Genomic DNA, 101,671 nt, shown 5'->3' with positions numbered 1-101,671 from the left:
CGTCGGGACCGGCGCTTTCTTGCGCCTTGCATCCGGCACTTTTCGAACGGCCTGCGGCGGGTTGACTCAGGCCTGCTTGGGCTGATCCGTCTCGCCTTGTCCCTTGTTCGCCACGGCGTAGTAGGTCACGGGCACGAGCAGGAGCGAGAACAGGGTCGAGGCCGCGATGCCGAAGATCAGCGCCCAGGCCAGGCCCGAGAAGATCGGGTCCAGGGTGATGGGCCATGCGCCAAGCGCCGTGGTCGCGGCCGTGAGCACGATGGGCCGCATGCGCACCGAGCCGCTGCGCAGCACCGCCTCGCGCAGCGGCGTGCCCCGCGCGACCTCCTCCTGCACGAATTCCACCAGCACCAGCGAATTGCGGATCACGATGCCGCCCAGCGCAATCATGCCGATCATGCTCGTGGCCGTGAAGAAGACCGGATCAGGATAGCCCGCCATCGCGCCGCCCGCCACGAGATTCAGGAGCCAAAAGCCCGGCATGATGCCGAGCAGGGTCAGCGGAATGGCCGCCATGAGCAGCAGCGGCAGGCCAAGTGAGTTGGTCTGGGCCACGAGCAGCACCCAGATCAACACCAGCGCCACGCCGAAGGCGATGCCCAGGTCGCGGAAGACATCCACGGTGATTTTCCATTCGCCCTCGCCCGCCCATTCCGCCCACGTTCCCTCGGGCAGCGGTTCGCGCGCAAGGCGCGAGCGCAGCGAGAGCACGGCCTCGCCCGGCGGCCTGCCCGCCGTGTCCGCGTAAACGTAGGCCACGCGGCGCAGGTTCTTGTGCAGGATGGGCTGGTCCTCGGGCACGAGCGTGAAGCGGCCGAGTTCGCCAAGCGGGATGAGCCTTCCATCATGACCGCGCACGGGCAGCCGCACCAGTTCCGCGACGTCGGCCATGGCCTCGCGTGGCAGCGTCAGGCGAAGATACAGGGGCTGGCGTTCGCGCGGCTCGTGCACCGTGGCCGGGGCCGCGCCCGAGAGCGCCAGGGCCAGGGTCGCGGCCGCGTCCTCGGCCGTGACGCCGTGCAGCGCGGCCTTGGTCTTGTCGAGCACGAAATCCAGGCGCTGCCGGTTCGCCTCGGCGCTGGTCGAGACGTCCACCACCAGATGCTCGTCTTCGAGCATGTCCGCAAGGCTGCGCGCGGCTTCGATCTGGCGCGCGTGGGAGACGTGCGGCGCGGCATAGACCTCGGCCGTGAGGGTCGCGGTCACGGGTGGTCCGGGCGGCCGCTCCACGATGGCGATGCGCGCCCCGTGCCGCCGTGCGATCGCGGTCAGGTCGTCGCGAAGCGCCAGGGCCACGGCGTGGCTTTGCGCCCGCCCGCCGTCCGTGCGCAAATTGATGCGGATGTCGGCCACGTGGCCGCCCGCGCGGTGGGCATGGCCGCGCACCAGGCCGTTGAAGTCGATGGGCGAGGAGGTGCCCGTGAACGAGGTCACGGCCGCCACGTCGGGGACGCGCGCGAGGTACGCCTCGAAGTCGCGCACCGCGCGGTCCGTGGCCTCAAGCGGTGTGCCCTCGTCCATGTCGATGACGATCTGCAACTCGTCGGTGTTGTCGAAGGGCAGCATCTTGAGCGGCACAAGGCCCAAAAGCGGCAGCGAAAGCGAGGCCAGGAGAAGCCCCCCGGTGGAAAGCCACATGACCCTGCGCCGGGCCGGGCTGTCGAGGAAAGGGGCCACGACGCGCTCATAGAGCCTGCGCACGGCCTGGGGCGCGCCCGCGGCGTCCAGGCCCCCGGCCTTGGCCGGTCGGTTTTTGAGCAGCGAGAAGGCCAGCCAGGGCACCACGGTCAGGGCGGCCACGGTGGAGAAGGTCACGGCCAGGGGCACGCCTGCGGCCATGGGCGCCATGTAAGGGCCCATCATGCCGGTGATGAAGAACAGCGGCAGGAAGGTGACGATGATCGCCAGGGTGGACATGAGCACCGGCGGCAGCACCTCGGCCACGGCGTCGAGCGTGGCCCGGCGCGGGTCATGCGGCTTCATGCGCATATGGCGCTGGATGTTGTCCACGTTGGTGATGGGGTCGTCCACCACAAGGCCGAGCGACAGGATGAGCGCGAACAGGGTCACGCGGTTGATGGTGTAGCCCAAAAGCGCGGTGCAGGCCAGGGCCAGGGCGAAGCTGACCGGCACGGCCACGGCCACCACCAGGGCCTCGCGCCGCCCAAGCGCGAAAGCGAGCAGAGCCACGACCGTGGCGATGGCGAAGCCAAGCGACACGAGCAGGTTGTCCACCTTGGCCTGGGCCGAGCGGCCGTAGTCGCGGATCACGCGCATGCGCACGTTTTCGGGCAGCAGGTCGCGGCGCAAGCTCTCGGCCTCGTCGCGCACGGCCTGGGCCACGGTCACGGCGTTTTCGCCGCGCTTCTTGCTCAGGGCCAGGGTCACGCTCTGCCGCATGCCCGGCGTCTCGCCCAGGCGCGCGGCCTCGGACTCGGAAAGCCCGTGGCGCGAAAGGGCCACGGGCTCCACCGGGCCATCGATCACCCGGCCCACGTCAAACAGGCGCACTGGCCTGCCCTCGTGCACCGCGACCACGATCTCGCCCACCTCGTCGGCGGACATGATGAAGGCGTTCAGGGCGATGTTCAGCTCACGGTTGCCGCTGACGAGCGTTCCGGCGCTCACGGCGGCGTCGGCCCCGGCCAGGGCGTCGCGCACCTCCAAGGCCGTGACCCCGAAGCCCGAGAGGCGCTCGGGCGAAAGCTCCACGCGCACCTCGCGCGGCCGCGCGGCCGCGATGTCCACGCGCGAGACGCCGGGCACGGCCGCGAGCCGGGGCAAAAGCTCCTGGGCCACGCGCGTCAGGTCGTGGCCCGAAAGGGCCGGTGCGTCGTCATCCGGCGCGGAGGAAAGCGCCAGGAGCACGATGGGCACGTCGTCCACCTCGACGTTCTTGACCGTCCAGCCATGGACAATGGGCGGCACGAGGTCGAGATTGCGGGAGATGGCGTTGTGCAGCCGCACCAGCGCGTTTTCCCGGCTTTCGCCCACGAAAAAGCGCACCAGGACGTGCGAGCCGTCGCGCCGCGAAGTGGAATAGACGTACTCAACGCCCTCGATCTGCCACAGGATGCGCTCCAGCGGCCCGGTGACGAGTTCCTCCACCTCGCGCGCCGACGCGCCGGGCACCGAAACCGCGACCTCGGCCAGGGGTACGTCGATCTGCGGCTCCTCCTCCTTGGGCGTGACCCACACGGCCGCAGCGCCCATGAGCAGCGCCACGCAGAGCAAAAGCGGCGTCAGGCGCGACTGCAGGAACGCGCCCACGATGCCGGAGATGAGCCGCGAGACGGCGGAAGGGGGCGTTTCAGCCACCATGGGCCGTGTCCGTCAGGGCCAGGGTCTCGCCACCCGAAAGCCCGGCCTGGATTTCGATCAGACCGTCGATTTCGCGGCCCGGCCGGACCGTGATGTCGCGCCAGTCGCCGTCGTCGGCTACGCGCACGGTCACGAGCTGGCCCACGCGGCGAAGCGCGCGCGCTGGCGCGAGCACGGCCTCGCGCTCTCCGGCGGGGATCAGCAGGCGGCCGAACATGCCCTGGTAGATGCCCGGCGCGGGCGGCAGGCTGACGCGCACGATGACCGTGCGCGTGGCCGGGTCGGCCGAGGGCACGATCTCCTCGACCACGCCGGGAAGCTCCATGCCCAGCGCGTCGATGGCCACGGTCAGGCGCGCGCCAAGCGGCACGCGGGCCATGAGCCCTTCGCGCACCGCAGCCTCCAGCCAGAACGCGCCGCCCGTCTGGAGCAGGAGCAGCGGTCTGCCCGGCACGGCCATGTCGCCGGGCTCGATCATGCGCCGCACCACCTCGCCCGCTTCTGGAGCGTCGATGCGCGTGTAGCCCTGGTTGATGCGCGCCTCACGGGTCAGGTTCTCGGACTGGCGCACGGCCGAGGCGGCCTGGGAATATCCTTCGCGGGCCTGGGCCAGCGAAGCCTCGGCTTGGAGCATGTCGCGCCGGGCGCGCTCCATCTCCTCGGCGGCCACCGCGCCTTGCTGGTGCAGGGCGCGAAGCCTTTCGAAGGTCGAACGGGCCTTGTCGGCCTGGGCGCGGGCGGCGGCCACGGCCTGCTCGGCCTGACCGAGCCCGGCGCGCGCTCCGGCCAAGGCTTGCGCGGAAGCCTCGGCCCTGGCCACGAACTCGTCCGCGTCGAGCTCCACGAGCGGCTGGCCCTTTTCCACGCGCTGGCCCGGCCGCACGGCCACCAGGGCCACGCGGCCCATGACCTGACTGGCCACGCTGATCTCGGTCTTGGGCCGCACCGCGCCCACGGCCGTTTCGATCACGGGCACCAGGCGGCGTTCGGCAAAGGCGGTCTCAAGGGGTTGTTCGAGCACGGATGGCGCGTGGGGCTCAGGCCGCTCGGGCGTCTCGCCGCAGGCGGCAAGACCGAGCGCCAACAGGAGCAGACACACGGCCCATGAACGAGACCACGAGACGGCGGAAAAACGGGACGCATTTCTCATGCCCCTCCCATACCCCATCCCCGGAAAGGTTTCAAAAGGTAGCAGGCCGTTCCAAAAGCACCGTCTGCGGCGTTGCTTCGAAAGCCCCGACCCCTCGTGTATATCATTATACGCGTCGGGCCCGGCGCTTTCTTGCGCCTTGCATCCGGCACTTTTGGAACGGCCTGCGAAACCGGACTTGTCGCCAGTCTGTCTGGAGGAGGCGCTGCCTCCTCCAGACCTCCACCGCCAGGGAACGATGTTCCCTGGACCCTGGATTCGCGGCGAAACCATCGCTGGCAGGGCCGACATCGGTGCGGCGGTGAGCGTCCCTGGGCAATGCTTTCCCGGAGCCGTCGCAGACGGCTTCGGGAATCGCAGGGGGTCCGGGGGAGATCATCTCCCCCGGCGGGGTGCGGGGCGGAGCCCCGATTCAACAGTCTGCCTAGCTCTTGGCGAGCAAAGACTCCAGTATGGCAAAGGCCTTGTCGATGCCCGAGGCGTCGGTGCCTCCGGCCTGGGCCATGTCCGGCCTGCCGCCGCCGGAGCCGCCGATGGCCGCGGCCACGTCCTTGATCAGCGACTGGGCCGTGAAGCGGCCGTGCAGATCCTTGGACACGGCCAGGATCAGGCTGACCTTGCCGTCCTCCTGGGGTGCGGCCAGGGCCGCCACGCCAGAGGGCATCTTGGAGCGGATGTCGTCCATCTGCTCGCGCAGCGCCTTCACGGAGACGCCCTCGACGCGCGCCGCGAGCAGCTTGACCCCGGCCACCTCGCGCACGTCGTCCATGAGGCTCTTGCCCGCGCCGGAGAGCAGCCGCGCCTGCAACTGCTCGCGCTCCTTGCGCAGGCCCTTGATTTCGGCCTGAAGCTCGGTGATGCGGGCCGTGATCTCGCCCGGCCGCGACTTGAGCAGCGCGGCGGCCTGGGCGGCCTCGGCCCGAAGCCGCGCGATCTCGGCCAGGGCGTTTTCGCCCGTGGCGGCCTCGATGCGGCGCACTCCGGCGGCCACGCCGGATTCGGAGACGATCATGAACGGCCCGGCCTGGCCGGTGTTGGAGAGGTGCGTGCCGCCGCAAAGCTCCATGGACACGCCCGGCACCTCGATCACGCACACGGACTCGCCGTACTTCTCGCCGAAGAGCGCGGTTGCGCCGCGCTCCATGGCGGCCTTCACGGACATGACCTCGCGCGCCACGGGGATGGCCGCGAGGACGGCCTCGTTGACGCGCTTTTCGATCGCGGCGATCTCCTGCGGCGTCAGCGCGCTGATGTGGGTGAAGTCGAAGCGAAGCCGATCCGGGCCCACGAGCGAGCCCGCCTGCTTGACGTGCTCGCCAAGAACCTCGCGCAGCGCGGCGTGCAGCAGGTGCGTGGTGGTGTGGTTGCGGGCCGTGGACAGGCGCGCCTCCTCGTCCACGATGAGTCTGGCCTCCTGGCCGCGTCCCAGGTCGCCTTCGGTCACGAAGACCTTGTGCACGTGCAGTTCGGGCGCGGGCTTGAGGGTGTCGAGCACGTCGGCCGCGCCGGACATGGTCTCGATGGCGCCCACGTCGCCCGCCTGCCCGCCTGACTCGCCGTAGAAGGGTGTTTTGGCGGCGACCACGTAGCCGCCCTGGCCCTGCGGCAGCTTCTCCACGGGCTGCCCGGCCTCGTCGAGCACGGCCACGAGCTTGGATTCGGCCGTGAGCGCGTCGTAGCCGACGAACTCGCACGACAGGCCCGTCTCCAGGAGCGCGGCGAAGCGGCCAGCGAGATCCTGCTCGCCCGAGCCCTTCCAGGCCTCGCGGGCGCGGGCCTTCTGTTCGGCCATGCAGGCCGTGAAGCCCTTCTCGTCCACGGTAAAGCCCTGCTTTTCGGCCACGTCCTTGACGATGTCGATGGGGAAGCCGAAGGTGTCGTAGAGCTTGAAGCAGAGTTGCCCCGGCACCACCGTGGCCTTGGCCTTGGCGAGCGCGGCCAGCTCCTCGGAGAGGATGTCGAGCCCCTTGCCCAGGGTGCGGGCGAAGCGTTCCTCCTCCTCGCGCACCACGCGCGCCATGAAGCCCTTGTTCTCGGTCAGGTCGGGGTAGGCCTCGCCCATGACCTCGGCCACCTTCTCGCAGACCTTGTACATGAAGGGCTCGGTGAAGCCGATGAGCGTGCCGAAGCGCAGCGCCCGGCGGATGATGCGGCGAAGCTCGTAGGCCCGGCCCTCGTTGGAGGGCATCACGCCGTCGGTGATGAGGAAGGCGGCGGCGCGGGAGTGGTCCGCGATGACGCGCAGGGCCACGTCCTGCTCCTCGTCGCCCGAGCCGTACTTCACCTTGGCCAGGGCGGCGATGAAGCCGATCAGCTCCTGGAAGAGGTCGCACTCGAAGTTGGAGGTCTTGCCCTGGCACACGGCGGCCACGCGTTCGAGGCCCATGCCGGTGTCGATGGAGGGGCGCGGCAGGGGCACGCGGTTGCCCGGCGCGATCTGGTCGTACTGCATGAAGACGAGGTTCCAGATTTCCAGGAACCGGTCGCAGTCGCAACGGCCGATGCCGCAGTCCGGGCCGCAGCTCATCTGCTCGCCCTGGTCCACGTAGATCTCGGAGCAGGGACCGCAGGGGCCGGTGTCGCCCATGGACCAGAAGTTGTCCTTCTCGCCGAGGCGGAAGATGCGCTCGGGCGCGACGCCCGCCACGGTGCGCCACAACTCATCGGCTTCGTCGTCGTCGGTGTAGACCGTGACGTAGAGGCGGTCCTTGGACAAGCCGAGTTCTTTGGTCACGAACTCCCAGGCGTAGCGGATGGCCTCGGCCTTGAAGTAGTCGCCAAAGGAGAAGTTGCCGAGCATCTCGAAGAAGGTGTGGTGGCGCGCGGTGCGGCCCACGTTCTCCAGGTCGTTGTGCTTGCCCGAGATGCGCAGACACTTCTGCGAGGTGGCGGCGCGGGAGTAGGCGCGCTTCTCCTGGCCCAGGAAGAGTTTCTTGAACTGCACCATGCCCGCGTTGGTGAAGTACAAGGTGGGGTCGTCGCGCGGGACCAGGGGCGAGGAGGGAACCACCTCGTGGCCCTGGCGGGCGAAGTAGTCGAGAAAGCGCCTGCGGATTTCGCTCGCGGTCATCATCGGGAAAAAGCTCCTTTACGGAAAATGGCGGGACCGGACGCTGCCGATCCCGCCCTTGCGTCGCGGGGGTTAGTCGTCGGTTGCGGGGGTTTCGTCGTCCTTGGCCGAAAGATCGAGCATGCCCAGATGCTGCATCAGGTCCTGCTCGATGCGCGCCATGAGATCGGGATTGTCCAGAAGGAGCGTGCGCACGTTCTCCTTGCCCTGGCCCAGGCGCTCGGAGCCATAGGAGAACCACGAGCCGGACTTGTCGATGACCTTGGCGTCCACGCCCAGGTCGATGAGCTCGCCCGGCCGGGAGATGCCCGTGCCGTAGAGCACGTCGAAGGAGGCCTCGCGGAAGGGCGGCGCGACCTTGTTCTTGACGATCTTCACGCGGGCGCGCACGCCGTAGGCCTCGTCCTGGTTCTTCAGGGTCTGGATGCGGCGGATGTCCAGGCGCAGCGAGGAGTAGAATTTGAGCGCGTTGCCGCCGGTGGTGGTCTCGGGGTTGCCGTAGCCCATGGTGCCGATCTTCATGCGGATCTGGTTGATGAAGATGACGGCCGTGTTGGACTTGTGGATGGAGCCGGTGAGCTTGCGCAGGGCGTGCGACATGAGGCGTGCCTGTCCGCCCACCTGGGTCTCGCCCATGCTGCCTTCGAGTTCGGCCTGGGGGATGAGCGCGGCCACGGAGTCCACGACGATGACGTCCACGGCGCCGGAGCGCACGAGCATGTCCGCGATGTCCAGGGCCTGCTCGCCGTAGTCGGGCTGGGAGATGAGCAGGTCGTTGGTCATCACGCCCAGGCGGCGGGCGTACTTGATGTCCAGGGCGTGCTCGGCGTCGATGAAGGCGGCCGTGCCCCCGGCCTTCTGGGCCTCGGCGATGATGTGCAGCGCCAGCGTGGTCTTGCCGCTGGATTCGGGGCCGAAGATTTCGGTCACGCGGCCGCGCGGGATGCCGCCCACGCCAAGCGCCAGGTCCAGGCCGATGGAGCCCGTGGGGATGACCGGGATGGCCTGGTGGGCGTCCTCGGAGAGGGTCATGATGGAGCCCTGGCCCCACTTGCGTTCGATGGTCGTCAGGGCGGTCTTCAGCGCGTCGCGGCGGCTGTCTTCGGGGGATGCGGTCGCTGCCTTGCGGGCCATGTGAGCCTCCGGGTGAAAGATGGCGAAACCAGTCGTCAGTAGCAGATGAGTCGCCGCCGGGCAAGGCGGCTCGTCAGGCCGTCCCCGGCGCAGCATCCGCGGCGTTGCCGCAAAAGCGACAGGGCCGGGGCCTTGCGGGGGGCTACTCCCGGAAGAGGACCACGAGGCCGTCGTCTATCTTGCTGGTCTCGGAGCGGTACGCAGTCTGCGGATCGAGGTCGAAGACCACCCGCAGTTTGTCCGGGTGGCGGCCCAGGCGCACGGACTTGAGCCCATGCGAGGCCACGACCATCTCGCGCGCGCCCTTGGGCGCCCAGTCGCCGGGCACGTCCAGGATCATGCGCTTGGGGTTCTCCAGGAAAAAGGTGGAGAAATCCACGGGCCCGCCGAACACCAGGCGCACCATGAGTTCGCCGTCCTTGATTCCCCTGTTGACCGAAACGCTGCCGCGCCTGAGGGCGGGCTTTTGCGCCGGGGCCGTGGCCAGGGGCGAGGGAGGGTCGGGTTGCGGCCTGACGGCTTGCGAAGTGGACTTCGGAGCAGTCTTTGCGGCCTCGGCTTTGCCTTCCAGCGTCGTAGCCGGGGCAGTCGGGGCAGCCGGAGAAGGCGGCCTGGCCGTCTCGGCCGCGGGTTTGGGCAGGGTCATGGATTCGCGCGGCAGCGGCGGCTCGGGCAGGATCAGGGGCGGCGGCTCGGTGGCGTTTTGCGCCTGCTCGGTTTTCCTGATCTGCTCTTCGGGCGGCAGGTCCGCCTTGGCCCGTGAGGGCGGCGTTACGGCGCGCCGCACGGTGTAGTCATCGGGGCTCACGTTCGCGGCCGGCTCCTGGGCCTGGGCCTGACCGGGGACGAGGGGTGCGAGAAAGGCGACCACCAGAAGTGCGGCGCATGAGATGGCCCACAGAGACCGCAGACACGCGCGAGCGCGACGGCATGGAGCCGCTCGCGTGGCCCCGGCGGGCCGTGGGGGGTGGTGGTGTCCGCTCTGCATGCCGTTTGGGCTTGTGTCCTGCCGGTTCCGAAAATCTCCCAACGGTCAATACGGCGGATGAACCGGCTTGGCAAGTCCGGGGCCGCTTTCGGGTCGGTCTGTCAGAGCGCGAACTCCTCCAGGTGGATGCGCGAGGGGGCAAATCCCTCGCGCAGGAGCGCATCGCGGCAGAAGGCCATGAACGGCGGCGGGCCGCAGACGAAGCAGCGCGCCTGGCGGGGAACCTCGGTGATCAGGGAGGCAAGCCCCGGGCCGTCGAGACGGGCCGTGCTCGGCCCTCTGGTGAAGACGTGGTGCAGCCGAAATCCCGGCAGGGTGGCGGCCAGGGTTCCGATCTCCTCGGCGTGCACCACGTCCTCGGGCGTGCGGTTGCACCAGATCAGGGTCACGTGGCGCTTGGCGGCCTCTGGCCCGGCGTGGGCCGAGGCGGCCATGTGGCGCAGCATGGAGAGCATGGGCGTGATGCCCACGCCCCCGGCCAAAAAGAGCAGTTCATCGGCAGGGGGCGCGCCGCGCACGAGGTGGCTGAAACGGCCGTAGGGGCCGCGCACGAAGGTAGTGTCGCCGGGCGAGAGCGCGCCGAGTCGGGCCGTGTAATCGCCCGAGCAGCGGATGGTGAAGCGAAGCGCGTCTTCGCCCGGAGCCGAGGCGATGGTGAAGGGGTGCTCCTCGCGCGGCAGGGCCGGGCTTTGCAGGGTCAGAAAGGCGAATTGGCCGGGCGCGTGGTCGAAGACGGGGCCGGATTCGGGCGCGAGCACGATCTCGTGCGCCTCGCCGCCAAGCGGCGTGACGCTCTTCACACGGCAGTGCAGCGGCCTGGGCGCGAAGCGAAGCAGCAGATACACGGCCGCGATCAGCGGCAGGGCCAAGTCCGCGGCCTTGAACGGGCCGCCCACGAAGGAGGCGTGCAGCCCCACGACCAGGGCCAGACCCAGCGCGGCCAGCCGGTGCGCGGGCAGCCAGAGATGGAAGGGCAACTCCAGCCAAGCGCGCCAGCGCGCCACGGCGGCCAGCCCCCAGAGCATGGTCAGCGCTGTCGCCCCGGCCACCAGCGGCCACTGTGAGATGGCAGGAGCGCCCAAGCCCACTTCCTCGGGATAGAAAATGATGAAGGGATGGGACAGGGCCAGCAGGGCGGCGGCGATGCCGAAAGCCCGGTGCCCGAGGAACAGGCGGTCGAGCCCGGCGAACCTGTCGAGCAGACGGCAGCGGCTGGCGATGGCGAACTGCACGGCCAGGCACAGGGCGGCGGCCATGCCCACGGAGCGTCCCGCCGCGCGCCACCATTCAGGCGAGTACGGCGGAGCTTGCTCGCCCGCGAGCACGATCAGCGGCGCGCCGATCACGGTCAGGACGGCTGCCAGGAGCAGAAGCCGCGCGCCCAGGCCCGAGGCGGCGGCAAGGGTCACGGGTTTCGCGCTCATGCGCCACCTCCCTTGGCCATGGCCGGGTGCCGGGCCGCAGCGCCGCCCGCGTTCCTGACGCAGCCGCGAAGGGCCGCGCGCGGGCCTTCGGGCCGCACAAGGCCCAAAATGACGTGGGCCAGGGGGATTTTGGCCCAGAGGATGGCGATGTCCGCGAAGGTGGATTGCAGGAGCACGGTGGCAAGCGTCACCGGGCCCCACCAGGTGGTCAGCGAGTACCAGGCCATGGCCACGGTGCCGATGATGACCGTGAACCAGGCGGCCAGCACGGCGTAGGGCGCGAGGTCGCGGCGCAGGAAGAGGAACGGCAGGACGAAGGCATTGGCCCCGCCGACGACGGCCGGAATCCAGTTGTATAGCGAGTCCTGCACCGGGTGGATGCGCAGGTGCAGAAGCAGCCCGCCGAGCGATATCCAGAACCAGGCGAAGGCCAGCAGGCGGGCGAGGCGGCGCGGGTCGCTCAACGCGCCCGGGGGAGTTGTCTTGCGCGGAACGGGGGCTGTCTGTGCGGATGTCACGGCGCGTCTTCCTCCATGGGTTCTCGCGCCTTAATATTACCGGGAGCGCAAAGTTTTTTACTTTGCGCTCCCGCGGCTTCGCCGCTTCAGCCCGCCTTTGGTGGGCCGTATTGATAACCCGGCGCACGAAAATATTGCATATTTTCTGCCCCGGGTAATACCACAAATCAGGCCCGAGGAAACCCCTTTGTCGTCTCGCGGACCAGGGTTTCAAGCCGCTTCACGTCCTCGGCGCGGGGAATGAGTCCCCGGCCGAAGGGCGCGGCCCACGGCTCGCCGCGCAACAGCGCGTCGGCCCAGCGGCCCGTCTCGGGCGAAAAGAAGCGCCTGGTGTTGCGCACCAGATGCGCCTTGGCCCGGCCGTCGTTGGCCTGGGCCAGGTGCGAGAAGTTGCCGCCGTGCCAGTGATGGCGGAAGAGCACCGCGCCCACGCGGCGAAAGACGCACCCGGCCTGGGCCATCTGGACCCACAGGTCCCAGTCCTCGTAGTCCGTGTTGGCGCGAAACCCGCGTGTGCGCGCCAGGGCCGCGCGCCTGAACATGGCCGTGGGCGCGAGGATGTTCTGGATGCGCAACAGCCCGGGATCGAATTCGGGCAGGCGCACGGCGCGCGCCGTTCCATCCGCCTCCACCTCCTCGTAGTCGGGATAGGCCACGTCCGCGCCCGCGTCGAGCGCCCCGGCCAGGGCCGCAAGAAAACCCGGCAGCGGCTCGTCGTCGGGGTCCAGGCAGACCGCGTAGTCGCCCGAGGCCGCGGCGAGCCCCTCGTTTCGCGTCCGGCCCGGCCTGCCGCCGTGGCTCAGGCGAAGGAGCGCGGACCTGGCCGCGCCCAATCCGGGCAGCAGGCGCTCGGCCACGGCCACGGAGTCGTCCGTGCTGCCGTCGTCGGCCAGCACGATCTCGGTGCGCTCGCGCGGGAAGTCCTGCGCGGCCAGCGCGCCGAACAGGCGCGGCAAAAAGCGCGCGTAGTTGTGGCAGGGAACGACGACGGAAACGCTGGCGACCATGTCCCGACTTTACAGCACGCGGGGGCTGATGCACAATCCAAACATCATGGCCGCGCGGCGCACCATCACCATGACCCTGTTCAACAGGCCCGAGTACCTGCGGAAGGTGCTCGGCGCGCTTTCGCGCTGCATCGGCATCGAGCGCTACCACCTCATCGCCTGCGTGGAACCCGGCAACGCCGAGGTTCTGGATCTGGCGCGCGGCGTCGGCTTCACCCGCTCCACGCGCGTGGTGGAGAACGAAAAGCTCCTCTCCTGTCCGGTGAACGTCTATCAGGCGCTGTCCCTGGCTTTTCTGGAGACCGACTACAACATCCACCTCGAAGACGACATCCTGCTCGCGCGCGACGCGCTGCTCTACTTCGAGCACTGCGGCCGGGCCTTTCGCGACGACGCCTCCGTCTTCACCGTGACCGCCTACAACAACCAGAAGCCGCCCGAGCCGGAGTGGGGCCGCACGGCGCGTCGCGCCTGGTTCACGCCCTGGTCCTGGGCCACCTGGCGCGACCGCTTCGAGGAGATGCGGCCGCTGTGGGACTTTGACTACTCGCACGGCAACTGGGATAATAACCTGAACACGCGGGTGCGCGGCGAGCGGGTGGAGATATTCCCCATCCTGGCCAGGGCGCAGAACATCGGCGTGGAGGGCGTGCACATCCCCTCGGCCGAGTGGGGCCGCACCTTCCACTACAACGAGTTCTGGGCGGGCCGGGTGGCCGCGCCCAGGAACCCGGACTGGGCCGAGAATCCCGACTGGGAGTGGAGCCCGCACCAGGCCGATCCCGAGCAACTCCGGAAGCTGCCGCGCGAGTGGCTGCGCGCGGCGGGCATTCCTCTGCCGCCTGAGCTGGACGAAGACTAGCGGGCTGCTGAAAACGCGCCATCTGCGGCGTTGCAGCGAAAGCGCCGATCCCTCGCGTATTGAGCAGCCCGGCAAAAGGTGTTTGGCAACGCCACCGTTGAATGCGGTACCTTTTGGAGACTGCTTATTGCCTGGAGCAGAGAGCATGCAATGTTTTCTGCTCCGGGTAATATTCTTTGATACGCGTCGGGCCTGGATTGTTCTTGCGCCCTGCATCCGACGCGTTTTGAGCAGCCCGACAAAAGGTGTTTGGCAACGAGTTTTGGCAGTTGTCAAATGGCGTTTGACAACTGCTCTTCAACCTAGTCGCTTTCCTTGAAAATCGCTTAAAGGGGGTGGCGGATGTTCTGTTTGGCCGCCCGGTTGAACCCGGTCAATCCGAAGAGATATCCGAGGGAAAATCCGGGGGAGTCGAGGCGGTTCGGTTGAAGCGGGCGGCGTGGTCGCCGCCCGCTTCTCCGTTTCAATCAGTATGTAGCCGAAGCGAAGGCGGGTTTCGAGTTCCTAGTCGTTCAAGGCCTCGTAGACCTTGCCCACCAGCTTCTCCGAGGGCGTCAGCGTCTTCTTGCCCGGCTCCCACTTGGCCGGGCAGGCCTCGGCCGGATGGTCCTTCAGGTAGACGTTGGCCTTCATCTTGCGCACCAGTTCGTCGGCGTTGCGGCCCACGTTGTAGAAGTTGATCTCCGAGCCCACGAGCACGCCTTCGGGATTGATGACGAAGGTGCCGCGCAGGGCCAGGCCGGTCTCGCCGTCATAGACGCCGAAGTAGCGCGATATCTTACCCGTGGGGTCGGCGGCCATCTTGTACCCGACGTTGGCCAGGAGCCGCTCGTCCGTGCGCCAGGCCATGTGCGTGAACTTGGTGTCCGTGGAAACGGAAATGACTTCGCAGCCGAGCTCTTTCAGTTCGGGATGCTTGTCGGCCAGATCGGCCAGCTCCGTGGGGCAGACGAAGGTGAAGTCGGCCGGGTAGAAGACCAGCACGACCCACTTTCCGCCCTTGCGCAGCTTTTTCAGCTCGATCTCGCCGAAGCCGCCTTCCTTGGGGTCGTAGACTTCCATCTTGAAGTTCTCGACCTCCTTGCCGATCCGCGCGTGCTGGTCGCAGCAGCAATGGTGGTGATGGTGCCCCTCACGGCAGCATTTGTTTTCTTCGCTCATTGTATGTCCTCCTGTTCGGGTGATGTCGGGCCGGCCCGCTGAACGATGTTTTGCAACGCTCAGCGAAGGCCACTTAGTCCATCGTAGTATTCGGACGTGTGATTCTCGTCAAGAGGCAGGATGAAGTCGTGTCCGCGAGGCAAGAGGTCGCTCGCAGGCGGGCTTGCGGTCCGAAAAGCCAGGGTGTAACAGGGATGACACGCACGAGGCCTATACATTGGGCCATGGCTTCCCATGAAGTCGAATGCGATGTGCGCAAGGAAAGGCGGCATCAACGCGAATCCTGGCACGCCTCGCCGCGCCGCGAGCGGTCCGGCGAACGGCCGAACGAACCCAGGCCGTCAGGGCCGAATTTCCCGCACGACGGGACCGGGCCTTGCTTGTCCCGGCCGATCCCCCTCCCAAACGTCCCCAACGCCGGATTTCGCGGCGCAGACCTTGTCCTGGTCGTGCGCCGCGCGGCGTCCCATACCCCCAACGTCACCACCGGAGCCACAATGCAGCCCATGAAGAAGCAGTTCATCGTGGACACCAACGTTCTCCTGGAAGATCCCAAAGCGCTCCTGCAACTGCGCAACGGCGCGGAGAACGACGTCTTCATTCCCTACCACGTCCTGCTCGAACTCAACAAATTCAAGAAGGATCCGCGTCTGGGCCACATCGTCAGCCGCGTGGTCGCGCTGCTCGCCGAGCACCCCGACGCCTTCAGGATTCTCAAGGCCGAGCGCATCGCCGAGGCCTTCAGCAGCCACGTGGACAACTTCATCCTCGACGAGATCACCGCCTCGGGCATCGAGAAGCCCATCCTGGTGACCAACGACAAGCTGTTGCAGTTGCAGGCCGCGAGCAAGGGCATCGACTCCGAGGCCTACAAGGAGTCCATGCCCTTCAAGTCCGAGGCCGAGTACTACACCGGCTTCACGGACAACGGGACCGCGCCCATCGCCAATTCCTTCCGCTGGATCGAGGGCCGTCCGGTCTTCCACGGGCCCGAGGGCGAGAAGGTCGTCAGCTACCAGCACAAGGCCTGGGGCGTGACCCCGCGCAGCGTGTACCAGAACCTGGCCCTGGAGTTGCTCACTCACCCGGCGATCGACATCGTCTCCATCCAGAGCGAGGCGGGCTACGGCAAGAGCTTTCTGGCCCTGGCCGCCGCGCTGCATCTGGTGCTGGAGAAGAAGAGCCATCAGAAGGTCTACGTGGTCAAGCCCATGTACGAGATCGGCCAGAAACTCGGCTACCTGCCGGGCAAGGTCGAGGAAAAGATGGAGCCCTACACGCGCTACATCTCCGACCTGATCATGAAGCTGCACGCGCTTCGGCCCGCGAACCGTCTGTTCACCAACCCCGACGTGTACCCGCCGCAGTTCGACATCAAGCGCTTCGAGCTTCTGCCTCTGGCCTACATCCGGGGCATGACCATCGAGAACGCCGTGGTCATCGTGGACGAGATGCAAAACCTCTCGCGCAACGAGACGCGCGCCCTGCTCTCGCGCATGGGCGAGGGCGTGAAGTGCTTCTGCCTGGGCGACACGCGCCAGATCGACAACCCCTACCTCTCGCAGGAGAACAACGGCCTGAACTGGGTGGTCAAGAAATTCAAGGGCTCGGACATCTACGCGCACCTGGTGCTCAAGGGCGAGAAGTCGCGCGGCCCCATCACCGACTTGGTCATCAAGAGCGGCCTGTAGGGGCCAAGCCGCCGAAAAGCCCCATTTGCGGGATTGCTGCGGAGAGTCCAGTCCCTCGCGTATGTCTTTAGGGCGGCCTATGACTCTGTTGCGCCAATTGTTGAGCAACTACGTTCCGCAGACCGTTCAAAAAGCGCCAGATGCAAGGCGCAAGAAAGCGCCGGGCCCGACGCGTATTCCAGATACGCGAGGGGTCGGCGCTTTTGCAGCAACGCCGCAGATGGTGTTTTGGGGACGGTCTGCGCGGATGACAGGCGATGCAGCCTGTGCTAGGCATGGAATGCGAGGTTCCATGCGGTCGGTTCGCGAGTTGCGTTCACGGGCCGTGGCCGCGCGGCAGCCGAAGGAAAAGGCCGCGAACGAGATTGTTGACGAACTTCTTTTCCTAGGCTGCTCAAAAAGGCCCAGATGCAAGGCGCAAGAAAAGTTCAAGGCCGACGCGTATTAGCAATACGCGAGGATTTGAACTTTTCGCAGCAACGCAGCAGATGGGACTTTTTCAGCAGCCGGGAACTTTTTTCGCACCTGGGCGGGCACGGCGATGGCGAAACAGGCGAGGAACGGCGGGACGAAGCGACGGGCCGTGTCCAACGGGCAGGCGCCCGCACGGGCCGTGTTGGCTGCGCTTTGCCTCGTTCTTGCGTTCGTCCTCGGCGGAGCGCTGGAGGCCACGGCCCAGGACAAGACCGAGGCCTCGGGCTACGGCGTGCGCACGCCCGGCCGCGCGCTCCCCAAGCCCACCGGCGCGCTGCCCCAGGGGGCCACGAGCGTCCGCGCCAAGTCCCTGCCCACGGGCCGCGTGGACGTGACCTGCGGTCCGCGCGACACGAGTCTCGCCCAGTGCATCGAGAACGCCAGGGCCTCGGGCCAGGGCGTCTTCGATCTGCCGCCAGCGATCACGTACGAACATCTGCCCGGCCTGTTCCAGCGGGGGCTTCGCTACTATGACCTCTCGGGCGACTTCAGTCGCTATCGCGGCTACCGCTTCGTCATGACCTTTCGTCGCCTGAGCAACGACGAGATCGACGACCGGACAAACCGCAGGGCGAGCGCCATCGGCGCTGGGCTTGCCGGAGGCATGGCGCTTTCGGCGGTCACGCCCTTTGTGCCGCTCACGCCGGTCATCTTTCTCTTCGACAGCGCCACGGCTGAAATGGACCGCGCGCGCGTGGAGGAGGACGCGCGAGCGCGCGGCGTGCCCCTGCCCGACCTGGGCTCCTTCGAGACCACGTGGGACGACTACGGCCGCACCTACCGGGGCTACCTCGGCGGGAGCATCGCCCCCGAGGGCGAGGACGGCGTGTACGCGACCTACGTGGTCACCTCCTGCTCCATAGAGCGGCTGGGTTCAAAGGAAGTGGCGCGGCAGGCGTCCGCCAGACCCGGCGCGCACGCTACCCCGTCGGGGGCTGGGGTGGGCGTTTCGCCCGTGGCCTCGGCATCCTCCCCGCCAGCGGCCGTATATGACGCCGCACACGACGCCAATCTCGGCACATCGCACGACGTATCGTCCGGCACAGCGCAGGGCGATGCGCCCGTGTCTCCGCTTCGGATTTTCGACCTGGGCAAGTGAGTCCTTGTCCGCTGGGGACTTCCCGAACCACGCATGGCGGCGGATCGGCGGTTTTTCGACGCCCCGGAACGGTTGGACAAGCGCAATATTTTGCGGGTATATGCTTAGATCGTCCGTTTCGGCATGCCGGAATTGATGTTGTTGACAAACGCTGTTTTTCAGGTCGTTCAAAAAGTCTCAGATGCAGGGCCGCACAAAAAGTTCAAGACCGACGAGCATATCTTGTGCGCGAGGGTTGAATTTTTTGCGGCAACGCAGCAGAGGGGGCTTTTAAGACGGCCTGAGCCGTACTCTTTGAACGTCATCGGGGGAAACGATGAAAATATTGCGCGCCACGCGCATGGATCGTTGCATCGGCTGTCATTCGTGCTCCCTGGCCTGCGCTCGTCAGGTGCACAAGAAGGTCTCCTGGCGCACGGCTGGAATACGCATCAAGTCCAGCGGCGGCATCACCACCGGCTTCGAGGCCAACGTGTGCCTGGGCTGCGAGCCCGCGCCTTGCGCCGCAGCCTGTCCCACCGGCGCCTACTCGCAACGCAAGGGCGGAGGCGTGCTCGTCAAGATGAAGCTATGCATCCGTTGCGGCCAATGCGCGGCCGCCTGTCCGGTGGACGCCATCTATCTTGACGACACGGGAGTGCCCTACGTCTGCATCCACTGCGGCCAGTGCGTGCCGTATTGCCCGCACGACTGTATCGAGATGCGCGAGAAACCCGAACATGTCTGCGTGGGAGGGACCTGCGATGTCTGATGCCGCGTTTCGCGTCTGCATAGTCCACCTCGACGAGGGCAAGGGCGAGATTGTCTCGTTTGGAGACAAGAATCTGCACATCGGCGGCAGCGGCCTGGCCGCGGCCCTGTTCGAGAAGTACGGCCTGCCGAATGAATCCTGGTCGCACCCCGACCAGCCGTTGATCTTCGCCATCGGCTGCCTGACCGGCTATTTTCCGCTCATGTCCAAAGTCGTGGCGGGCTTCAAGTCGCCCTATCACGACCAGTACGCCGAGTCGCACGCCGGAGGCCGTCTGGCCCTGGCCATGCGTTTCGCGGGCTACGACGCCATTGTGCTGCGCGGCCGGGCGCGGCTGCCCGTGGCCGTGCACGTGGGAGCGCGGGTCATCGAGACCAAGGACGCCAACTACCTGTGGGGGGCAAACGTTTTCACCACCGGCCGGGTCATCCGCCGTGCCTTCCCGGGCGCCTCGGGGCATCGCAGCATCATGCGCATCGGCCCGGCGGGCGAGACGCTCTCGGCCTACGGCTGCATCAACGTGGATACCTTTCGCCACTTCGGCCGCCTGGGTTCGGGCTCGGTCATGGGCGTGAAGAACGTCAAGGCCATCGTGGTTTCGGGCGACTCGGACCTGCCGCTGCCCGGGCCCGACCCCAAGGCCTACGGCAAGCTCTTCAAGAAGGTCTACGAGGACATGACCGCCACGGAGATGATGAGCAAGTACCACAACCTCGGCACGCCAGGAAACGTCATCCCCATCAACGAGTTGAAGTCGCTGCCCATCAGGAACCTGCAGCAGACCACGGACCCCGACGCCGTGGGCATCTCGGGCGAGAAGTTCGCGGCCGATCTGCTCATCCGCAACGCCGCCTGCGCGGGCTGTCCCGTGGGCTGCATCCACGTGGGCATGCTGCGCGAGCAGTTCCAGGACGAGCACCGTTTCCAGATCCGGCAGGTTTCCTACGACCACGAACTGATCTTCGCCCTCGGGTCCATGGTCGGCGTCATGGACGCCTCGGGCGCGCTCGCTCTCATGGACGAGGTGGAGAAGCAGGGCCTGGACGCCATGAGCGCGGGCGTGGCCCTGGCCTGGGCCACGGAGGCCTACCAGAAGGGGCTTTTGACCAAGGAGCAGGTCGAGTACGACCTCGCCTTCGGCAACGTGGATGCCTACAAGGAGGCCATCTGGTGCCTGGGCCACGGCAAGAACGAATTCTACCGCGCGCTGGCTCAGGGAGCCATGGTCGCGGCGAAAAAGTTCGGGGGCGAGGACTTCGCCTGCGTGCTCGGCCAGGAGATGGCGGGCTACGCCACGGGCGAGACCTTCTTCGCCTCGCAGTCGCTGTCGTTTCGCCATTCGCACCTGGACACCGGGGCCTACGGCTACGACCAGAAGGAGCACGACAAGAATGCGGACAAGGCAGTCAAGTACTTCGTGGACGACGAACGCGAGCGTGTGATCCTGACCTCGCTCGTCTCCTGCCTGTTCGCGCGAGGGGTATACAAAAAGGGACTTCTGGCCGAGTGCCTGACCTCGGTGGGGCTGCCCGACCTGGCCGCGAACCTGGACAAGGCCGCGGACGAAATGCAGCGCCTGCGCTGGCGCATGCGGCTGTCCACGGGCTATGAACCCGAGAAGACCAGCGTGCCCAAGCGCTTCCTGGAGGTCGAGACCTGGGCCGGGAAGATGGACCCTGGGTATCTCGACGCCGTGCGCGCGGGCTACATCAAGGCTATCCGCGAACTGGGCGCGCCGCGCGGGGAAAGCTGAGCAGGCTGTTGAAAAAGTCCCATTTGCTGCGTTGCCGCGAAAAGTTCGAGGCCGCGTGTGGGTGAACTGCACGAAGGCTCTTCGCGGCGACGCGGCAGATGAAGCTTACGGGCGGCCTGGGGAATGAAGGCCGCACCACAAAAAGCCGGGCGGAGGTTCTTCCGCCCGGCTTTTTCATGCCCTTCGTCGAGTGGCGGCCAGGGGCCGACGTTTCAGGCGAGCCCGCGAACCGGGGCGTCTCGATCATTTCCCCAAAAAAACAGGCCCTGGTCATGGACCAGGGCCTGTGGGGTTTCTGTGGTGCCGCGGCACAGAATTGAACTGCGGACACGGGGATTTTCAGTCCCCTGCTCTACCAACTGAGCTACCGCGGCACGCGTCAGGGAAAAGACGGATACACAAAAGCCAGGGGCATGGCAAGGGCTTTTTCGCCCGGCGATGCGGCCCGACCGCCATTCGTTCCTTCGGCCTGCGGCTGTCTACTGCTTGCACCCGCATGGGGCCAGGGCCAGCGCGATGCGGTCGATGACCTCCTCGGGCAGCCCCTGCGCGGGGTAGGGTGTGAGGCTTAGGGTGCGCACCGCGCCGACCAGCGAGCAACTCACGAACTGCGTGGCCAGGCGGGCGTCCCCCGGCTCCAGCGTGCCGTCGCGCATGCCCTCGCTCACGCAGGCTTCGAGCATGGTCCAGACCTCGCTGAACTTGGTGGTCATGGTCTCGCGGTCCTCGCGCGTCTTCATGTCGGAATAGGGCGAACAGCGAATCAGCACCAGGAAGTGGTCGTCCGGGTCGAGACAGGCATCGAGATAGGCCCGGCAGAAGCGGCGCACGGATTCGGCGCCGCTGGGCGAATCCTCGATGGCCGAGCGCAGCCGCGCCAGAAGACTTTCCAGCACGTCCATGCCCGCGGCCAGGAAGAGTTTTTCCTTGTTGCCGTAATGGTGGGCCAAAAGTCCCATGGCCACACCCGCGCGCTGCGAGATCATGGCGAAGGTCGTTTCGGCGTAGCCGTGCTCGCCGAAGAGTTCCTTGGCCGCCTTGAGGAGTGCTTCTTTCTTGGTCATGTCGGTTGGCCGGTTTCTCCGCGTGGGTTTGCCGTTTGGCCCGGTCTGGATACGAACGCTGGCGCGGACTGTCAATCTCGGGAGAGATTTTCTGCTCCACCCCTGCAAGGGGGCGCCGGGAGGCGGCCCGGCGCCCCTGGAGGTGGGCTGTGCAGAGGCAAAAGAAGCGGAGCCCTGTCGGACGAGGGCTCCGCGAAGGCGGGGTGTTGGGGCCATGTGAACCGTATCTGATCGCCCTTTTCGCCATTTGGCGCGAATTGGGCGTGGGCGGCGGCTCGATGCCGGGGTTGCCGTGTCTTGTCGGGCCCCCGGGCTGGCTGTTGCAAAGATCGGTTTCGCTGTTCGGGTGGAGTGCGCCTGGGATCGGCTGACCTCGATGGTGTGTCGGCCTGGTCCAGGGGCCGCCTGGGGCGGCCGGGCGAAGTCCGGCGTGTTGCAAGCGTGGCGGGCTCGCGCGGTCTCCGCCCGGCTGCCAGGCGTCGTTTTCCAACCCTTACCAAAAGACAGGAGCGGGGGGCGCCGTCCTGTCGTTGCTGATTGCTTACTCAATCAGCAACGACTTCCTTCTATCCGCCTCTTTTGGTCGGGTCAAGCGATTTTGCGAGGAAATGGAAAAAATTTTACGCCCATCCTCATGCCCGCTTCTCCTGGCTCTTCAGGGCCATTTCCTCGCGCAGGCAGTAGAGCACCGGCACCACGAACCACGTCAGGCAGGCCACGGTCATGCCGCCGAAGGACGGGATGGCCATGGGCAGCATGATGTCCGCGCCCCGGCCCGTGGAGGTCAGCACCGGCAGAAGCGCCAGGATCGTCGTGGCAGAGGTCATGGCCGCGGGCCGGATGCGCCGCGTGGCCCCGGCCACCACGGCGGCCCTGAGCCGCTTCACGGTGTCCGTGCGGCGGCTTTCCTTGGAGTCGTCCAGGAAGGTGGCCATGAGCACACCATCGTCCGTGGCGATGCCGAAGAGCGCCAGAAAGCCCACCCAGACCGCCACGGACAGGTTGATGGGGTGCACGCCGAAGAGCGCGTTCATGGGCACGCCGAAGATCGAGAAGTTCAGGAACCACGGCTGGCCGTAGAGCCAGATCATGAGGAAGCCCCCGGACCAGGCCACGAAGATGCCGGTGAAGACCATCATGGTAGTGGGCACGGACGCGAACTTGAGATAGAGGATCAAAAAGATCAGGACCAGCGCCAGGGGCAGCACCACGGCCAGCTTCTTCTGCGCCCGGACCTGGTTCTCGTAGCTGCCCGCGAAGGTGTAGGAGACGCCCTCGGGCAGCACGAGTTCGCCGCGCTCGCGCAGTGTGAGCAGATGGTCGCGGGCGTGCTCCACCACGTCCACCTCGGCGAAGCCCGGCCGCATGTCGAAGAGCACGTAGCCGAGCAGGAAGGTGTCCTCGCTCTTGATGACCTGGGGGCCGCGCACGTAACGGATGTCGGCCAGTTGCGCCAGGGGGATCTGGCGGCCGCCCGGCGCGGCCACGAGGATCGTCTCCAGGCTCTCGATGCTGTCGCGCAGTTCGCGCTGGTAGCGTACGCGCACGGGATAGCGCTCGCGGCCCTCCACCGTGGTCGTGGCCATGCGGCCGCCGATGGCCGTCTCGATGACCTCCTGGACCTGGGTGAGCATGACGCCGTAGCGGGCGATGGCCTCGCGGTCGATGACGATCTCCAGGTACGGCTTGCCCACCACGCGATCCGCGATCACGGCCCTGGGCTCCACCGAGGGCACCTGTTTGAGCGCCTCCTCGATGCGCATGGCCGCCTGCTCGATGGCGGCAAGGCTCGGCCCCATGACCTTCACGCCCATGGGCGCGCGCATGCCCGATTGGAGCATGACGATGCGCGCCGCGATGGGCTGCAGCATCGGCGCTCCAGTCACGCCCGGCACGTCGGCCGCGCGGCCGATTTCGTCCCAGATGTCGCGCGGCGAGCGCACGCCGGGCCAGGGATCGCGTTCGGGGTTGAGATCGGGGTCCAGACGCGGCCGCCAGATGCGGAACGGCGCGCCGTCGGGGTCGGGGATCAGCGCTCCGTCCGCGTCGCGGATGAAACGGCCCTGGACCGTGTAGGGCAGGCCGTCGGGCGCGGCCACGGGCTCGCCCTCGATGCTCCGGAAGAGGTCGCGGCCTTGCGGGTCGAAACGGAAGGAGAGGCGGTCGCCGCGTTCGTTCGCGAGGTATTCCGGATGGTAGTTGATGACCGTCTCGATCATGGACACGGGCGCGGGATCGAGCGGCGTCTCGGCCCGGCCGATCTTGCCCACGGCGCTGTGCACTTCGGGGATGGCCGTGATGGCCATGTCCTGCAGGGCCAGGATGTCGCGCGCCTCCCCGATGCCCGCGTGGGGCATGGTCGTGGGCATGTAGAGGAACGAGCCCTCGTCCAGCGGCGGCATGAACTCCTTGCCCAGGCCCGGAAAGAGGTGGACCAGGGCCACGGCCGGTCGCGAGGAGCGCACCGCCTCGGGCAGGGGGGCGAGCAGACGCGGCGCGCCGAGCCAGATCATGAGGCCCGTCAGGCACAGGACGAGCGGCAGGGACAAAAAGAGCGCCTTGTGTTCCAGGCAAAAGGTGAGCATGCGCGGATAGAAGACCTGGAACAGGGCCAGAAAGCCGTACAGGCCGACGATGAGGCCGAGCACGAAGACGAGGTTTCTGGCCGCGCCCAGTTCCGGCCCCAGGGGCAGCCAGTACGAGGAGAGCGTCGAGGCGACCATGAGCACCACCACGGCCGTCTCGGACAGCGCCACGATTCGCCCGATCCGTTGCGGCAGGCGCGGCATGACAAGGCCGCGCGCGGCCATCCACAGGAAGACCGGGAAGAGCCACCAGCGCAGCCAATAGCCTAAGCCCGCGCCCAGAAGCACGAGCAGCACGGGCTTGTAGTACCGGCGCAGGCCGCGCGCCAGGCCGCGTTCGCCCAGCAGGACGCCGGTCAGGGTGGGCAGGATGGTCAGGGCCACGACGATGCTCGCGGCCAGGGCGAAGGTCTTGGTGTAGGCCAGGGGCTTGAAGAGCTTGCCCTCGGCCCCTTCCATGGCGAAGACCGGCAGGAAGCTGATGATCGTGGTGGCCACGGCCGCGAGCACCGCTCCGCCGACCTCGGTGGTGGCGCGGTGGATGATGTCCAGGCGGCGCTCGTCCGGCCCTGCCTCCTCCAGTCGCCTGAGCACGTTCTCCACAATGACGATGCCCATGTCCACCATGGTGCCGATGGCGATGGCGATGCCCGAAAGGGCCACGATGTTGGCGTCCACGCCGAAGAGCTTCATGGCCACGAAGCACATGAGCACGGCCAGCGGCAGGATGGAGGAGACCACCAGCGCCCCGCGCAGGTGCACCACGGCCAGGAGGATGACCACCACCGTGACCATGATCTGCTGGATCAGCGCCGTGCTGAGCGTGCCCAGGGTCTCGGCGATGAGGCCCGAGCGATCGTAGAAGGGCACGATGGTCACGGTGCTCGTCGTGCCGTCGGGCAGCACGCGCGTGGGCAGGCTCGGCGCGATGCGCTCTATGGCCGCCTTGACGTTGTTGATGGCCTGGAGCGGATTCTCGCCGAAACGGGCCACGACCACGCCGCCCACGGCCTCGGCCCCTTCCTTGTCCAGAAGGCCGCGCCGAAGCGCCGGACCCGCGGCCACGCGGGCCACGTCGCGCACCCGCACGGGCAGGTCGTCGCGCAGGGCCACCACGGCGTTCTCGATGTCCGAAAGCGAAGTCACGAAGCCCACGCCGCGCACCAGGTACTCGACGTTGTTGACCTCCACGGTGCGCGCGCCCACGTCCAGGTTGGACTGGCGCACGGCCGAAAGCACCTGTTCGATGGTCACGCCGAAGGAGCGCAGCGCGGCCGGGTCCACGTCCACCTGGTATTCGCGTACGAAGCCGCCCACCGAGGCCACCTCGGCCACGCCTCCGGCCGCGAGCAGGGCGTAGCGCACCTGCCAGTCCTGGATGGAGCGCAGTTCGTCCAGGTCCCAGCCGCCTGTCGGGTTCCCGTCCTTGTCCAGGCCCTCCAGGGTGTACCAGAAGACCTGGCCCAGCGCCGTGGCGTCCGGCCCGAGCACGGGCGCCACGCCCGGCGGCAGCGCGCCCGGCGGAAGGCTCGAGAGCTTCTCCAGCACGCGCGTGCGCGACCAGTAGAACTCCACGTCGTCCTCGAAGATGACGTAGACGGTCGAGAAGCCGAACATGGAGAAGCTGCGCACGGTCTTCACGCCCGGCACGCCCAAGAGCGAGACCGTGAGCGGGTAGGTGATCTGGTCTTCCACGTCCTGGGGCGAGCGGCCCGGCCATTCGGTGAAAACGATCTGCTGGTTCTCGCCGATGTCCGGGATGGCGTCCACGGCCACGGGGGTACGCGGCAGGCCGATGTCCCAGTCGAAGGGCGCGGTCATGACGCCCCAGCCGATGGCCAGGAGCGTGACGAGCACCACCACCAGCCGCTGTTCGAGGCAGAAGCGGACCAGGCCGCTCACGAAGCCGCGCGGCCTGGGCGGCGGCGTGGGAGCCGTGGACGGTGCGGGGGCGCTGTTCGCGTCGTGGTTGTCGCTCATGGTCGCGCCCTACTCGCCGAAGGTGCGTCTGATTTCGCCGCAGGCGAGCATCATGGGGCCGAAGTAGGGATTTCGGATGTCCCTGCCGCGTTGCAGCCAGAATCCGCCCTGCCCGCCCGCGACCATGGGACAGAAAGCCTCGTGGACCGGGCCTGTCCCGGAAATCCCGAGTCCGGCCACGGCCGCGATGAGTTCGTCGGAGAGCGGCCCGAGCGCGGCGCGCGCCCCGGCCAGGTCCGTGGCCGCGCGCAGGGTCCGCAGGGCCTCGTTCATGGGCATGAGCCTGCGCATCCAGAACATGTGCGGGTCGTGCGGCAAGAGGCCCATGTCCGTGGCTTCGAGTTTGGCCTGGATCTCGGCCGCGGCGTTTTGCGCGGCCGCAAGGTCGTCCGTGGCCAGGGCCTCGGTCAGGGGCAGGTAGGCCGAAACCACGGCCCCGAGTTGGGCCGCGAAGGCGGGCGGCGTGTCGGCGCGGAAATCCTCGGCCGCGTCCTCCTCGGCCACGGCCGTGGGCGCATCCCCCCTGGGGCGGCCGAAGGACGCGGTCAGGCGGCGCATGGTGCGCGTGAGTTCGGCGAAGTGGAAGCGCGCCTCGCCAGGGCTTTTGACCTCGGAGAGGATCAGGGAGTCGTTGCGCAAAAGCATGGACAATTCGCGCCACATGAGCGCGGCATCGCCGGTCAGTTCCTGGGGGTCGATGGCGCAGGCGCGGTCGTAGAAGTTCTTGGCCGCGGCGCGAAGCCCCGGCAGATCGCCGCTTTCCACGGCCCGCGCCAGGTCCGGCATGGAGTCGTCGAGTCCGGTCACGGCCCGGGCCAGGTCGCGCGGCACGGTGAAGCCCGATTCGTCGGGCATGGTTTCTTCCATGGCCGCGTGATCGTGTTCGGCCGGGCCGTGGTCGTGGCCCACGGGGCCGCCGCCGGGCTCGGGGCTCATCATGCTCGGCCTGGCCTGGATCTGCACGGCGCTGTCGATCCGAAAAGCCCCGCGCGCGACCACCTCCTCGCCCTCGGAAAGCCCCGCGCGTACGATGTACCAGTCGCCCGCGCGCGGCCCGAGCATGATCTCGCGGCCCTCGTACATGCCTTCGTGTCCGGGCACGGCCACGTAGACGATGGCCCGCTTGCCCGTGATCAGCGGCGCGCTGGCCGGGATGACCAGCGGCGGCTCCTCTCCCGCCCGGCGCGTGTCCGGGGCGTCGCGCTTCACGGCGCGCACGTACATGCCGGGCTTCAGCGCATGGTCGGCGTTGGCCGCTTCCAGCCGCACCCGCGCGGTGCGCGAGGCCTCGTTCAGGAAGGGGTCGATGTAGGTCACGGCGCCGTTGAATATCCGGCCGGGGAAGGCGTCGGTGGTGAAGGAGACGGTCTGTCCCACGCGCACGAAGGGCAGGTCGGACTCGTAGGCTTCGAGCATCACCCAAACGCGCGAGATGTCGGCGATGGAGAAGAGCGGTGAGCCGGTCTGCACGTACATGCCCTCGTTCACCTCGCGCCGGATGACCACGCCCGAGAGCGGCGCGTGCAGGGTCACGCGGTCGCTCGGCCGTCCCCTGGCCACGATCTCCTCGATCTGGGCCGGGGTCAGGCCCAAAAGGCGCAACTTTTCGCGCGCGGCCTCCTCGGTGCGGCGCGCGGATTCGCGCACCACGGCCAGGGTACTGCCCGAAAGCTCGGGCAGGCTCTTCACGGCCTGGATCAGTTCGGCCTGCGCGGCGAACAGGTCCGGGCTGTAGATGTCGGCCATGGGCTGGCCGCGCCGCACGAAGGCCCCGGTGAAGTCCACGCGCAGCCGCTCGATGCGGCCGGGCATCCAGGCGGTGATGGTTCCAAGGCGCGTCTCGTCGTAGGCCACCTGGCCGACCATGAGCCGCTCGAAGGACGGGTCGCGGCGCTCCACCTTGGCGGTGCGCACCTGGGCGAGCTTTTGCGCGCGCGGCGAGAGCGTGATCTGGCGAAGACTCACGGTCTCCTGGCCGTCGTCGCGCGCCACCGGGATCAGGTCCATGAAGCAGATGGGGCACTGGCCCGGCTCGGGCAGGAGCACCTGCGGGTGCATGGAACAGGTCCACAGGGTCGCATCGCCGCCGTGGTCGTGGTCTTCGTGGCCGTCGGCGGCGATGCGTTCGCCCGGGGCCGGGTGGTCATGGTCCTTCCCGCCCAGGAGGAATCCCAGGACGAACACGCCGATGATGGCGGCAATCCACCAGCCCAGGCGCCGCTTCCTGCCGTCCGGGGTCGTCTTCTCGCTCATATGCACCCTGTCATGCCCGCGGGCCCGGACGTACCGGGCTTCGCGGTCTGTCGTTGAACGGTGAGCGCGCCTGCGCCGTCACGGGGCGACAACGCCCCAGGCAGCGCTCTAGTTGGGCGCGTCTTCGAGTTCGACGCCTTCGTCCTTCAGCTTCTGCAAGTACCTCTCGGGGTCCTTGGCGAACTCGGCGGGGCAGTAGTCGCAGCAGAAGTAGATGCGCTTGCCCTGGTAGTCGGTGTAGATGTCGGGCGAGGGAGTGAGGCCCATGACCGGGCACTTGGTCTGCTTGAGCTCACGCGCCTCGTCCGGCTTGGCAGCTTCGTGATGTTGGTGCCCGTTGCCGTGCCCGGCGTGGCCCTGGGCGGCTGCGTGCGAGGGCGAGAGCGCGGGCGCGGCCAGGGCGAGGCCAAGGACGAGAACGGACGGGAGAAGGGCTTTGGACGTGGTGCGCATGGGTACGCTCCTTTCTATTGTGTGGGGGTTTGGGCCGCGCCGTTCATCTCCAGGCGCACGCCGTGGACCCGGCAGGGGATCTCCCGGCCGAGCAGGGTCTCCATTTCGGCCATGCGCTGCCCCTGGTCGGCCAGGGCGCGCAGGGCGGAAAGCTGAAATTCGAGCAGGGTGCGCTGGGCGTCCACGAGGTCCAGGGCCGAGCCCTGGCCCGCAGTGTAGGCCGTGAGCGTGGCTCCGAGCCCCTGTTCGGCCTTGGGCAGCAGGCTTTCCTGGTAAAGGTCGATCTTGCGGCCCGCGTCGCGGTATCTGTACAAAGCGAGTTCCATGGCCGCCTGTAGGCGGTTGTGGGTCGCGAACCACTGCTCGCGCGAGGACTGGCGTTTGTGGTCGGCCTCTTCCACGGCCGCGTTGCGTGCGCCGAACCAGATGGGCAGGTTGATGCCTACCGTGGCCACGGTGGGATACTTGCCGTTGTTCACGGGATCGCCCGCCCTGGCCCGGTCCTGCTGGATCATCTCAAGACCCAGGGTGATGTCCGGGAAGTAGCCGAGCTTGGCCTGATCCATGCCTGTCTGCGCGGCCTCGGTCAGGGAGCTTAGTGCGCGCAGTTCGGGGTTGCACTCGGCCAGCCCGGCGAGCAGTTCGGCCTCGTCGTGTTCGAGGACCATCACGGGGATGGTCTCGGGCTCGGGCAGGGGACTGTCTGGGGCGCGGTTCATGGCCGTGTTCAACCGGGCTCGCACGGGCCGTTCCAGATCCTTCAGGGACCGCAAGGTGTCTTCGAGCCTGCCGGACTCAAGCTGCAGGCGCACGAGTTCGGCGTAGGGAGAAAGTCCGGCCCGGTAGCGGTCCTCGGCCACGCGCTCCAGGTAACCGAGCAAAAGCACGTTTTCGCGCGTCAGGCGCACGGCCTGGGCCACGTAGGCGTATTCGTAGTAGGCGTCCCTCACCTGGGCGGCGGTCAGGAGTCTTTGGGACTCAAGGCGGGCCAGGGCGGCATCGGCTTCGAGCACGGCCTGCTTCTCCATGTTCGAAAGGCGGCCGAACCAAGGGATGGTCTGAGAGATGGCGTAGCGCATGCGTTGCGGACCGGTGCGCGTCTCTGCGGGCTGGATGTAGTAGCCGTAGGTGAAGCGCGGATCGGGAGGCGCGGAGACCTGGGGAGCGCGCTGTGCGGCCGCCTTCCAGGCCGCCTCGGAGGCCTTGAGGTTCGGGCTGTTGGCCAGGGCCTCCTCCACGTAGGCGTTCAGCGGGGCCAGCGAGGCGTCGGCGATGGTTTCCGCCTGCTCCGCGCGCGCCGCTCCCGCAAGGACGAGCAGCGCGGCCGAGAGCGCCAGCGCGGCGAGCATGACGCGGCCTGAGGGCCTCATGGTCGCGCAACGTGTCATGACGCGGCTCCTTGAGCGATCTTTGCGCCTTCTCGCGGCACCACGATGGTGAATGCCGCTCCCTTGCCGGGCTCGCTCGCCACGAGGATGTCGCCGCCCAGGTCGCGCAGCGATTTGCGGCTTCCGGCCAGGGCCAGACCGTGGCCGCCCGGCTTGGTGGTGAAGAACGGCGTGAAGATTTTTTCCATGTGCTCCGGCGCGATGCCCGGCCCCTGGTCGCGGACCTCGATGCGGCAGGCGTCGGCCGCGCGCCGGGTCGCGATCAGGACCTCGCCACCCGAGGGCGAAGCCTCGACGGCGTTGTTCACGATCTTGTCCAGGGCCCAGGCCACCGCTTCGGGATCGGCCGTGGCCTGGCATCCGGCGGGGTCGAGTTCCAGGCGCAGGGTCACTCCCTTGGCGAGGGCCGTAGCGCCAGCCTCCTTGGCCAGATCGCGCACGGCGGCGTTGAGATCGCCGGAAAGCGGCTTGAGGAAACGAGGCGGCACGAAGCCCTCGATGACGCCCGCGAGCACCCGCGCCTTGGACAGTTCCGAGCCGAATTCTCCTTCCAGGCCCGGGTTGGCGAAGCCTCCTGCGCGGTCGTGGATGTCCTGCATGGCGCTCACATGCAGCTTGATGTCGTGGCTGAGGACGGCGGCGGCCTGCCCCAGGGCGTCGAGCTTTTCGACCTCGCTCTGCTCGGCCTGCCTGCGGCGCTGGCGCTCGGCCAGCCAGCCCAGGATCGCGGCCACGAGCAGGAAGACGAAAACCTGGACGGCGGCCGTGAACGGCGTCTGGTGATGGAACCCCGTGAGCAACAGCCCCGCGACGTAGAGCGCGGAAATGGCCAGGGCCGTCTGCAACCCGCGCCTGAACCCGAACCAGAAGGCGGCCAGGATGATGGGCACGAAATACAGTTCGCGGTGCACGGCGTGCAGGCCCAGTTCGCCTTCCGGGTGGCCGAAGTGCAGCACCGAGACCAGGGCTGTCGCCAGGGCCACCGCGAGCCACCGCCAGAAAGTGTTGTGCAGGGCCTCTTTCATGGACGCTCCAGACTCGTTTTCAGGGTGTGTTTTTCGGACCTGTCTCGTCGCATACCAGAAATCATCCGTCCGTGACAATGATAGATACGGAAGAGGCGTTATTGTCCGAGATGGCGGACACTGCCGCTGCGCTTGTCGATGCGCAGGAAGTCCTCCACTTCGCCCGAGGAGCCGAGAATCTCGACCACGAAGTCGTCGGCGCGCTCGACGGTCTTGCCGCGGCTGCGCCCGGGCATGAGGGCGATGTGCTCGTCGGCCAGCCGATCGGCCGTGGAGCGGTCGATGGCTCCCTGCGCGGGCTGGTCCTGCGTCTGCCGGCCGTTCATGCCGTCCTGGCCCATGTCATGGTCGTCGTGCATGTGCCCGCCCGAGGACGAGCCGGAGCCGCCCATCGTGCCGCCTCCGTTGCCCTTGGAGGAGCCGCCGCCCATCATGTCCTGCATCATGCCGTCGCCCATGCCGCCGCCACCGCCGCCCATCATGGCCAGTTGGATGCCGCCCTCATAGGATTGCTGCGGGGTCGAGAAGGCGCCCGAATGGCCCGGAAGGGCGGTCAGACCCAGAATCAGCAATGCTGCCGGTGCGATGAGATGTCTGGTTTTCATGATTTCGCTCCTTTCGTTTGCGAGCGCCCCTTGGGATGCGGGCTATCTTTCGCCTGACGTCGGAGCATGAACCGTGCCAGGATGGTTTTCATACCATAATCGGAGGAATAATGGGAAGATAAATGTTTTCGCAGTGCTGAGGGAGGAGAATGAACAGTGCACGAATGTGCAAAAAACCGTCGGAAGGCTGGCGCGGATGTGCAATATCTTGCACGTCCAGGCGGCGGGGCGACGCCGCGGATGGGGCTTTCGGGACGGCCCGCTAGCCCGTGGGGCCGTTCCAGCGCAGGGCCAGGACCGTGATGTCGTCGGCCTGGTCCGCCTCGCCCGCGAAACGCCGCACGTCAGCGAAGATCGTCTCGGTCAGATGCTCGGGATCGAGCCGGGGAGCGTCGCGCAAGAGCGCGAGCAGCCGCGCGTCGCCATAGAACGCGCCGTCAACGTCCTGGGCCTCGTTCACGCCGTCGGTGTAAGCCATGAGCGTCTCGCCTGGGGCAAGGTGGACGCGCATTGTTTCGTACTCCAGGTCGGGCATCACGCCCATGGCCATGCCCGGCGGCAGGGACAGGGGATCGACGCGGCCGTCCCGGCGCAGGATGGCGGGCGGGTTGTGGCCCGCGTTGGAGTAGGCCAACTCGCCCGTCTCGAAATCGAGAACGCCGCAGAACAAGGTCACGAAGAGCAGGGCGTCGTTGTCGGCGGCCAGCTCGTTGTTGACCTTGCGCAGCACCTCGGCCGGGTCGAAATCCTGCTCCGCGATGCCTTTCATGAGCGTCTTGGTCACGGCCATGAAGAGCGCGGCCGGAACGCCCTTGCCCGAGACGTCGCCCACGGAGAAGAAAAGCCGCCGATCGTCGAGCAGGAAGAAGTCGTAAAGGTCGCCGCCCACCTCGTAGGCCGGGACCAGGGCCGCGTGCAGCGAAAAAGCCTTGATGCGCGGGAAGGGCGGGAAACGCTTGGGCAGAAAGCTCATCTGGATGGTGCGGGCGATCTTCAGCTCCGACTCCAGGCGTTCCTTGGCCCGCGTGGCCTCGGTGAGGTTGGCGATGTATTCCTTGAGCGCGGAGCGCATCTCGTGGAAGGAGCGCGAAAGTTCGCCCACCTCGTCTCGGCGTCTGACCACGGGCAGGTCCACGTCCAGGTTGCCGCGCGCGATCTCGGCGGTCTTGCGCGCGAGCTGCGTGATGGGCCGCGTGATGGCCGTGGAGATGGCGATGATCAGCACCAGCAGCGCGAGAAAGCCGCTCGCGCCGATGAAGAGCACCTCGCGGTGCAGGGTCACGAGGTCGGACATAAGCTCGTCCTCCTCGATAACGAGGCCCAGGCTCCACTCCGTGGAGGGCATGGGCGCGTAGGAAACGTAGACCGGCTCGCCAAAGTAGTTCGCGTCGAGCCTGGCGAAACCCTGTCTGCCGCGCGTCATGGCCCGGCCGATCTCGCGCAGACTCTCGTCTTCGCGCGCCTCGGCAAGGCTGAAGATGCTCTCGCGCATCAGGTAGCGGCCCTCGGGATGCGAGACGAACAGGCCGCCCTTGCTGATGAGGAAGGCGTAGCCCGATTCGTAGATCGAAAGGCTGCCCACCACCCGGCGCAGCCACTCAAGCGAGACGTCGGCCGTGATCACGCCCAAAAAGACGCGCCGCCTGCCCTGTTCGCGGTACACGGGCGCGGCGTAGGTGGCCATGAGAATCTCGCCGCCCGCCTCGTCGTAGTAGGGTTCGCTCCACACGCCCCGGCCCAGGAGCTTGGGCAGCATGTACCAGTCCATGTGGAAATAGTCGTAGTCCTCGCCCAGTTCGGAGAGGCCCAGGGCGCCGCCCTTCTTGGCGAAGTACAGGGCAGTGCGCGGGGCGTCCGAGAGTGCGCGCGGCTCCAGGAACACGCCGCCGCCGTAAGCCTCGGGCGTGGTCTCCAGGAAGTCGCGCAGCGCGTTCAGCGTCGCGTCCAGCCCTGCATGGCCCTGGCCCATGCCGTGCGCGGTCATGTCCGGGACCACTTCAAGGCCCTTCAGGGTCTCTTCGAGCTTGTGCACCGTGGCCAGGGTCAGGGCGCGCGCCCGTGCCGAGACGTTGTGCAGCAAAAGCTCGCGCGACTGCTCGTAGTTGTAGCCGAAGGCGGCGGCGAAGATCAGGCCCGTGGCCGTGAGCACGGCCACGGCCAGCTTGAACGACAGGCCCGGCCAGCGCCCTGAGCGATTATTTTCCGACGGACGGGACATGGAACTCCTCAAAGGGCGGGAAGGTCGCGGCCAGGCCTTCCATGACCAGGGCGCGCCCCACGGTTTCGAAGGCCTTTTGGTCCAGCTGTCCGAGTTGGGCCGCGCCGTCGCCGAGCATGACCCGCTTGATTTCGCGCAGCATCCATTGCTGATGCACGCGGTTGGTGGGCAGGTTGGCGGCGTTGACGTGGCTCATGACGATGTCCAGGGCTTCCTTTTCGTTCTCGAAGGCCCAAAGCCAACCCCGGATCGAGGCCGTGACGAAGGCGTGGCACGTTTCTGGGTCGCGCTCGATTGTCTCGCGCAGGGCGTAGATGCCGTCCTCGGGAAAGTCCAGCCCTTCCTTGGCCAGATCGAAGATGGTCAATTCGTCCAAATCGTAGCCCGCGTTCAAGATGGCGTGCAGTTCGTTGTAGCGCATGGCCGATGCCGCGGAAACGGCGTCGCGCAGCAAGAGGTCGATGGTGAAGCCCTGGGGCACGGCGTCGACCATCAGCCCGTGGCGGCGGAAGAACATGTATGGCTGGACCCGGAATTCCGGCCCCCACAGGCTCACGACACGGCCGTTGAGGTCGCGCGCGGAGAAGATGCCCGAGGATTTCTTGGCCACGAGCAGCAGGGTCGAGTGGGACACGAGCTGGGCGAGGTTCACCAGATCCAGGCCCGCGTCGCGCGCCATGAGCGCCGAGGCCAGGAACATGGTCCCGAAGTCGGCCTTGCGTTCGGCGAGCATCCGGGAGGGCGGCCGCGACGGCCCGCCGCGCAGGACGACCACGTCGAGCCCGGCCTCCCGATAGAAGCCCTTGGCCAGGGCGGCGTAGTAGCCCGCGAACTGTGCCTGGGGCTCCCATTGAGGGATGAAGGTCACGCGCGTCAGCGGCCGAGGGGCGTTTTCGCCGGGCGTGGAGGCGTACAGGGCGGCGGGAGAGACGGCCGCCCAGGCGAGCAGCGCGCACAGGAGCAGCGCCCACGGCGCGGCCAGAGTCGCGTTGTTGCGGTCGCCAAATGCCACGGCCCGACTCCGGGGGTTGCCGTTCGCAGACTGGCCCAAACGCCCCATCTGCAGCGTTGCCGCGAAAAGTTCAAATCCCCGCGTATTGACAAATACGCGTCGGCCTTGAACTTTTTGTGCGTCTTGCATCTGGCGCTTTTTGAGCAGTCTGAAAAACGCTGTTCCTTGATGAGCGCCCAAAAGCTCAAACGGTTCGTGAATGGCCTACACCAATCGCCGGAGTTTGGAAACGAGGAAGTTTCTGGGCGTGTACAAGGGAGGCGATGGATGTTTTGCGTCGCAAAAGCCGGATTCGGATCGAGGATAGCAATTGCGTGGCGTTGATGACGCCCGGATAACGGCCTCGTGATGAAAGCACCGCAATTCGGGGCGAAATCGCGTAAAAATAGTCATTTTTAGCCCATTTTTCGCGAAATTCCGAAAAATCCGGACGCCTATATCCGCCCCTACTCCACGGTCACGCTCTTGGCGAGGTTTCTGGGCTGGTCCACGTCCTTGCCCAGATAGTCGGCGATTTCGTAGGCGAAGAGCTGCAGCGCGGGCAGCGCCGTGAAGCCTGCGAGCGGCCAGAAGACCTGCGGCAGCACCCACGGGTGGTCCACCTCCAGGTCCAGGCCGGGGTTGGTCAGGGCGATGATCCGGCCGCCGCGCGCCTGCACCTCGATGAGGTTGCTCTTGACCTTGCCGAAGAGGTCGTCGGCCAGGGCGATGGCGAAGGTCGGGAACTTGGGGTCGATGAGCGCGATGGGGCCGTGTTTCATCTCCCCGGCCGGGTAGCCTTCGGCGTGGATGTAGCTGATTTCCTTCAGCTTGAGCGCGCCTTCCAGGGCTAAGGGCCAGGCCGGGCCGCGCCCCAGATAGAGAAAGCTCGTGGCCTCGGAATAGGTCCGCGACAGCCGCTGCGCCGTGTCGCGCATGAAGGGCAGGTGGTCGTCGAGGAGCTTTGGCATGGCCTGGATGCCTTCGATGCAGGCCGCGCGGTCCTCCCTGGAGAGCAGGCCCTTGGCGTCGGCGTAGCGCAGGGCCAGCAGGAGCAGCATAACCATCTGCGAGCACATGGCCTTGGTCGAGGCCACGCTGATCTCCGGGCCCGCCTGGGTGTGCAGCACGAAGTCCGCCTCGCGGTCCACGGACGAGCCGATCACGTTGCACAGGCCGATCACGGGCACGCCGCGCTCCTTGGCCAGGCGCAGCCCGGCCAGGGTGTCGGCCGTCTCGCCCGATTGCGAGACGACCAGCACCTGGTCGCCGGGCGCAAGGATCGGGTCGGCGTAGCGAAACTCCGAGGCGATGCACACGTCCACGGGCACGCGGGCCAGCTTCTCGATGATCTGCTTGCCCCAAAGCCCCGCGTAGGACGAGGTGCCGCAGGCCACGATGACCAGCCTGCCGGGCACGGGCAGGGCCTCGATCTCGGGCAGGCGCACCGCGCCGGAGGCATGGTCGATGCGGCCCGCCAGGCAGTCGCGGATGACCTTTGGCTGCTCGAAAATCTCCTTGAGCATGAAGTGCTTGTAGCCGCCCTTTTGCGCGGCCTGCACGTCCCAGGTGATGGTCTGAGGCGTCTTCTCCCTGGGCGCGAGGGTCGCGGCGTCCAGGATCTCGTGGCGGTCGGCGTCGATGATCACCATCTCGCCGTCGTCGATGAAGACCACCTCGCGCGTGTAGGGCAAAAACGCGGGCACGTCCGAGGCCAGGAAGTTCTCGCCCACGCCAAGCCCGAGCACGAGCGGGCTTTGCTTGCGCGCGGCCCAGAGCCTGCCGGGCCGGTCCTTGCAGAGCAGCACCACGGCGTAGGCTCCTTCGGCGCGCGAAAGGGCCATGGACAGGGCCTCGCGCATGGAGCCGGTCCTGGCCCGGCACCAGCCCACGAGCTTGGTCAGGACTTCGGTGTCGGTGTCCGACTCGAACGTCAGCCCCTCGGCCAGAAGCTCCTGCTTGAGCTCGGCGAAGTTCTCGATGATCCCGTTGTGGACCATGGCGATGGAGCGCCCAGCGTCCAGATGCGGGTGGGCGTTGCCGGTCGTGGGCGCGCCGTGCGTGGCCCAGCGGGTGTGGGCCAGGGCCGTGGTGGCGTTCATCACGTTGCCCGCGTGCTCAAGCGCCTCTTCCAGGGCCGAGAGCTTGCCCGGAGCCTTGATCACGGCGATCTCGCCCTGACGCACAAAGGCCACGCCAGCCGAGTCGTAGCCACGGTATTCGAGGCGCTTCAGGCCTTCCATGCACACGGGAACGGCCGGACGATGGCCGCAGTAGCCGATAATGCCGCACATATGCCTACTCTCCGGAGTTTGGTGATGTCGTTTCGCGGATGCGCCGTTTCGGGCTCAATCCCGCTTGGCGGATTTCCAGAAGTCGGGCCAGCAGCTCAGGAGGGCGCGCATGGCCGCGCCGCGATGGCTGCGCCGGTTCTTCTCGTCGCGCGGCAGTTCGGCCGCGTGGCGGCCGTCCACGGGATCCACGAAGAGCGGGTCGTAGCCGAAGCCGCCCTCGCCCCTGGCCTGGTCGGCCACGCGCCCTTCCCATTCGCCGCGCACCACGACCTCATCGCCGCTGGGGGACACGGCGGCCATGACGCAGACGAAGCGGGCGGTGCGCTTTTCAAGGGGCACGCCCGAGAGTTCGCGCAACAGCCTGGCGTTGTTCGTGGCGTCCGTGGCGTCCTCGCCCGCGTAGCGGGCCGAGCGCACACCCGGCGCGCCCGAAAGGGCGTCCACGGCCAGTCCGGAGTCGTCGGCCACGGCGGTAATGCCCGTGAAGGCGGCGATGGCCCTGGCCTTCAAAAGCGCGTTGTCCTCGAAGGTCTCGCCCGTTTCCTCCACCTCCGGCGCGCCGGGGAAGGCGTCCAGGCCGAGGACCGCAAGGCCCGTGCCCTTCAGGAGTTCGGCGAGTTCGGTGATTTTGCCTTGGTTTCTGGTCGCGAGGACGATTTCGTTCGACACGGGAAAAATCCTTATGAGCCGCTGAAAAAGCGCTCTCCGTCGCGTTGCCGCGAAAAATTCAAATTCGTGCGGATCACGAGCGCAAGAAGAAGGTCGCACGCTCCCGCAATGTCAAAGCCGCCAGGGGCCTTCGTACAGGGAACCGGGAAAGAAGTGAAGCCACGCGCCGCAAAAGGACGCCTGACCGAACGCCTACGGGCCGACCTTGGGCGGACCGAGCGGTTCGGCGGCCTGCGGCTCGTCGTCCCTGGCCCTGCGCTTGCCCGCCTCCTCGCCGCCGAGCACCGGCGGCATGGCCAGGGTGACCTTGGTGCCCTTGCCCTCCACGCTGTCGATGGTCACATCGCCGCCGATGTCATCGAGGATCTTCTTGATCATGGCCAGGCCAAGGCCCGCGCCTTTGTCCTTGGTGGAGAAGAAGGGGTTGAATATCTTGGGCAGGTTCTCCTTGGGGATGCCCGTGCCCGTGTCCTCGACCTGCAAGAAGACGCGGTTCTTTTTGAGCCCCGTGCGGATGACGAGCCTGCCGCCGCGCGGCATGGCCTCCTTGGCGTTCTTGACCAGGTTGATGAGCGACTGCTTGAGCAATTCCGGGTCGCCCTTGGCCAGGGGAATGCCCTCGTCGAGCTCCATCTCCGGAACGATGCATAGCTTCTCGCAGTCCAGGGTCATCACGCCCATGGTTTCGCGCACCACCTCGTTCACGTCCACGCGGCCCGCCGCGCCCTCGGTGGGCCGGGCGAAGTTGAGGATGCTCTTCAGGATCACGTCCAGCCGTTTGGATTCCTGGAGAATGATGTTGGCCTTCTCGCGGGCCTGCTCGTCGAGGTTCTCGTTGCGAGCCAGGGAATTGGCGAAACCGGAGATGGCGAACAAGGGGTTCCTGATTTCGTGCGCCAGGTAGGTGGACAATTCGCCGATGCTGGCCAGCCGCTCGGACTGCTGCAAGCGTTGCTCCATACGGGTGCGCTGGGTCACGTCGCGGCGCAGTTCGGCCACGTGGGTCATGCGGCCGCTCGCGTCCAGGATGGGGTAGGTGGCCACGCGGTAGTAGTGCAGCCTGCCTTCCTGGTCCACGAAAGTGTGCATGCCCTCGGCCTTCTGGCCGGAGGAGAGGGTACGCAACGCCGGGCAGTCGTCCTCGCGCTCGCGGCAGAGCTGGTCGCGGCCCTCGAAGGCCTCCCACACGGGTTTGCCCAGGAACTCCTCGCGCGTCTTGCCGCGCCGCTCCCAGACGTTCCGGTTGACGTCCACGATGTAGCCGTCGCGGTCCATGAGGATCATGTCCTCGCGCACTTCGTCCATGACCGCCTCGAAGAGTGAGCGCGTGCGCGAGAGGTCCAGGCGGCAGGAAAGACACAGCCGTTCGGGGTCGAAGAGGGTCAGGAAGAACACGGATTCGGCCGGGCCGAAGACCAGGGTGCTGGCCGGGGCCAGAGCGCGTGCCCGCTCCACGAGGGCGCGCGAGCCGGAGACGAAGAGCACGTCCGTGTCGCGGTGCGAGCCCAGGAGCTCGCCCACGTCGGCGTACAGGGGCAGGTCCGGGTGGCGCGAGGCGATCTCAGGCAGCGGGCCGCCTTCGCAGGCGGCGGCCACGAGCCTGAGTTCGGCGGCGACCTCTACCTTGACGCCGTCCCGCAGCAGTTCGACGAGCTTCTCGAACTCAGGGCCGCGCCCGGCCACGGCGATCTTCTGCACGCACGGGGCGGCGCTGTCGGTTTGCTCGGCCATATCCGTGGTTCCCCCAGGGCGCGGGCGTCCGAAAATATTAGCGGACCTCGCGCAATGACCTATTACTACCCCGGCGACGATTTCCTGGCAAGGAGGGGCAAGATTCGGCGGACAAAAATGAAGGAAGGCGCCCAGCTAGCCAGGCGCGCGGAAATGGACTAAACCACGGCCATGCGACCCATTCCCGCCTACGTGGTTTCGCTCGGCTGCCCCAAGACCAGGGTGGACACCGAGCGCTTTCTGGCCGCCCTCGGCCCGGTCAAGGCCGTGGACGACCCCTCCAAGGCCCGCCTGATCTTCGTCAATACCTGCGGTTTCATCGCGCCCGCCGTGCAGGAATCGGCCGAGACGCTGCTCGACGCGGCCCAGGCCGCGGCCCAGGCTTCCAAGCGGGCGCGCGGCAAACGCCCGTTGGTCGTCGCGGCAGGGTGCCTGGTTTCGCGTTATGGCCAGGAGACTCTGGCCGCCGAGCTGCCCGAGGTGGACCTCTGGCTTGCCCTGGATGGCATGGCGCAGTGGCCTGAACTGGTGCTTTCGGCCCTGGCCGAACGCGGCGACGAGGCCCGCGCGCCCGTGGCCGTGCCGCGCCGCGCCACCACCCCGGCCGGATACGCCTATCTCAAGATCGCCGAAGGCTGCGGCAACGCCTGCACCTTCTGCACCATACCCTCCATCCGGGGCAGGCTGGCCAGCGCGCCCATGCAGGCGCTTCTCGACGAGGCCAGGGCCCTCGTGGACCAGGGCGTGCCGGAGCTTGTCCTGGTGGCCCAGGATCTGACGGCCTGGGGCCGCGACCTCGACGGCCCCGAGCGGCTGGCCGATCTGGCCGCGCAACTCGCCCGCATCGAGGGACTTTCGCGCCTGCGCCTGATGTACCTCTACCCGGCCGGGCTCACGGACGATTTCCTTGCCAGGCTGGCGGACGTCGGCCCGCCGCTGGTTCCGTATTTCGACATTCCGCTGCAGCACGCCCATCCCGACATCCTCCGGGCCATGGGAAGGCCCTTCGCCACGGACCCGCGCCGGGCCATCGAGCGCGTGCGCGCCCGTTTCCCCGACGCCGCGCTGCGCACGAGCCTGATCGTGGGCTTTCCGGGCGAACGCGAGGAACACCTGAAGGCGCTTTTGGACTTCGTGGCCGAGGTCCGCTTCCATTCGCTGGGCGTCTTCGCCTACCAGGCCGAGGAAGGCACGGCGGCCGCGCTTATGGAGGGCCAGGTGAACCCCGCCGAGCGCGAGGAACGGCGCGATCGGGTCATGGAACTGCAGCGCGAAATCAGCGCCGGGATTCTTGCCGGGTATGTCGGCCAGGAACTGGACGTGGTCATCGACGAACCCTCGCCCGAGTGGCCGGGGCTTTTTGTCGGTCGGACCTGGTTCCAGGCTCCGGAGGTGGACGGCGTGACCTATGTAAGCGGGCCCGGAGCCGCGGAAAGCCTTGTGGCGCGGGCCTTGATCCAGGATTCACAAGATTATGACCTATCCGCCTTGATTGAGTGAAAATCGGCACAATGCGGGCGGAAGCGGCTTTTTCCGGGCATTTCGCGGTTGCCAACCCCGGTGCCGTGTGCTAGGGGGCAGGAAAATTTTTCGGCTGAGGAGCCTGGAGGAAGGAATACCTATGAACGTATCCGCACAAAACGACCACGCGAAGGCGAAAACCCCGATGGACATGGACGACGTCAATTTCGAATCAGCCCTCGAAGATTATCTCAACGCGGACTTCGGCGAGCTTGACGAGGGAACCATCGTCCCCGGCGAAGTCGTGCGCATCGGCAAGGAGTTCGTCCTCGTGGACGTCAACTTCAAGTCCGAGGGCCAGTTGCCCATCGCCGAATTCATGGACCTTGAAGGCAATCTGAACGTCAAGGTCGGTGATCGGATCGACGTCTTCGTGGTCAACAAGAACGAATCCGAAGGAACGATCATCCTCTCGCGCGAACGCGCCAAGCGGATGAAGCTTTTCGATAAGCTCGAAGACGTCATGGAAGGCGAGAAGACCATCACGGGCCGCATCGTGCGCCGCGTCAAGGGTGGCTACACGGTGGACCTGGAGGGTATCGAGGCCTTCTTGCCCGGCTCCCATGTGGACCTCCGCCCCGTGCCCGACATGGACGCCCTGGTGGGCCAGGACTTCGAGTTCCGCGTCCTGAAAATCAACCGCCGCCGCTCCAACGTCATCGTCTCCCGCCGCGTCCTGCTCGAAGAGCAGCGCGAGGGGCTGCGCAAGGAGCTGCTCTCCACCCTGGCCGAGGGCCAGGTGGTCTCCGGCAAGGTCAAGAACGTCACCGAGTACGGCGTGTTCGTGGACCTGGGCGGCCTGGACGGCCTGTTGCACATCACGGACATGTCCTGGAAGCGCATCCGTCATCCCAAGGAAATGGTCCAGCTCGGCCAGGAGCTCGAACTCAAGGTACTTTCCTTCGACCGCGAGACCAACAAGGTCTCCCTGGGCCTGAAGCAGCTCGTGCCTGATCCCTGGGAAAACATCGCGGCCAAGTTCCCCGAGGGTCAGCGTTTCAACGGCAAGGTCACCAATCTGGTGGACTACGGCGCGTTCGTGGAGCTTGAGCCCGGCGTCGAAGGCTTGGTGCACATCTCCGAGATGTCCTGGACCCGCAAGCTGCGCCATCCTTCCCAGATGGTCTCCGCGGGCGAGGAGGTCGAGGTCGTTATCCTGGGCGTGGACCCCGACAAGAAGCGCATCTCGCTCGGCATGAAACAGGTCAAGCCCAACCCCTGGGACATCGTGGCCGAGAAGTACCCCGAGGGTACCATCCTTGAGGGCGTCATCAAGAACATCACCGAGTTCGGCCTGTTCATCGGCATCGAAGACGGCATCGACGGCCTGATCCACGTCTCCGACATCTCCTGGACCAAAAAGGTCCGCCACCCCGGCGAGATGTACAAGGTGGGCGACCCGGTGCAGGCCAAGGTGCTGACCGTGGACAAGGAGAACGAGAAGTTCACCCTCGGCGTCAAGCAACTCGCCGACGACCCCTGGAACCACGTGCCCTCCAAGTACCCGGTCGGCGAGGTCATCACCGGCACCGTGACCAACATCACCGACTTCGGCCTCTTCGTCGAAGTCGAGGAGGGTATCGAGGGTCTGGTCCACGTCTCCGAGATCAGCACCAAGAAGGTCAAGGACCCCGCCGAGCTGTTCAAGGAAGGCGTGCCCATCCAGGCCAAGGTCATCCATGTCAGCGCCGACGAGCGTCGTCTGGGTCTGTCCATCAAGCAGCTCAAGGAAGAGGAGGAGCGCAAGCGGATGAAGGAATTCCGCACCTCCGAGTCCGGCTTCACCCTGGGCGACGTGATGCAGCAGCAGATGGAGGCCGCGACGAACGGCGATGACGGAGACAAAGCCTAGACAACCCTTCAGCCAGAGGCACCCGTTCCTCTTCGGCTTCACGCTCATTCTGGCGGCCATGGTCCTCATGTTGGGGACCATGGCCGCCTTTCGCGTCCTGGTGGGCGGCCAGGACCTCTTCCCGCCCAAGGAGCGCTTCGCCCTGGTGCGGGTTGAAGGGCTGATCGCCGACTCCCGCGAAATCACCGACTACATCGGCCGCATCCGGCGCGACCCCACGGTCAAGGGCGTGGTCGTGCGCATCAATTCCCCCGGCGGAGTGGTTGCGCCAAGCCAGGAGATATTCCGCGCGGTCCAGGAATTGGCTAAAGAGAAGCCCGTAGTGGCCTCCATGGCGTCGGTCGCGGCCAGCGGCGGCTATTACGTGGCCGCCGCCGCGCCGGTCGTCGTGGCCAATCCGGGCACCCTCACGGGCAGCATCGGCGTCATCCTCGAAACAGCGAACCTTAAGGGTCTGATGGAAAAGCTCGGCGTGAGCCACGAGCAAATCGTCAGCGGTCCCTTCAAGGGAGCGGGCTCGCCTTTTTCCGACCTCACCGAGGAGCAGCGCGACTACCTGCGCGCCTTGGTGGAGAACATCCACCAGCAATTCGTGGACGACATGGCCGCGGCACGCTCCATGCCGCGCGAAAAAATGGCCGCGCTCGCGCGCGGGCAGGCCTTCACCGGCCTTCAGGCGCGCGATAACGGCCTCGTCGACCGCCTGGGCGGCCTGGACACGGCCTTCGAACTGCTCAAGGAGCAGACCGGCCTGACCGGCGAAGTGCCGATCATCGAGGGGCCGCCCGAAAAGCGCGTCGGCCTTTTGCGCCAACTTCTCTCCGAACTCATGGTCGAGGCCATGGGGCGGCTCGTCCTTCGCTGATCAGGCTGCTGAAAAAGCCCCATCTGCGGCGTTGCCGCAAAGAACCCAGACCCTCGCGTATTCTTTGATACGCGTCGGTCTTGCCCGGCTCTCGCGCCTTGCCCTCGCGGTTTTTGACGCCTCGCCTGAAAGGCAACGCAACTTGTTGAACAGACAGCAATTTTAGATCGATACGTATCGCCGCCGCACCGACGCGTGCTTTGCCAGCGAAGGCTTCACCGCGAATCACGGGATCCAGGGACTCAGCCCCCTGGCTGAGGAGGTGCAGAAGGAGACAGCGCCTCCTCCTGCGCGCTACAGGGGCGGCGCGGGCTTGTCGCCGAACGAGATCGACGCGATGGCCCGCAGCAGGTCCTCGCGGCCGAAGGGCTTTGCCAGAGCGCCGTCCGCGCCGAGCACCTTGGCGTAGGAGAGGTATTCCAGACCGCCGATTTCGCCGCCCCCGGAGATGGCCAGGATGCGCGGACACGGGGTCATGCGGCGCAGTTCGAGAATGGTTTCAATGCCGTCCTTGGTGGGCATGAATATGTCCACGATGGCGATGTCCGCGGGGCTCAGTCGGTGCTTGGCGAGGGCATCGCGGCCGTTGCTCGCCTCGATCACGTCGTGCCCTTCGGCTTCCAGGTAGCTCCGGATCATGTCGCGCATGATCGCGTCGTCATCGACAACCAGAATGCGGTGCATGCGTCCTCCGCGGGTTATCAGCATGGTTTCGTATTTCGTGCGGGGTGTCGGGGGAGCCTCACGGATTCTCCTCCATGCCACGGAACAGCTCTTCGATGCGGCGTCCTTCCTCCAAGATGATAGACGCGTATTCGTGTTCCGGCGAGGTGGCGTCGAGCGCCCCCACGAGTTTGCGGGCAAAGCCGCCCACGGCCATCAGCGGGTTGCGCAGCTCGTGCGCCATGGCCTCAAGCGTGTCGCGCGCGACCGCCACGTCAAGGGTTTCGCGCGAGGGCAGCGGCGCGGGCGCGGCCTCGCGCAGCATGTCGCGGAAGACGCGCGTGGCCTTGCCCAGGAGTTCGTTCAATCCCTGGCGCGCATCGGCGTCCATAAGGATGTGCTCGGCCACGCCACGCAAGGTTTGCAACGAGGCGATGACCAGATCTTCCACCAAGGCTTCGTCGGCGTCGAGCAGTTCCTGGGCCGTGAGCAGGAAGGCGTGGATGTCCTCGCGTTCGCCGAAGCACAGGTCGGAGAAGAGATCTGCGACGTGCAGAAAACGGCGGGTGGGCGAGCTTAAAGGGGTTGCAGGCCCTTTTGCCGCCTCCTCCAGCACCTGGATCGCGTGGCCGGGCAGCCCCCATGCGCGCAGCATTCGCGCGCTCAGGGCGTAGCGTTTCTCTGGAGAGGGCTCGCTTGGCGCAAGCAGCCCTCCTGCTTCCAGGAGAAATCCGAGCAAGGCAGCCTGACCACAGGCGCAGGGAGCGAAATAGTCCTCCAGGGCGTCGGCCACGACGCTGCGGCACAACGCTCGCCGCCAATACTCGTTGACCCCGGGGGGCCTGCCCGTGATCTCGTGCATGCGTCGGCTCAGCGCATGGACGGCGGCCCATTTGCGTGCGAAGGCGAAGCCGGTGCGCACCACGGCCTGCGGCAGCGTGGCCGGTGCTCCGCCGAAGCCGAAGGCATTGCCGCGCGCGGCCTTGAGGAAAAGCGAAACAGCCTGCTCGTCCCTGGCCAGCGTTTCGACCAGCTCCCGGGCCGTGGCCGAAGGGTCGAAGCACAAGATCACCAGTCGCGTCTCATGGGGCGAGAGCGAGGGTATAGGGGGGGCCGAGATGGGCTGCGCCATGCGCGATACTGCCTCCGGTTTACTACCGAATAGCGCAGGCAGGGTGCGTCTTCAAGAAATTAAGAACTATTTTCGGAGCAAAAGCGCCACGCTTTCCACGTGGTGGGAGTGAGGAAAGAGATCCACAGGTGTGACGCGGGCGAGTCTGTAGGCCAGGGACAGGCGGCCGACGTCGCGGGCCAGGGTGGCCGGATTGCAGGACACGGCTACGATACGCTCGGGCGAAAGGGCCATGAGTCGCGCGACCACGGCCTCGTCGAGACCTGCGCGGGGCGGATCGGCCAGGACCGCGCCGGGCCGGGGCAACCCCGGACCGGCCAGCGTCTTGGCCAGATCTCCGGCCACGAAGCGGACATTTTGAAGGCCAAGGCGCTTTGCATTGGCCCTCGCGTCGGCCACGGCCGGGCCGTAGACCTCGAAGCCGACCACCTCCTCGGCCTCCCGCGCCAGGGAAAGGCCCAGGAGCCCCGCGCCGCAGCAACAGTCGTAGAGTGTCTCCGCGCCGGTGAGCGCGGCCTCGCGGCGCACGATTTCAACCAGCTTTTCCGCGGCCAGGGTGTTGGTTTGGAAGAAGGATTCGGCGGAAAGCTCCCAGGTGAGCCCGGCGCAGTTCTCGATGAAACGTGATCCGCCCCAGATCGTACGCAGGCTTTCGGAAAGGGCAACCTGCGGCCGCTTGGTCCGAATGCCCCATACCACGCCGCCGAGCGTCTCACAGACGCCGCCCAAGGCGTCGGTCAGGCGGCGCACGGCCTGCTCGCTTTTGGGATTCGCCGCTGTGATGACGATAGCCACCACCTGCCCCGCAAGATTGCGTCTCAGCACCAGGAAGCGCCAAAAACCCCGGCCCGTTGCGGGATCGTAGGCGGGCAGGCCGGACGAGGCGGCCGCCTCGCGGGCGGTTGCAAGCAGCGCGCCCGCGTCGCCCGCCATCAGGCCGCATTGGAGGATGTCCACCACTTCGTCGCCCTGGCCGCGCGGCCGAAGCCCGAGCCGGAGCGCGCCGCGTGCGCCGAAGAAGGCGAACTCCATCTTGTTGCGGAATCCCCGCGTCAGCGGTGAAGGGACGGTCTCTTCGACTGGCGCGTCGGCGATGCCGCCCAGCCGTTCCAAGGCCTGGGTCACCTGGGTCCGCTTCCAGGCGAGCTGGCGCCCGTATTCCAGATCCTGGAAATCGCAGCCGCCGCAGACGCCGAAATGGGGGCAGAAGGGTTCGACCTGACCCGGCGCGCGTGAAAGGACGTTCACCACGCGGGCCTCGGCGTGACGGCGGTGCAGCCGTTCGATGACGGCCTCGACCCGTTGTCCGGGCAGGGCGTGATCCAAAAAGACCGCCATGCCTTCGACGCGGGCCACGCCCCGGCCGCCGTCGGCCAGGGACTGCGCCTCGCACTCGATGCGCTGTCCCACGTCCAGGACGCGCCCTCCGGCCGCAGCCGTTTCGGCGGATGCGCGGCCCTTTGCGTCCGCTCGGGAGTCCGGGCCAAGGCGAACGCCCTTTGTTTCCGCTCCCTGGTTTTTGGGGCGGGGCGCGAACGGGCTCTGGCGCGGATTCTTTCCCATCAGTCTACCACAGAACCGCGCGCACCGCGTTGCCGATGGTCTCGGCGTCGGCCTCCGTGAGCCATGGATGCATGGGCAGGCTGACCACCTCGCGCGAGGCCTTTTCGCTGTGTGGCATGTCGCCTTCCCGGTAGCCCAGGTGGGCGAAGACCGGCTGCTGGTGTAGGGGAATGCGGTAGTAGACCATGGTCGGCACGCCCGAGGCCGAAAGGCCGCTCATGAGTTGCTCGCGGCGGTCGGTGCGTACGGTGTATTGCGCGTAGGCGCTGAAGTAGCCATCCGGAATCACGGGCGTCTCCACGAGACCGGAGAGGCGCTCGGTGTAGCGCGCGGCCGCGACTTGGCGAAGCTCCAGTTCCTCGGGGAAGATTTCGAGCTTGGGCAGCAGGATGGCTGCCTGCAGGGTGTCCAGCCTGGCATTGAGCCCCACGGCCACGTTCTCGTACTTGTCCGAACCCTGGCCATGGACGCGCAGCGAGATGAGCTTTTCGTGCAGCGCCTCGTCGTCGGTGAAGATCGCGCCGCCGTCGCCGTAACAGCCAAGCGGTTTGGCCGGGAAAAAGCTTGTGGCCGCGCACAGGCCGAAGGAGCCCGCGCGCTTGCCGTTGACGGCCCCACCGAAGCCCTGGGCCGCGTCCTCGATGATGGGCAGGCCGTGGGCGGAGGCCACGGCCTCGATGGCCGCGTAGTCGGCGGGCAGGCCGAAAAGGTCCACGGGAATGACTGCGCGTGGGGTCAGGGACTCGTAGCCCTTGGGCAGCGGGTGCAGAGCGGGGTCGTTTTGCAAGAGGGCGTGGACGGCCCGCTCAAGCGCGGCCGGGTCCATGTTGTAGGTCGCGGGGTCGATGTCCACGAACACGGGGGTGGCCCCGAGCAGGGCGATGACCTCGGCCGTGGCGTAGAAGGAGTAGGCCGAGGTCAGGACCGCGTCGCCGGGGCCCACGCCCAGGGCCATGAGCGGCAGCAACAGGGCGTCCGTGCCCGAAGAGCAGGAGAGGCAAAAGCGCGTGCCCGCGAATGCCGCCAGCTTCTCTTCCAATTCCCGTATCTCCGGCCCCATGATGTACTGGCCATGGGCCAGCACGGCGTCCATGCGGCGGCGGATCTCTGGTTCGAGGCGGGCGAACTGGGATTTGAGGTCGATGAAGGGAATGCTCATGCGCTGCTCCTTGGGCGGGCCGGATGCCGGGGCTTGTACATCCGGGGCGGGCAAACCACAAGACGGCCTGCCCCAGGCCGCTGAAAAAGCCCCATCTTCGGCGTTGTGCGAAAGCGCCGACCCCTCGCCTATTCTTTACTACGCGTCGGACCTGGCGTTTTTGTGCGGCCTCGCTTGAGATTTTTTGAACGGCCCGGGAATAGAGCGTTCCGTCAGCCCAAATGTCGTTCCCGTTGTAAATACCCATGGGTCCCAGGGGTTTGGCGCGCAAAGGGGCACGTTCGTTCAGTGTCACCCCCCGGGAATGCGCCCAGGCGACCTTTTTTTGCTGCCCCGGCGTTTGCAATTTGCCCCGCCTGGGGCTACTTTCCGCCCCATCGCGATTGCCGGGAAAACGGATGAAGGCCCAACTGACCAACAGAAATTTCTGGCTCATGCTGGCCGCCGACGCCGCCCTGTTCGCCCTGTCCTTGTGGCTGGCCTTCCTGGTCCGCTTCGAGTTCGGCCTGCCGCCCTATTACGAGGCGCAGTTCAAAATCCTGCTGCCGGTCTTCGTGCCCGTCAAAATCACCTGCTATTGGTTTTTCGGCCTCTATCGGGGCATGTGGCGCTTCACGAGCTTCTATGAGATCGGACGACTGGTGCAGGCCGCAATCATCTCGCTCGTCCTGCTCACTGTTCTGGTGCTTTTCTGGAAGGGCTTCACCGGCTTTTCACGGGCCGTGTTTCTGCTCGACTGCATGCTGACCGTGGCCCTCACCGCGGGGCTGCGCCTCGCCATCCGCCGCTCCTTCGAGCATGGTTCCGAATCCCTGACTCAGGCGTTGCAAAGCGTCATGAGCTTTTCTAAACGGGGCAAGGGGCGTAAAAGGGTGATGATTCTCGGCGCGGGCTCGGCCGGTGAGCAGATATTCAGGGAAATGGTCCGGAACACGGCACTTGGGCTCGTGCCCGTGGGGTTTCTTGACGACGATCCGGCCAAGCTGGGCCGACAGGTGCATGGCGTGCCCGTGCTCGGCCCGGTGGACGATCTGGGGGAACTGGCGGCCGCACGGCGGGCCGACGAGGTGGTCATCGCCATGCCTTCGGCCACGGGCGCGCAGATGCGCCGCGTGGTCGAAACCTGCGAACGGGCCGGGGTTCCCTTCAAGACCGTGCCCGGCATGGCGTCGCTCATCGGCGGGAACGTGCGCATCGCGGATCTGCGGGAGGTCGATTTCGCGGACCTCCTCGGCCGTGAACCCGCGGACCTCCAGGTCGAGCGCATCAGTGGCTATCTCACGGGCAAGACCGTGCTTGTGACTGGCTGCGGCGGTTCCATCGGCTCGGAGCTGACGCGCCAAATCGCGCGCTTCAATCCGGGCCGGCTCGTGCTCATGGACGCGGGCGAATACAACCTCTACTCCATCGAGATGGAGCTTCGGCACGTCTTCGGATTCACGAACTATGTCGCCGTACTCGGCCGGGTGCAGGACAGGGAGCTACTCACCCGCGTCTTTTCGGAGCACAGGCCCGACGCCGTTTTCCACGCCGCGGCCTACAAACACGTGCCGCTGGTCGAGAAGAATCCCTGGCAGGCGGTGGACAACAATATCGTGGCCACCAGGGCGCTCATCGAGACCGCCGTCGCCCACAGGGCCGAACGTTTCGTGCTCGTCTCCACGGACAAGGCCGTGCGCCCCACCAACGTCATGGGAGCCTCCAAGCGGGTCACGGAACTCATCATGCAGGCTCTGACCGGCAGCGGGACGAAATTTATGGCCGTGCGCTTCGGCAACGTCATCGGCTCCTCGGGCTCGGTCATCCCGTTGTTCATGGAGCAGATCAAGCGCGGCGGCCCCGTGACAGTGACTCACCCCGATGTCACACGCTATTTCATGACCATCGCCGAGGCCGCGCAACTCATTTTGCAGGCCGGCGCCATGGGCGCGCAGGGCGACCTCTTTCTGCTCAAGATGGGTACGCCCGTGCGCATCGCGGACATGGCGCGCGACCTGATCCGCCTCGCGGGCAAGGAGCCGGGGGTGGACGTCGAGATATCCTTCACCGGGCTTCGCGAGGGCGAGAAGCTCTACGAGGAACTCATTACCGAAGGCGAGGACGTGGTCCATACCGAACACGACAAGATCATGCTCCTTCGCAACGACAACAATTGGCACGGATACGGCACGCGCGAGGCCTACCGGACCTGGCTGTGGCAGCGGCTGGACGAGCTTCTCCTGCACGCGGCCCGCTTCGACGCCTGCGCCATCAAGCGTGTGCTGGCCGAGGTCGTGCCTGAGTACGCCATGCAGGACGCCGCCTGCGTCATCGGAAACGGCGGGAACACGGAGGATGCGGCATGAGGGTCACGGTTTTCGGCGGGTCGGGATTTCTGGGCTCGCACGTCTGCGACAAGCTGTCGGACGCGGGCCACGAGGTCACGATCTTCGACCGCGCGACCTCGCGCTGGCTTAAGCCCGGCCAGCGCATGATCCTGGGCGACATCCTGGACGAGGCGGCGGTGCGCGAGGCCGTCAGGGGAGCGGAAGCGGTCTTCAATTTCGCGGGTATCGCGGACATCGGCGAAGCCAACGAACTGCCCGTGGAGACGGTCAAGGCCAATATCCTGGGCAACGTCGTGCTGCTCGAAGCCTGCCGCCTGGAAGGCGTGAAGCGTTTCGTCTACGCCTCCACGGTCTATGTCTACAGCGCCTCGGGCGGCTTCTACCGCTGTTCCAAGCAGGCCAGCGAGCTGTACATCGAGACCTACAACGAGAATTTCGGCCTGGAATACACTATCTTGCGCTACGGTTCGCTCTACGGGCCGCGCGCCGACCTGCGAAACGCCATCCATCGCTTCGTGCACCAGGCCATGACCGAGGGCGTGATCCGCTACTACGGCAGTCCAGACGCTTTGCGCGAGTATATCCACGTGGAGGACGCGGCCCTGGCCAGCGTGGACATCCTGAAGCCCGAGTTCGCCAACGCTCGTGTGGTGCTCACGGGGCATCAGGCCATGCGTGTGGGCGACGTGATGAAGATGATCGGCGAGATCCTCGGCGGCGAGGTGCGCTTCGAGTTCTTCTCCGAGAAAAGTTCCGCCCATTACGAGATCACGCCCTACTCTTTCAGTCCGCGCATGGGCCGAAAATACGCGCCGCCGTTGCACATGGACCTGGGCCAGGGCGTCTTGCGGGTCGTGGAGGAGATGCACCGCGACATCCATCCCGAGTTGCAAAACCGCGATGGGGTGCTGGTCAGGGACGACCAAGGCTCCTGAAAGCGCGATTCGCCCTTTTGGGGCGCGCGTGCAGACCATGACGTTTTTTCCTGCCGTTCCATGGTCTTGCCATGACGCGAGGCAGGGCCTATCCTCCTGCCTCAAGCACGAAAAAAGGATATACATACCGCAATGGGCAAATTCAGCATACCGGAGTACCGGGTCCATGTGGACCAGCTCCAGCCGGGCGTCTTCATCAAGCTCGACGGGGCTTGGTTCAACCACCCGTTCCTCTTCAACAAGTTCAAGATCAAGTCCGAGGAACAGATCCGTACCCTCAAGGAGAGCGGTGTGGAGGAGGTCATCTGCGTCCCGGCCAAATCCGACCGCCTGCCCGACGCGCCCAAGGCCGCCAAGCCGTCCGAACAGGGACCCAAGGTCAAGAAGCAGCCCGATCCGGCCCTGGAGAAGATGTGGGCCATCAAGAAGGAGCGCATCGAACGGTTGAAGCAGAAGCGTGAGGAGATCAGACGCTGCGAGGAGAACTACCGCAAGTCGCTGGCCGCCGTGCCCGGGATGATGACCGGGATCATGGCCGGCTCGGGCGAGGCCGTGCAGAATGCCCAGGCGCTCGTCTCGGACATGGCGGACGTCTTTTTGGACGAGCGTGACGCCGTGGTTCATCTTATGGACTCCAAGGCCACGGACGAGGGGCTGTTCTACCACTCTTTGAACGTGGCCGTGCTGGGCATGATGCTTGGCCGCGAGTTCGGCCTGTCCCCCGAGGACCTCAAGGCGCTCGGCCTTGGGGCCATGTTTCACGACATCGGCAAGAACAAGATCGAGAAGAAGATCCTGCGCAAACCCACGCACACCAAGGCCGAGATCCAACTCATCCAGATGCACCCCAAATACGGCGTGGAGATTGCGGTCAAGGCGGGCGGCTTCACGGACCCCGCGCTGCGGGTCATCTACCAGCACCACGAGCGTATGGACGGCTCGGGCTACCCCATGCACCTGAAGGGGGCGAAGATAGCGGTAACGGCCCGCATCGCGGCCATCTGCGACATCTACGACAACTTGGTCAACCACCCGGATCAGACCAAGGCCGTTACGCCGTACCAGGCCATGGCCGCCATGTTCGGCAAGATGAAGACCAAGCTCGACATGCAGGTCTTCGCGAGCTTCATCCGCTGCCTGGGCATCTACCCGCCGGGAACCATCGTCCAGCTTTCCAACGAGATCATCGGGCTCGTCATCGCGGTCAACCAGCGAAACCCGCTCAAGCCGTCGCTTCTGATCTACGATCCCGAGGTGCCGCGCGACGAGGCCATCATCTTCGACATGGAGGAGGACCCCGACCTCTCGGTCGTCAAGTCCATCCACCCCACGCACTTGCCCAAGGAGATATTCACCTACCTGAACCCCAGGGCCAAGGTCGGCTACTACATGGACAACGCGGGCGAGTCCCGCTCCAAGTAGTCGCCGCGCCCGGCGAACCGCCCCTTGTACCCCGCCCGCCGCGCGTGACTCCCGCGCCGGACTTGCCATTGCCGCCGCCACGGGTCACAATGCCCTTCGCTGAAACGACCTCAACGGCGCAAGGAGCACCGCATGGCCGCGCGCGGCAAATCCACCACCAAGGCCACGACTTCTCCGGCGGCCTCGTCGGCCCCGGTCGATCACGACACGACCATCCCCCGCCTGGGCGCGGGCGCGTTCGACAACCCGCTCGGCTACTGCCGCTTCATGGACGACGCGGCGCGGGTGCGCATCGAACTGACCGACGAGGAGGTCTCCGGGCTTTCGGGCAACGAGGACCTGGCGCTTTCCTTCGAACTGGCCGGGCCGCGCGCGAAGGTCTTCTTCAACCCCAAGAAGACCAAATGTGCCATCGTCACCTGCGGCGGGCTGTGCCCCGGCATCAACGACGTCATCCGCGCCATCGTCATGGAGGCCTACCACGCCTACGACGTGGCCGCGTGCTTCGGCATCCGCTTCGGTCTGCAAGGCTTCATCCCCCGCTACCACCACGACATCATGGAGCTCACCCCGGACAGCGTGACCGACATCCACGAGTTCGGCGGCACCCTGCTCGGCTCGTCGCGCGGGCCGCAACCGCCCGAGGAAATCGTGGACGCGCTGGAGCGTATGAACATCGGCATCCTCTTCGTCATCGGCGGCGACGGCTCCATGAAGGCGGCCGCGGCCATCCAGGCCGAGGTCGCGCGGCGGGGCCTCTTGGTCTCGGTCGTCGGCGTGCCCAAGACCATCGACAACGACGTCAACTTCATCACCCGTTCCTTCGGCTTCGACACCGCCGTGGAGCAGGCCACGCGCGCCATCCGCTCGGCCCACACCGAGGCCCTGGGCGCGCTGAACGGCATCGGCATGGTCAAGCTCATGGGGCGGCACTCCGGCTTCATCGCCGCCCAGAGCGTACTGGCCCTCAAGGAAGTGAACTTCGTCCTGATCCCCGAATACCCCTTCGAACTGCACGGCGAGAAAGGCCTTCTCAGCGCCCTGACGCAGCGCCTCACCTCCCGCCATCACGCGGTCATCGTGGTCGCCGAGGGCGCGGGCCAGCACCTGGTGCGGGCCTCGGGCGAGCGCGACGCCTCGGGCAACCTCAGGCTGCCCGACATCTGCGGCCTGTTGCGCTCGGCCATCGACGAGCACCTGAACACGGCCAATGTCCCCTACACCCTCAAGTTCATCGACCCAAGCTACATCATCCGCTCGGTTCCGGCCAACGCCAACGACCGCGTCTATTGCGGCTTTCTGGGACAGAACGCGGTGCACGCGGGCATGGCGGGCAAGACGGGCATGGTCGTGGCCAGGGTGCAGGACCGCTACGTGCATCTGCCCTTCCACCTCGTGACCTCGGCCCAGAAACGGCTCAACATCCGCTCCGACTACTGGCGCGCGGTGCTGGAATCCACGGGCCAGCAGCACCTGGGGCCTGACCTTTCCGAATGCCCCCTCCCCGGCGAGGCGTGAAAAATATGTGACTACGGCCTTGCCGCGAATGCGCCGGGGGCGGTTTGGGCCGCGCGCAGCACGGCGTCGAGCGGTCGGCCGAGCAGGAAGCGCAGGAGCGGCGGGGAGAGGTCGCGTTCGGCCAGGGTCGCGCGCAGCGAGCGGTCGAAGGCCAGCATCTCGTCGAGGAGGGCATGCGCCATGCCGTGCTCGCGCGAAAGAGCCAGGGCCTCGGCCATGGGGCAGCGTTCCTCGTGCAGGCGCACTATTTCGGCCAGGGCGCTTTCGGGTGGCAGAATGTCCAGCCGCGTCAGACGGCCCGAGGCGTAGGCGTTTTCCAGGGCCGAGGTGTCGCGGCAGTCGAGCAGTCGGCATTCGAGCGGCCGCGAGGCGTAGATGCCGCAGCCTTGTTCCGTGAGAAAGATGCAGTCCCAGCGCCCGGCCTCGGGATTAAGGCTCGCGAGCTTGACGATTTCGGCCGCAAGGGGCCGCACGGCCTGAGCGGGCTGGTCGAAGGCGGGCTCGCCTGCGCGCAGGGTCATGAGATCGGCCAGGGCGAAGGCCGTTCCAACGAGGTCCAGATCCTGCTCGTGCAGGGCCGGGCCTGCCGCACGGCAGCAGGCGGCGCAGCGGCGACAGGTCACGCGGGGCCGTCCGTGCGGCATACGGCCCTGACGTGCGCCAGGCAGTCGTTGTCCATGTGGGTCACGTGGCCGAGCACAGCGTCGGCGCACCATGAGGCGCGGCCCGATTTGGCGTCCGCGCTCCACAGCCGCTTCTGGCGGTGGTCGAAGAGCGGATCGGCGCAGTAGGCGTCGGCCCCGTCGCCGCGCCGGATGATGAGGCAAAGCTCCTCCACTGTGGGCAGCCGCCAGCCCGAACGGCCCGCGAAGCGCGTCTCGTTTAGTTTGGCGCAGTACTCTTCGGCCTCAAAGCGCGTGAGAAGCTGCGGGCTGCCGCCCTGCTGCCAGCACAGGCCGTTGGCCGCGTCAACGACCAGCCGCGCGCCGTCGCGGCGCAAAAGCTTCAGTTCGGGTATTGGTCCGGGCAGGGGCCGCCACAGGCTGTCCAGGGGAAAGGCCTGGCTGGCCTCGGAGGCCGCGACCTTGCGCGGGGTCTCGCGCGGGCGCACGTTCGCCGCGTCGGCTCGAAGCGGCTCCTCCTCGGCCAGGGAGCACGCGCCGCGCATGGCCGCACGCCAGTCGTCCAGGGCGTCGGAAAGGGCCATCTGCATGTCCTCGGCGCTCGAAAAGCGCCGTTCCGGCTCGGGATGGACCGCGCGCGGCAGGAATTCGTCAAAGGCATGGAAAAGCTCCGGGGCCAGGGACGAGGGCTTGCGGCGCTCGTCGGCCCGCTCGCCGGGCAGGCGGCCCGTGAGCATCCGCCAGCAGATCACGCCCACGGAGAAGAGGTCCGAGCGTTCGGTGGCGCTGTCCGGGTCGGTTTCCTGCTCGGGGGCCGTGTAAAAGGGCGTGCCGATGGCCAGGCCGCCGGGCGTGGCGCGCCTTTCGCCGCGCCTGGCCGAGAGGCCGAAGTCGATGAGTTTGGCGTGCTCCTCGTCGTCGAGCATGACATTGAAGGGCTTGAGGTCGCGGTGCAAAAGCCCCTTGGCGTGCAAAAGCGCCACGCCGTCGAGCGTCTCCAGGGCCAAGCGCGCGGCCGTCTCCACGGGCAGGGCCCGCGCGGGCTCCTCGGCGCGGTAGGACTCGCCCAGGATCACGCCCAGGTTGCGGCAGAAAAACTCCATGCAGTAGAAGGGCCGGCCGCGCGCGTCGTGGTCGAAGTCCGTGACCGCGGCCACGCGCGGATGGCGCAGTCCGCCGATGAGCGCGGCTTCCTCGGTGAACATCCGCCGTACCTCGGTCTCGCCCAGAATCGCGGTCAGGGTCTCGTCCGGGGCCAGGAGCTTGAGCGCCAGCATGCGTCCGGCCACGGGCAGGCGCACCTTGTAGACGCGGCCCATGCCGCCCCGGCCCAGAAGGCCCAGAATCTCGTATTTCCCGATCCTGCGCATGGAAACTTTCCCTGGTCAGCCGTAAAGCCTGTCGGCGTACATGCGCGGCAAGCCGCGCGCCAGGATGCGACGGGCCACCGGGTCGATGTCGTATTCCACGAACCGGAAGTCCACGGTGCGCGCCTGGTGGTCCCACAGCACCCACTTGGCGCGCCGGTCGCCGTCGCGCGGTTGGCCCACGGAGCCGCAGTTGATTATGTGGCGCACGTCCGGCGCAAGGTGAAAGACTCCCGGCTCGGGCCGGTAGCGCCGCACCTCGCCGCCGTCGAAGGTGAAGATGCGCAACTCGTGCGTGTGGCCGCAAAAGCACAATTCCTCGGGAAAACGGCCGAACAGTTCCTCCAGGCGGCCCTCGCGGCTGAACTGGAAGAGATAGGTCGTGACCAGGTCGGGCGGCGCGCCATGCACGAAACGCGCCCCGCCCCGGATGACCACGCGCGGCATGCGCGAAATTTCCTCCAGGCTTTGGGGCGAGAGCAACTCGCGCGTGCGCTCCAGGGCGTGCAGGGCATGGGGGTTGAGGCTCATGGCCTCGTCCGTGAAAAGGAGCGCCTGCTCGTGGTTGCCAAGGCAGGAGGTCGCGCCGCGCGCGGCGAGTTCCTGCACGACCTCGTCGGGATCGGGGCCGTAGCCCACGTTGTCGCCCAGGGTGATGATCTCGTCCGCGCCCGCGCGTTCGACGTCGCGCAGCACGGAGCGCAGGGCCCCGAGATTGCCGTGGATGTCGGAGAGTACTGCCCGGCGCATGGTTCTAGACGCTCAACTGGACCGTGTACCAGCGCCCCTGGCGGTCCACCCGGAGCATGATCGCGGAACGCATGCGGAAAAGCGCCACGGCGCGCAGCCAGTCGTCCGCCGATTGCAGTCGCAGGCCGCCGACCTGGATGATGTGGTCGCCGGGCCGAAGGCCGAGCCGTCCGGCCGGGGAGTCGGGCCGCACTTCGGTGATGCGAAGTCCGCGCGCCTCGGGGGAGCGGGCCACGGAAAAGCCCCAGCGCGCCACGGCCAGTCCGTCGGCCGTCTCGCGGGTGAAAGGGGCCAGGGCGATGTCCTGGGTGCGCACCGCGCCGTCGCGTAGCGTCTCCAGACGCACGCGCTCGCCCCTGGTGTGGGTGCGCAGAAGTTGCAGGTAGTGGAGATGATCCTCAATGGTCACGCCACCCATGCGCAGCACCACGTCGCCCGGCAAAAGCCCGGCCCTGTCCGCGGGCAGATCCCGGTATATCTCGGTGATGACCATGCCCTCGGGCCTGGGCAGGCCGAAATAGCTGGCCGTGGCCTGATCCACGTCCTGTCCGGAAAGGCCGAGCCAGACGTGGGCCACGCGGCCGGTCTCCAGAAGTTCGCCGACCACGCGCGTGGCCTTGTGGATGGGGATGGCGAAGCCGATGCCCTCGGCCCGGGCGATGATGGCCGTGTTGATGCCCACCACCTGCCCCAGCAGGTTGACCAGCGGCCCGCCGGAGTTGCCGGGGTTGATGGCCGCGTCGGTCTGGATGAAGTCGGTGTGCGCGCCCTCGCGGGTGCGGATGGCGCGCCCCACGGCCGAGATCACGCCCGTGGTCACGGTGTGCGAGTAGCCGAAGGGGTTGCCGATGGCGATGACCGTCTCGCCGATGAGCAGATCTTGGGAGTCGGCCACTTGGGCTTGGGGCAGTTCGCCGTCGCCAGCCAGGCGCAGCACGGCAAGGTCGAAATCCGGGTCCGCACCCACGAGATCGGCCTCGTAGGAGCGGCCGTCGAGCAGATGGACCCTGGTCTGCGTGGCCCCGGCGATGACGTGGGCGTTGGTCAGCACCAGCCGCGCCCGGCCGTCGAAAATCACGCCCGAGCCGAGCGATTCGTAACGAAAGCGCTGCCGGGGCATGTCGCCGAAGAACTCTTCGAAAAAGGGGGCCAGTCCCGGCGGCACCTGGCCGAAGGGGCTGACGGTCCGCTCACCCTCACGCACGGTGGTGATGTTGACCACGGACGGCGCGATGGCCTGCACCGCCTGGACCACCGGGGTCAGGCGGGGGTTGTCCGGGGAAAGCGACGCGCCCGCCTGGGGGGCCAGGGCCGAGGCGCTCCGCGGGACGGTCGCGAGGACCGGGCCGAGGACGAGGACGGTGAGCAGAAAAAGGATCGCGCGCATGCCCGCTGCATATCGCCTTTGCAGTCGCAAGGCAAATGGGCGTGAGAAGGACGGACCCGGCCTGCGATGCACAAGGGCGAGGCTAGATACGGCAGTTCGATTCGGCCTCGGCCGTGGCGTCGTTTATCAGGTCGCGCAGGGTCAGGGCGTCGAGCTCGCGCAGCATGCCCTTGGTGGCTGCCGCCCAGACCTTGCGGGTGCTGCATGCGTCGAGCTTGGGACAGGGGTTCTTGCCGCTCAGGCAGTCGGTCAGGTCCAGACCGCCCTCCAGATCACGCACGATGGCGCCGATGGTGATCTCGTCCGGGCTCTTGGCCAGCACGTGGCCGCCCTTGGGGCCGCGCTTGCTCTTGATGTACTTGCCCTTCTTGAGGAGCCTGACGAGCTTTTCCAGGTACTTAACGGGCAGGTCGAGGCGGCCCGAGATGTCCATGACCGTGACCGGGCCGTTGTCGCCGTGCAGGGCGATGTCGAGCAGCATGCGCGTGCCGTATCGGCTACGGGTGGATAACTTCATCTTTGGCTCCTGGTTCCGGGCAAGTCATTTTGATCCGGCAATGACTTCTTCCTAAACGAGAAGCCGAGGTTTGTGAATGGCCGTCCAGCCTTTCTGGACGGAAAAACGACGTGTTTGCGCGGGCTCTGGCAGGCTCAGGCGGGGCGTGAAAATCCCGTGATTGTTGCGCGGGCGGGGCTCTGCCCCGCGCCCGCCGGGGGGATCATCCCCCCGGCCCCCCTGCGGTTCCCGAAGCCGTCTGCGACGGCTTCGGGAAAGCCGGGTCTGGGGCGTTTCACCGCCGCACCGGCGTCGGCTCTGCCAGTGATGGTTTCGCTGCGAATCCAGGGTCCAGGGAACTTTGGGTCAAGCATTCGAGAGTCCGGTGCGCAGGCCGTTCCAAAGGTGCCGGATGCAAGGCGCAAAAAAGCGCCGGGCCCGACGCGTATTACCAATACGCGAGGGATCGGCGCTTTCGCGGCAACGCGGCAGACGGTGCTATTGGGGCGGCCTGCGACCCTGGCGGAGGAGGTCTGGAGGAGGCAGCGCCTCCTCCAGGCAGGCTAGGCAGGGGAATAAAAGCAGCGCTTGGGCGAGATGACCTTGCCTTGTTTCTTCAGGGCGTCGATGGCCTTGGAGACCTCCTTGGAATCCACGCCCAGGGCCTTGGCGATGTCTCCGGGGCGCACCGGCTTTCCGGCGTCCTGCATGGCTTTCAGAACTTTCTCTTCCATGTTGTCCTCCTTGGGAAGCTCGTCCCATGGCAAATGCGGCAGGCCGGGCTCGGTGTCAAGCCGAAGCCCCTTCGACCCCGCCGCCGCACCGTCGTCGGCTCTACCGACGATGGTTTCGATGCGAATCCAGGGTCCAGGGAACATCGTTCCCTGGCGGTTGTGGTCTGGAGGAGGCAGCGCCTCCTCCAGGCAAGCTGGTGACAAGCCTCGTTTCGCAGGCCGCTCCAAATGTGCCGGATGCAAGGCGCAAGAAAGCGCCGGGCCCGACGCGTATTACCAATACGCGAGGGATCGGCGCTTTCGCGGCAACGCGGCAGACGGTGCCTTTGGGGCGGCCTGCACGAGGCCCGAAGGTCAGAGCGACTTCTTGTAGTTGAGCACGAACTCCACGGCTTCGGGCACGCTCGAAACCTTGCCCTCGATCTGGGCCTTGAGCAGCGCGTCGCGGATCATGCCGATGGCCGGGCTGGGCGGCAGGCCCGTGAAGTCCATGATCTCGTTGCCGTTGAGCAGCGGTTCGGACATCTCCTCGGGCGTCTTGGCCTTTTCCAGCATCTTCAGGTTATGATTGAAGTTGGTGTAGTTGCCCTCGCGCGCCTTGATGTCCGCGCGGCTCATCTCGACCAGCCTGGGATATTCCTCCAGCGCCATGAAGCGCCGCGCGCCGCGCTCGGTGAGCATGTACTGGAAGCGCATGTGGTGGCGCACCAGATGGCAGATGAGGTCCACGTCCTCGTTGGGCAGGCGCAGGCCGGTCAGCACCTTGCGCGTGACCTGTGCACCCACGCGGTGGTGCTGGTGGAAATGCCACTTGCCGTCGAAGTATTCGGCCGTGAAGAGTTTGCCCAGGTCATGGAACAGGCAGGCCATGACCCCGTACCAGTCGTAGGGCAACTCCTCGGGGTAGCGGCGCATGACCTCGATGGTGTGTTCGAAGACGGATTCCTCCGCGCCGGCGGCGTTCTTGATGTGGCGCACACGCGTGAGCGCGGCCATCTGCGGGATCAGGCCGTGCAGGAGCATGGAATCGAAGAGCAACTGCACGAACTTCCACAGGTTTTCGGCCTCGACCTTGCGCCATTCGTCCATGATGTCCGAGGGCGGCACGTAGTCCAGGATGCGCTGGGCCGAACGCACGATGGCCACCCAGGTGTTCTCCTCGACGGGCAGGTCATAGTTGGCCGCAAAGCGCAGGGCGCGCACGCCGTAGAGCAGGTTGCGCTTGAGCGTCAGGGTGGGTTCGCCCGTGAGCCGGATGCGGCCCTCGCTCATGTCCGCGAAGCCTTCGTAAAGGTCGGCGGCCTTGGGGATGTAGGGGCAGGCCAAGCTCGTCTTGTCCTTGCGGCGCAGGGCCATGCGCGATTCGAGCCGGGCGGTGGTGCGCACAAGCAGGGCTTCGGGGTGCGCGGTTTCGAGCTGGTTCACTTCATGGAAGAGAAACTTGGTTCCGCCCTCCTTGATGACCGCGATCTCGCCCGGCAGGTCCGAGGTGCCTGCGTTGGGGAATATCTTGACCAACTCCTCCCAGGGCATGTCCGTGGCGATGTCCACCTCGCGTTCGCCGTCCAGTCGCTCCAGCTCCTGCTGAAAGCGGGCGTTGATGACGTAGGCGTCGTACCCGTTGCGCAGTATGGTTTTGCAGATGGCGACGGCATCCTTGAAGGGCTGCGTCATGCTCGTGTCTCCTTGACTGGCGTGCGTCGGGAAGTCGTGCTCCCCCGCCTGGCTTTCGTATAGCAGAAGCTGCTTGAGAAAAAAAGGACTTGCTTCGAGGCCGTCCAGAAAGCCTCGTATTCGTGTCGTGCTCAGCCCCTGCGGCCGGCCGGGGCGGACGCGGGCGGCAGGGCCGTGCGCCACAGCCACAGGCCGAAGAGGATCATGGGCAGGGAGAGAGCCTGGCCCATGGTCAGCCAGCCGAAAGCCAGATAGCCCAGGTGCGCGTCGGGTTCGCGCACGAACTCCACGGCGAAGCGCGACGCGCCGTAGATCATCAGGAAGAGGCCCGAGGCGCTCTTCATGGGCCTGGGCTTGGCCGACCACCACCACAGCACCACGAAGAGCAACAGCCCTTCGAGCGCCGCCTCGTAGAGCTGCGAGGGATGGCGCGGCATGAGCCCGGCCAGGGGGTCGCGGAAGATCACGCCCCAGGGCAGGTCCGTGGGCCGTCCCCAGAGTTCGCCGTTGATGAAGTTGCCGATGCGGCCGAAGAATATGCCGATGGGCGCGAGCGGGCAGACGAAGTCCGTGACCGCGAAGAAGGGGACGCGGTGCTTGCGGGCGAACCACCACATGCCGAGCACCGTGCCCAGAAGGCCGCCGTGGAAGGACATGCCGCCCCGCCAGACCGCGAAGAGCCGCAAGGGGTCCTGCCACAGGGCCGCGAAGTCGTAGAAGAGCATGTAGCCCACGCGCGCGCCGAGCAGCACGCCAAGCGCCAGATACCAGATCAGGTCGTCCACCTGCGCGGGCGTGACGGGCGAGCCGGGCTTTTTGGCGCGCATGCGGCCAAGGAGCCAGCCGCCGCCGATGCCGACCAGATACATCAGGCCGTACCAGCGGATGGCTAGCGGGCCGAGTTGCACGGCCACGGGGTCTATGTTGGGCTGAAACAGCATTGCCGGTGTCCTCGCGGTGGCTTTTCTACCCGGAGCGGGCGGCGCTGTACAGGGCGAAATCCCGATGCTTGGCTTTTGGATGTTCCCGCGCTGCGCCGTCGAGACCATTGCGGGCCATACGCGAGTAGGGTATGTGGACCGCTGCCCCCTGGACAGGCTGCTCCGGGGCTTTACCATAACCTGCAAGGTCGCTTTCGAGATGAGACGCACATATCCCCGCGCACGTTTTCAGTATGGACGGACCGTGGCCGCCGTCCTGGCGGCGCTGGCCTGCCTTCTGGGCGGCGCGCTTTTGGCCTCGGCCCAGGACGAGACCATGTACCTGGCCGACCCGGCCTTTGCCCCGCGCCAGCGGCCCGGCGTGTTCTTCATGCACGAGAAGCATATGGATCGGGCCGAGTGCACCGACTGCCACCATTTCTACGAGAACGGGACCAACGTCTGGGAACTCGGCATGGAGACCTCCTGTTCGGCCTGCCACGATGCGGCCGACGGCGGCAGGCTCGGGCTGCGCCGCGCCATGCACGGCCAGTGCATGGGCTGCCACGAGGCTAAGGGCGTGGCCTCGCCCGCCGCGCCCGTGATGTGCGGCGAGTGCCACGTGCGCGACAGCGGGGAGGCCAAGCCATGACCACCATGCACGAGTTCTATGAATTCGCCGTGGGGCCGCTGGCCCGCGCCGCCTTCGGCGTCCTGATCATCGGCCTCGCGCTGCGCCTGTGGCGCTACCGCAAGAAGGCCAGGCTCGCCGCCCGGAACCTGCCGCCTGATTTTCGCACCGGCTGGGCCCTGGCCTCCATCGCGCGCTTCCTGCTGCCGCTGAACCGCACGGCCAGGACCAGCCCCTGGACCACGGCGGCGGGGTTCGCCCTGCACGTTCCGCTGCTTCTGACCGCGTTCTTCCTTTCCGGCCACGTGGTGCTCGTGGAGCAGTGGTGGGGCCTCTCCTGGCCGACCATTTCCGATTCCCTGGCCGACGTCCTGACCGTGACGGCCATTGCGGCCGTGGCCTTTCTCGCGGCCAGGCGGCTTTTTCATCCGCCGGTCAAGGGGCTGAGCAGGCCAAGCGACCTGATCGTGCTCGCGCTCGTGGCCCTGCCTTTGGTCACGGGCCTTGCGGCGCACCGGCAGTGGGGCGACTACCCGACCATGCTGACCCTGCACGTGACCAGCGCCTGCGCACTGCTGATCGCCATTCCCTTCACCAAGCTTTCGCACATGGCGCTGTTCTTCGTCTCGCGGGCGGCGACGGGCAGCGATTTCGGCAAGCGGCAGGTGGGGCCGTGGTGATGCCGCGCGTCAAGGAGACGAGATGACGACCATCGACAAGACGAAGCTTTCCCGCGCCTTGGCCTCCAAGGCCAGCGCGAGGCTCGAAATGTGGCTCTCCATCTGCTCGCGTTGCGGGCTGTGCGCCGAGGGTTGCCACTACTACGCCTCCAACCCCAGGACCGAGCACGTCCCGGCCTACCGCATCCAGCCGCTGCTCGACCTGTACCGCAAGCGCGGCAAGGTGGATGCCGAACTGCTGACCGAGTTTCGGGACATCTGGTACGGCACCTGCACCATGTGCCAGCGCTGCACCATGTACTGCCCGCATGGCATCGGCATCGCCCCGCTGGTGCATGCCGCGCGCGGCGTGGCCGTGGCCATGGGGCTCACGCCTCCGGGCCTGGCCAAGGGCCTGGAGAACGCCCTTGAGTTCGGCAACAACCTGGGCATGACCGAGGACGAGTACCTGGAGACCGTGGAATGGCAGCTTGAAGAACTGCGCGAGGAGATGCCCTCGGCCGAGGCGCCCATGGACAAGGCCGGGGCCGAGTACCTGCTGACCTTCCACCCCCGCGACATCAAGTTTTATCCGCAAAATCTCTACAACTACCTCAAGCTCTACAACGCGTCGGGCATCGACTTCACGCTTTCCAGCAAGGGCTGGGACTCGACGAACCTCGGGCTCTTCGCGGGCGACGTGCCCAAGGCCACGGCGCTCGCCAGGAACGTCGTGGAGGCGGCCGAGGCCCTGCGCGTCAAGGCGCTGATAACGGCCGAGTGAGGGCACTCCATGAAGGCCCTCGGGTTCGAGGCGCCACACTGGTTGGGAAGGAAGCTCCCGTTCACGGCCACGCCGCCCATGAAAGTCTGGGCGGACTGCCTGGCCAAGGGTACGCTCAAGCTCAAGCCGGGGTTCCACACCGAACCCTCGACCTTCCAGGATTCGTGCAACTTCATCCGCAACGCCGGGCTGTTCAGGGAATCGAGAAACCTCCTCGCCGTGGTCGCGGCCAACTACCGCGAGATGAACCCGCACGGCAACGCCACCTACTGCTGCGGCAACGGCGGCGGCCAGGCCTTGATGCCCGAGTACAAGCAGGCCAAGCTCGCGGCGCTCAAGGCCAAGGCCGAGTGCATCCGGGCCACGGGCGCGCGGATGGTGGTCGTGGGCTGCCACAACTGCGAGGACGGCATCCTGGAGGCGGTCAAGACCTACGAGGTCGACGCCAAGGTGGAGCTTTTGAGCGCCTACCTGGCCGAGGCAGTCGATCTGGACGACTAGATATCGACGCGGCCCAGGGCGAGGCTGCCCAGAACTTCGGCCAATCCTCGTTCCACGAGCGGCAGGAGCGATCTGGCCGAGACCAGGTCTCCGACCCGCGCGGCGTCTTCCAGGCGTGCCGCGGCTTCGCGGCAGCGTTCCGCGCCCACCGCGCCGCACTCGCCTTTGAGCGAATGGGCGGCGCGCCAGATGGCGTTTGTCTCCCCTGCAGCGAGGGCCTCGCGCAACTCCATGATCCGCTCCGGAGCCACCGAGGCGAACACTCCGTACAATTCCTGGAGTAGTTCCATGTCGCCGCCCACGCGGGCCAGACTGCGCGTCTGTTCGACCACCGGAAGATCGTCGAGATTCATGGGGTCCTCATGGCTTTATGCGCGGCTTGGTCGCTCCGTCTCGTGCGCGGTTGTTTCCGCACGGGCCGGGAGAATGCACGGCCGCGCCCCTCGCGTTTCCCTTCGCGGCCGTAAGGTCAAGGCATTCCGCAATAATTCGGAGTTGTCAACAGGTTTGGAATTCTTGGCGAAACGGGCGTCGGATGACGCTTGGGCAGGAGCATGGTAAAAAAAACGATGAGTGAAGAAAGATACATCCACCCTCTGTGGAGCGGGCAGACCGCGTGTCATGGCGTCTCGGGAGAGCCCATGGGCTGTTTTGGCTCGGGGCAGGACGGCGAGCTCAGGCCGGGGCTGCCATGGCCGTCGCCGCGTTTCGACATGGGTGGAGAGGGCATGGTCATAGATCGGTTGACCAGCCTCGTCTGGACACGCTCAGCCAATCCCCTGGGCTTTCCTTTGCCCTGGGACGAGGCCTTGGCCGCCGTGGCGCGGTGGAATCGACGCGCGCACCTGGGCCGTAACGACTGGCGGTTGCCGAACCGGGCGGAACTCAGGAGTCTTGTCTGCCACGGTTCGCGCAGACCCGCGCTGCCGCCCGGGCACCCGTTCGCGGAAGTCTTCCAGGGTTGGGTCTGGACTTCAACCACGGCGGCCATCGCTCCTGGGCATGCCTGGCGCGTGCATTTGGAGGGAGGGCGAACATTTTACGGCCGCAAGAGCGACGAGGCGATCGTCTGGCCCGTGGCCGGGCAAGGACTCGTGCTGCCGCGCACAGGGCAAGCATTGTGTTTCGATTCTGCCGGACGCGAGATATCCTGCTTAGGGACCGGGCAGGACGGCGAGTCGCAATGCGGCGCCTCCTGGCCCACACCGCGCTTCGCGGAAATCCCGGACGGGGTGCTCGACCGTCTTACCGGACTTGTATGGAGGCGCTCGGCTGACACGTCGGGCGGCCCGGTGGATTTCGCCGGAGCGCTTGCAGCCGCCGCACGCCTGCACGAGCGGACCGGACAAATGTGGCGGCTGCCTTCGATAACGGAGCTCGACTCCCTCACCGACTGTTCCAGGCATTCTCCGGCCCTGACCCTTGGGCATCCCTTCACGGATGTGCGCGATGCCTACTGGTCATCAACTGGCAGCGGTTTCGATCCCTCCTGGGCATTCTGCCTCTATATCGACAAGGGGGCGGTGGGAGTTGGTCACAAGTCGCGCCCGGAGTTTTTCGCCTGGGCCGTGCGCGGTCCGGTCGAAGAGTGGGCGACCGGTCACGGCCGCGACGTTCCGTAACGATTCGGCGCGCGCGATGTCACGGGAAACTTTGAAGATCGTCGTTCCCGCCGCCAAAACGTCACGCATTCCTCGCCAACACGCCACATGCGGAGGCTAGCTCTGCCAAGGGCGGTCCGGACGGCCGGACGGCCTTTTTTCGACCCCGCCTTTCGGGAAAGGTGACATGCAGTCCATGGTCCTCGACGTCTTCAGGGGATTCACCACGGCGGCCCGGCATGCCGAGGCGGCGCAGCGTCGAGGGATGCTGCCCGCGAACTTCGCCTTTCTGAGCCTCTCCGAGCGCAACCGCATCGACGACCATCTCGCCTCGGGCGGCTCCTTGTCGCTCGTGCTCTTCGAGATCAAGAATTTTCTCGTCTTCGCAAACCTCTTCGGCGCGGACATCACGGCCCTGATCCTTGAAGCCTCGGCTCGCGAGGTGCAGGCCCTGGCCAGGGAGGAGCACCCGGGCGTGGGCTGCTACGTGGAGCGGCTCGCCGAGGGCAAGGTCATGCTGCTTTGCCTGCACAAGGCCGGCCAGGCACCCGATCTCATGGACATGGCGGCAGGCATGCGCCTGAAACTCAAGGCCAGCCTCAAGGCGCATTCGCTGAAGCTGACCGGCCAGACCCTGGACATCGCGGCGGGCCACGCGGCCATCACCCAGACCGGCGCGGGCACGCTCGAACACGCGCTGTACAACGCCCTGTGTGAGGCCCAGCACGTGGCCAAGGGCGAGTTGGACACCTCGACTCTGTCCATGCTCGCGGAGTTTCGCGAGATCATGGCCGCGCCACGCCTGCGTGTGGTCTATCAGCCGATCATCGACTTCCAGGCCGAGACGGTCCTGGCCTGGGAGGCCCTGACGCGAGGCCCGGCCGACTCCTACTTCCAGAGCCCTTCGGTGCTCTTCGACTTCGCCGAGGAGGTGGGTCAGCTCTTTACCCTGGAGAAGGTCTGCCGCGAGGCCGCCATCACCAAGCTCGGCGACGTCGGGCCAGGGCAAAAGCTCTTTTTGAACATCCACCCCCGTACGCTGGTGGACCCGAGTTTCTCGCCCGGCGAAACCCTGAAGCTCCTCGACCGTTGCGGGCTTGGGCCGTCCAACGTGGTCTTCGAGATCACGGAGCGCCATTCCATCCGCGACTTCACGCTCTTTCACCGCACCCTGGAACACTACCGCAGCCAGGGCTTCCAGGTGGCCGTGGACGACGTGGGCACGGGCTACTCGGGCCTTTGGACCATCGCTGAGCTTCGCCCCGACTACATCAAGGTGGACATGTCGCTGATCCGCGACATCGACAAGAATCCGGTCAAACGCGCGCTCATCGAGACCTTCGTGGCCTTCTCCGAGAAGATCGGCTGCCGCCTGATCGCCGAGGGCATCGAGACCGAGCAGGAGCTCGGCGCCTTGCGCGGCCTGGGCGTGCACTACGGCCAGGGCTACTACCTGCACCTGCCCGCCTTTCCCAAGCCCGTGCCCGAAAAACCTCTACCCGCGAGCCAGAATTCGCTCGGCCTGATGGCCAAGCGCGAGCTCAAGTGTTCGATTCCGGTGCGCGAGCTGGCCGAGAAGGCCTATGATGTGTCCTCGAACACCCAGGTCAGCGAGGTCAAGGATCTCTTCCAGGGCAAGGAGCCCCTGAGCGCCGTGGTCGTGGCCGACGAGGGCAGGCCCGTGGGCCTGGTCATGAGCCACCATCTGGACCGCGCCCTGTCCACGCGCTACGGCATGTCATTGTATTTCCACCGCGACGCGACGCGCATCATGGACGCCGCGCCCCTGATCGTGGAGGGCTCCACGCCTGTGGAGAAGGTGGCCAAGGCGGCCATGAACCGCGACAAGTACAAGATTTACGACCACATCATCGTCACCGAGACCGGCAGGCTCTCGGGGATCGTCTCGGTGCAGCGCATCCTGGACACCCTGGCGGCCGTGCAGGTGCAGATGGCCAAGGGCGCGAGCCCGCTCACCGGCCTGCCCGGCAACGTGGCCATCGAGACGGAGTTGGAGCGGCGCTGCGCGTCGGGCGACCCCTTCAGCATCGTCTACGCCGACCTGGACAATTTCAAGGTCTTCAACGACACCTACGGTTTTCGCGACGGCGACGGCATCATCCTGCTCCTGTCCAAGATACTCTCCTTCGCGGCCAGACGCCACGGCAGGTCCGGCGAGGAGTTCGTGGGTCACGTGGGCGGCGACGACTTCGTGCTCCTGGCCAGTCCGGAGCGCGCCGAACGTATCTGCAAGAGCATCGTCCGCTGCTTCGGACGGCTGGTTCGCAACTGTTACTGCGAAGAGGATCGCGCGCGCGGCTACATCACGGCCAAGGACCGCTCCGGCGCGCAGCTTGAGTTCCCGCTGGTCTCGGTCTCCCTGGCCGTGGTGGACTGCGCCGGGGACTGCACCCTGTCCGCCATCTCGGCCCGCGCGGCCGAGATGAAGAAGTACGCCAAGTCCCTGCCGGGCAATTCCATTGCCCGTGATAGGCGCGGACCTCTGGCAGGCTGCTGAAAAAGTCCCATCTGCTGCGTTGCCGCGAAAAGCTCAAACCCTCGCGTATTTCCAATACGCGTAGGCCTTGAATTTTCCTTGCGCCTTGCATCTGAGCCTTTTTGAGCAGCCTGCTGGGCGAAGTTCGTCGATACCTATTAAGTTGTGCAAGCCAAGCTGCCAAGCGAAGTATCGCCGATACCTGCTTGGGTTGACCGAACTCCGGCACTCGTATGACGCTGTAATCCTTGCGAGACCAGCGCTTTTGGTACAACGCAGCAGATGGTGCTTTTGGAACGGTCTGCTACAGCACCCGCACGACGTCCAATCCCTGGGCCGCAAGCTTCCCTTCCACCCCCAGAGCCACCACGCGCCCCTTGTCGCGCAGCGTTGCCGCCGCGTCGGCAAAGACGTTGAAGTCCTCGATGCCAAGCGAAAGGATGGCCTCGCGTCGTGCATCGCGCTCCTCCTCGGTCCTGCCGGTCAGACGGCGCATGAGCGCCGTGAAGCCCTTGGCGTCGGGAAGCTGGTAGGCGTCCATGTCGCCGATGGCCCCGACCACGGCCTTGTCCATCTCGGCCGCGTCCAGGCTCAGGGAGCGCAGGTAGTCGGCCGTGGCGTCGTACACGGAGAGCGTCTTGGCCAGATTCGGGTCGCGGTAGGAGGCCATGAACAGATTGCCCGAGACCTCGTCGAAGATGCAGAACGCGCCGTAGGCCCCACCTTGCACGCGCACACGGTCCCACAGGTAGGCCGTGCGCAGCCAGCGGGCCACGGCCGGTGCGGCCTGGCCTGGAACGATGCCCTCGGCCAGGAGGTTCACGCCCTTGCCCACGTAGTTGACCTGGGCCGGGATGGCCAGCCCCTCGTTTGCGGCAAAGGGCAGGGGCTGCCAGGTTGCGGCCTTGGGCGAGGCCGTGGGCAGCGCTCGCAGAAGGTCGGCCAGGCCGGGTTCGATGGTCTTTCGAGCGGTTTCGTCGGCCGTCAGGTTGACCTGCCGCGCGGCCTCGTTCAAGAGCGCGCGCCTGATCTCCTCCAGCGCGGCCAGGGTTTCGGGCCAGGAGGCGTCGAAGTTCTCGGCCAGACGGCGTAGGAAGAAGAGCTGCTCCACGCCGCCCATGATCTCCGAGGCCATGCCAGCCACGGAGAAGCGGGCAGCAAGCCGCGAGAGCACGAAGGAGTGCCCGGCCGGAACCAGCCGCTGCTCCAGGCGCGCCTTTTCCTCCATGAGCATCTGTTTGAAACGGGCCTTGTCGTCGAAGCGGGCCGTGAGCAGCACGTCGTTGAACAGCTCGGCCATCTGCGGGGCCTTTTCGGCCGTGGCCTTGCCGCGCAGGAAGAGCCACGAGGCCGGGCGGTCCGAGCCCACGGCCGGGGCCGCGAAGGACTGGGCGTCCATGCCGCCGGTGACGCGGGCGATGCGCCGCGTGAGGGCCGTGAAGTCGTCGCGCTCGGTGCCCATTTCGAGCAGCGCGCGGCCAAAGAGCGGCACCAAGGGCAGCAGGTCGCGCGGCAGCGGATCCAGGGAAAAGCCCGCGTCGAGGTAGGCGATGCCCGCCGTGGGCAGGTCGTGGCCCATGACCGGCGCGCCGTGGACTTCGCTGAAGTCGCTGGGGATGCGCCGGTTTTCGCGCGGCAGGTCGGCCCGGGTCAGGGCCGGGATCGAGGCCAGGGCCTCGGGCGCGTCCGGCCGGGCCTGCTCCTCGCGCAGTTCGACGGTCTGGGCCATGACCTGCGCGCGGGTCTCCTTGTCCATGGCCGCGAAGGCGGCGTTCAGGCGTTCGGCCTCGGCCTTTTCGCGCTTTTGCAGAAGCTGCGGGTCCGGGGTCAGGAGCACGCCCGCGCGGTGGGCATTGTTCAGGAAATGTTCGCGGATGAGCGTCTCGAAAACCGGCTCGCGCGCGGCCAGGCGCGCCTTGAGCGCGGCCAGGGGCTTTTCGAAGGCCACCAGGGCCAGGGGATCGCCCTCGTACAGCCAGGTGGAGAGGCTCCTGAGCCAGAGCAGCAGGCCGCGCGGGAAGCGGCCGGTGTTGTTCTCGCGGAAGGCGAACTCCACGGAGTTCATGGCCGCGTCGAGCAGATCCTCGGGGATGCCCTCGCGCTCAAGCGACTGCAGAACCTCGAAGGCGATGCGCTCCATGGCGTCGCGCGAGTGCGCGGCCTCATCCGGGTCCATGCCCTTCAGCCCCACGGAGAAGTACATGTGGCGAAGCTCGGTCTCCAGGCCGCCGGTCACGTCCTCGCCCAGGCCCGAGTCGAGCAGGGCCTTCTTGAGCGGCGAGGAGGGCAGGCCCATGAGGATTTCGTCGAGCACGCGCAGGGCCAGGTTGGTTTGCGCGTCCGTCGTCTCGGGCAAAAGCCAGTTCATCGTGGCCATGGCCCGGCCGCCGTCCTCGGCCGCGGCGTAGCCGCGTTCGACGCGTCTGGGCTCGCCCAGGCGCGGCTGGGGCGGCACGGCCGAATCCACGGCCAGGGCCTCGTAGCCCTTGAGCCGTTCGGCCAGCAGCCGCAACCGCTCGTCCGGGTCGTCGTCGCCGTAGAAATATATCCAGGAGTTGGAGGGATGGTAGTAGGTACGGTGGAACTCCTTGAAGTCCTCGTAGGTCAGGTCCGGGATGCGCTCGGGATCGCCGCCGGAATCCAGGCCGTAGGTCACGTCCGGGAACACGGACTGTTGCGAGAGTTCGGAGAGCACGGCGTCGGGCGAGGAGTAGGCGCCCTTCATCTCGTTGAAAACCACGCCCTTGTAGGTCATGGGGCCGCTCTCGTCGTCGAGTTCGTAGTGCCAGCCTTCCTGCTTGAAGATGTTCTCGGTGATGCGCGGCGCGAAGACCGCGTCGAGATAGACGTCGATCAGGTTTGTGAGGTCCTGGCCGTTGGTGGAGGCCACGGGATAGCAGGTCTTGTCGGGGTAGGTGAAGGCGTTGAGAAAGGTCTGCAAGGAGCCCTTGAGCAGTTCCACGAAGGGCTCCTTGACGGGGTACTTCTCCGAGCCGCAGAGCACGGAGTGCTCCAGGATGTGGGCCACGCCGGTGGAGTCCCTGGGCGGCGTGCGAAAGGCGATGCCGAAGACCTTGTTCTCGTCCGGGGCCGCGACCGAGAGCAGCCGCGCGCCCGTGGCGTCGTGCCTGTAGATCAGGGCCTTGGCCTGGATTTCGGGGATGTCTTCCTCGCGCAGCAATGTGAAACCGTGGGGCATGTGTCCTCCGGGAGATTGGCGTGTGATGGACAAGAATACATGACGGCGCGGGCAAATCAAGCCGCGATCGCGGCCCGAGGGGGACGGGATCTCGAGTCCGCCTCCAATATTGATATTGACTTTAATTATCAATTTTGGAATTGTCTGCGTGCCCGTTGGCTAGGCCAAAGCGGCAACGAGCCCGTACGCGCTCAGGCCCGCCGTCTCCCGCCAGGCAGTGACGCTTGCCGGAACGCCCCACGGGAAAATCGGGCCGGGACGGATGCTCCCTGTCCCCCAAAAAAACGCCCACGAGGTAACGCATGCGATTTGCACTCAGTGCGGCCCTTTTCGCTTTTCTGCAAACGGCGGCCGCAGCTCACGCCCACATGCCTCTGTGCATGTGCACGGACAACGGCGACAACACCATCACCTGCCAGGGCGGCTTTTCCGACGGCTCGTCGGCCGCAGGCGTGACCATGCGCATTCTCGCCACTGACGGCCGCCTGCTGATGGAAGGACGAATGGACGAAGAGGCCGAGTTCACCTTCCAGAAGCCGCGAAACGACTTCGTGGTGCTCTTCGACGCCGGTCCGGAGCACCAACTCAGGGTGCCGGGAAGGCAGATCGCGGACTGATGAACGCCATCGAGGTCCACAACCTCTGCCAGACTTACGGAGCCCGGACGATCTACCGCGACCTCAACTTCGCGGTTCCCCAGGGAAGCGTGTGCGGCCTGCTGGGCAAGAACGGACAGGGCAAGACCACCCTGGTCAACATCCTGATGGGCTTCCTGAAACCCACTGGCGGGCGCTGCCTCGTGCTCGGCGAGGATTCGCACGACCTGCCCCCGGTGATCAGGAACCGCATCGGCCTGCTGCACGAGGGGCACCTCGCCTACGAATTCATGACCATCGCGCAGACCGAACGCTTTTTCCGGGGCTGCTATCCCGACTGGAACCCAGACGTGTTCTACGATCTCGTCAACAGGATGGGGCTGCCCGCCACGCACAAGGTCGGCAACATGTCCTGCGGGCAGCGTTCCCAGGTGGTGCTTGGCGTGATCATGGCCCAAAATCCCGACCTGCTGATTCTCGACGACTATTCCATGGGTCTCGACGCCGGGTATCGGCGGCTGTTTCTCGACGTGCTGCACGAATTCGCCTCGCTCGGCGACAAGACGATCTTCGTCACCAGCCACATCGTCCAGGATTTGGAGCAACTGGTCGATACCATCATTTTCATCGACAAGGGCGAAATCACCAGCTTTGCGCTCGATGATTTCATGGATTCCTTTTGCAAATACGCCTTTCGTTGCGACCACATCCCGAGTCTTGCGCAGGACGACGTCATCCGCGGCCACGAACGACGCGGCGAAACGGTCTGCGTCTATTCCTACTCCGACGGCCCAACGGTCCAGGCGCGCCTTGCCGAACTAGGCGTCCGGGCATACGACCTGCGGCGCGTTCCGATGACCCTCGAAGACGGCTTCATCGGGCTGATGGGAAAGTACTGACATGTGGCGCTCCATCCTGCTCAAGGAATGGCTGAAGACCAGAAAAACCTTTGCCGCCGCCGTGCTGCTGCACCTGGGCATCTGCCTGAAAATCTTCCTCGACGTCCGCCAGCAACTCCTGACGGAGCACGCCGAAATGGTCTGGTATCAGGCCATTCATCTGCAAACGGTCTTTTGCCGCGACCTGAGGCTTCTTCCCCTGCTGACCGGGCTTGCCTTGGCGGCCGCACAATTCATTCCCGAGATAATTGGCCGCCGACTGCGCATCTCGCTGCACCTGCCCGTTGACCGAGACCGCATGACGCTCTTCTGCCTGCTGGCCGGGATGCTCCTGCTCACGTCCACCGCCGCACTTGGAGCGGCGCTCGTCTCGATGACGATGCTGCATTTCTTTCCCGTCGAGGTCGCCCAGGCCACGCTCTTGACCATGATTCCCTGGTTTCTGGCCGGATTGCTTGCCCACCTGGGATGCGTGACCGTCCTGCTGGAAGGGTTTTGGCTCAGGCGCGCCTTTCTCGCGCTCGTGTTCGCCGGATTGATCTCGCTGTTCCTCTCCGGCGCTGGGTACGGCTGGCTCACTCCCACCCTGCCCTGGCTCTTCTGGTTTGTCCCGCTCGCCCTACTCGGCGTCTTCGCCTCCGTTCGCAGGTTCCAGGAGAAAAGCGCATGACCCTGCACTCCGTTTCACGCACCGGGAGCCTGATTCTCGCCGTCCTGGCCCTTGCCGTGTTCCTGCCTGCTGGTTTCGACAAAATCTTCGTCCACGACGTGGACGACCCGCTGATCTTCTACAGTCCCGTCCTGAAACAGTTCATCTACCAGGAGTCCTTGGGCGAGCACCGCTTCAGCTACAGGGACGAGTCCGGCAACGGCTACAGCCGCCAGGAGTTCGAGGCGAACCTGCCGTTTCACTACCACAGGAATCTGGAGCTTCAGAACGCCTTGCCCATCGAGATCGAGGGACGTCTCTTCGACGCGCAGGCCATCCAGCAAAACCGGCAGGGTCTGGAGATTAAGGCTCGCCACCTGCGAGGCCACTCCACGAGAATGGAACTGTATCCGCTGTTCGACAATGACCCGCATGTGGCCATGATGCCTTTCCCCGAAGACGTCTTCCGGGCCACCGGTCCGGCCATGGAATTCATCAACGCCGACCACAACCGGATAGACCGCGACCTTACCGAGGCATTCACGGCTGTCCTCGATGACCTCGGCTTCGCCTTCCCGGCCACGGTCGTCGGCGGCAGGCCGACCAACCTCAAACCCTTCGACGACGGATATTTCATCCGCGACAGCACGGGCCACGTCTTCCACATCCGGCGGGTCCAGGGGCGACCGGAAATCATCAGGACCGGCATCCCCCCCTCCCTCGACATCCTCGATCTCGTCATTTCCGAGAACAGGCGTCGCGAGTTCCATGGGCTGGCCATCACCCGGCAGGGCGGCGTCTTCCTGATCTCCACCGACGGCTACCGTCTCATCCAGCTTCCGCTGGCCGGATACGATCCAACGACCATGGACCTCAAGCTGCTCATCGACCCCCTCTACCGGACCGCCAGCGTCAGCGACGGAAAATACGTGCGTGCCGTGGCCATGGACGAGGAATACCAGCCGCTGCGCTCCCATGTCCTTCCAAAGATCGATCCGACCCCGCCCTTTGTCCGGATCGCACGCGACTTCATTTTTCCCTACCAAGTGCGGCTCGACAGTCAGGTCCGCGACCAGGCGGATGTTCGCCTGCTCTTCGGCGGCCCGGTTTCCCTGGCCGGAATCCTCGTTGCCGTGGCCGCTTTCGTTTTCCTGGCAAAGATCACCCGCCGGTTCTCGCTCACCCGGCGCGACGCGACGCTCGTTCTCCTGACAGGATTCTACGGCCTGATCACCCTCGCCTTCATCGGAAACGACTAGCTCCAGGCGTCAAGCCGCTCTCGGAAAGCCTTCTGGCGGCCATCCTCACGGCCGTAATCCTGACGGAAATCCTGGTCACGTTCATCCGCAAGCGCATCCTGCGCGGCTGAGGGCCGCGCGGCATTGCCGCTCATTACGGCGTGCGGCGCGATTGTGACAGACCCGGCTCGGATTCGTCACCGGGATGGCAAACAGCGTGCCTAAAAAGGCCGAGAATGGACGGCGCAAGGCCGCCTGTTCGAAACGACGCCGAGGAGTGCAACCGTCATGAGAGCCAAGATTCTTTCCCCCCTGTTCATGCTCCTGATCCTGGCGGCCGTGCTTGCCGCGCCCCTGGGGCTCGCCGCCCAGGAGTGCGCCAATCGCGGCAGCCTCGATCCCATGTTCTGCGACGAGGACCTGGACTTGGTCGCCGACCCGCCCAAGGACCCCGCCAAGTTCAAGAACCCGGACACGCTCATCTTCACCTACACCCCGGTCGAGGACCCGGCCGTGTACCGCGACGTGTTCAAACCCTTCATGGACTACCTGGCCGAGGCCACGGGCAAGAAGGTCGTCTACTACACGGTGCACTCCAACGCGGCCCAGATCGAGGCCATGCGCTCCGGCCGCCTGCACGTGGCGGGCTTTTCCACCGGTCCCACGGGCTTCGCCGTGAACCTCGCGGGCGCGGTGCCCATCGCGGTCAAGGGCGGCCCGGACGGCTTCCAGGGCTACCAGCTCGTCTTCATCGTGCGCAGCGACAGCCCCTACCAGACCCTGGCCGACCTCAAGGGCAAGAAGGTCGCCCACACCTCGGCCTCGTCCAACTCCGGCAACCTCGCCCCGCGCGTGCTCCTGCCCAAGGAAGGCCTGACCCCCGAGCAGGACTACGAGGTTCTGTTCTCCGGCAAGCACGACCAGTCCGTGCTCGGCGTGGCCTCCGGCGACTACGATGGCGCGCCCGTGGCCTCGGACGTCTTCGACCGCATGGTGGCGCGCGGCACGGTCAAGGGCGAGGACTTCCGCATCCTCTACCGCAGCGCCACCTTCCCCACCTCGTCCTTCGCCTACGCTCACGACCTGCACCCCGACCTGGTGCGCAAGATCGTCGGCGCGTTCCACACCTACCGCTTCACCCCGGAGATGAAGAAGGCCTTCGGCGACGCCGACCGCTTCTACCCCATCACCTACAAGGTGGACTGGGATGTGGTGCGCATGATCGCCGAGGGCACGGGCACCTCCTACAGCCGCGGCGGCTTCGAGAAGGAATTCGCCAAGGAACTGCAGAAGCAGTAATGCGCGACGCGACCGCAGGCGCGCTCGTGCGCCACGACACCACGGGGAGCGGCTCGGATTCGGGCCGCTCCCCGGCCGTCTCCTGGACGGCTCCGGCCAGGGCTTCGGACGCGGCGGGCGACGCCGCGCCGGACAAGGCCTCGCGGGCTCCTTCCGGTGAATCTCCATCCCTGGCCGTCCAGGGGCTGGTCAAGGAATACGCGCCCGGCAAGCCGGTTCTCAAGGGCATCGACCTGACCTTCGCGGGCCAGGGCATGACGGCCGTGATCGGCCCCTCGGGCACGGGCAAGAGCACCCTGATCCGCTGCATCAACCGCCTGACGGAACCCACGTCCGGCCGTATCCTCTTCGCGGGCGAGGACTTGGCCCGGCTCTCGGGCCGGGCGCTTCGCCGGGCGCGCTGCCGCATTGGTATGGTCTTTCAGGAGTACAACCTCGTGGAGCGCCTGAGCGTCATCGAGAACGTGCTCTGTGGGGCGCTCGGCCGCACGCCCGTCTGGCGAGCCTGGCTCAGACGCTTCGCGGCCGACGACCTGGACGCGGCCTTCGGCCTGCTGGACATGGTGGGGCTCTCCGAGTTCGCCATGGCGCGCGCCGACGCCCTTTCCGGCGGCCAGCGCCAGCGCGTGGGCATCGCCCGGGCGCTGATGCAGCGGCCGAGCCTCATCCTGGCCGACGAGCCCACCTCCTCGCTGGATCCCAAGACCTCGGTGGAGATCATGGAGCTCATGGCCCGCATGGCCCGCGAGCGGGAAATCCCCGTGATCGTCAACATCCACAACGTGGGGCTCGCGCGGCGCTTCGCCGGGCGCGTGGTTGGCATGTCGCGGGGCATGGTGGTCTACGACGGCCCGCCCGAGGGCCTTGACGACGCCATCCTGGCCGACATCTACGGCGGCGAGGACTGGCTGTGCGACGAGACGCGCGGCCAGGCCGGGGCGCGCGGTCCGCGCGGTCCAAGGCCCCTCGACGCGGAGCCCGTCGATGGCGTCTAGGCGAAATCCCTTCCGCCCCAAGCCCCTGGTCCTGTTCGGCTGGCTCGCGCTCGCGCTCTACACGGCCTATGCCGCGTCCCTTCTGGACTTCAGCCTGGACCGCTTCCTCTTCGGCCTGGGCAACGGCGCGCGGTTCCTGGGCCGCATGTTCCCGCCGGAACTGGGCAGGTGGAACATCCTCCTGGAAGACCTAGCCGAGAGCATGCAGATCGCGGTGCTGGCCTCGGCCTTCGGCGTGGCGCTCTCGCTGCCCGTGGGATTTCTGGCCGCGCGAAACCTCATGCCGCCGCTCGTGACCTGGCCCGCGCGCGGCGTCATCGCCCTGTGCCGGTCGTTTCACCCGGTGATCGTGGCCATCCTTTTCGTCAAGGCCGTGGGCTTCGGGGCGCTGGCGGGCATCCTGGCCCTGATCGTCTTTTCCGTCGGCTTCATCGCCAAACTCTTCGCCGAGGCCATCGAGGAGATATCGCTCAAGCAGGTGGAGGCCGTGCGGGCCACGGGCGCTGGTTTTCCGGCGGTGGTCCTCTTCGGGGTCATGCCGCAGGTCACCTCGCGCTTCCTCAACTTCAGCACCTATCAGGTGGAGGTCAACCTGCGCAATTCGACCATGGTCGGCATCGTGGGCGCGGGCGGCATCGGCGGCACGCTCTTCGCGGCCTTCCAGCGCTTCGACTATGATTTCGTGGCCACCATCCTGATTTCGATCATCGTCTTGATCATGGTCGGCGAAGCCCTGACCGACCGCGTGCGGGCGGTGTTCAAATGATTGCCTCGCAGCGCGAGTGGGTGCGCTTCACCCCGCGCGAACGGTTCGCGCGCACCTTCGTCTGGCTGGCCGCCGTGGCGGCCTTCGTCTGGTCGTTGCGCACGGTGGAGGTGATCCCGGAGTTCCTTTACGACGCGCCGAGCCAGATGGCCGACATGCTCTCGCGCATGTGGCCCATGGACACGGCCCATTACGCGCAGGGGGTGCACAGGGCGCTCGTGGAGACGCTGCACGTGGCCACGCTGGGCACCATCCTCACGGTCTTTCTGGCCGTGCCGGTGGGGCTTCTCACCTCGCGGGCCGTGACCCCCTCGCGAACGCTCAACACGCTCGGGCGGCTGGTCCTCGTCTCCTCGCGCTCGGTCAACACCCTGGTCTGGGCGCTCCTCTTCGTGGCCGTGTTCGGGCCGGGCGCGCTGGCCGGGACCATGGCCATCGCGTTTCGCTCCGTGGGCTTCGTGGGCAAGCTCCTGGCCGAGGCCCTGGACGAGGGCGACCCCGGCCCGGTGGAGGCCCTGGCCGCCTCGGGCGCGCCGTATCCGAGCGTGCTGCTCAAGGCGCACTGGCCGCAGGTCAAGCCCGCGTTCTGGTCGATCATCCTCTTCCGCTGGGACATCAACGTGCGCGAGTCGGCCGTGCTCGGCCTGGTGGGCGCGGGCGGCATCGGCATGGCCCTGGACACGGCCATGAACCTCTTCTACTGGGACCGCGTCGCGCTCGTTCTGGCGACCATCTTCACGGTCGTGATCCTGACGGAAATCCTGGTCACGTTCATCCGCAAGCGCATCCTGCGCGGCTGAGCGGCAACGCCGCGCGTGTCGCCTTACCTGACCTCGAAGGTCACGGCGTCCATGCGGCCGTGGTCGTCCACCACGGCGATGCGGTGGCGGCCGGGCCGCAGGTCCACGAAGAGCGGCGCGTGGGGCGGGCCGAAGGCCGCGAGGTCGCCGTCCATGAACCAGGAGAGCCGCGCCACGCCGCTCTCCGCCTGGGCCGTGAGGGCGATGCGCTGGTGTTCGAGCGGCGTCGAGGGCCGGATGAGGTAGGGCGTGGCCGGGCTTGGCGAGACGATGCGCGGCGCGTGGCCCAAAGCCGCGCCGCCGCAGGCCGGATCGGGCGCGGGCGCGGGGCTTTCGGGCGCGATGCCGCGTGAACGCCAGAAGGCCAGCAGTTCGGGCGGCCAGGCCGTGTAGGCCACGGCCTTGACCTCGCGCCCGGCCAGACACTCGCCGGACACGGCCAGCCCGCTTCGCGCGTCCACGAAGACGCGGCGGCGCATGGTGTCGGGCACAAGCCTGGTGCGGCCCGAAATCACGGTGATCTCCACGCTGCGCTCGCAAAGTTCGGTGGGCAGTTGCCTGCTCTCCTCGCAGACCATGGCCCTGGCCAGGCGAAGCCCCTCGGGCGGCGCGGGGCGGCCGCCAGCCGGAGCCACGGCGCGCAGCACATCGAAGAGAATGGGCGCGGCCACGCTCGCGCCGCTCAAATCCCTGATCGGCGAGCCGTCCAGGTTGCCCGCCCACACGCCCACGGCCAGTCCGCCGGAAAGGCCCACGGCCCAGGCGTCGCGGTGGCCGAACGAGGTGCCGGTCTTGTAGGACATGGCCGGGGCGTCGCGCGTCAAGCGCCAAGCCTCGGGCAGGTCGGGCCTGGCCACCGTGGCCAGGATCTCGTGCGTGAGCCAGGCCGCCTCGGGCGAGAAGAGGCGCGTGGCGGACGCTTGCTCGCCGCCCTGCACAAGGCGCGGGGCGCGCCACTCGCCGCCTTGCTCCAGCGAGGCGTAAAGCGCCGTGAGGTCGAGGAGCCGCACCTCGCAGGCCCCGAGCGCCAGGGGCAGGCCGTAGTGTCCGGGCGGCTTGTCCAGGGTCGAAAGGCCCCCGGCGCGCAAAAGGTCGAGGAACCGGGACACGCCCACATCGGCCAGAAGGCGCACGGCCGGGACGTTCAGGGAGCGGGCCAGGGCCTCGCGCGCCGTGACCGGCCCGGCGTGGCGGCCGTCGAAGTTGCGGGCCACGTAGCCCGCGTAGTCCGTGGGCACGTCCAAAAGCCTTGATTCCGGCGCGATGAGCCCGTCGTCCATGGCCAGGGCGTAGAGGAAGGGCTTGAGCGCGGAGCCGGGCGAGCGCAGGATGCGCACCGCGTCGATGGGGCCGTGACGGGCCAGGTCCAGGTAGTCGATGGAGCCCGCGTAGGCCAGGATTTCGCCGCTTCGCGCGTCCATGACCACGGCCGCCGCGTTCTCCAGGCTTTGGGCGCGCAGCCAGGAGGCCCGCGCCACGAGCGCGGCCTGCACGCGGCGCTGCATCCCGGCCTCCAAGGTCGTTTGGATGCGGCCCTGGGCCAGGGCTGCGGGGCCGAGCGCACGGGCCTCGCGCAGCGCGGCCTCGGCCGCGTGGGGAGCGAGGAAGGGCGGGGGATAGGCGCGCGCGGGCAGCGGTTTTCGCATGGCCTCGCGCGCCGTCTCGGGCGTGAGCACGCCCTGCTCGGCCAGCATGCGCAGCGTGGCGTCGCGCGCGGCCCGCGCGGCCTCTGGGTTCCTGGCCGGATTGAGCCGCGTCGGCGCGCGCGGCAGCACGGCCAAAAGGGCAATCTCGCCCGCCGAAAGCTCGGCCGGGCGCTTGCCGAAGAGCAGCCGCGCGGCCGCGCCCACGCCTTCGAGGTTGCCGCCCATGGGCGCGCGAGAGAGCCACAGCGCGAGCTGTTCGTCCTTGGAGAGACGAAGGGTGATCTGCACGGCCCTGAAGGCCTCGACGCACTTGGCCGCGAAAGTGCGGGGCCGTGGCTCGGCCATGCGCGCAAGCTGCATGGTCAGCGTGGAGCCGCCCGAGACCACGCGGCCGGATGCGAGGTTCTGCCAGGCCGCGCGGACCACGGCCAGCGGGTCCACGCCCGGATGCAGGCGGAAACGGCGGTCCTCGGCCGCGATCACGGCCAGGCGCAGAAGCTCCGGAATCTCCTCGTCCGTTACGGGCAGCCGCCACGTCCCGTCCGGGGCCATGAACCAGCGGAGTTCCACGCCGTTTCGGTCGCTGACGATCAGCGCGCCGGGCGGGGCCAGCCTGTCCATGGGGAAGGGAAAGAGGGCGTCGAGCAGCGCGACCCCTCCGGCCGCGAGACCAAGGACCAGCGCCGCGCCCAGAAGGAGCTTCTTTCTCGCGCGCGCGAACCGGTCTCCGGGCGCCTTTGGCGGCGCGTCGCCGCGATCCCCCGAAGCGTCCCTCGCGTCTTCCCGCTCCCTCATGTCCCTTCCTATTGCCCGCGCGTCACGCTCAGCCGCCCGGCCTCGCCGCGCGCGTACACGCCGGGGTCGTACATGGCCTCGGCCAGCGGCGCGGGCACGGCGAACTCCCCGGCCGTGACCGCGCGCAAAAGCGTGTACACGGTCAGGGGTTTTTCGGCCGTGATTGAGGCGAAGACGGCCGTGCGGTCGTCGCGCAGGTCCTGCCAGAGTGGATCGGACAGGGTCTCCATCCAGGGCAGCCGCTCCGTGGAGGTCAGGCGCGGGTTCTCCACCTCGAATCCGGCGGGCAGAAGCGAGAGCAGGGCCACGTTGTCCACGCGGCCGGACTGCGAGGCGACCTCGGTGCGCACGACCACCAGATCGCCCTGGCGCACGGCCGCAAGGTCCACGGGATTCCCCTCGCGGTCGAGGAAGGCGCGCGCCACGCTGAGTCCCTGGCTCTCGGGCGGCAGCGGCCCTGTCGGCGCGGCCGTGGCCCGCAGGCTGATCAGCGCCGCGCCGGGCGAAAAGCCCTCGTTAAGGCGCACCTTGATCGGGCCGTCGCCCCGGATGTCGCGCAGCGTCACGGTCTTGTCGCTCGACACGGCGTGGCGCGAGCCGTCGGGCAGGATCACCTCGCCCGCGAAGCTCCCGGCCTCGCGGCGCTGGCCGAGGTAGTGGCCGAGCGCCATGAAGCCAAGCGCCGTCTCCTGGGTGGTGAACCAGGCGTCGGCCGAAAGCCGCGCCGAGAGGTCCGTGGCCAGGGGCGCGAGGCGTGGGTCGTCGGGCACGGAATAGGACAGGCCGAGCAGGGTCAGGGCTCGGGCGCGCACGGGCGAGTCGAGGTCGCCGCCGCTTTCGCGCGCGGCCGTGAAGACGGGATCGCCGAAGGCGGCCGCGCCGCGCGCCTGCTCCGCCTCGCCCACCAGGGCGTAGGAAGCCGCCAGGAGCGCCCTGGCGTCGGGCGGCATGGCCGCGAGATGGCGCTCGCGCAAGGCGTCCATGACGCCGCGCTCGGGCCGTCCGGCCTGGGCCAGGACGAAGCAGGCGTAGGCCCGCACGCGCAGCGCGGACGCGCCCGTGCCGCTGCCGCGCGCCTGCCTGCCGACGTAGTCCAGGGCCGGACCGAGCAGGCCGGGCTGGACCGCGAAGCCAAGGCGGTCGGCCGCGACCAGGAAGTGGGCCGCATAGACCGAGACGTAGGGCTCTGAACTCGGCGCGTCGGACCAGCCCGAGCCGAAGGCGGGCCACATGGCGAAGCCGCCGTCGTCGGCCTGCATGGTGCCCAGCCGGGCGATGGCCTGCTGGACCATGGCCTTGGGCGAGGCGTCCGCGAAGAGATGGGGCGCGAGTGTTTGGGCCAGATCCTCGAAGCGCAGCAGCGGGAAGGCGGCCGAGACGGTCTGCTCGGCGCAGCCGTAGGGATAGCGCAGGAGCCGTTCGAGCTGGCCGCCGAAGCGCAGCAGCGGCTGGTTGCCGATGGTCAGTTCGCGCCTGAGGCTGCCCGGCGTGATCGGGCCCACGTCGGGGCTCATGTCGGGCGCGATCAGCTCGGTTTCGGCCGCTTCGAGCGCACGGCCCGACACGGACGTGACGGGCGGGCTTTTGGCGCGCACGGCCAGGGTCTCGGACGTCCTCGATGTCTCTCCGTTGCCCTCGGCCGTCACTCTCAGGTCGATCTCGCCTTCCTCGTCGTCCGCCCTGAGCGTGAACAGGGCCAGGCCTTCGCCGCCCTCGGGAAGCGAAAGCGTGAACGCGGGGTTCTCGACCTCGCCCGCGCCCTCGGCCGCGAGGCGCACGCTGAATTCGCCCGCGCGGCCCGTGTCGTTGCGAAGCGTCACGGCTGTAAGGGCAGTGTCGCCCGTGGCCAGAAAGCGCGGGAACGAGGGCAGGAGCACGAGCGGGCTCTTGACCCGCGCGGCCGTCTCGCTTGAGCCGAAGCGGCCCTCGTGGGCGGCCACGGCCATGATGCGAAGCGCTCCTTGGAAGTCCTCGGGCAGGTCCACGGCGAAGCGCGCCAGCCCCGAGGCGTCGGCGGTCAGCGGCCCGGAGAAGAAGGTCACGGGGCGGCTGCGCCGGATGGGCGCGCTGCCCGTGTAGCGCGACTCGTCGTCCGAGATGCCGCCGCCGGGCCGGGCGCGGTTGCCGCGCGGCTCGGGGAAGAGCAGCGAGAAGATGTCGAAACTCTCCACGTCCAGGCCGCGCTTGGCCAGGAAATAGGCGAAGGGATCGGGCGTTTTCTGCGAGATGAGACGCAGCACGCCTTCGTCCACCACGGCCAGGGTCAGGCGCGCGCCGGGCGCGGTTTTGGCCGTGGCCTCAAGGCGCGTGCCGGGCCGCGAGAGCTCGGGCGCTTCGGTCGAGACGGCCAGCCTGCGGGCCTCGCGCGAGACGTTCACGGGCGTCGAGCCGAAGGCCCGGCCCGGCTCGCCCGGCGCGATGTCGCCCACCTTACGCACGACCACGGCCGTGACATAGACGTTGGGCGCGTGCTCTTCGTCCAGGACAAAGCGGACCTCGGCCGTGTTGCCGGGCATGTCCACCACCTGGTGGCGCAAGACGGCGTCGCGTTCGAGCGTCACCAGGGCCTTGCCCGGGAAGGGCGAGCGGAGTTGGAACACGGCCGTCTCGCCGGGCCGGTAGTCCTTCTTGTCGGCCATGATCTCCACGCGCGCGCCGTCGCTGGTGGCCCAGGCCCCGAACCCAGCGCCGGAGACCCAAAAACGCGTCTCGGCCGCGGCCCCGCTCGCGGGATCGCCAAGGGCGATGCGATAGCCCCCAAGACCCGGCGGGACGAAGGAGAGCGATCCCTTGCCGTCCACGGCCCGCACCTGCCGCGTCTGCACGACGCGCGGATCGCTCACCGAGACGTAGCGCAAGGAGCCGTCGGCCGCGCGGCGCAGCACGGTCTGCCAGCGCTCCTCCACGAGTTGGGCCGTGAGTTCGGCGTCGGGCGCGGTCCCGCCGTCGGGCGTGATCCAGACGAAGGGCAGGGCCACCTCGGCTCCGGGCGCAAAGCCCTCGCGGCCGGGGACGCCCAGGCCCGGATAGGCCGGATAGGCGTGCACGGCCACGGCCCGCGCGGCGGTCACGCCTCGGCCTCCCTGCTCGCGCACGCGTCCGGCCACGGTCAGCGTCAGGGCGGCCGGAGGAGTCAGGCCGCCCGGCAGGCGCAGGCGCGCCGTGAACGCGCCGTCCTCGTCCAGGGAGCCTTCCTCGGCGAAAATTTCGCGCGGCTCGAACTCGCCCTCCAGACGGCCGAAGGCGAACCCCTCGAACCCCTTGGGCGCGAAGGGCCTGGCCTCGATCCGGGCGCGCACTTCCACGGGCAGGTTCGCGGCGGGCGGGCCGAAGAGCCAGGCCGCGCGCACCGCAAGCGGTATCTCCGCGCCGGGAGCGGGTTCGCCGGGCGCGTCCACCTCCACGCGGATGCGGTCGGGCACGAACTCCTCGACCTGGAAGCGGTACTCGCCCACCACGTCCTCGCCCGCGCGCACAGCCATGGTGAAGGGGCCGGTGGCGGCCGAGCCGGGCAGGGCGAGGTCCAGGAAGGCCCAGCCCGCCTCGTCCGTGGTCACGGTGCGCGCATACGCCTCGCGGCCGCGCGGATCGGCCACGCTGACGGCCAGCGGCACGGGCGGCGGCGGGCTCAGGTCGCGGCCGCGCAGGATGAGGGCCGTGCGCGCGGTCTCGCCGGGGCGGTAGATGTCGCGCTCGCCAAAGACGAAGGCCCGAAGCCCGGAGGGCGGCAAAAGCGCGCCGCCCGTGTCCAGTCCTTGGGTGTCGGCCCGCGTGGCGTCGAAGAGCAGGAAGGAGAAGTCGTCGCCCTGCGGCGCGCGGGCCAGGACCACGAAGGGCGTTGCGCGGCCGTCGGCGTTGTCCGGCAGGGTGGCCCGCCACAGGCCGTCCGGCCCGGCCGCGCCTTCGGCCAGGACCTGGTTCTGGTCCGAGAGCACGGTCAGCCGCGTTCCGGCCGCTGGCGCGAGGTTCGAGAAGCGGGCCGTCCAGACGAGGATGTCGTCGCCCGCGCGCTTGGCCGTGAGGCCGATGTCCGTGATGCACACGTAGCGCTGGCTCACGCGCCACTGGCCCGGCAGGTTGACCTGCACGCGGTACAGCCCCGGCCGCTCCTTGCCGATGCGCTCGCCCAAGGCCAGGGGCACGTGGTGCAACGTATTGCGGGTCTTGGGCAGAGTGATCCATTCCTCCACGATGCGATCGCCCAGGACGCGGGCGATGGCCCCGCTCCAGCCCTCGTCGCGCAAGAGGTCGTAGCCTTGCGTGGCCAGGGCGTAGAAGAGGTTGTTGGCGTGGATGCGGTCGATGGACAGTTGCGCCTGATCGGCGTTCACGGCCTCGATGCGCAGCGTTTCCGCGCCCCTGGCCGTGAGGTACAGGCCTGGATCGGCAAAGGCCGCGCGCGCGGTCAGGTCCGGCACGGCCACCTCCACGCTCAGCGGGGACTCGGCGCGCGCGCCGTCCAGGGCCGAAAGGCCGGGCGAGACGCTCACCGTGTAGCGCGCGCCGGGCGCGAAGGGGCCTTCCAGGGTCAGGCTCTCGTCCGCGCGGCCGCGCAGCGTGAAGGCCACGGCCGGGGAGACGCTGATCAGGCTGCGCGCCTGATCCGGAGAGACCGGCGCGGAGAAGTCCAGGCGCAGGGAGAAGGCCGTGGCCCCGCGCTCCACCGGGGCCGCGCCCATGAGCCGCAACACCGGATCGATGCCGAAGGGCCGCGTAAGCGTCATGTCCTGGCCGAGCGCGCCGCCGTTTACGGGCGAAAGTTCCTTGCCCACGGTCAGGACAAGGTCGCGCGGCTCGGTGGTCTTGCGCAGCCGCTCTGTGACGAAGGATATCTCGTTGCTGACGTAGCCCGTGGTCAGGGAGAGCGGCACGGGCTCGCCCGGCTTGGCCGGGTCGATCAAACGCACGTGCTCCAGGAAGTCCTGGGGCCTGACCTCGTGCGAGAAACGCACCCGGCCCGCGAGGCGGGCGCGCACCACGGCGTCGGTGGTCACGTCGGTCTCGGCGAGGCGCATGTCGGTGACCACGAAGGGCGGCGTTGCGGCCGTGAGGCGGTGCGGCTCGGCCAGGGGCGGCTGCTCGCGGGGCAGCGCGGCCGGGTCCAGACGAACCTCGAAGGCGGTCCCGGCGGGCAATCCCTGCTCGGGCGAGAAACGCAGCGCGTAGGCCGATATCCAGGCCCACTGGCCGGGTATTTCAGGCGCGAGCGTCAGGGGCAGGCGGCCTTCCTCCACCGGCCCCTCGACCGTGCCGTAGGGGGTGTCGAAGACCAGCAGCAGGGCGTTTTGGCCCATGTCGGCCGTGAACTCGCGCACCTGGCCGCCGGGCGTCGCGCGCGCCGTCTCGGCGGGCCGCTCGTCCGGCGCGGGCTTGGGCGCGCGGCTCTGCCAAGCCTGGACCACGATCACGGCCAGGAGCACGGCTATGAGGATGTTTTTCCAGGGCAGCGGGCGCGGCTCGTCGGACATGGCGGTCTCCGGGCGTTTGGGCGAACGGTGTTTCGCTCCTCTCTAGCACGACCCGGCCGCAAGGGGAAAGACGCTGCGCGCCGGGGAGGGGGAAGGGAGGGGAAGGGGGGAGGGAGCTAGAGGAAGAGGCGGTAGTCCACGTCGAGAATCCCGGCCAGCCGCTTGGCCATGGCCTTGCCGATGGGCCGGGCGTCGTGCTCCATCTGGGAGAGGTTGGCCTGGCTCACGCCGAGCTTGGCGGCCAGGGCCTTTTGCGTCAGCCCTTCCTTGGCGCGGGCTCCGCGCAGCGCCTCGCCCGGCGAGAAGCCGGACAGCGCCTCGCGCCAGGAGGAGGGCGCCTCCTGGCCGCCAAGGGCGTGCAGGACGCGGCGGGCCTCGTCCGCCCTGGCGGCGGGCACGCGGAACCTGATCTCCACGACGTCAGTAGGGTGCTTTTTCGTGGCTGCCAACATACGTCACCTCGATGATCCTGATCGTGCGGTCGGTCTCTTCCCAGACCGCCACGTAGGTCGGTCTGCCTTTCTTGAGGTGGCAGTGGTGCCGTCCCTCTCCGAGCTTGCCGTAATTCGCCCAGTTGCCGCGCACCGGCCCCTTCAGTTCGATTTCCGCCATGAGGAGCTTCAGCGCGGCGAGCACTGCCGTGGGCAGCCGGCGCGCGCCCTTGCGCGCTTTTTCGGTGATGTTGACCGACCAAGGCATGGACGGAATATATCAATTTTTGAGAAGTTTGCAAGCCGGGAGACGGCTCTCTTCGCGGGCGGCTACAGCAGGCCGCGCGCGGCGAGCATGTCGAGCAGGGCGGGCAGGTCGGGCGCGGTCAGCCAAGCCCCGGCCTCGGCCAGGACATCCTCGCTCACGCGGCCTGTGGCCACGCCCGCGCTGATCAGCCCCACGCCTGCCCCGGCCGCCATGTCCAGGGGGTGGTCGCCGACCATCAGCGTCTCGCCCGGGCGGGCGCGAAGGGCCGCAAGCGCAGCGCCCGCGTGGGCCGGATCGGGCTTTGGCCGCGTCACGTCCTCGCGCGTGAGCACCACGTCTACGTGGTCCGCGATGTCGGGAAAGACGATGCGCACGGCCGGGGCGCAGTTGCGGGTGATGACCGCGAGCCGCAACCCGCTTGTCCTGAGCCTGTCCAGGGAGGGCCGGGCGAAGGGGAAGAGGCGTCCGGCCCGCGCGGCGGCCAACTCCATGTCCATGACCAGGAAGCGGGCGCGTGTGTTGAACTCCACGGCCAGATCGCGGCCTTCCACGGCCTGGATGGCGCAGGTCAGGTGGTCCAGCCATTCGAGCACCGGCATTTCCTGTTCGGGCGGCTCGTCCTCGAGATAGGCCGTGGCCAGCGCGGCCAGACGGCGCTTCATGGCCGTGAAGTCGATGGTCAACTCGGCCAGGGTGCCGTCGAAATCGAGGATCATGGCCGAGAGGCGGTACAAGGGAGTAACGGGCAGCATATCACTCGTGAATGGAGGCATCGGCGGATTTCGTCAAGGGGCTTCAAATTCATGCCGGATGGGGGTATCAAGCGGCATGCACGACATCGCGGTCGCAGGAGCGGGCCCGGCCGGGGCCAGCGCGGCCCGGGCAGCGGCCGGGGCCGGATTGTCCGTCGTGCTTTTGGACAAAGACGTCTTTCCCCGCCACAAGCCCTGCGGCGGCGCTCTCTCCGAGCAGGCCCTCGCGGCTCTGGGCTTTCCCCTGCCCGCGTATATAGCGGAGCGCGAATACCACGGCGGCATCCTGTGCATGGAGTCTTCGCGACTGCAGGTGCAACGGCCCTGGCGCGCCGGAGTGCTGGTCACGCGGCGCGACTTCGACGCCCTGCTCGTGGACATGGCCCGCAGGGCCGGAGCCGTGGTGCGCGAAGGCGAGGAGGTGCTCGGTCTTTCGCGGCAGGCCGACGGCGTGAGCCTGCACACGCGGCGGGCCACGTACCGGGCGCGGCTGGCCTTGGTCTGCGAGGGGGCGAGCGGCAGGCTCAAGCGGGCCGTGCGGCCGCCGGACAGGCCCGAGGACTACAACTACTGCGTCTGTGCCGACGTCCCGGCCGAGGCCGCGCGTAAAGTCTCGGGGCGCGACCTCCCGGACCCCACGCGGCCGGACCACCCGCTGGTGCTGCAATTCGGCATCAGTCAGGTCAGCTACGGCTGGATATTTCCCCGCCGCGAGGACGTCTCCGTGGGCATGGGCGAGTTGGGCGTGAACCGGCGCAAGGCCGTGGCCGATCTGCGGCGTTTTCTGGCCGACTGGGGGCTTTTGGCCCCGCCCGCGCTCATGGGCCACAAGATTCCCATGGGCGGGGTGCCGCGCCCCATACACCGCGACCGCGTGCTCTTGGCCGGGGATGCGGGCGGTTTCGCCGACCCGCTGCTTGGCGAGGGCATCGCCCACGCCATCCGGACCGGGCAGTGGGCCGCGCAGGCCGCGCATCAGGCCCTGGACGCGGGCGATCCGGGTCGCGCCGGGCCGATTTTCGAGCGCCTGACGCGGCCCCTGGACGAGGAGATGCGCCATGCGCTCAGGCTCGTTCGCGCCCTGGAGCGCGCCCCCCGTCGCCTGATAAAGGCCATCATGACCGACGAAAAGGCGCTGGCCCGCTACGTGGACATCCTTTCAGGCCGCGAAACCTATGCGGCCTTCACGGCCTTCCTCAAACGCCGCCTGCCTTGGAATACGCTGCGCACGCTCTGGGTCTGAGAAGAGCTACAGGACCGGCCTGCTAGACGATCTCCGCGCCGGAGAGAACGAGCACGAAACGCTTGAAGACGTCGAGGTCGAAGGCTCCGGCCCGGTCCTCGCGCATGCGCTTGAGCGCCTCGAAGGGCGTGAGCGCTTTTTGGCGCGGCTTGGCCGTGGTCAGGTTGTCGTAGACGTCGCAGACCGAGACGATGCGCACGGCCAGGGGGATGTTCGTCCCGGCCGTACCCGTGGGGTAGCCCTTGCCGTCGTACCGCTCGTGGTGGAAGAGGATGACGTTCACGCTGTCCTGGGTGAGGGGCAGCATGGAGCACATGGACACGCCGTGGATGGGATGCAGCCTGAGCTTGCCCTGCTCTTCCTCGCTTAGTTCGGCCGGGGCCTTTTCGAGGATGGAGCGCGGAATCTTAGCCTTGCCGATGTCGTGCAGGATCGCGCCCAGGCCCGCGCGCACGCACTCCTCGTCCGAGAGGCCGTAGGCGCTCATGAGGGCCACGGCAAAGGCGTAGACGTGCACGGAGTGGGAGAAGATCGAGAAGTCGTGCGAGATGAGCTTGGCCAGATTCTTCAGCGAGTCGTCGCGGGAGAGGAAACGCACGGTCTCCTCCACGAAGCTCAGCACCCGGTCGTGCAGCTTCTTCGAGAGGCCCTCGGGCAGGCGCGTGGAGTATATCTCTTCCAGAATGGCCTCGGCCGCGCCGTAGAAGGTCTGGGCGCGCTCCTCCACGGGGATCGAGGAGTCGTCGAGGATGCGGGCGAGGTTCACTTCCAGGTAGTCGTTGTAGCGGTCCTTCTGCTCGGCGAGCACGAAGACCTTGTCGATACCCAGATTGAAGAGCGCGCGCCGCGTGGTCTCGTCGAAGCTCTCGCTCTCGCGCGTGTAGAGCACGAAGCGTCCGCCCTGGTTCAGGTAGACGCGGAATTCGGGCGTGGTCTCGGGAAAGAGCATGAGCGGCGAGACCGCGAAGAATCTGGTTCCGTCCTCGGATGTGACCTCGCCGCCCACCGCGCCGGGGTGGGCAATTTTGCGTGCAGCGCCGCCGGGCGCGGCTTTCGGGGGTGGTGCGTTTTTCATCGTTCTCCGGCGAGCATCAGCCAGCGGACGCGTGCCAGCCCCTCGATCTCCTCGGTCAGGGCCAGGGCGTCCTCGATGCTTTTCCCCCAGCATATAAGCCCATGGCGGCGCATGAGCAAGGCCTCCTTGTGGCGGGCGGTCTTGCCCACGATCTCGCCCAGGCGCTCGCCGCCGGGCGGCAGGGGCGGGACCGTGGCGTACTTCTCTTTGTAGACCTCGGTTTCGTAGAGCGTGAGGTCGAAGAGCCCTTTGCCCTCGGGCAGCGCCTGATCCAGGGCCAAAAGGTGCGGCGGGTGGGTGTGGACCACGGCCATGGCCTCGGACTGCGCGCGGTAGATGCACAGATGCGCGGGCATCTCCGAGGAAGGCTTGGCCGTTCTCCTCGGTCCGCCGCACGGCGCGCCGCCGGCCAGGTTCACGGCCAGGATGTCGTCCGGTGTCAGGCGGCCCTTGCTCGCGCCCGAGGCCGTGATCAGGACCGTCTCTCCCAGGCGCATGGAGATGTTGCCGTTGCGGCCCGAGAACACGCCGCGCTCCCAGCCCAGGCGGCCCGCGCGGATGATCGCGGCCACGGCCTCGTCCGTTCGGGCCGTGTCCATGGCCCCCTCGAGGGGCGGGCGCGGAGCGTCGCCGCCGATGACCGGCTTGATGTCCAGAACGGGCGTGCCGTCCGCCGCCTCCAGGGCGTCCACCGCTATTTCCAGGCCCGAGACGGCCGTGATGCGGCAGCGGTGCAGCCCGATGGGGCAGGGACGGTCCGGCGAACGGGTGGAGAAGACGCCGGTCAGGGGAAGGTTCCTGTCGCCGCGCGGATGCACGGCCAGGGCGCCGGTATCTGCCTTGTCGAGCCAGGTCAGCACCCAGATCTCCTTTCCCGGCGAAAGCTCGGCCGCTGCCCGGGCAAAGGCGGGATCGAGAACCACCCGTCCCGCGGCCGCGCCCTCGGCCCCCTGCTTTGGGCAGTCGCCGCGCGCGGCATAGGCCGTCCTGGCCGTCCCGATGGGATGAAACACCGCGTCCATCTCAGTCCTCCCGGAAATGGTCGAATCCGCCGCCAAGCGGCGTGCCGTCGAGCGTCAGGCCGGGTTTGTCCGTGACCGCGCCGATGCGGCACAGTCCGGGCAGCCGGGCGGAAAGCTCCGCGACGAGCGGTGTTGGCGCGGCGCCGAGGAGCGCGTAGTCCTCGCCGCCCAGGGCCGCGAAGAGCGAGGGGGGCTGTCCGGCTGCCTGGGCCTTTGCCACGGTCTCGGGGTGCAGGTCGCATCCGGCGATGGCGAGCGCCGCGCCCTGGCCCGGCGCGAGAAAGCGCGGCACGTCCTGGGCCAGCCCGTCGGAGACGTCCATCAGGCCGCGCACCTCGGGCTCGCGCGCGAGAAGCTCGGAAGCCGAAGGGAAAAGCGTGGGGCACAGGTGCCAGGCCGTGGCCGAGGGGAAGTCGGCCATGGCCGCGCGGCCCTTTTCCTCCAGCGCCAGCAGCCCGGCCCGGGCCAGGCCCACGGGGCCGACCACGAAAAGCGCGTCGCCGGGCCTGGTCTTCCCGCGCCGTTTGAATTCACCGCCGGGCCACGGCTCGCCCCACACGGTCAGGGCCAGCCCCACGCCGTCCCCGGCCGAGAGGTCGCCGCCCACGAGCGGCAGGCCGTGCAGGGCCGCGATCTCGCCCATGCCCGCGAAGAGCCGCTCCCACCACTCGGCCTCGATGTCCGTGGGCGCGGTCAGGCACAGCGAGAAGCCAAGCGGCCGCGCGCCCATGCCCAGCACGTCCGAGACGTTCACGGCCAGGGACTTGCGGCCGATGTCCTCGGGCTCGAAATAGGCCCGCCGGAAGTGGCGGTCTTCCAGGAAAAGGTCCGTGGTCAGGCATATCTCGGCCGGGCAGCGCAGCAGCGCGCAGTCGTCGCCCCGGCCCAGGATCACGTGGGGATGGCTTTCCGGGAAGTGCCGGGCGATGAGGTCCAGGAAGTCCTCTTCCGAGCGCAGGCGGCTCATGCGTCCTCCATCTCCAGGTACTGGGCCACGATGACCTTGAGCCCGAAATTCTGGAAGTTGACGCGGTACTTGTCCGGCGCGATGTGCTCGATGATCTTGCCCCGGCCGTATATCTTGTGGGTGCAAAAGCCCATCCGCGCGGCCGCGCCGTTCACGGGCGTCGCGCTTTGGCCTGGCTCGTCGCGGCGTGGGGCCAGGGACGCGTCCAGGCGCGCGGGCCGCTCGCCCGGTCCTGGCACGGCCGAAAGGCGGCCGCCGAAGCCCTCGCGCACTTCCTGGTAGCACTCGCGCGGCAACTCCAGGACGAAGGGCGAGGGCCTGACCGGCTCGTGGCGCTCCAGGTGGCGGATGTAGATGCTCTCGGGCACGAAGAGGACCAGCCGGTCGCGCGCCCTGGTGCAGGCCACGTACATCAGGCGGCGCTCCTCGTCGAGATCCTCGGGTTTTTGCAGCGCCCGGCGCGAGGGGAAGCGGTCCTCCACGAGGTCGATGATCATCACCGCGGGCCACTCCAGGCCCTTGGCCGAGTGGATGGTGGAAAGGACGAGCGCGTCCTCGCGTCCGGCCTGCTCCTCCTCGCCGGGGTTCTCCAGGGAGACGTCGGCCAGGAAGGACTCCAGGTCGCGGTAGGGCGCGGACAGGCCCATGAGTTCGTCCAGCCCCTGCTGGCGGCGGGGGTGGTCGTCGGGGTGAAGCTCCATGAGGATGGGCGTGTAAAAGCCGATGGCCAGGTCCAGGGCGCGCCTGGGTTCGGGCCGCTCGGCGCGCAGCCGCTCGATAAGCGCCAGGATCTCGGCCAGCGCGGGGCGCTTCTTGGCGTGTTTGGCCAGGGTCGCGCCGTCGCCGGTGATGGCCGCCTGGGCCACGGCCAGGGCGGTTTTTGGGCCGATGCCGCGCACAAGCTCCAGGGCCCTGCGCCAGGCCGAGAGGTCGGCCGGGTTCACGGCCAGGCGCAGGAAGGCCAGCACGTCCTTGATGTGCGCGGCCTCGGTGAAGCGAATGCCGCCGAACTTCTGGAAGGGGACGCCGAGCTTGTTCAGTTCCAACTCCAGCGGGTAGGACTGAAATCCCGCCCGGAAGAGCACGGCGATCTCGTGCAGGGCGTGGTCGCGGCGCAGTTCGGAGAGCTTCTCCATCACCGCGCGGGCCTGCGAGGCGTCGGAGATGGTGCGCACGACCTCGGGCAGCGCCCCGTCGGCGCGCTCGGTGAAGAGATGCTTGTCGTACTTCTCGCGCGCGTTCTCCAGAATGCGGTTGGTCAGGTCCAGGATGGGCTGGGTGGAGCGGTAGTTCTGCTCCAGGCGCACGATGGCCGCGCCGGGAAAGGTCTGGCCGAAGGCGAGGATGTTGGCCACGTTGGCCCCGCGAAAGGCGTAGATGCTCTGGGCGTCGTCGCCCACGGCGCAGACGTTTCGCTCCTCCCCGGCCAGGAGCTTGACCAGCCGGGCCTGAACGAGGTTCGTGTCCTGGTATTCGTCCACCATCACGTGCCGCCAGCGGGCCGTGACCTGGGCCAGGACTTGCGGCTCGGCCACGAGCAGCCGCTCAAGCTCGAAGAGCAGGTCGTCGTAGTCCAAAAGGGCGTGGGCCTTCTTCAGGGCCGCGTATTCCCCGGCGATGCGCGAAAGATCCTCGGCATAGGGCAGGAGGTGGATGTATTCGGCGGCCACCACCTGGTCCACGTCGCGCTCCTTGTTGCGCGCCTTGGAGACGATTTCGAGCAGCGTGTCGCGCTTTGGGAATGCCTTGTCGCCCTTGCCCAGGGCCAGGCGCTCGCGGGCCTCCTTGACCAGGCCGGTGGCGTCCGAGCGGTCCATGATCGTGAAGCCGTTTCCATAGCCCGCGAAATTGGCGAAGCGCCGAAGCTGCGAATAGGCGAAGGAATGGAACGTGCCGCCCGAGGCCTGGGACAGGCCCCGGTGCAGAAGGTGGCTCGCGCGGGCGAGCATCTCCTGCGAGGCCTTGCGGGTGAAGGTCAGAAGCAGGATGTTCTCGGGCTGGGTTCCCTGCTCCACGAGGCGGGCTAGGCGGTAGACGATGGTCCGGGTCTTGCCCGAGCCCGCGCCCGCGATGACCAGCAGGGGACCGGACTCGTGGAGTACGGCGGCGGCCTGGGCCGGATTGAGGTCGGTGTCGTAGTTGATGGGCATAGGTGGCGGGCATCATTGATGGGCTAAGCCGTCCTGTCAAGCGTGGCGGCATCTTTCGGTGCCTCCGGATATTCTTGCCCGATCTGGGGTTTTATCTCGCCTTGACGCCATGTCATGGCTGGTCCATAGATATTTGGATTATAAAGAAAGGGAAGGTGGAGGAGAATGGACGGACCAGGCGACGGGAATCGCGCGGCGCTCGACGCTCCGGGACTTCGCGTTCCAGACGATGCAGCGTCGAGACTGCTTGATGCCGCGCCCTTCGGCGTGCTCTGCTACCGCCTTGCAGGCGACGACCTGTTGCTTGCGGGCGGCAACCCGGCTGCCGAGCGCATCCTGGGCCTGAGCCTGTCCAATCGCCTGGGCGAGCGCATCGAGAGCATCTTTCCCGGCCTGGCCGCGACCGATGTGCCTGCGCGCTTCCGGACCGTGGCCAGGGGCGGCGAGTCCCTGCGCTTCGAGCGCATCAGCTATGCTGACGGACGCGTCTCGGGAGCCTACGACTATTCCGCGTATCGTTTCGCGCCGGACATGGTGGCCGTGTCCTTCGAGGACATCACCCAGCGCAAGCGCGACGAGGCCGCCCTGCGCGAGAGCCGCGAACTGTATTCGAGGCTCTTCAAGGAGAGCCACATGGCGGCGGTGCTCGTCAACCCCGGCAACGGGCGGATCATGGACGTCAACGAGGCCGCGACCGCGTTCTACGGTTATCCGTACGAGATCCTGCGGCGCATGAACGTGGCGGACCTGTGCACCGAGCCGCCCGACTCGGTCGAAAGGAGCCTGCGCGAGGCCGCGCAGAAGGAGCAAAGCCGCCTGGAGGTCCACCATCGCCTCGCCTCGGGCGAAACGCGCGCGGTGGAGATATTTTCCGGCCCCATCACCCTGGGTGGAGAGCCCTGGCTGCTCTCCTTCGTTCACGACATCAGCGAGCGACGGCGGATGGAGGACGAACTCGCGCGACTGCTCATGGAGAAGGAGTTGTTGCTGCGCGAGATGCACCACCGGGTGGCCAACAACCTGCAATTGCTTTCGAGCCTTGTCCGGCTGCAATCCTTTTCGACCAACGAGCCGACCGCGCAAAAAGCCCTTCAGGTCGTGGACAGCCGCCTGAGCACCATCGCCGCCTCGCACGGAGCGTTGCGCGGTCGAGGAGGCGAGACCACCGCGCCCCTCGACGAGTACGCGGCGACGGTCGTGAGGCCCTTGGCGCTCCTTGGCGAGCAGAAGGGGGTCTCGATCATCCTCGAAGCCCCGGACACGCGCGTGGGGGCCGAATTGGCCACGCCGCTTGGGCTGATCATGAACGAACTGGTGACCAACTCCCTCAAGCATGCCTTTGGGGACGAGGGCGGCGAGATTCGGGTGAGGTTGACCTGCGACCACGAGACGCTTCGCCTGGAGGTCTCGGACAACGGCCGGGGCCTTGGCGAAGGCGCGGGCAACGGCACGGGCATGGACATCGTGCAGGCCCTGGCGCGCCAGATCGGAGGCTCTGTGGAGACGCAAAGCGGCCCAGAGGGCGTGAGCGTGCGCATGTCCTGCCCGCTGCCCAAGAACGTCGATTGCGCAACGCCTGAAGCTGGGTAGTCTTTCCCGTCAGGGCGGCGGGCGTCAGGCCGTGACGAGGCCGCTCGTCAGGCCGTCGCGCCCCTCGAAATGCCTCGTGATTTCCCGGCCAGCGTCGCGCATGCGCTCCGGCCGCGAGCCTCGTGTGTCGAACCACAGCGCGCCCTGGGCCGCGTGGCAGCCGCTGCGTCCGAAACGGCCGAATATCTCGCCGCGATCCCATTTGGCGGTCAGGGAGAAACCCGGCCTGGCTTGGCAGACCAGATCCGGCACCTGGGCCGCGAATCCGTTTTCGATCGCTCCGGGGTAAAGCTCCTCGCCCGTGAATATCCGCTCCATCACTGGCTCGCCCTTAAAGCGCAGGGCCATGAGCCCCTCGGCGACGTCACGGGCCACGGCCCGCCTCTCGGCCGGGGGCACGCTCCCGCGTGCGAAACGGTCCCTGACATGGACGAAGACGCGGCCGGGGTCCAGGGCCAGGGCGCGCGAGCCAGGCGCGATTACGGCCGCGTCCAGTTCGTGGCGCGGCCTGCCCGCGAGGCGCAAAAATCCGTGGCGTACAAGCCAGGCGTTCACGTCCACCTCGGTGATAAGCGGTGCGAAGCCGTGGTCCGCCACGACCATCAGCCGTCTGGGCTCAGGCAGCGTGGCGAAGCGCTCCAGGAATTCCCCCACCAACGCATCGAAGGCCGAAAGCCAGGCCATGCAGGCCCCGTGCAGGGGATGGGTCTGGTCGAGCACGGCGTGCAGCAGGAAATGGAAGAGCCGGTCCGTCTCCGTAAGCACCAGGGCGAAGCAGTCGAAGGCCAGGTCCGGCCACAGAAGGTCCAGGGCCAGGCGGCGGCTTGCGATCATGGCGTGCAACTCGCGCAGCAAAAGGTCCGGATCGTCCTTGCCGCGCGCGGTGTCGGCCTCCAGGCGGTAGCCCTTGCCGCCCAGGATGCGGGCCAGGACCGGCGGATGGCAGGCGCGGGAAAGCTCGGGGGCCACGAACCCGGCCACGAGCATGCCGGGAAAGGGCCGGGCCGGGTAGGCATTCGGCCAGTTCACGACCTTGCAGGTCAGGCCCCGCGCTCCCAGTCTCTCCCAGAAGCGTGGGGCGCGGATATCGTCCGCGTCGCCCACGCGCACGGCATAGTCGTCGGAGCCGATGCCCGTGAAGCCGAACACGCCGTGCTCCTCCGGGCCAAGCCCCGTGGCCAGGGAGGTCCAGTTCACGGGCGAAAGCTCGGGCAGTTCGCTGCGCACGGCATGGGCGCGAGGGTCGTCGACGATGCCTGCGAGCGCGGGAAGGTTCGTCAGGCCGCACAGGGTGCGGGTCATATCCAGGGAGAGGCCGTCCAGGCCCAGAATGGCCAGACGGGAGCGATCAGGGATCATGCGCGGTCCAGGGGTCTCGCGGCCGGAGACGTCAATAGGCGATGCCCAGCCGCCTGAGCAGGCGCATGGCCTGCTCTGTCAGGATGTAGCCTTTGGCATGACGCACTGCGCGGCCCTTGAGCTTGATGTAGAGGATGTAGCCGAGTTCGTAGAGCAGTTTGATGTCCCGCTTGTCGTAGTCCTCGATCTCCTGCTTGGGCGTGATACCGTTGAATTTCTTGATGCGCGAGAAGTGGTAGAGGTCGGCCAGGATATCGATCTGCTCGCGGGTCAGGCAGCCGTCCTCGTCTTCGGTCGGCAATTCCTGCGGCTCGGGCTCCGAGCTGTCCAACTCGACCCCCATCGTTTTCAAATCGCGGCGCGCATTGTCCGTAAGGCGAAAGCCGGTCATCTTGGAGCCGCAGCGGGCTATGACAGTGCCTTCCTCGATGAGGTTGCTCTCTTCGAGGAATCCAAGCACGTCCTGATCGTAGAGTAAGGCGTGTTTTTCCGGCAGCATGCCGTGATAGCGCCGGATGCTCGAGAATTTGTGGATGTCCTTCAGGGCTTGCAGGTGCTTCTGGGCCAAGAGGGCTGGGGCGGCGACGAGGGCTTCCATATGTACTTCTCCGTCACGGGATGCCAATCCTATCGCCATCCCTGGGGGATGCGTCAAGTCCGGGCAGCGTGTTGCCAGGGTCGCCGCGTGGGCTTTCGCTGGGCAAGGGCGGGCAAAGCGGTGGCGCGCAAGACGGAATTGAGGCCAGGGAATATCTCTTATACACGTTGATCTATATGTCGTAAGCGTCTATAGAGTGGTTTCCGTCACCCGAAAACAGGAAGCGCCATGGACGACGTCATGTCCTGCCCCGTGTCGGGGCAGAGCTTGCGGATTCTCTCCGGGGGCCAGACCGGCGTGGACAGGGCAGCGCTGGACGTGGCCAGGGCGCTTGGCCTGCCGCACGGCGGCTGGTGCCCGCGCGGCCGCCTGGCCGAGGACGGCGTGATTCCCGCCTGCTACGATCTGCGCGAGACGCTTTCCGGCGGTTACGGCGCGCGCACCGAGCGCAACATCGCCGAGGCCGACGCCACCCTGATCCTGACGGTGGGCGAATTGACGCGCGGCACCGCGTTGACGCGGCGGCTGGCAAAAAGGCTCGCCCGGCCGCATCTGGTGGTCGATCTCGCCCGGCCGCCCCTGCCCGAGGTGGTCCGGGCCTGGCTGCTCGGGATCGGGGCGCGCTCGCTCAACGTGGCCGGGTCGAGCGAGTCCAAGCGGCCGGGCATACACGCCCTGGCGCGCGCATTTCTGCATGCGGTGCTTCTGGGACGGCCTGCTAACGGCGGAACTGCTCGGCCGTGATCTCCAGGCGGGCCATGATCTTCTGCAGGGCCACCCGCGAAAGCCCGCTTTGACGGGCCGCCTCGGAGACGTTGCCCTGCGTGGCCGCAAGCAACTCCCGCAGATAAGCGTCCGTGAACTGGTTGACCACCTGGGCCTTGGCGTTCTTGTAGGGGCCTATTCCCGCGCGCGTGGCCCCCTGGCCCTGCGCGGAGGAGTGTCCGGCGGGCTCTGCCAGGCGCACGGCTGTCATGTCCACGCTCTCTCCCGTGCAGAACACGGCCAGCCTGCGCATCATGTTTTGCAACTCGCGCACGTTGCCCGGCCACTCGCGGCGCACGAGCCAGGCCAGCACCTCGGGCGAGGCCGTCTTTTCGGGCACGCGCATCTCCGCGCAGGCGGTCTTCAGGAAGTACTGGGCCAGCAGCGGCACGTCGTCGAGCCGCTCGCGCAGCGGCGGAACGGTCACGGAGAGCACGTTCAGGCGGTAGTAGAGATCCTCGCGGAAATCGCGGGTGGCGATCTTGGCCTCCAGGTCCTGGTTGGTGGAAGCCACAACCCTGGCCTCCACGCGCGAGGTTTTGTTCGAGCCGACGGGCCTGACTTCGTGCTCCTGCAAGACGCGCAAGAGCTTGGTCTGCACGGACTGGGAGATGTCGCCGATTTCGTCGAGGTGGATGGTGCCCAGCCCGGCCTCCACGAACAGGCCCCGGCGGTGCTTGTCCGCGCCGGTGAAGGCCCCCTTCTCGTGGCCGAAGAGTTCGCTCTCCAGAAGCGTTTCGGGGATGGCCGGGCAGTTCACGGCCAGGAAGGGCTTGCCTGCCCGCGACGAGTGGGCGTGGATCAGCCGGGCCACGAGTTCCTTGCCCGAGCCGGACTCGCCGCGCACCAGCACGGGGTAGTCGCTCTGGGCGATGGCCGCCACGGCCGAGCGCAGGCGCAGCATGGCCGGGCTCTCGCCGATGAGCACTGGCGCGCCGCCCGAGAGCAGTTCACGCAGCCGGGCGTTCTCGCGCGCCAGGCGGCTGCGTTCCAGGCCGCGTCGGACCACGCCGAAGAGATCGCCTGGCTCCACGGGTTTGGTCAAAAAGTCGTAGGCCCCGAGTTTGACCGCCTCCACGGCGGTCTCGATGGCTCCGTGCGCCGTGAGGACCACGGCGCTCAGGCCTGGGTCGATCTCCAGGGCATGACCGAGCAGGGCCAGACCGTCCATGCCGGGCATGCGCAGGTCGGTGATTATGAGGTCCGCGCCGCGACCGGCCAGGATGGCCAGGGCGTCCTCGCCCCGGTGTGCGGTCACGCATTCGGTATCGGGGAACTCCGAGGCGATGAGTCGCGTCAGCCCGCGGGCGAAATCCGGCTCGTCGTCCACGACCAGGATGCGGCCAGTGGCCTGGGAGGATTCGGAAAGTGCGGCCGTGTTCAGCATGTCGCGTGGTCCTCGTTTCGTTCGGCGCGGGGAGTGGGCGTCACGGGGAAGCGCACCACGAAGCGCGCTCCGCCCTCGGGGCGGTTGGCGACCTCGACGCGGCCTCCCATGTCCTGCAAAAAGCCGTAGATCACCGTGAGGCCGAGACCGGTGCCCTTGCCCGCCTCCTTGGTGGTGAAGAAGGGTTCGAAGATGTGCGGCAGGTGGTCTTCGGGGATGCCCGTGCCGTTGTCCTCCACGGTCAGCACCACGTCGTCGCCGTCCGGGTCGTAATCCGTGCGAGCGGTGATCAGGCCATATTGGGGCGGCAAGGCGTCCAGGGCGTTGAGCATGAGGTTGGTGACCACGTGCTCCACCATCTGGGGGTCGATGCGCACCGTAGGCACGTCGTCGGCGGCGCTGGCCATGATGCTCGCGCCGCGCTTTTCGGCCTGCACGGAAAAGACCCGGGCCACGGCGTCCATGGTCGCGCCG

Annotated in this window: 76 protein-coding genes and 1 tRNA gene (1 of these 77 only partly in view); 28 read left to right on the top strand and 49 right to left on the bottom strand. The window is 67.3% G+C overall.

Annotation, left to right across the window (positions count from 1 at the left end; genetic code table 11):
* Nucleotides 1–66: 66 nt before the first annotated feature.
* From DSAT_RS10505 to DSAT_RS10470, 8 genes are all read right to left on the bottom strand, one after another.
* Nucleotides 67–3,321: an efflux RND transporter permease subunit gene (locus DSAT_RS10505; protein WP_020887493.1), complete on the bottom strand. Its 3,255-nt coding sequence runs from the start codon at nucleotides 3,319–3,321 to the stop codon at nucleotides 67–69.
* Complete coding sequence (locus DSAT_RS10500; RefSeq protein WP_020887492.1) at nucleotides 3,311–4,471, bottom strand: efflux RND transporter periplasmic adaptor subunit; 1,161 nt, start codon at nucleotides 4,469–4,471, stop codon at nucleotides 3,311–3,313. The genes DSAT_RS10505 and DSAT_RS10500 overlap by 11 nt, the downstream gene beginning before the upstream one ends.
* A 424-nt stretch (nucleotides 4,472–4,895) precedes the next feature.
* Nucleotides 4,896–7,544: an alanine--tRNA ligase gene (gene alaS, locus DSAT_RS10495; protein ID WP_020887491.1), complete on the bottom strand. Its 2,649-nt coding sequence runs from the start codon at nucleotides 7,542–7,544 to the stop codon at nucleotides 4,896–4,898.
* A 69-nt stretch (nucleotides 7,545–7,613) separates the two neighbouring features.
* A complete protein-coding gene (recA, locus tag DSAT_RS10490) occupies nucleotides 7,614–8,675 on the bottom strand; it encodes a recombinase RecA (protein ID WP_020887490.1) in 1,062 nt (353 codons plus the stop codon).
* A gap of 142 nt (nucleotides 8,676–8,817) precedes the next feature.
* Entirely contained in the window at nucleotides 8,818–9,483 is a 666-nt protein-coding gene (locus DSAT_RS10485) for an AMIN domain-containing protein (RefSeq protein WP_040371126.1), read from the bottom strand.
* A 281-nt stretch (nucleotides 9,484–9,764) separates the two neighbouring features.
* Nucleotides 9,765–11,087 (bottom strand): ferredoxin reductase family protein, encoded by a 1,323-nt coding sequence (locus tag DSAT_RS10480; RefSeq protein WP_020887488.1) that lies wholly within the window; start codon nucleotides 11,085–11,087, stop codon nucleotides 9,765–9,767.
* Nucleotides 11,084–11,605: a hypothetical protein gene (locus DSAT_RS10475; protein ID WP_020887487.1), complete on the bottom strand. Its 522-nt coding sequence runs from the start codon at nucleotides 11,603–11,605 to the stop codon at nucleotides 11,084–11,086. The genes DSAT_RS10480 and DSAT_RS10475 overlap by 4 nt, the downstream gene beginning before the upstream one ends.
* A gap of 167 nt (nucleotides 11,606–11,772) precedes the next feature.
* Nucleotides 11,773–12,612 carry a glycosyltransferase family 2 protein gene (locus tag DSAT_RS10470; RefSeq protein ID WP_020887486.1) on the bottom strand — a complete coding sequence of 280 codons (840 nt, stop codon included), beginning with the start codon at nucleotides 12,610–12,612 and terminating at the stop codon, nucleotides 11,773–11,775.
* Between DSAT_RS10470 and DSAT_RS14945 the strand changes: the two genes are divergently transcribed.
* Complete coding sequence (locus DSAT_RS14945; RefSeq protein WP_235695941.1) at nucleotides 12,611–13,474, top strand: glycosyltransferase family protein; 864 nt, start codon at nucleotides 12,611–12,613, stop codon at nucleotides 13,472–13,474. The two genes, DSAT_RS10470 and DSAT_RS14945, sit on opposite strands and share 2 nt — an antisense overlap.
* Before the next feature lie 504 nt (nucleotides 13,475–13,978).
* On the opposite strand, the gene DSAT_RS10460 is transcribed toward DSAT_RS14945, so the two are convergent.
* A complete protein-coding gene (locus DSAT_RS10460; RefSeq protein WP_020887484.1) occupies nucleotides 13,979–14,635 on the bottom strand; it encodes a peroxiredoxin in 657 nt (218 codons plus the stop codon).
* 497 nt (nucleotides 14,636–15,132) lie between these two features.
* Here DSAT_RS10460 and DSAT_RS10455 point away from each other — a divergent pair, with 497 nt between their 5' ends.
* The 4 genes from DSAT_RS10455 (at nucleotide 15,133) to DSAT_RS10440 (ending at nucleotide 20,403) form a co-directional block, all read left to right on the top strand.
* A complete protein-coding gene (locus DSAT_RS10455; RefSeq protein WP_020887483.1) occupies nucleotides 15,133–16,326 on the top strand; it encodes a PhoH family protein in 1,194 nt (397 codons plus the stop codon).
* Nucleotides 16,327–16,909: 583 nt separating this feature from the next.
* The gene (locus tag DSAT_RS10450) at nucleotides 16,910–17,899 is read left to right on the top strand and encodes a hypothetical protein (protein WP_152490298.1); all 990 of its coding nucleotides are present in this window, start codon (nucleotides 16,910–16,912) and stop codon (nucleotides 17,897–17,899) included.
* A gap of 316 nt (nucleotides 17,900–18,215) precedes the next feature.
* Nucleotides 18,216–18,650: a 4Fe-4S dicluster domain-containing protein gene (locus tag DSAT_RS10445; RefSeq protein WP_020887481.1), complete on the top strand. Its 435-nt coding sequence runs from the start codon at nucleotides 18,216–18,218 to the stop codon at nucleotides 18,648–18,650.
* A complete protein-coding gene (locus DSAT_RS10440; RefSeq protein ID WP_020887480.1) occupies nucleotides 18,643–20,403 on the top strand; it encodes an aldehyde ferredoxin oxidoreductase N-terminal domain-containing protein in 1,761 nt (586 codons plus the stop codon). The genes DSAT_RS10445 and DSAT_RS10440 overlap by 8 nt, the downstream gene beginning before the upstream one ends.
* 298 nt (nucleotides 20,404–20,701) lie before the next feature.
* On the opposite strand, the gene DSAT_RS10435 is transcribed toward DSAT_RS10440, so the two are convergent.
* The 13 genes from DSAT_RS10435 to DSAT_RS10375 all read right to left on the bottom strand — a co-directional run bounded on the left by DSAT_RS10435 (nucleotide 20,702) and on the right by DSAT_RS10375 (nucleotide 39,659).
* Nucleotides 20,702–20,777: transfer RNA gene (locus DSAT_RS10435), tRNA-Phe, on the bottom strand.
* A 105-nt stretch (nucleotides 20,778–20,882) separates the two neighbouring features.
* Complete coding sequence (locus DSAT_RS10430; protein WP_020887479.1) at nucleotides 20,883–21,467, bottom strand: TetR/AcrR family transcriptional regulator; 585 nt, start codon at nucleotides 21,465–21,467, stop codon at nucleotides 20,883–20,885.
* Nucleotides 21,468–22,099: 632 nt separating this feature from the next.
* A complete protein-coding gene (locus DSAT_RS10425) occupies nucleotides 22,100–26,032 on the bottom strand; it encodes an efflux RND transporter permease subunit (RefSeq protein ID WP_020887478.1) in 3,933 nt (1,310 codons plus the stop codon).
* A gap of 9 nt (nucleotides 26,033–26,041) precedes the next feature.
* The gene (locus DSAT_RS10420) at nucleotides 26,042–28,285 is read right to left on the bottom strand and encodes an efflux RND transporter periplasmic adaptor subunit (protein ID WP_020887477.1); all 2,244 of its coding nucleotides are present in this window, start codon (nucleotides 28,283–28,285) and stop codon (nucleotides 26,042–26,044) included.
* A gap of 108 nt (nucleotides 28,286–28,393) precedes the next feature.
* Nucleotides 28,394–28,738 (bottom strand): YHS domain-containing protein, encoded by a 345-nt coding sequence (locus DSAT_RS10415; protein WP_020887476.1) that lies wholly within the window; start codon nucleotides 28,736–28,738, stop codon nucleotides 28,394–28,396.
* 14 nt (nucleotides 28,739–28,752) lie between these two features.
* A complete protein-coding gene (locus DSAT_RS10410) occupies nucleotides 28,753–30,126 on the bottom strand; it encodes a TolC family protein (RefSeq protein WP_020887475.1) in 1,374 nt (457 codons plus the stop codon).
* Nucleotides 30,123–31,151: a sensor histidine kinase gene (locus DSAT_RS10405; protein WP_020887474.1), complete on the bottom strand. Its 1,029-nt coding sequence runs from the start codon at nucleotides 31,149–31,151 to the stop codon at nucleotides 30,123–30,125. The genes DSAT_RS10410 and DSAT_RS10405 overlap by 4 nt, the downstream gene beginning before the upstream one ends.
* A gap of 98 nt (nucleotides 31,152–31,249) precedes the next feature.
* The gene (locus tag DSAT_RS10400; RefSeq protein WP_020887473.1) at nucleotides 31,250–31,756 is read right to left on the bottom strand and encodes a hypothetical protein; all 507 of its coding nucleotides are present in this window, start codon (nucleotides 31,754–31,756) and stop codon (nucleotides 31,250–31,252) included.
* A 262-nt stretch (nucleotides 31,757–32,018) separates the two neighbouring features.
* Nucleotides 32,019–33,974 carry a SpoIIE family protein phosphatase gene (locus DSAT_RS10395; RefSeq protein WP_020887472.1) on the bottom strand — a complete coding sequence of 652 codons (1,956 nt, stop codon included), beginning with the start codon at nucleotides 33,972–33,974 and terminating at the stop codon, nucleotides 32,019–32,021.
* Nucleotides 33,952–34,986 carry an ABC transporter substrate-binding protein gene (locus tag DSAT_RS10390; RefSeq protein WP_020887471.1) on the bottom strand — a complete coding sequence of 345 codons (1,035 nt, stop codon included), beginning with the start codon at nucleotides 34,984–34,986 and terminating at the stop codon, nucleotides 33,952–33,954. The genes DSAT_RS10395 and DSAT_RS10390 overlap by 23 nt, the downstream gene beginning before the upstream one ends.
* Before the next feature lie 446 nt (nucleotides 34,987–35,432).
* Nucleotides 35,433–37,259, bottom strand: coding sequence for a glutamine--fructose-6-phosphate transaminase (isomerizing) (glmS, locus tag DSAT_RS10385; RefSeq protein ID WP_020887470.1), 1,827 nt, complete (start codon nucleotides 37,257–37,259; stop codon nucleotides 35,433–35,435).
* A 54-nt stretch (nucleotides 37,260–37,313) separates the two neighbouring features.
* Nucleotides 37,314–37,928 carry an XTP/dITP diphosphatase gene (locus DSAT_RS10380; RefSeq protein WP_020887469.1) on the bottom strand — a complete coding sequence of 205 codons (615 nt, stop codon included), beginning with the start codon at nucleotides 37,926–37,928 and terminating at the stop codon, nucleotides 37,314–37,316.
* A gap of 192 nt (nucleotides 37,929–38,120) precedes the next feature.
* Nucleotides 38,121–39,659 (bottom strand): two-component system sensor histidine kinase NtrB, encoded by a 1,539-nt coding sequence (locus tag DSAT_RS10375; RefSeq protein ID WP_020887468.1) that lies wholly within the window; start codon nucleotides 39,657–39,659, stop codon nucleotides 38,121–38,123.
* Nucleotides 39,660–39,830: 171 nt separating this feature from the next.
* Between DSAT_RS10375 and rimO the strand changes: the two genes are divergently transcribed.
* The 3 genes from rimO to sppA all read left to right on the top strand — a co-directional run bounded on the left by rimO (nucleotide 39,831) and on the right by sppA (nucleotide 43,897).
* A complete protein-coding gene (gene rimO, locus DSAT_RS10370; RefSeq protein WP_020887466.1) occupies nucleotides 39,831–41,159 on the top strand; it encodes a 30S ribosomal protein S12 methylthiotransferase RimO in 1,329 nt (442 codons plus the stop codon).
* 121 nt (nucleotides 41,160–41,280) lie between these two features.
* Nucleotides 41,281–43,032, top strand: a complete 1,752-nt coding sequence (locus tag DSAT_RS10365; protein ID WP_020887465.1) for a 30S ribosomal protein S1 — start codon at nucleotides 41,281–41,283, stop codon at nucleotides 43,030–43,032.
* Complete coding sequence (gene sppA, locus DSAT_RS10360) at nucleotides 43,013–43,897, top strand: signal peptide peptidase SppA (protein ID WP_020887464.1); 885 nt, start codon at nucleotides 43,013–43,015, stop codon at nucleotides 43,895–43,897. The genes DSAT_RS10365 and sppA overlap by 20 nt, the downstream gene beginning before the upstream one ends.
* A gap of 294 nt (nucleotides 43,898–44,191) precedes the next feature.
* On the opposite strand, the gene DSAT_RS10355 is transcribed toward sppA, so the two are convergent.
* The 4 genes from DSAT_RS10355 to DSAT_RS10340 form a co-directional block, all read right to left on the bottom strand.
* Nucleotides 44,192–44,581, bottom strand: a complete 390-nt coding sequence (locus DSAT_RS10355; protein WP_020887463.1) for a response regulator transcription factor — start codon at nucleotides 44,579–44,581, stop codon at nucleotides 44,192–44,194.
* A gap of 58 nt (nucleotides 44,582–44,639) precedes the next feature.
* Complete coding sequence (locus DSAT_RS10350; RefSeq protein WP_020887462.1) at nucleotides 44,640–45,692, bottom strand: HDOD domain-containing protein; 1,053 nt, start codon at nucleotides 45,690–45,692, stop codon at nucleotides 44,640–44,642.
* 66 nt (nucleotides 45,693–45,758) lie between these two features.
* Nucleotides 45,759–47,102 carry a 23S rRNA (uracil(1939)-C(5))-methyltransferase RlmD gene (rlmD, locus tag DSAT_RS10345; protein ID WP_040371161.1) on the bottom strand — a complete coding sequence of 448 codons (1,344 nt, stop codon included), beginning with the start codon at nucleotides 47,100–47,102 and terminating at the stop codon, nucleotides 45,759–45,761.
* 157 nt (nucleotides 47,103–47,259) lie between these two features.
* Nucleotides 47,260–48,414, bottom strand: coding sequence for a DegT/DnrJ/EryC1/StrS family aminotransferase (locus DSAT_RS10340; RefSeq protein ID WP_020887460.1), 1,155 nt, complete (start codon nucleotides 48,412–48,414; stop codon nucleotides 47,260–47,262).
* A gap of 398 nt (nucleotides 48,415–48,812) precedes the next feature.
* Between DSAT_RS10340 and DSAT_RS10335 the strand changes: the two genes are divergently transcribed.
* The 4 genes from DSAT_RS10335 to DSAT_RS10320 all read left to right on the top strand — a co-directional run bounded on the left by DSAT_RS10335 (nucleotide 48,813) and on the right by DSAT_RS10320 (nucleotide 54,616).
* Nucleotides 48,813–50,759, top strand: coding sequence for a polysaccharide biosynthesis protein (locus tag DSAT_RS10335; protein WP_020887459.1), 1,947 nt, complete (start codon nucleotides 48,813–48,815; stop codon nucleotides 50,757–50,759).
* Nucleotides 50,756–51,676: an NAD-dependent epimerase/dehydratase family protein gene (locus DSAT_RS10330; protein ID WP_020887458.1), complete on the top strand. Its 921-nt coding sequence runs from the start codon at nucleotides 50,756–50,758 to the stop codon at nucleotides 51,674–51,676. The genes DSAT_RS10335 and DSAT_RS10330 overlap by 4 nt, the downstream gene beginning before the upstream one ends.
* Nucleotides 51,677–51,808: 132 nt before the next feature.
* A complete protein-coding gene (locus DSAT_RS10325) occupies nucleotides 51,809–53,098 on the top strand; it encodes a cyclic di-GMP phosphodiesterase (protein WP_020887457.1) in 1,290 nt (429 codons plus the stop codon).
* 132 nt (nucleotides 53,099–53,230) lie between these two features.
* On the top strand, nucleotides 53,231–54,616 hold the full coding sequence (locus tag DSAT_RS10320; protein WP_020887456.1) for an ATP-dependent 6-phosphofructokinase: 1,386 nt from the start codon (nucleotides 53,231–53,233) through the stop codon (nucleotides 54,614–54,616).
* A gap of 11 nt (nucleotides 54,617–54,627) precedes the next feature.
* Here the strand turns inward: DSAT_RS10320 and DSAT_RS10315 are convergent, their stop codons facing one another.
* The 8 genes from DSAT_RS10315 to lgt all read right to left on the bottom strand — a co-directional run bounded on the left by DSAT_RS10315 (nucleotide 54,628) and on the right by lgt (nucleotide 62,588).
* Nucleotides 54,628–55,239: a YkgJ family cysteine cluster protein gene (locus DSAT_RS10315; protein WP_235695940.1), complete on the bottom strand. Its 612-nt coding sequence runs from the start codon at nucleotides 55,237–55,239 to the stop codon at nucleotides 54,628–54,630.
* Nucleotides 55,236–56,609, bottom strand: a complete 1,374-nt coding sequence (locus tag DSAT_RS10310) for a protein kinase domain-containing protein (protein ID WP_020887454.1) — start codon at nucleotides 56,607–56,609, stop codon at nucleotides 55,236–55,238. Before DSAT_RS10310 ends, DSAT_RS10315 begins: the two co-directional genes overlap by 4 nt.
* Before the next feature lie 15 nt (nucleotides 56,610–56,624).
* A complete protein-coding gene (locus tag DSAT_RS10305) occupies nucleotides 56,625–57,356 on the bottom strand; it encodes a metallophosphoesterase family protein (protein WP_020887453.1) in 732 nt (243 codons plus the stop codon).
* Nucleotides 57,357–57,360: 4 nt separating this feature from the next.
* Nucleotides 57,361–58,743 carry a trypsin-like peptidase domain-containing protein gene (locus DSAT_RS10300; RefSeq protein ID WP_020887452.1) on the bottom strand — a complete coding sequence of 461 codons (1,383 nt, stop codon included), beginning with the start codon at nucleotides 58,741–58,743 and terminating at the stop codon, nucleotides 57,361–57,363.
* A gap of 82 nt (nucleotides 58,744–58,825) precedes the next feature.
* Nucleotides 58,826–59,260, bottom strand: a complete 435-nt coding sequence (locus tag DSAT_RS10295; protein ID WP_020887451.1) for an RrF2 family transcriptional regulator — start codon at nucleotides 59,258–59,260, stop codon at nucleotides 58,826–58,828.
* 542 nt (nucleotides 59,261–59,802) lie between these two features.
* A complete protein-coding gene (locus tag DSAT_RS10290) occupies nucleotides 59,803–59,973 on the bottom strand; it encodes a DUF8462 domain-containing protein (protein WP_040371158.1) in 171 nt (56 codons plus the stop codon).
* A 354-nt stretch (nucleotides 59,974–60,327) separates the two neighbouring features.
* Nucleotides 60,328–61,647: an HD domain-containing protein gene (locus DSAT_RS10285; RefSeq protein ID WP_020887449.1), complete on the bottom strand. Its 1,320-nt coding sequence runs from the start codon at nucleotides 61,645–61,647 to the stop codon at nucleotides 60,328–60,330.
* Between the two features lie 131 nt (nucleotides 61,648–61,778).
* Entirely contained in the window at nucleotides 61,779–62,588 is an 810-nt protein-coding gene (lgt, locus tag DSAT_RS10280) for a prolipoprotein diacylglyceryl transferase (protein ID WP_020887448.1), read from the bottom strand.
* A 244-nt stretch (nucleotides 62,589–62,832) separates the two neighbouring features.
* Here lgt and DSAT_RS10275 point away from each other — a divergent pair, with 244 nt between their 5' ends.
* From DSAT_RS10275 to DSAT_RS15900, 3 genes are read left to right on the top strand one after another with little or no spacing between them, the layout of a single operon-like run.
* A complete protein-coding gene (locus tag DSAT_RS10275; protein ID WP_040371157.1) occupies nucleotides 62,833–63,219 on the top strand; it encodes a cytochrome c3 family protein in 387 nt (128 codons plus the stop codon).
* On the top strand, nucleotides 63,216–63,878 hold the full coding sequence (locus DSAT_RS10270) for a Nitrate reductase gamma subunit (protein ID WP_020887446.1): 663 nt from the start codon (nucleotides 63,216–63,218) through the stop codon (nucleotides 63,876–63,878). The genes DSAT_RS10275 and DSAT_RS10270 overlap by 4 nt, the downstream gene beginning before the upstream one ends.
* Before the next feature lie 22 nt (nucleotides 63,879–63,900).
* Nucleotides 63,901–65,142, top strand: coding sequence for a (Fe-S)-binding protein (locus DSAT_RS15900; protein ID WP_333473919.1), 1,242 nt, complete (start codon nucleotides 63,901–63,903; stop codon nucleotides 65,140–65,142).
* On the opposite strand, the gene DSAT_RS10255 is transcribed toward DSAT_RS15900, so the two are convergent.
* Complete coding sequence (locus DSAT_RS10255) at nucleotides 65,139–65,495, bottom strand: Hpt domain-containing protein (RefSeq protein ID WP_020887443.1); 357 nt, start codon at nucleotides 65,493–65,495, stop codon at nucleotides 65,139–65,141. The genes DSAT_RS15900 and DSAT_RS10255 overlap by 4 nt on opposite strands.
* Before the next feature lie 216 nt (nucleotides 65,496–65,711).
* Between DSAT_RS10255 and DSAT_RS10250 the strand changes: the two genes are divergently transcribed.
* Both DSAT_RS10250 and DSAT_RS10245 read left to right on the top strand, forming a co-directional pair.
* Nucleotides 65,712–66,764 (top strand): Lcl C-terminal domain-containing protein, encoded by a 1,053-nt coding sequence (locus DSAT_RS10250; protein ID WP_052167393.1) that lies wholly within the window; start codon nucleotides 65,712–65,714, stop codon nucleotides 66,762–66,764.
* 166 nt (nucleotides 66,765–66,930) lie between these two features.
* The gene (locus DSAT_RS10245; RefSeq protein ID WP_020887441.1) at nucleotides 66,931–69,261 is read left to right on the top strand and encodes a GGDEF domain-containing protein; all 2,331 of its coding nucleotides are present in this window, start codon (nucleotides 66,931–66,933) and stop codon (nucleotides 69,259–69,261) included.
* A 283-nt stretch (nucleotides 69,262–69,544) separates the two neighbouring features.
* Here the strand turns inward: DSAT_RS10245 and DSAT_RS10240 are convergent, their stop codons facing one another.
* On the bottom strand, nucleotides 69,545–72,439 hold the full coding sequence (locus tag DSAT_RS10240) for an insulinase family protein (RefSeq protein WP_020887440.1): 2,895 nt from the start codon (nucleotides 72,437–72,439) through the stop codon (nucleotides 69,545–69,547).
* 302 nt (nucleotides 72,440–72,741) lie between these two features.
* Between DSAT_RS10240 and DSAT_RS10235 the strand changes: the two genes are divergently transcribed.
* The 8 genes from DSAT_RS10235 to phnE (DSAT_RS10195) all read left to right on the top strand — a co-directional run bounded on the left by DSAT_RS10235 (nucleotide 72,742) and on the right by phnE (DSAT_RS10195) (nucleotide 79,681).
* Nucleotides 72,742–73,056 (top strand): hypothetical protein, encoded by a 315-nt coding sequence (locus DSAT_RS10235; protein ID WP_020887439.1) that lies wholly within the window; start codon nucleotides 72,742–72,744, stop codon nucleotides 73,054–73,056.
* Nucleotides 73,056–73,934 carry an ABC transporter ATP-binding protein gene (locus DSAT_RS10230; RefSeq protein ID WP_020887438.1) on the top strand — a complete coding sequence of 293 codons (879 nt, stop codon included), beginning with the start codon at nucleotides 73,056–73,058 and terminating at the stop codon, nucleotides 73,932–73,934. The genes DSAT_RS10235 and DSAT_RS10230 overlap by 1 nt, the downstream gene beginning before the upstream one ends.
* Before the next feature lies 1 nt (nucleotide 73,935).
* Nucleotides 73,936–74,604 (top strand): hypothetical protein, encoded by a 669-nt coding sequence (locus DSAT_RS15555; protein WP_020887437.1) that lies wholly within the window; start codon nucleotides 73,936–73,938, stop codon nucleotides 74,602–74,604.
* The gene (locus DSAT_RS10215) at nucleotides 74,601–75,842 is read left to right on the top strand and encodes a DUF4857 domain-containing protein (RefSeq protein ID WP_020887436.1); all 1,242 of its coding nucleotides are present in this window, start codon (nucleotides 74,601–74,603) and stop codon (nucleotides 75,840–75,842) included. The genes DSAT_RS15555 and DSAT_RS10215 overlap by 4 nt, the downstream gene beginning before the upstream one ends.
* Before the next feature lie 267 nt (nucleotides 75,843–76,109).
* On the top strand, nucleotides 76,110–77,120 hold the full coding sequence (phnD, locus tag DSAT_RS10210; RefSeq protein ID WP_020887435.1) for a phosphate/phosphite/phosphonate ABC transporter substrate-binding protein: 1,011 nt from the start codon (nucleotides 76,110–76,112) through the stop codon (nucleotides 77,118–77,120).
* Nucleotides 77,120–78,115, top strand: coding sequence for a phosphonate ABC transporter ATP-binding protein (phnC, locus tag DSAT_RS10205; RefSeq protein WP_020887434.1), 996 nt, complete (start codon nucleotides 77,120–77,122; stop codon nucleotides 78,113–78,115). The genes phnD and phnC overlap by 1 nt, the downstream gene beginning before the upstream one ends.
* Nucleotides 78,105–78,881: a phosphonate ABC transporter, permease protein PhnE gene (phnE, locus tag DSAT_RS10200; protein WP_020887433.1), complete on the top strand. Its 777-nt coding sequence runs from the start codon at nucleotides 78,105–78,107 to the stop codon at nucleotides 78,879–78,881. The genes phnC and phnE (DSAT_RS10200) overlap by 11 nt, the downstream gene beginning before the upstream one ends.
* Complete coding sequence (phnE, locus tag DSAT_RS10195; RefSeq protein WP_020887432.1) at nucleotides 78,878–79,681, top strand: phosphonate ABC transporter, permease protein PhnE; 804 nt, start codon at nucleotides 78,878–78,880, stop codon at nucleotides 79,679–79,681. Before phnE (DSAT_RS10200) ends, phnE (DSAT_RS10195) begins: the two co-directional genes overlap by 4 nt.
* A 23-nt stretch (nucleotides 79,682–79,704) precedes the next feature.
* On the opposite strand, the gene pbpC is transcribed toward phnE (DSAT_RS10195), so the two are convergent.
* The 5 genes from pbpC to DSAT_RS10170 form a co-directional block, all read right to left on the bottom strand.
* Entirely contained in the window at nucleotides 79,705–82,122 is a 2,418-nt protein-coding gene (gene pbpC, locus DSAT_RS10190) for a penicillin-binding protein 1C (RefSeq protein WP_020887431.1), read from the bottom strand.
* Between the two features lie 8 nt (nucleotides 82,123–82,130).
* On the bottom strand, nucleotides 82,131–87,590 hold the full coding sequence (locus tag DSAT_RS10185) for an alpha-2-macroglobulin family protein (RefSeq protein ID WP_020887430.1): 5,460 nt from the start codon (nucleotides 87,588–87,590) through the stop codon (nucleotides 82,131–82,133).
* Between the two features lie 116 nt (nucleotides 87,591–87,706).
* Nucleotides 87,707–87,988, bottom strand: a complete 282-nt coding sequence (locus tag DSAT_RS10180) for a helix-turn-helix domain-containing protein (protein ID WP_235695939.1) — start codon at nucleotides 87,986–87,988, stop codon at nucleotides 87,707–87,709.
* A gap of 22 nt (nucleotides 87,989–88,010) precedes the next feature.
* Entirely contained in the window at nucleotides 88,011–88,289 is a 279-nt protein-coding gene (locus DSAT_RS10175) for a hypothetical protein (RefSeq protein WP_020887428.1), read from the bottom strand.
* 62 nt (nucleotides 88,290–88,351) lie between these two features.
* Nucleotides 88,352–89,041, bottom strand: coding sequence for an HAD family hydrolase (locus tag DSAT_RS10170; RefSeq protein ID WP_020887427.1), 690 nt, complete (start codon nucleotides 89,039–89,041; stop codon nucleotides 88,352–88,354).
* Between the two features lie 76 nt (nucleotides 89,042–89,117).
* Between DSAT_RS10170 and DSAT_RS10165 the strand changes: the two genes are divergently transcribed.
* On the top strand, nucleotides 89,118–90,284 hold the full coding sequence (locus tag DSAT_RS10165; RefSeq protein ID WP_020887426.1) for a geranylgeranyl reductase family protein: 1,167 nt from the start codon (nucleotides 89,118–89,120) through the stop codon (nucleotides 90,282–90,284).
* Between the two features lie 22 nt (nucleotides 90,285–90,306).
* Here DSAT_RS10165 and DSAT_RS10160 read toward each other — a convergent pair whose 3' ends face one another.
* Genes DSAT_RS10160 through DSAT_RS10145 form a run of 4 tightly spaced genes read right to left on the bottom strand, consistent with a single transcriptional unit; the run spans nucleotide 90,307 to nucleotide 95,498 of the window.
* Entirely contained in the window at nucleotides 90,307–91,359 is a 1,053-nt protein-coding gene (locus tag DSAT_RS10160) for an HD-GYP domain-containing protein (RefSeq protein ID WP_020887425.1), read from the bottom strand.
* A complete protein-coding gene (tsaA, locus tag DSAT_RS10155) occupies nucleotides 91,356–92,381 on the bottom strand; it encodes a tRNA (N6-threonylcarbamoyladenosine(37)-N6)-methyltransferase TrmO (RefSeq protein ID WP_020887424.1) in 1,026 nt (341 codons plus the stop codon). Before tsaA ends, DSAT_RS10160 begins: the two co-directional genes overlap by 4 nt.
* Before the next feature lies 1 nt (nucleotide 92,382).
* A complete protein-coding gene (gene thiL / locus DSAT_RS10150) occupies nucleotides 92,383–93,348 on the bottom strand; it encodes a thiamine-phosphate kinase (protein WP_020887423.1) in 966 nt (321 codons plus the stop codon).
* Entirely contained in the window at nucleotides 93,345–95,498 is a 2,154-nt protein-coding gene (locus DSAT_RS10145; RefSeq protein ID WP_020887422.1) for an ATP-dependent helicase, read from the bottom strand. The genes thiL and DSAT_RS10145 overlap by 4 nt, the downstream gene beginning before the upstream one ends.
* A gap of 165 nt (nucleotides 95,499–95,663) precedes the next feature.
* On the opposite strand from DSAT_RS10145, the gene DSAT_RS14935 reads away from it, so the two are divergent.
* The gene (locus tag DSAT_RS14935) at nucleotides 95,664–97,088 is read left to right on the top strand and encodes a sensor histidine kinase (protein ID WP_020887421.1); all 1,425 of its coding nucleotides are present in this window, start codon (nucleotides 95,664–95,666) and stop codon (nucleotides 97,086–97,088) included.
* A gap of 24 nt (nucleotides 97,089–97,112) precedes the next feature.
* Here DSAT_RS14935 and DSAT_RS10135 read toward each other — a convergent pair whose 3' ends face one another.
* Together DSAT_RS10135 and DSAT_RS10130 are read right to left on the bottom strand one after the other, a co-directional pair.
* On the bottom strand, nucleotides 97,113–98,447 hold the full coding sequence (locus DSAT_RS10135) for an alkaline phosphatase family protein (protein ID WP_020887420.1): 1,335 nt from the start codon (nucleotides 98,445–98,447) through the stop codon (nucleotides 97,113–97,115).
* Nucleotides 98,448–98,478: 31 nt separating this feature from the next.
* Complete coding sequence (locus DSAT_RS10130; protein WP_020887419.1) at nucleotides 98,479–99,045, bottom strand: hypothetical protein; 567 nt, start codon at nucleotides 99,043–99,045, stop codon at nucleotides 98,479–98,481.
* Between the two features lie 228 nt (nucleotides 99,046–99,273).
* Here DSAT_RS10130 and DSAT_RS10125 point away from each other — a divergent pair, with 228 nt between their 5' ends.
* A complete protein-coding gene (locus tag DSAT_RS10125) occupies nucleotides 99,274–99,789 on the top strand; it encodes a putative molybdenum carrier protein (protein ID WP_020887418.1) in 516 nt (171 codons plus the stop codon).
* On the opposite strand, the gene DSAT_RS10120 is transcribed toward DSAT_RS10125, so the two are convergent.
* Together DSAT_RS10120 and DSAT_RS10115 are read right to left on the bottom strand one after the other, a co-directional pair.
* Complete coding sequence (locus tag DSAT_RS10120) at nucleotides 99,764–101,197, bottom strand: sigma-54-dependent transcriptional regulator (RefSeq protein ID WP_020887417.1); 1,434 nt, start codon at nucleotides 101,195–101,197, stop codon at nucleotides 99,764–99,766. The genes DSAT_RS10125 and DSAT_RS10120 overlap by 26 nt on opposite strands.
* Nucleotides 101,191–101,671, bottom strand: partial view of a c-type heme family protein gene (locus DSAT_RS10115; protein WP_020887416.1) — the 3' portion only. It continues 1,964 nt past the right edge of the window; 481 of the gene's 2,445 nt are visible here — the last part of the coding sequence; its start codon lies beyond the right edge, outside the window — the gene reads right to left on this strand; its stop codon occupies nucleotides 101,191–101,193. The genes DSAT_RS10120 and DSAT_RS10115 overlap by 7 nt, the downstream gene beginning before the upstream one ends.

It is taken from the genome of Alkalidesulfovibrio alkalitolerans DSM 16529 (assembly GCF_000422245.1).
GTDB classification, from domain to species: Bacteria; Desulfobacterota; Desulfovibrionia; order Desulfovibrionales; family Desulfovibrionaceae; genus Alkalidesulfovibrio; species Alkalidesulfovibrio alkalitolerans.
The sequence above is the reverse complement of the archived record's forward strand: the minus strand, read 5'-3'. Positions and strand labels throughout refer to the sequence as shown.

What these genes read in the sequence shown, in the direction of transcription:
- DSAT_RS10505 (WP_020887493.1), bottom strand. Translation starts at nt 3,321, where the DNA reads ATGGTGGCTGAAACGCCCCCTTCCGCCGTCTCGCGGCTCATCTCCGGC.
- DSAT_RS10500 (WP_020887492.1), bottom strand. Translation starts at nt 4,471, where the DNA reads ATGAGAAATGCGTCCCGTTTTTCCGCCGTCTCGTGGTCTCGTTCATGG.
- alaS (WP_020887491.1), bottom strand. Translation starts at nt 7,544, where the DNA reads ATGATGACCGCGAGCGAAATCCGCAGGCGCTTTCTCGACTACTTCGCC.
- recA (WP_020887490.1), bottom strand. Translation starts at nt 8,675, where the DNA reads ATGGCCCGCAAGGCAGCGACCGCATCCCCCGAAGACAGCCGCCGCGAC.
- DSAT_RS10480 (WP_020887488.1), bottom strand. Translation starts at nt 11,087, where the DNA reads ATGAGCGCGAAACCCGTGACCCTTGCCGCCGCCTCGGGCCTGGGCGCG.
- DSAT_RS14945 (WP_235695941.1), top strand. Translation starts at nt 12,611, where the DNA reads ATGTCCCGACTTTACAGCACGCGGGGGCTGATGCACAATCCAAACATC.
- DSAT_RS10470 (WP_020887486.1), bottom strand. Translation starts at nt 12,612, where the DNA reads ATGGTCGCCAGCGTTTCCGTCGTCGTTCCCTGCCACAACTACGCGCGC.
- DSAT_RS10460 (WP_020887484.1), bottom strand. Translation starts at nt 14,635, where the DNA reads ATGAGCGAAGAAAACAAATGCTGCCGTGAGGGGCACCATCACCACCAT.
- DSAT_RS10455 (WP_020887483.1), top strand. Translation starts at nt 15,133, where the DNA reads ATGCAGCCCATGAAGAAGCAGTTCATCGTGGACACCAACGTTCTCCTG.
- DSAT_RS10445 (WP_020887481.1), top strand. Translation starts at nt 18,216, where the DNA reads ATGAAAATATTGCGCGCCACGCGCATGGATCGTTGCATCGGCTGTCAT.
- DSAT_RS10440 (WP_020887480.1), top strand. Translation starts at nt 18,643, where the DNA reads ATGTCTGATGCCGCGTTTCGCGTCTGCATAGTCCACCTCGACGAGGGC.
- DSAT_RS10430 (WP_020887479.1), bottom strand. Translation starts at nt 21,467, where the DNA reads ATGACCAAGAAAGAAGCACTCCTCAAGGCGGCCAAGGAACTCTTCGGC.
- DSAT_RS10425 (WP_020887478.1), bottom strand. Translation starts at nt 26,032, where the DNA reads ATGAGCGACAACCACGACGCGAACAGCGCCCCCGCACCGTCCACGGCT.
- DSAT_RS10420 (WP_020887477.1), bottom strand. Translation starts at nt 28,285, where the DNA reads ATGAGCGAGAAGACGACCCCGGACGGCAGGAAGCGGCGCCTGGGCTGG.
- DSAT_RS10415 (WP_020887476.1), bottom strand. Translation starts at nt 28,738, where the DNA reads ATGCGCACCACGTCCAAAGCCCTTCTCCCGTCCGTTCTCGTCCTTGGC.
- DSAT_RS10410 (WP_020887475.1), bottom strand. Translation starts at nt 30,126, where the DNA reads ATGACACGTTGCGCGACCATGAGGCCCTCAGGCCGCGTCATGCTCGCC.
- DSAT_RS10405 (WP_020887474.1), bottom strand. Translation starts at nt 31,151, where the DNA reads ATGAAAGAGGCCCTGCACAACACTTTCTGGCGGTGGCTCGCGGTGGCC.
- DSAT_RS10400 (WP_020887473.1), bottom strand. Translation starts at nt 31,756, where the DNA reads ATGAAAACCAGACATCTCATCGCACCGGCAGCATTGCTGATTCTGGGT.
- DSAT_RS10395 (WP_020887472.1), bottom strand. Translation starts at nt 33,974, where the DNA reads ATGTCCCGTCCGTCGGAAAATAATCGCTCAGGGCGCTGGCCGGGCCTG.
- glmS (WP_020887470.1), bottom strand. Translation starts at nt 37,259, where the DNA reads ATGTGCGGCATTATCGGCTACTGCGGCCATCGTCCGGCCGTTCCCGTG.
- DSAT_RS10375 (WP_020887468.1), bottom strand. Translation starts at nt 39,659, where the DNA reads ATGGCCGAGCAAACCGACAGCGCCGCCCCGTGCGTGCAGAAGATCGCC.
- rimO (WP_020887466.1), top strand. Translation starts at nt 39,831, where the DNA reads ATGCGACCCATTCCCGCCTACGTGGTTTCGCTCGGCTGCCCCAAGACC.
- DSAT_RS10365 (WP_020887465.1), top strand. Translation starts at nt 41,281, where the DNA reads ATGAACGTATCCGCACAAAACGACCACGCGAAGGCGAAAACCCCGATG.
- sppA (WP_020887464.1), top strand. Translation starts at nt 43,013, where the DNA reads ATGACGGAGACAAAGCCTAGACAACCCTTCAGCCAGAGGCACCCGTTC.
- DSAT_RS10355 (WP_020887463.1), bottom strand. Translation starts at nt 44,581, where the DNA reads ATGCACCGCATTCTGGTTGTCGATGACGACGCGATCATGCGCGACATG.
- DSAT_RS10350 (WP_020887462.1), bottom strand. Translation starts at nt 45,692, where the DNA reads ATGGCGCAGCCCATCTCGGCCCCCCCTATACCCTCGCTCTCGCCCCAT.
- DSAT_RS10340 (WP_020887460.1), bottom strand. Translation starts at nt 48,414, where the DNA reads ATGAGCATTCCCTTCATCGACCTCAAATCCCAGTTCGCCCGCCTCGAA.
- DSAT_RS10335 (WP_020887459.1), top strand. Translation starts at nt 48,813, where the DNA reads ATGAAGGCCCAACTGACCAACAGAAATTTCTGGCTCATGCTGGCCGCC.
- DSAT_RS10330 (WP_020887458.1), top strand. Translation starts at nt 50,756, where the DNA reads ATGAGGGTCACGGTTTTCGGCGGGTCGGGATTTCTGGGCTCGCACGTC.
- DSAT_RS10325 (WP_020887457.1), top strand. Translation starts at nt 51,809, where the DNA reads ATGGGCAAATTCAGCATACCGGAGTACCGGGTCCATGTGGACCAGCTC.
- DSAT_RS10320 (WP_020887456.1), top strand. Translation starts at nt 53,231, where the DNA reads ATGGCCGCGCGCGGCAAATCCACCACCAAGGCCACGACTTCTCCGGCG.
- DSAT_RS10310 (WP_020887454.1), bottom strand. Translation starts at nt 56,609, where the DNA reads ATGCGCAGGATCGGGAAATACGAGATTCTGGGCCTTCTGGGCCGGGGC.
- DSAT_RS10305 (WP_020887453.1), bottom strand. Translation starts at nt 57,356, where the DNA reads ATGCGCCGGGCAGTACTCTCCGACATCCACGGCAATCTCGGGGCCCTG.
- DSAT_RS10300 (WP_020887452.1), bottom strand. Translation starts at nt 58,743, where the DNA reads ATGCGCGCGATCCTTTTTCTGCTCACCGTCCTCGTCCTCGGCCCGGTC.
- DSAT_RS10295 (WP_020887451.1), bottom strand. Translation starts at nt 59,260, where the DNA reads ATGAAGTTATCCACCCGTAGCCGATACGGCACGCGCATGCTGCTCGAC.
- DSAT_RS10290 (WP_040371158.1), bottom strand. Translation starts at nt 59,973, where the DNA reads ATGGAAGAGAAAGTTCTGAAAGCCATGCAGGACGCCGGAAAGCCGGTG.
- DSAT_RS10285 (WP_020887449.1), bottom strand. Translation starts at nt 61,647, where the DNA reads ATGACGCAGCCCTTCAAGGATGCCGTCGCCATCTGCAAAACCATACTG.
- lgt (WP_020887448.1), bottom strand. Translation starts at nt 62,588, where the DNA reads ATGCTGTTTCAGCCCAACATAGACCCCGTGGCCGTGCAACTCGGCCCG.
- DSAT_RS10270 (WP_020887446.1), top strand. Translation starts at nt 63,216, where the DNA reads ATGACCACCATGCACGAGTTCTATGAATTCGCCGTGGGGCCGCTGGCC.
- DSAT_RS10255 (WP_020887443.1), bottom strand. Translation starts at nt 65,495, where the DNA reads ATGAATCTCGACGATCTTCCGGTGGTCGAACAGACGCGCAGTCTGGCC.
- DSAT_RS10250 (WP_052167393.1), top strand. Translation starts at nt 65,712, where the DNA reads ATGAGTGAAGAAAGATACATCCACCCTCTGTGGAGCGGGCAGACCGCG.
- DSAT_RS10245 (WP_020887441.1), top strand. Translation starts at nt 66,931, where the DNA reads ATGCAGTCCATGGTCCTCGACGTCTTCAGGGGATTCACCACGGCGGCC.
- DSAT_RS10240 (WP_020887440.1), bottom strand. Translation starts at nt 72,439, where the DNA reads ATGCCCCACGGTTTCACATTGCTGCGCGAGGAAGACATCCCCGAAATC.
- DSAT_RS10235 (WP_020887439.1), top strand. Translation starts at nt 72,742, where the DNA reads ATGCGATTTGCACTCAGTGCGGCCCTTTTCGCTTTTCTGCAAACGGCG.
- DSAT_RS10230 (WP_020887438.1), top strand. Translation starts at nt 73,056, where the DNA reads ATGAACGCCATCGAGGTCCACAACCTCTGCCAGACTTACGGAGCCCGG.
- DSAT_RS15555 (WP_020887437.1), top strand. Translation starts at nt 73,936, where the DNA reads ATGTGGCGCTCCATCCTGCTCAAGGAATGGCTGAAGACCAGAAAAACC.
- DSAT_RS10215 (WP_020887436.1), top strand. Translation starts at nt 74,601, where the DNA reads ATGACCCTGCACTCCGTTTCACGCACCGGGAGCCTGATTCTCGCCGTC.
- phnD (WP_020887435.1), top strand. Translation starts at nt 76,110, where the DNA reads ATGAGAGCCAAGATTCTTTCCCCCCTGTTCATGCTCCTGATCCTGGCG.
- phnC (WP_020887434.1), top strand. Translation starts at nt 77,120, where the DNA reads ATGCGCGACGCGACCGCAGGCGCGCTCGTGCGCCACGACACCACGGGG.
- phnE (WP_020887433.1), top strand. Translation starts at nt 78,105, where the DNA reads ATGGCGTCTAGGCGAAATCCCTTCCGCCCCAAGCCCCTGGTCCTGTTC.
- phnE (WP_020887432.1), top strand. Translation starts at nt 78,878, where the DNA reads ATGATTGCCTCGCAGCGCGAGTGGGTGCGCTTCACCCCGCGCGAACGG.
- pbpC (WP_020887431.1), bottom strand. Translation starts at nt 82,122, where the DNA reads ATGAGGGAGCGGGAAGACGCGAGGGACGCTTCGGGGGATCGCGGCGAC.
- DSAT_RS10185 (WP_020887430.1), bottom strand. Translation starts at nt 87,590, where the DNA reads ATGTCCGACGAGCCGCGCCCGCTGCCCTGGAAAAACATCCTCATAGCC.
- DSAT_RS10175 (WP_020887428.1), bottom strand. Translation starts at nt 88,289, where the DNA reads ATGCCTTGGTCGGTCAACATCACCGAAAAAGCGCGCAAGGGCGCGCGC.
- DSAT_RS10170 (WP_020887427.1), bottom strand. Translation starts at nt 89,041, where the DNA reads ATGCTGCCCGTTACTCCCTTGTACCGCCTCTCGGCCATGATCCTCGAT.
- DSAT_RS10165 (WP_020887426.1), top strand. Translation starts at nt 89,118, where the DNA reads ATGCACGACATCGCGGTCGCAGGAGCGGGCCCGGCCGGGGCCAGCGCG.
- DSAT_RS10160 (WP_020887425.1), bottom strand. Translation starts at nt 91,359, where the DNA reads ATGAAAAACGCACCACCCCCGAAAGCCGCGCCCGGCGGCGCTGCACGC.
- tsaA (WP_020887424.1), bottom strand. Translation starts at nt 92,381, where the DNA reads ATGGACGCGGTGTTTCATCCCATCGGGACGGCCAGGACGGCCTATGCC.
- thiL (WP_020887423.1), bottom strand. Translation starts at nt 93,348, where the DNA reads ATGAGCCGCCTGCGCTCGGAAGAGGACTTCCTGGACCTCATCGCCCGG.
- DSAT_RS10145 (WP_020887422.1), bottom strand. Translation starts at nt 95,498, where the DNA reads ATGCCCATCAACTACGACACCGACCTCAATCCGGCCCAGGCCGCCGCC.
- DSAT_RS14935 (WP_020887421.1), top strand. Translation starts at nt 95,664, where the DNA reads ATGGACGGACCAGGCGACGGGAATCGCGCGGCGCTCGACGCTCCGGGA.
- DSAT_RS10135 (WP_020887420.1), bottom strand. Translation starts at nt 98,447, where the DNA reads ATGATCCCTGATCGCTCCCGTCTGGCCATTCTGGGCCTGGACGGCCTC.
- DSAT_RS10130 (WP_020887419.1), bottom strand. Translation starts at nt 99,045, where the DNA reads ATGGAAGCCCTCGTCGCCGCCCCAGCCCTCTTGGCCCAGAAGCACCTG.
- DSAT_RS10125 (WP_020887418.1), top strand. Translation starts at nt 99,274, where the DNA reads ATGGACGACGTCATGTCCTGCCCCGTGTCGGGGCAGAGCTTGCGGATT.
- DSAT_RS10120 (WP_020887417.1), bottom strand. Translation starts at nt 101,197, where the DNA reads ATGCTGAACACGGCCGCACTTTCCGAATCCTCCCAGGCCACTGGCCGC.